At 71.7% G+C, this 110,321-nt stretch carries 103 protein-coding genes and 2 tRNA genes (1 of these 105 running past the window's edge); 55 read left to right on the top strand and 50 right to left on the bottom strand.

The window, feature by feature from the left end; all coding sequences use genetic code 11:
* The 3 genes from moaB to B9O00_RS16420 form a co-directional block, all read right to left on the bottom strand.
* A protein-coding gene (moaB, locus tag B9O00_RS16430; protein WP_085123780.1) for a molybdenum cofactor biosynthesis protein B crosses the window boundary here: on the bottom strand, window positions 1–8 show its beginning. It extends 538 nt beyond the left edge of the window; only the first 8 of its 546 coding nucleotides appear in the window; it begins with the start codon at window positions 6–8; its stop codon lies beyond the left edge, outside the window.
* 123 nt (window positions 9–131) lie between these two features.
* Window positions 132–1,937: a lytic transglycosylase domain-containing protein gene (locus B9O00_RS34145; RefSeq protein WP_085123779.1), complete on the bottom strand. Its 1,806-nt coding sequence runs from the start codon at window positions 1,935–1,937 to the stop codon at window positions 132–134.
* Window positions 1,938–2,132: 195 nt separating this feature from the next.
* Entirely contained in the window at window positions 2,133–3,050 is a 918-nt protein-coding gene (locus B9O00_RS16420; RefSeq protein WP_085123778.1) for a uracil-DNA glycosylase, read from the bottom strand.
* A gap of 194 nt (window positions 3,051–3,244) precedes the next feature.
* Between B9O00_RS16420 and B9O00_RS16415 the strand changes: the two genes are divergently transcribed.
* The 4 genes from B9O00_RS16415 to B9O00_RS16400 all read left to right on the top strand — a co-directional run bounded on the left by B9O00_RS16415 (window position 3,245) and on the right by B9O00_RS16400 (window position 7,922).
* Window positions 3,245–4,897, top strand: a complete 1,653-nt coding sequence (locus B9O00_RS16415) for an electron transfer flavoprotein-ubiquinone oxidoreductase (protein WP_085123777.1) — start codon at window positions 3,245–3,247, stop codon at window positions 4,895–4,897.
* A 182-nt stretch (window positions 4,898–5,079) separates the two neighbouring features.
* Window positions 5,080–6,837, top strand: a complete 1,758-nt coding sequence (locus B9O00_RS16410; RefSeq protein WP_159460237.1) for a tetratricopeptide repeat protein — start codon at window positions 5,080–5,082, stop codon at window positions 6,835–6,837.
* Between the two features lie 61 nt (window positions 6,838–6,898).
* Window positions 6,899–7,783 (top strand): 4-(cytidine 5'-diphospho)-2-C-methyl-D-erythritol kinase, encoded by an 885-nt coding sequence (locus tag B9O00_RS16405; protein ID WP_085123775.1) that lies wholly within the window; start codon window positions 6,899–6,901, stop codon window positions 7,781–7,783.
* 65 nt (window positions 7,784–7,848) lie between these two features.
* Window positions 7,849–7,922 (top strand) — tRNA-Gln (locus tag B9O00_RS16400).
* 142 nt (window positions 7,923–8,064) lie between these two features.
* On the opposite strand, the gene B9O00_RS16395 is transcribed toward B9O00_RS16400, so the two are convergent.
* A complete protein-coding gene (locus tag B9O00_RS16395; RefSeq protein WP_085123774.1) occupies window positions 8,065–8,250 on the bottom strand; it encodes a hypothetical protein in 186 nt (61 codons plus the stop codon).
* Between the two features lie 311 nt (window positions 8,251–8,561).
* On the opposite strand from B9O00_RS16395, the gene B9O00_RS32525 reads away from it, so the two are divergent.
* Window positions 8,562–9,344 (top strand): HipA family kinase, encoded by a 783-nt coding sequence (locus B9O00_RS32525; RefSeq protein ID WP_143596256.1) that lies wholly within the window; start codon window positions 8,562–8,564, stop codon window positions 9,342–9,344.
* Window positions 9,341–10,195: a DUF3037 domain-containing protein gene (locus tag B9O00_RS16390; RefSeq protein ID WP_085123773.1), complete on the top strand. Its 855-nt coding sequence runs from the start codon at window positions 9,341–9,343 to the stop codon at window positions 10,193–10,195. Before B9O00_RS32525 ends, B9O00_RS16390 begins: the two co-directional genes overlap by 4 nt.
* A gap of 462 nt (window positions 10,196–10,657) precedes the next feature.
* On the opposite strand, the gene B9O00_RS16385 is transcribed toward B9O00_RS16390, so the two are convergent.
* The 7 genes from B9O00_RS16385 to B9O00_RS16355 all read right to left on the bottom strand — a co-directional run bounded on the left by B9O00_RS16385 (window position 10,658) and on the right by B9O00_RS16355 (window position 18,124).
* Window positions 10,658–11,707 (bottom strand): alpha/beta fold hydrolase, encoded by a 1,050-nt coding sequence (locus tag B9O00_RS16385; protein WP_085123772.1) that lies wholly within the window; start codon window positions 11,705–11,707, stop codon window positions 10,658–10,660.
* Window positions 11,700–12,821, bottom strand: coding sequence for an alcohol dehydrogenase catalytic domain-containing protein (locus tag B9O00_RS16380; RefSeq protein ID WP_085123771.1), 1,122 nt, complete (start codon window positions 12,819–12,821; stop codon window positions 11,700–11,702). The genes B9O00_RS16385 and B9O00_RS16380 overlap by 8 nt, the downstream gene beginning before the upstream one ends.
* A complete protein-coding gene (locus B9O00_RS16375; RefSeq protein WP_085123770.1) occupies window positions 12,821–14,140 on the bottom strand; it encodes a TRAP transporter large permease in 1,320 nt (439 codons plus the stop codon). Before B9O00_RS16375 ends, B9O00_RS16380 begins: the two co-directional genes overlap by 1 nt.
* Window positions 14,137–14,643 (bottom strand): TRAP transporter small permease subunit, encoded by a 507-nt coding sequence (locus B9O00_RS16370; protein ID WP_085123769.1) that lies wholly within the window; start codon window positions 14,641–14,643, stop codon window positions 14,137–14,139. The genes B9O00_RS16375 and B9O00_RS16370 overlap by 4 nt, the downstream gene beginning before the upstream one ends.
* A gap of 60 nt (window positions 14,644–14,703) precedes the next feature.
* Window positions 14,704–15,753 carry a TRAP transporter substrate-binding protein gene (locus B9O00_RS16365; protein ID WP_085123768.1) on the bottom strand — a complete coding sequence of 350 codons (1,050 nt, stop codon included), beginning with the start codon at window positions 15,751–15,753 and terminating at the stop codon, window positions 14,704–14,706.
* An 89-nt stretch (window positions 15,754–15,842) separates the two neighbouring features.
* Complete coding sequence (locus tag B9O00_RS16360) at window positions 15,843–16,679, bottom strand: phytanoyl-CoA dioxygenase family protein (RefSeq protein ID WP_085123767.1); 837 nt, start codon at window positions 16,677–16,679, stop codon at window positions 15,843–15,845.
* 212 nt (window positions 16,680–16,891) lie between these two features.
* The gene (locus B9O00_RS16355; RefSeq protein WP_085123766.1) at window positions 16,892–18,124 is read right to left on the bottom strand and encodes an alpha-hydroxy acid oxidase; all 1,233 of its coding nucleotides are present in this window, start codon (window positions 18,122–18,124) and stop codon (window positions 16,892–16,894) included.
* A 522-nt stretch (window positions 18,125–18,646) separates the two neighbouring features.
* Here B9O00_RS16355 and B9O00_RS16350 point away from each other — a divergent pair.
* The 5 genes from B9O00_RS16350 to B9O00_RS16330 all read left to right on the top strand — a co-directional run bounded on the left by B9O00_RS16350 (window position 18,647) and on the right by B9O00_RS16330 (window position 24,307).
* Window positions 18,647–19,633 carry a GntR family transcriptional regulator gene (locus tag B9O00_RS16350; protein WP_159460236.1) on the top strand — a complete coding sequence of 329 codons (987 nt, stop codon included), beginning with the start codon at window positions 18,647–18,649 and terminating at the stop codon, window positions 19,631–19,633.
* 388 nt (window positions 19,634–20,021) lie between these two features.
* On the top strand, window positions 20,022–21,374 hold the full coding sequence (locus tag B9O00_RS16345) for an ABC transporter substrate-binding protein (protein ID WP_085123764.1): 1,353 nt from the start codon (window positions 20,022–20,024) through the stop codon (window positions 21,372–21,374).
* Between the two features lie 85 nt (window positions 21,375–21,459).
* Window positions 21,460–22,341 carry a carbohydrate ABC transporter permease gene (locus tag B9O00_RS16340; protein WP_085123763.1) on the top strand — a complete coding sequence of 294 codons (882 nt, stop codon included), beginning with the start codon at window positions 21,460–21,462 and terminating at the stop codon, window positions 22,339–22,341.
* Entirely contained in the window at window positions 22,338–23,192 is an 855-nt protein-coding gene (locus tag B9O00_RS16335) for a carbohydrate ABC transporter permease (RefSeq protein ID WP_085123762.1), read from the top strand. The genes B9O00_RS16340 and B9O00_RS16335 overlap by 4 nt, the downstream gene beginning before the upstream one ends.
* A gap of 29 nt (window positions 23,193–23,221) precedes the next feature.
* Entirely contained in the window at window positions 23,222–24,307 is a 1,086-nt protein-coding gene (locus B9O00_RS16330; RefSeq protein ID WP_085123761.1) for an ABC transporter ATP-binding protein, read from the top strand.
* A gap of 119 nt (window positions 24,308–24,426) precedes the next feature.
* Here B9O00_RS16330 and B9O00_RS16325 read toward each other — a convergent pair whose 3' ends face one another.
* Genes B9O00_RS16325 through B9O00_RS16300 form a run of 6 tightly spaced genes read right to left on the bottom strand, consistent with a single transcriptional unit; the run spans window position 24,427 to window position 29,924 of the window.
* Window positions 24,427–25,218, bottom strand: a complete 792-nt coding sequence (locus tag B9O00_RS16325) for an SDR family NAD(P)-dependent oxidoreductase (RefSeq protein WP_085123760.1) — start codon at window positions 25,216–25,218, stop codon at window positions 24,427–24,429.
* Window positions 25,193–26,362 (bottom strand): NAD(P)/FAD-dependent oxidoreductase, encoded by a 1,170-nt coding sequence (locus B9O00_RS16320; protein ID WP_085123759.1) that lies wholly within the window; start codon window positions 26,360–26,362, stop codon window positions 25,193–25,195. Before B9O00_RS16320 ends, B9O00_RS16325 begins: the two co-directional genes overlap by 26 nt.
* Window positions 26,359–27,792, bottom strand: coding sequence for an FAD-dependent oxidoreductase (locus tag B9O00_RS16315; RefSeq protein WP_085123758.1), 1,434 nt, complete (start codon window positions 27,790–27,792; stop codon window positions 26,359–26,361). Before B9O00_RS16315 ends, B9O00_RS16320 begins: the two co-directional genes overlap by 4 nt.
* Entirely contained in the window at window positions 27,789–28,061 is a 273-nt protein-coding gene (locus tag B9O00_RS16310) for a (2Fe-2S)-binding protein (protein WP_085123757.1), read from the bottom strand. Before B9O00_RS16310 ends, B9O00_RS16315 begins: the two co-directional genes overlap by 4 nt.
* Window positions 28,062–28,068: 7 nt before the next feature.
* The gene (locus B9O00_RS16305) at window positions 28,069–28,977 is read right to left on the bottom strand and encodes a dihydrodipicolinate synthase family protein (protein ID WP_085123756.1); all 909 of its coding nucleotides are present in this window, start codon (window positions 28,975–28,977) and stop codon (window positions 28,069–28,071) included.
* Window positions 28,978–29,006: 29 nt separating this feature from the next.
* Window positions 29,007–29,924 carry an SMP-30/gluconolactonase/LRE family protein gene (locus B9O00_RS16300; protein ID WP_085123755.1) on the bottom strand — a complete coding sequence of 306 codons (918 nt, stop codon included), beginning with the start codon at window positions 29,922–29,924 and terminating at the stop codon, window positions 29,007–29,009.
* Between the two features lie 141 nt (window positions 29,925–30,065).
* On the opposite strand from B9O00_RS16300, the gene B9O00_RS16295 reads away from it, so the two are divergent.
* Both B9O00_RS16295 and B9O00_RS16290 read left to right on the top strand, forming a co-directional pair.
* Window positions 30,066–31,442: an aspartate aminotransferase family protein gene (locus B9O00_RS16295; protein ID WP_085123754.1), complete on the top strand. Its 1,377-nt coding sequence runs from the start codon at window positions 30,066–30,068 to the stop codon at window positions 31,440–31,442.
* The gene (locus tag B9O00_RS16290; protein WP_085123753.1) at window positions 31,439–32,347 is read left to right on the top strand and encodes a beta-keto acid cleavage family enzyme; all 909 of its coding nucleotides are present in this window, start codon (window positions 31,439–31,441) and stop codon (window positions 32,345–32,347) included. Before B9O00_RS16295 ends, B9O00_RS16290 begins: the two co-directional genes overlap by 4 nt.
* 25 nt (window positions 32,348–32,372) lie before the next feature.
* Here B9O00_RS16290 and B9O00_RS16285 read toward each other — a convergent pair whose 3' ends face one another.
* Both B9O00_RS16285 and B9O00_RS16280 read right to left on the bottom strand, forming a co-directional pair.
* A complete protein-coding gene (locus B9O00_RS16285; RefSeq protein WP_085123752.1) occupies window positions 32,373–33,167 on the bottom strand; it encodes an IclR family transcriptional regulator in 795 nt (264 codons plus the stop codon).
* A 121-nt stretch (window positions 33,168–33,288) separates the two neighbouring features.
* Window positions 33,289–34,917, bottom strand: a complete 1,629-nt coding sequence (locus B9O00_RS16280) for an acyl-CoA synthetase (RefSeq protein WP_085123751.1) — start codon at window positions 34,915–34,917, stop codon at window positions 33,289–33,291.
* Between the two features lie 219 nt (window positions 34,918–35,136).
* Between B9O00_RS16280 and B9O00_RS16275 the strand changes: the two genes are divergently transcribed.
* Window positions 35,137–36,069: a sugar kinase gene (locus B9O00_RS16275; protein WP_085123750.1), complete on the top strand. Its 933-nt coding sequence runs from the start codon at window positions 35,137–35,139 to the stop codon at window positions 36,067–36,069.
* 12 nt (window positions 36,070–36,081) lie between these two features.
* Here B9O00_RS16275 and B9O00_RS32520 read toward each other — a convergent pair whose 3' ends face one another.
* Entirely contained in the window at window positions 36,082–36,750 is a 669-nt protein-coding gene (locus B9O00_RS32520) for a GntR family transcriptional regulator (RefSeq protein ID WP_159460235.1), read from the bottom strand.
* A 244-nt stretch (window positions 36,751–36,994) separates the two neighbouring features.
* Here B9O00_RS32520 and B9O00_RS16260 point away from each other — a divergent pair, with 244 nt between their 5' ends.
* The gene (locus tag B9O00_RS16260; RefSeq protein WP_085123748.1) at window positions 36,995–37,960 is read left to right on the top strand and encodes a D-2-hydroxyacid dehydrogenase family protein; all 966 of its coding nucleotides are present in this window, start codon (window positions 36,995–36,997) and stop codon (window positions 37,958–37,960) included.
* 38 nt (window positions 37,961–37,998) lie between these two features.
* Window positions 37,999–38,910 (top strand): LOG family protein, encoded by a 912-nt coding sequence (locus B9O00_RS16255; RefSeq protein ID WP_085123747.1) that lies wholly within the window; start codon window positions 37,999–38,001, stop codon window positions 38,908–38,910.
* A gap of 81 nt (window positions 38,911–38,991) precedes the next feature.
* Here the strand turns inward: B9O00_RS16255 and B9O00_RS16250 are convergent, their stop codons facing one another.
* The 3 genes from B9O00_RS16250 to B9O00_RS16240 form a co-directional block, all read right to left on the bottom strand.
* Window positions 38,992–39,348 carry a peptidoglycan-binding domain-containing protein gene (locus B9O00_RS16250; RefSeq protein WP_085123746.1) on the bottom strand — a complete coding sequence of 119 codons (357 nt, stop codon included), beginning with the start codon at window positions 39,346–39,348 and terminating at the stop codon, window positions 38,992–38,994.
* Between the two features lie 237 nt (window positions 39,349–39,585).
* Window positions 39,586–41,658, bottom strand: a complete 2,073-nt coding sequence (locus B9O00_RS16245; RefSeq protein WP_085123745.1) for a catalase — start codon at window positions 41,656–41,658, stop codon at window positions 39,586–39,588.
* Window positions 41,659–41,835: 177 nt separating this feature from the next.
* Window positions 41,836–42,051, bottom strand: coding sequence for a hypothetical protein (locus B9O00_RS16240; RefSeq protein WP_085123744.1), 216 nt, complete (start codon window positions 42,049–42,051; stop codon window positions 41,836–41,838).
* 443 nt (window positions 42,052–42,494) lie between these two features.
* On the opposite strand from B9O00_RS16240, the gene B9O00_RS16235 reads away from it, so the two are divergent.
* From B9O00_RS16235 to B9O00_RS16220, 4 genes are all read left to right on the top strand, one after another.
* Window positions 42,495–43,085: a PRC-barrel domain-containing protein gene (locus B9O00_RS16235; RefSeq protein WP_085123743.1), complete on the top strand. Its 591-nt coding sequence runs from the start codon at window positions 42,495–42,497 to the stop codon at window positions 43,083–43,085.
* Window positions 43,086–43,487: 402 nt separating this feature from the next.
* Window positions 43,488–44,660: a TIGR03364 family FAD-dependent oxidoreductase gene (locus tag B9O00_RS16230; protein ID WP_235017144.1), complete on the top strand. Its 1,173-nt coding sequence runs from the start codon at window positions 43,488–43,490 to the stop codon at window positions 44,658–44,660.
* Window positions 44,660–45,478 (top strand): phosphonoacetaldehyde hydrolase, encoded by an 819-nt coding sequence (gene phnX, locus B9O00_RS16225; protein WP_200808542.1) that lies wholly within the window; start codon window positions 44,660–44,662, stop codon window positions 45,476–45,478. The genes B9O00_RS16230 and phnX overlap by 1 nt, the downstream gene beginning before the upstream one ends.
* 152 nt (window positions 45,479–45,630) lie before the next feature.
* Window positions 45,631–46,353, top strand: a complete 723-nt coding sequence (locus B9O00_RS16220; RefSeq protein ID WP_089229570.1) for a DUF6134 family protein — start codon at window positions 45,631–45,633, stop codon at window positions 46,351–46,353.
* 28 nt (window positions 46,354–46,381) lie between these two features.
* Here the strand turns inward: B9O00_RS16220 and B9O00_RS16215 are convergent, their stop codons facing one another.
* A complete protein-coding gene (locus tag B9O00_RS16215; RefSeq protein ID WP_235017143.1) occupies window positions 46,382–47,692 on the bottom strand; it encodes a branched-chain amino acid ABC transporter permease in 1,311 nt (436 codons plus the stop codon).
* 120 nt (window positions 47,693–47,812) lie between these two features.
* Between B9O00_RS16215 and B9O00_RS16210 the strand changes: the two genes are divergently transcribed.
* The 6 genes from B9O00_RS16210 (at window position 47,813) to B9O00_RS16185 (ending at window position 52,877) form a co-directional block, all read left to right on the top strand.
* Window positions 47,813–48,364 (top strand): DUF924 family protein, encoded by a 552-nt coding sequence (locus B9O00_RS16210; RefSeq protein WP_085123740.1) that lies wholly within the window; start codon window positions 47,813–47,815, stop codon window positions 48,362–48,364.
* A 13-nt stretch (window positions 48,365–48,377) separates the two neighbouring features.
* Complete coding sequence (locus B9O00_RS16205; protein ID WP_085123739.1) at window positions 48,378–48,755, top strand: hypothetical protein; 378 nt, start codon at window positions 48,378–48,380, stop codon at window positions 48,753–48,755.
* Window positions 48,756–48,814: 59 nt separating this feature from the next.
* Window positions 48,815–49,726, top strand: coding sequence for an endonuclease/exonuclease/phosphatase family protein (locus tag B9O00_RS16200; RefSeq protein ID WP_085123738.1), 912 nt, complete (start codon window positions 48,815–48,817; stop codon window positions 49,724–49,726).
* Window positions 49,727–49,827: 101 nt separating this feature from the next.
* On the top strand, window positions 49,828–51,171 hold the full coding sequence (locus B9O00_RS16195) for a TldD/PmbA family protein (RefSeq protein WP_085123737.1): 1,344 nt from the start codon (window positions 49,828–49,830) through the stop codon (window positions 51,169–51,171).
* Window positions 51,172–51,201: 30 nt separating this feature from the next.
* On the top strand, window positions 51,202–52,455 hold the full coding sequence (locus B9O00_RS16190; RefSeq protein WP_085123736.1) for an aconitase X: 1,254 nt from the start codon (window positions 51,202–51,204) through the stop codon (window positions 52,453–52,455).
* Entirely contained in the window at window positions 52,452–52,877 is a 426-nt protein-coding gene (locus B9O00_RS16185) for an aconitase X swivel domain-containing protein (protein ID WP_085123735.1), read from the top strand. The genes B9O00_RS16190 and B9O00_RS16185 overlap by 4 nt, the downstream gene beginning before the upstream one ends.
* A gap of 152 nt (window positions 52,878–53,029) precedes the next feature.
* Here the strand turns inward: B9O00_RS16185 and B9O00_RS16180 are convergent, their stop codons facing one another.
* Window positions 53,030–54,988: an acetoacetate--CoA ligase gene (locus tag B9O00_RS16180; RefSeq protein WP_085123734.1), complete on the bottom strand. Its 1,959-nt coding sequence runs from the start codon at window positions 54,986–54,988 to the stop codon at window positions 53,030–53,032.
* Between the two features lie 132 nt (window positions 54,989–55,120).
* On the opposite strand from B9O00_RS16180, the gene B9O00_RS16175 reads away from it, so the two are divergent.
* Window positions 55,121–56,104: a DMT family transporter gene (locus B9O00_RS16175; RefSeq protein WP_085123733.1), complete on the top strand. Its 984-nt coding sequence runs from the start codon at window positions 55,121–55,123 to the stop codon at window positions 56,102–56,104.
* Here the strand turns inward: B9O00_RS16175 and B9O00_RS16170 are convergent.
* Together B9O00_RS16170 and B9O00_RS16165 are read right to left on the bottom strand one after the other, a co-directional pair.
* A complete protein-coding gene (locus tag B9O00_RS16170; RefSeq protein ID WP_089229571.1) occupies window positions 56,101–57,963 on the bottom strand; it encodes a hypothetical protein in 1,863 nt (620 codons plus the stop codon). The genes B9O00_RS16175 and B9O00_RS16170 overlap by 4 nt on opposite strands.
* Window positions 57,964–58,032: 69 nt before the next feature.
* On the bottom strand, window positions 58,033–59,199 hold the full coding sequence (locus B9O00_RS16165; RefSeq protein ID WP_085123731.1) for a hypothetical protein: 1,167 nt from the start codon (window positions 59,197–59,199) through the stop codon (window positions 58,033–58,035).
* A gap of 159 nt (window positions 59,200–59,358) precedes the next feature.
* On the opposite strand from B9O00_RS16165, the gene B9O00_RS16160 reads away from it, so the two are divergent.
* From B9O00_RS16160 to B9O00_RS16145, 4 genes are all read left to right on the top strand, one after another.
* Window positions 59,359–60,276 (top strand): DMT family transporter, encoded by a 918-nt coding sequence (locus B9O00_RS16160; RefSeq protein WP_085123730.1) that lies wholly within the window; start codon window positions 59,359–59,361, stop codon window positions 60,274–60,276.
* 13 nt (window positions 60,277–60,289) lie between these two features.
* The gene (locus tag B9O00_RS16155) at window positions 60,290–60,922 is read left to right on the top strand and encodes a glutathione S-transferase family protein (protein ID WP_085123729.1); all 633 of its coding nucleotides are present in this window, start codon (window positions 60,290–60,292) and stop codon (window positions 60,920–60,922) included.
* 83 nt (window positions 60,923–61,005) lie between these two features.
* On the top strand, window positions 61,006–61,791 hold the full coding sequence (locus B9O00_RS16150) for a phospholipase D-like domain-containing protein (protein WP_085123728.1): 786 nt from the start codon (window positions 61,006–61,008) through the stop codon (window positions 61,789–61,791).
* A 9-nt stretch (window positions 61,792–61,800) separates the two neighbouring features.
* A complete protein-coding gene (locus B9O00_RS16145) occupies window positions 61,801–62,391 on the top strand; it encodes a phospholipase D-like domain-containing protein (protein ID WP_085123727.1) in 591 nt (196 codons plus the stop codon).
* Here B9O00_RS16145 and B9O00_RS16140 read toward each other — a convergent pair.
* Window positions 62,388–63,035: a TetR/AcrR family transcriptional regulator gene (locus tag B9O00_RS16140; protein ID WP_085123726.1), complete on the bottom strand. Its 648-nt coding sequence runs from the start codon at window positions 63,033–63,035 to the stop codon at window positions 62,388–62,390. The two genes, B9O00_RS16145 and B9O00_RS16140, sit on opposite strands and share 4 nt — an antisense overlap.
* A 156-nt stretch (window positions 63,036–63,191) precedes the next feature.
* On the opposite strand from B9O00_RS16140, the gene B9O00_RS16135 reads away from it, so the two are divergent.
* The 5 genes from B9O00_RS16135 (at window position 63,192) to B9O00_RS16115 (ending at window position 70,649) form a co-directional block, all read left to right on the top strand.
* Window positions 63,192–64,409 (top strand): efflux RND transporter periplasmic adaptor subunit, encoded by a 1,218-nt coding sequence (locus tag B9O00_RS16135; protein ID WP_235017141.1) that lies wholly within the window; start codon window positions 63,192–63,194, stop codon window positions 64,407–64,409.
* Between the two features lie 64 nt (window positions 64,410–64,473).
* Window positions 64,474–67,626, top strand: a complete 3,153-nt coding sequence (locus B9O00_RS16130) for an efflux RND transporter permease subunit (protein ID WP_085123725.1) — start codon at window positions 64,474–64,476, stop codon at window positions 67,624–67,626.
* A 41-nt stretch (window positions 67,627–67,667) separates the two neighbouring features.
* The gene (locus B9O00_RS16125; protein WP_200808541.1) at window positions 67,668–69,149 is read left to right on the top strand and encodes an efflux transporter outer membrane subunit; all 1,482 of its coding nucleotides are present in this window, start codon (window positions 67,668–67,670) and stop codon (window positions 69,147–69,149) included.
* A gap of 173 nt (window positions 69,150–69,322) precedes the next feature.
* Entirely contained in the window at window positions 69,323–69,931 is a 609-nt protein-coding gene (locus B9O00_RS16120) for a hypothetical protein (RefSeq protein WP_143596254.1), read from the top strand.
* Window positions 69,932–69,989: 58 nt separating this feature from the next.
* Window positions 69,990–70,649, top strand: a complete 660-nt coding sequence (locus B9O00_RS16115) for a hypothetical protein (RefSeq protein ID WP_143596253.1) — start codon at window positions 69,990–69,992, stop codon at window positions 70,647–70,649.
* A gap of 126 nt (window positions 70,650–70,775) precedes the next feature.
* Here B9O00_RS16115 and B9O00_RS16110 read toward each other — a convergent pair whose 3' ends face one another.
* Window positions 70,776–71,324 carry a PAS domain-containing protein gene (locus tag B9O00_RS16110; RefSeq protein ID WP_085123722.1) on the bottom strand — a complete coding sequence of 183 codons (549 nt, stop codon included), beginning with the start codon at window positions 71,322–71,324 and terminating at the stop codon, window positions 70,776–70,778.
* A 161-nt stretch (window positions 71,325–71,485) separates the two neighbouring features.
* On the opposite strand from B9O00_RS16110, the gene B9O00_RS16105 reads away from it, so the two are divergent.
* From B9O00_RS16105 to B9O00_RS16090, 4 genes are read left to right on the top strand one after another with little or no spacing between them, the layout of a single operon-like run.
* Complete coding sequence (locus B9O00_RS16105; protein ID WP_200808540.1) at window positions 71,486–72,133, top strand: TetR/AcrR family transcriptional regulator; 648 nt, start codon at window positions 71,486–71,488, stop codon at window positions 72,131–72,133.
* Complete coding sequence (locus B9O00_RS16100) at window positions 72,130–72,645, top strand: hypothetical protein (protein WP_085123721.1); 516 nt, start codon at window positions 72,130–72,132, stop codon at window positions 72,643–72,645. Before B9O00_RS16105 ends, B9O00_RS16100 begins: the two co-directional genes overlap by 4 nt.
* 20 nt (window positions 72,646–72,665) lie before the next feature.
* Complete coding sequence (locus B9O00_RS16095; RefSeq protein WP_085123720.1) at window positions 72,666–74,270, top strand: FAD-dependent monooxygenase; 1,605 nt, start codon at window positions 72,666–72,668, stop codon at window positions 74,268–74,270.
* Between the two features lie 52 nt (window positions 74,271–74,322).
* Window positions 74,323–75,006 (top strand): outer membrane protein, encoded by a 684-nt coding sequence (locus B9O00_RS16090; protein WP_085123719.1) that lies wholly within the window; start codon window positions 74,323–74,325, stop codon window positions 75,004–75,006.
* 22 nt (window positions 75,007–75,028) lie between these two features.
* Here the strand turns inward: B9O00_RS16090 and B9O00_RS16085 are convergent.
* Window positions 75,029–75,105, bottom strand: a tRNA-Arg gene (locus B9O00_RS16085).
* Between the two features lie 352 nt (window positions 75,106–75,457).
* Between B9O00_RS16085 and B9O00_RS16080 the strand changes: the two genes are divergently transcribed.
* From B9O00_RS16080 to trhA, 3 genes are all read left to right on the top strand, one after another.
* A complete protein-coding gene (locus tag B9O00_RS16080) occupies window positions 75,458–76,795 on the top strand; it encodes a DEAD/DEAH box helicase (protein WP_085123718.1) in 1,338 nt (445 codons plus the stop codon).
* Window positions 76,796–76,926: 131 nt separating this feature from the next.
* Window positions 76,927–77,136 carry a cold-shock protein gene (locus B9O00_RS16075; protein ID WP_085123717.1) on the top strand — a complete coding sequence of 70 codons (210 nt, stop codon included), beginning with the start codon at window positions 76,927–76,929 and terminating at the stop codon, window positions 77,134–77,136.
* A gap of 95 nt (window positions 77,137–77,231) precedes the next feature.
* A complete protein-coding gene (gene trhA / locus B9O00_RS16070; protein WP_085123716.1) occupies window positions 77,232–77,900 on the top strand; it encodes a PAQR family membrane homeostasis protein TrhA in 669 nt (222 codons plus the stop codon).
* Window positions 77,901–78,011: 111 nt separating this feature from the next.
* Here the strand turns inward: trhA and B9O00_RS16065 are convergent, their stop codons facing one another.
* Together B9O00_RS16065 and pip are read right to left on the bottom strand one after the other, a co-directional pair.
* Window positions 78,012–78,560, bottom strand: coding sequence for an acyloxyacyl hydrolase (locus B9O00_RS16065; RefSeq protein WP_085123715.1), 549 nt, complete (start codon window positions 78,558–78,560; stop codon window positions 78,012–78,014).
* A gap of 177 nt (window positions 78,561–78,737) precedes the next feature.
* The gene (pip, locus tag B9O00_RS16060) at window positions 78,738–79,685 is read right to left on the bottom strand and encodes a prolyl aminopeptidase (protein WP_085123714.1); all 948 of its coding nucleotides are present in this window, start codon (window positions 79,683–79,685) and stop codon (window positions 78,738–78,740) included.
* 224 nt (window positions 79,686–79,909) lie between these two features.
* On the opposite strand from pip, the gene B9O00_RS16055 reads away from it, so the two are divergent.
* Window positions 79,910–80,707, top strand: a complete 798-nt coding sequence (locus B9O00_RS16055) for a thermonuclease family protein (RefSeq protein ID WP_085123713.1) — start codon at window positions 79,910–79,912, stop codon at window positions 80,705–80,707.
* On the top strand, window positions 80,704–82,596 hold the full coding sequence (locus B9O00_RS16050; protein ID WP_085123712.1) for an adenylate/guanylate cyclase domain-containing protein: 1,893 nt from the start codon (window positions 80,704–80,706) through the stop codon (window positions 82,594–82,596). Before B9O00_RS16055 ends, B9O00_RS16050 begins: the two co-directional genes overlap by 4 nt.
* On the opposite strand, the gene B9O00_RS16045 is transcribed toward B9O00_RS16050, so the two are convergent.
* The 6 genes from B9O00_RS16045 to B9O00_RS16020 form a co-directional block, all read right to left on the bottom strand.
* Entirely contained in the window at window positions 82,550–83,434 is an 885-nt protein-coding gene (locus tag B9O00_RS16045; protein WP_085123711.1) for an RNA polymerase factor sigma-32, read from the bottom strand. The two genes, B9O00_RS16050 and B9O00_RS16045, sit on opposite strands and share 47 nt — an antisense overlap.
* A 123-nt stretch (window positions 83,435–83,557) precedes the next feature.
* Window positions 83,558–84,358 (bottom strand): hypothetical protein, encoded by an 801-nt coding sequence (locus B9O00_RS16040; protein ID WP_085123710.1) that lies wholly within the window; start codon window positions 84,356–84,358, stop codon window positions 83,558–83,560.
* Window positions 84,359–84,619: 261 nt separating this feature from the next.
* Window positions 84,620–85,117, bottom strand: a complete 498-nt coding sequence (locus tag B9O00_RS16035) for a CarD family transcriptional regulator (RefSeq protein ID WP_085123709.1) — start codon at window positions 85,115–85,117, stop codon at window positions 84,620–84,622.
* Window positions 85,118–85,488: 371 nt separating this feature from the next.
* Window positions 85,489–85,827, bottom strand: coding sequence for a ferredoxin FdxA (fdxA, locus tag B9O00_RS16030; RefSeq protein WP_085123708.1), 339 nt, complete (start codon window positions 85,825–85,827; stop codon window positions 85,489–85,491).
* Between the two features lie 47 nt (window positions 85,828–85,874).
* Entirely contained in the window at window positions 85,875–86,333 is a 459-nt protein-coding gene (locus B9O00_RS16025) for a tellurite resistance TerB family protein (RefSeq protein WP_085123707.1), read from the bottom strand.
* 83 nt (window positions 86,334–86,416) lie between these two features.
* Window positions 86,417–88,060: a lysine--tRNA ligase gene (locus B9O00_RS16020; RefSeq protein WP_085123706.1), complete on the bottom strand. Its 1,644-nt coding sequence runs from the start codon at window positions 88,058–88,060 to the stop codon at window positions 86,417–86,419.
* A 152-nt stretch (window positions 88,061–88,212) separates the two neighbouring features.
* Between B9O00_RS16020 and B9O00_RS16015 the strand changes: the two genes are divergently transcribed.
* The 3 genes from B9O00_RS16015 (at window position 88,213) to B9O00_RS16005 (ending at window position 92,110) form a co-directional block, all read left to right on the top strand.
* A complete protein-coding gene (locus B9O00_RS16015) occupies window positions 88,213–88,491 on the top strand; it encodes a hypothetical protein (protein WP_085123705.1) in 279 nt (92 codons plus the stop codon).
* Between the two features lie 81 nt (window positions 88,492–88,572).
* Window positions 88,573–91,365 carry an ATP-dependent DNA helicase gene (locus B9O00_RS16010; RefSeq protein WP_085123704.1) on the top strand — a complete coding sequence of 931 codons (2,793 nt, stop codon included), beginning with the start codon at window positions 88,573–88,575 and terminating at the stop codon, window positions 91,363–91,365.
* A gap of 172 nt (window positions 91,366–91,537) precedes the next feature.
* A complete protein-coding gene (locus B9O00_RS16005; protein ID WP_085123703.1) occupies window positions 91,538–92,110 on the top strand; it encodes a PAS domain-containing protein in 573 nt (190 codons plus the stop codon).
* Between the two features lie 42 nt (window positions 92,111–92,152).
* Here B9O00_RS16005 and B9O00_RS16000 read toward each other — a convergent pair whose 3' ends face one another.
* The 3 genes from B9O00_RS16000 to B9O00_RS15990 all read right to left on the bottom strand — a co-directional run bounded on the left by B9O00_RS16000 (window position 92,153) and on the right by B9O00_RS15990 (window position 93,979).
* Complete coding sequence (locus tag B9O00_RS16000) at window positions 92,153–92,530, bottom strand: hypothetical protein (RefSeq protein ID WP_085123702.1); 378 nt, start codon at window positions 92,528–92,530, stop codon at window positions 92,153–92,155.
* A gap of 17 nt (window positions 92,531–92,547) precedes the next feature.
* Entirely contained in the window at window positions 92,548–92,994 is a 447-nt protein-coding gene (locus B9O00_RS15995) for a bactofilin family protein (RefSeq protein WP_159460234.1), read from the bottom strand.
* A 271-nt stretch (window positions 92,995–93,265) separates the two neighbouring features.
* Window positions 93,266–93,979 carry an EI24 domain-containing protein gene (locus B9O00_RS15990; protein ID WP_085123700.1) on the bottom strand — a complete coding sequence of 238 codons (714 nt, stop codon included), beginning with the start codon at window positions 93,977–93,979 and terminating at the stop codon, window positions 93,266–93,268.
* Window positions 93,980–94,080: 101 nt separating this feature from the next.
* Between B9O00_RS15990 and B9O00_RS15985 the strand changes: the two genes are divergently transcribed.
* Window positions 94,081–95,073, top strand: coding sequence for an adenosine kinase (locus B9O00_RS15985; protein WP_085123699.1), 993 nt, complete (start codon window positions 94,081–94,083; stop codon window positions 95,071–95,073).
* Window positions 95,074–95,117: 44 nt separating this feature from the next.
* On the top strand, window positions 95,118–96,944 hold the full coding sequence (gene typA / locus B9O00_RS15980) for a translational GTPase TypA (RefSeq protein ID WP_085123698.1): 1,827 nt from the start codon (window positions 95,118–95,120) through the stop codon (window positions 96,942–96,944).
* Window positions 96,945–97,028: 84 nt separating this feature from the next.
* On the opposite strand, the gene dgcA is transcribed toward typA, so the two are convergent.
* Window positions 97,029–98,009 carry an N-acetyl-D-Glu racemase DgcA gene (gene dgcA, locus B9O00_RS15975; RefSeq protein ID WP_085123697.1) on the bottom strand — a complete coding sequence of 327 codons (981 nt, stop codon included), beginning with the start codon at window positions 98,007–98,009 and terminating at the stop codon, window positions 97,029–97,031.
* A 20-nt stretch (window positions 98,010–98,029) separates the two neighbouring features.
* Window positions 98,030–99,028 carry an N-acetyltransferase DgcN gene (gene dgcN, locus B9O00_RS15970; protein WP_085123696.1) on the bottom strand — a complete coding sequence of 333 codons (999 nt, stop codon included), beginning with the start codon at window positions 99,026–99,028 and terminating at the stop codon, window positions 98,030–98,032.
* A 195-nt stretch (window positions 99,029–99,223) separates the two neighbouring features.
* Here dgcN and B9O00_RS15965 point away from each other — a divergent pair, with 195 nt between their 5' ends.
* Both B9O00_RS15965 and B9O00_RS15960 read left to right on the top strand, forming a co-directional pair.
* The gene (locus B9O00_RS15965; RefSeq protein WP_089229572.1) at window positions 99,224–101,014 is read left to right on the top strand and encodes a gamma-glutamyltransferase family protein; all 1,791 of its coding nucleotides are present in this window, start codon (window positions 99,224–99,226) and stop codon (window positions 101,012–101,014) included.
* 167 nt (window positions 101,015–101,181) lie between these two features.
* Entirely contained in the window at window positions 101,182–102,549 is a 1,368-nt protein-coding gene (locus B9O00_RS15960) for an MATE family efflux transporter (protein ID WP_085123694.1), read from the top strand.
* A 7-nt stretch (window positions 102,550–102,556) separates the two neighbouring features.
* Here B9O00_RS15960 and B9O00_RS15955 read toward each other — a convergent pair whose 3' ends face one another.
* The 6 genes from B9O00_RS15955 to B9O00_RS15930 all read right to left on the bottom strand — a co-directional run bounded on the left by B9O00_RS15955 (window position 102,557) and on the right by B9O00_RS15930 (window position 108,359).
* The gene (locus tag B9O00_RS15955) at window positions 102,557–103,648 is read right to left on the bottom strand and encodes an ABC transporter ATP-binding protein (RefSeq protein WP_085123693.1); all 1,092 of its coding nucleotides are present in this window, start codon (window positions 103,646–103,648) and stop codon (window positions 102,557–102,559) included.
* A gap of 48 nt (window positions 103,649–103,696) precedes the next feature.
* On the bottom strand, window positions 103,697–104,566 hold the full coding sequence (locus B9O00_RS15950) for an ABC transporter permease (RefSeq protein ID WP_085123692.1): 870 nt from the start codon (window positions 104,564–104,566) through the stop codon (window positions 103,697–103,699).
* A gap of 4 nt (window positions 104,567–104,570) precedes the next feature.
* Window positions 104,571–105,494, bottom strand: a complete 924-nt coding sequence (locus tag B9O00_RS15945) for an ABC transporter permease (RefSeq protein WP_085123691.1) — start codon at window positions 105,492–105,494, stop codon at window positions 104,571–104,573.
* A 101-nt stretch (window positions 105,495–105,595) separates the two neighbouring features.
* Window positions 105,596–106,657, bottom strand: coding sequence for an ABC transporter substrate-binding protein (locus B9O00_RS15940; RefSeq protein ID WP_089229573.1), 1,062 nt, complete (start codon window positions 106,655–106,657; stop codon window positions 105,596–105,598).
* A gap of 215 nt (window positions 106,658–106,872) precedes the next feature.
* Window positions 106,873–107,574 (bottom strand): D-glycero-alpha-D-manno-heptose-1,7-bisphosphate 7-phosphatase, encoded by a 702-nt coding sequence (locus B9O00_RS15935; RefSeq protein ID WP_200808539.1) that lies wholly within the window; start codon window positions 107,572–107,574, stop codon window positions 106,873–106,875.
* Window positions 107,571–108,359 carry a 3-hydroxybutyrate dehydrogenase gene (locus B9O00_RS15930; RefSeq protein WP_085123689.1) on the bottom strand — a complete coding sequence of 263 codons (789 nt, stop codon included), beginning with the start codon at window positions 108,357–108,359 and terminating at the stop codon, window positions 107,571–107,573. The genes B9O00_RS15935 and B9O00_RS15930 overlap by 4 nt, the downstream gene beginning before the upstream one ends.
* Before the next feature lie 95 nt (window positions 108,360–108,454).
* Between B9O00_RS15930 and B9O00_RS15925 the strand changes: the two genes are divergently transcribed.
* Complete coding sequence (locus B9O00_RS15925; RefSeq protein WP_085123688.1) at window positions 108,455–108,658, top strand: hypothetical protein; 204 nt, start codon at window positions 108,455–108,457, stop codon at window positions 108,656–108,658.
* A gap of 36 nt (window positions 108,659–108,694) precedes the next feature.
* Here B9O00_RS15925 and B9O00_RS15920 read toward each other — a convergent pair whose 3' ends face one another.
* The gene (locus B9O00_RS15920) at window positions 108,695–108,877 is read right to left on the bottom strand and encodes a DUF1192 domain-containing protein (protein WP_085123687.1); all 183 of its coding nucleotides are present in this window, start codon (window positions 108,875–108,877) and stop codon (window positions 108,695–108,697) included.
* A 95-nt stretch (window positions 108,878–108,972) separates the two neighbouring features.
* Between B9O00_RS15920 and B9O00_RS15915 the strand changes: the two genes are divergently transcribed.
* Both B9O00_RS15915 and B9O00_RS15910 read left to right on the top strand, forming a co-directional pair.
* The gene (locus B9O00_RS15915) at window positions 108,973–109,944 is read left to right on the top strand and encodes an NAD(P)H-quinone oxidoreductase (RefSeq protein WP_200808544.1); all 972 of its coding nucleotides are present in this window, start codon (window positions 108,973–108,975) and stop codon (window positions 109,942–109,944) included.
* A gap of 135 nt (window positions 109,945–110,079) precedes the next feature.
* Window positions 110,080–110,321, top strand: a 242-nt coding sequence (locus B9O00_RS15910; RefSeq protein ID WP_143596252.1) for a helix-turn-helix domain-containing protein, incomplete at its 3' end; no start/stop codon positions are given.

Raw genomic sequence — 110,321 nt, 5'->3', positions numbered from 1 at the left:
CGCGCCATGGTCCGCTCCCGAATCGTGTCGGCCCAGGATCGCAGCGATCCGCGGGCCGGCACTTGATCTCCGTCAAGAAACGGGCGGATCGGATCGCCCGCCGCCGTCCAGAGGTAGGCGGCGGGAGCGGCCTAGTCCAGGGAGGCCGAGTCCAGGTAGTCGTAGCGGCTGTGCGAATCGAGCGACTCGTAGCGCGGCCAGTCGCCCTGGGCGAGGGCCTTCAGCGAGGGCGCCGGCTGGCCGAGCCGCTTGCGGTACATCCAGAGGTTGGTCAGCACGCGCTCGATGAACAGCCGGGTCTCGCGGCTCGGCAGGGCCTCGATGAACAGCAGCGGGTCCTGAGCCGGATAGCCGACGTCCTCGAGCCGCTTCTGCCAGCGCCTGAGGTTGCCCGGCCCGCCGTTGTAGGCAGCGGCCAGCTTGAACAGGTCCTCGCCGGCGTCGGTGTCCTGCATCAGCCGCTGCACGTAGCGCTGCGCCAGCTCCATGTTGAAGCCGGGATTGAAGAGCCGCTGCTCCTTGCCCCTCGGCAGCTCGCCGTCCTGCGCGACGTAGTGCGCCGTCGAGGGCAGCAGCTGCATCAGGCCCATCGCGCCCTGGCCGCTCTCGGCCTCGGCGTTGAAGCCCGACTCCTGGCGCATCAGGGCGTAGAGCAGCGCCCGGTCGACCTGGAAGCCGCTCTCCGGCTCCCAGGGCGGCAGCGGGAACAGCATGGCGTCGGCGACCTCGGGACGGATCTCCAGGGAGTCGTCGTGGGTCAGCCGGTTGGCGAGCCGCATGGTGAAGGACGGCAGCTGCGCCCGCTCGGCCAGGATCAGCAGCGCCTCGGCATGCTCCGGCTGGTCCCAGCCGCCGGCGCGCACCAGCTCCTGCTGGGCCAGCTCGCTCTCGCCGACCTGGATCAGCGCGGCGGCGCGCGCGAGGCGCGGCTCGTGCAGCAGGTGGGCATAGGCCTTGGCGTCGACGCGGGTCGGGCCGTCGTCGTCGATCAGGCCCAGCGCCTGGCGCGCCAGCTGGCCGTAGAAGGTGCGGCGCTCCTGGGCGGCCTGGACGAGCAGCACCGAGACCATGCCCGGGTTGCCGAGCTTGAGCTCGGCGCGCGCCGCCCAGTAGGCGCCGGCGGCGCGGTCCCAGCTCAGCGCGCGCTCGGAGTCGGCGACCGCCCGGAAGTGCCTGGCCGCGGCCTCCAGCTTGCCGTTGACCCAGGCCGACAGGCCGGCGGTCCAGTGTGCCTTCGGCAGGTAGTCGCCGGAGCGCTTGGTCGCCGCCGCGGCCAGGCGATAGGCCTGCCGGGCATTGCCGTAGTGGAACCAGCCGTTGGCGACCTCGGCGAGGCCCTGGTCGATCTCGACCCGGTCCAGCAGCCGTTTGGCCTCGCCGCCGCGCAGCAGCTCCTCGGCGGCGCTCAGGCGGGAGTGGCGGACCTCCTGGCGGACCTGCGTCTTCAGGCGGTCGACCAGATGGACCTGGGCGCTGCTGCGCTGGCGGTCGGAGTGGTAGACGTAGACCGGCTCGCCGAGGCTGGCGAGGTGCGCCTTGCGCACCTTCTCCGGCTTACGCGGCGGCGTCGCGCCGGCCGGCATGCGCTTCAGGGCCAGGGCGTAGACGCGGTCGGCGCCCGGCTGGTCGGCGTAGACCGCCATCCAGCTCTTCAGCTCCTTGAAGCTGGAGTGGTAGGCGGTCGGATGCATGTAGCGCTGATAGAGCACGTGGCCCATCAGGCGCCGGTCGGTCAGCCGCGCGATCAGCCGGTCGGCGGTCTTCCAGTCGCCGATCTCCTGGACGCGGAAGATCTCGCGGTAGAGCCGCTCGTCCTGCGCCGAGATGACTCGCGGCAGGCCGTTCGGCTCGCTCGGCGCGAACTGCGGAATCGCCGCGGTCTCCGGGCCCTGCCGGTCGATGATCTGGGCCGACGCCGGCGCGAGGCCGGCCGCCACGACAAGCGCAAACGCACAGACCCCGCTGCGCGCGGTGCGCAAAAAAATTCTCTCAGCCGGGGAAGTCACCTTGCCCCCTCTGCTCTGTCCGCCTCCATAACCCCGGCAAGATTTTAGATCGAAAGCGGTGCTTCGTCAGCAATTTGGTAAGGATTTATGAAATCCCGTCGGGATTCAGGTGTTTATAACGAGTTCTTAAGATCTCAAGGGATCGAAATCGCCCCGATTAACCATTCTCAGTGCCAAAAAGTCACGCCAGGCCAGACGCTTCTGGGCCGGCTGGCGCAGCAGGTAGGCGGGGTGCAGCGTAGCCAATGCGGGTATCGGCGCGGGCAGTCCCTCGTGTGAGTAGGCGAACCACTGGCCGCGCACCCGGGTGATGCCGCGCGGATCGGCGAGCAGCGCCTTGGTCGAGACGCCGCCGAGCAGCAGGATGACGCGCGGGTCGACCAGCTCGATGTGGCGCTCGACGAAGGGCAGGCAGAGCTGGACCTCGGCCGGCTCGGGCGTGCGGTTGCCGGGCGGCCGCCAGAACAGCACGTTGGTGATGTAGACCGAGTCGCGCCCGAAGCCGGCGGCGGCCAGCATCAGGTCCAGCAGCCGGCCGGCGGCGCCGACGAAGGGCTGGCCCTGGATGTCCTCGTCGCGGCCCGGCGCCTCGCCGATCAGCATGACCCGGTTCGCGGGATCGCCGCGGAAGATCACCGTGCGGCTGGCGGTCTTCTTCAGCGGGCAGCCCTCGAAGGCCTCGATCGCCCGGTAGAGCGCCGGCAGGTCGGCGGCCGCCGAGGCCGCCGCCCGCGCCTCGGCGAGCGCCTGGTCGAGCGACGTCGGCACCCTGGCCTCGGGTGTCCAGACCGCCGGCGCCTCGGCGCGCGGCGGCGCCGGCCGGGTCCGGGGCGCCTGCGCGGGTGCCGCCGCGGCGGGCTGCGACTCGGGTCGATTCGACTCGGGCCCGTACGACCCGACCTGGGGCGACTCGACCTGGCGCGGCTCGGCCCGGCGCGACTCGAGGAAGCGGTCGAGCGGCTGCGAGCCGACCGCCTCGTCGGCGCCGGCCTCGACCAGCCAGCGCAGCGCGGCCTCCAGGTCCTCGCGTCTCGGCTCCGCCACGGAAAAGAGTCCCTTTGCGACCGGCCGATGCCGTCCCGACGCAAGTCGGGCGATGCGAAACCGGCTGTTTTTGCGCCCGGCAGGACGCTTCGCTATACCCTTACGCCGACGCGAGGCAGAGACAAGCCCGACGGCCGCCGGGGGAAGCGGCGGGCCGCGGCAGGGACACCGTTTCGACTCCTGGGAGGGCCGGTATGGAACGCGAGTACATGGAATACGACGTGGTCATCGTCGGCGCCGGCCCGGCGGGCCTGGCCGCCGCCATCCGGCTGCGCCAGCTGGCCCAGGAGAAGGGCCAGGAGGTCACGGTCTGCGTCGTCGAGAAGGGCTCGGAGGTCGGTGCCCACATCCTCTCCGGCGCGGTGCTGGAGCCGCGCGCGCTCAACGAGCTGATCCCGGACTGGAAGGACAAGGGCGCGCCGCTCAACACGCCGGTCGGCAAGGAGCGCTTCCTGCTGCTCAACGAGACGGGTGCCACCGAGGTGCCGCTCTGGCTGCTGCCGCCGCAGACCCACAACGCGGGCAACTACATCGTCTCGCTCGGCAACGTCTGCCGCTGGCTGGCCGAGCAGGCCGAGGCCCTGGGCGCGGAGATCTACCCGGGCTTCGCCGCCGCCGAGGTGCTCTACGACGAGACGGGCGCGGTCGCCGGCGTCGCGACCGGCGACATGGGCATCGCCCGGGACGGCGAGCACAAGGCGAGCTACACGCCGGGCATGGAGCTGCGCGCCAAGTACACCTTCTTCGCCGAGGGCTGCCGCGGCTCGCTGACCAAGGGCCTGGAGCAGAAGTTCGGCCTGCGCGAAGGCGCCGACCCGCAGACCTACGGCCTCGGCGTCAAGGAGCTCTGGGAGCTCGACCCGGCCAAGCACCAGCAGGGCCTGGTGCTGCACACCGCCGGCTGGCCGATGGACGACAGGACCTGGGGCGGCTCCTTCGTCTACCACCTGGAGGACAACCTGGCCTATGTCGGCTACGTCGTCGGCCTGGACTACGCCAACCCGCACCTCTCGCCCTTCGAGGAGTTCCAGCGCTTCAAGCAGCATCCGGCGATCCGGCCGATGCTCGAGGGCGGCAAGCGGGTCGCCTACGGCGCGCGCGCGCTCAACGAGGGCGGCTGGCAGTCGGTGCCGAAGCTGGCCTTCCCCGGCGGCTGCCTGATCGGCTGCTCGGCGGGCTTCCTCAACGTGCCCAAGATCAAGGGCAGCCACACCGCCATGAAGACCGGCATGCTGGCCGCCGAGGCGGCCTACGCGGCGCTGGCCGGCGGCGACGAGGGCCACGGCACGCTGGAGGCCTACCCCGAGGCCTACCGCGGGTCCTGGGTCCACGAGGAGCTCTACCTCGCGCGCAACCTGCGGCCGGCGGCGGCGCGCTTCGGCATGCGGCTCGGCATGGCGATCGGCGGCTTCGACCTGAAGATCCTGGGCGGCCGGGCGCCCTGGACCTTCCACCATCGCCACGCCGACCACGAGTGCCTGAAGCCGGCGGCCGAGATGCCCAAGATCGCCTACCCGAAGCCGGACGGCGTGATCTCCTTCGACCGCCTGTCGAGCGTGTTCCTGTCGGGCACCAACCACGAGGAGGACCAGCCGGTCCACCTCAGGCTCAAGGATCCCTCGATCCCGATCGACTACAACCTGCCGACCTACGACGAGCCGGCGCAGCGCTACTGCCCGGCCGGGGTCTACGAGGTCGTGCGCGACGAGGACGGCGGCAACCCGCGGTTCCAGATCAACGCGCAGAACTGCGTGCACTGCAAGACCTGCGACATCAAGGACCCCCGGCAGAACATCAATTGGACCGTGCCGGAGGGCGGCGGCGGCCCCAACTACCCGAACATGTGAGCCGGCCGGGACACTTTCCCGGCCGGGCCGGGCGGCCGGCGCCGCCGCGGGCGTTGTTCCGGGCGGCGCGGCTTGGCATGATCGCCCTTCGACCGGCGCGTCGCGCGCCCGGGCGGGTGTGGTCGGGTGTGGTCGACCTGGCACCGCCGACGAGCTTCGAAGCCCTTGGACGGGAGCTGAGATTGATCCCACTTCGTTTCCTGGCGCGCAGGTCCCTGGCGCCGGCCTCCTGGCGGGGCCCCCTGGCGACGGTCCTGGCGACCGCCGCGCTCGGCCTGGCCCTGCAGGTCCAGCCGCTCCGCGCCGCCACCGACGCCGAGGCGCAGCCGACCGTCGCCCAGCGCTCGGCCGCCTACGGCGACTTCCTGGCCGGCGTGGTCGCCGAGCAGCGGCGCGACACCGGCGCCGCCGCCGACTTCTACCTGAAGACCCTCCGGGCCGACCCCGGCAACGACGCGCTGCTGGAGCGGACCTTCCTGCTGCTCTCGGTCGAGGGCCGCCTCGACGATGCCGTGCCGCTCGCCGAGCAGGTCGTCGAGAAGGCGCCAAAGCACCAGCTGGCGCGCTTCGTGCTGACCGTCGCGGCCCTGCGCAAGAGCGACTTCGCGGCCGCCCGCAAGCAGCTCGCCGACGTCGGCCAGCGGGGTCCGGCGCGCATCGCCGAGCCGCTGATCCAGGCCTGGCTGGCGGCCGAGGCCAAGGACAAGGCGGGCGTCGCCAAGGCGCTCGGCGACCTGACCGGGCTCGACAAGCTGACCGGGCGGCTCGCCGTCCACGAGGGCCTGATCGAGGAGAAGCTGGGCGACGCCGCCGCCGCCGACGCGGACATGAAGACCGCGGCCGGCGACACCAAGGCGACCTCCTTCTGGCTGCTGCGCGTCGTCGAGAACTACTTCCTGCGCCACGGCCAGCCGGCGGAGGCCAAGGCCGTCGCCGAGTCCTTCGCCAAGCAGAGCGACAGCGTCAGCCTGAACGCGCTGATGCAGCAGGGCCTGGAGTCGAAGACGCCGCCGGCGCCGCTGATCTCGACGACCCGGCAGGGCATCGCCACGGTGCTGTTCGACCTCGGGCAGATCCTGAGCGGCGAGGAGTCGAGCGACGCCCCGCTGTTCTACGCCCACCTGGCGCTCTGGCTGGAGCCCGGCCTCGACGAGGCGAAGGTGCTGGTCGGCGAGCTGCTGCAGCGCCAGGGCCGCTCGACCGCGGCGATCGCCGCCTACCGCCAGATCCCGGAGTCCAGCCCCTACCACTGGTCGATCGGCCTGCGCATCGCCGGCGAGCTGGAGAACCTGAAGCACGACGACGAGGCCGCGGCGCTGCTGGAGAAGCTGGCCGCCGATCGCCCCGACCGCTTCGAGCCCTACTACGAGCTCGGCAACCTCTACCGGGCCGGCGAGCAGTTCGACAAGGCGGCCCAGGCCTACGACAAGGCGGTCGAGCGGCTGGGCCGCGAGAACACGCCCTGGACGCTGTTCTACTTCCGCGGCATCGCGCTGGAGCGCACCGGCCACTGGGACCGGGCCGAGGCCGACTTCAAGAAGGCGCTCGAGCTGCAGCCGGAGCAGCCCTACGTGCTGAACTATCTGGCCTATTCCTGGATCGAGCAGGGCCGCAACCTGGACGAGGCCCAGAAGATGCTGGAGCGCGCCGTCAAGGCGAAGCCCGACGACGGCTACATCGTCGACTCGCTGGGCTGGGTCTACTACCGCCTGAAGCAGTACAAGAAGGCGGCCGAGACCCTGGAGAAGGCGATCGAGCTCAAGCCCGGGGACCCGGTGATCAACGACCACCTGGGCGACGCCTACTGGCGCAACGGCCGCAAGCGCGAGGCGCGGGTGCAGTGGCGCCGGGCGCTCAGCCTGGAGCCGGAGGCCGAGGAGATCCCGAAGATCGAGAAGAAGCTCGACCAGGGCCTGCCGGCCGATCCGCAGAACATCTAGCGTCCACCCTCCCGCCCGGGCCGCTGCCGCGGCGGGCCGTCCAGAGAGCGATCGCGCGCGCATGAGCGACACCGCCTATCCGGCGCCGGCCAAGGTCAATCTCTGGCTCGAGGTCGTCGGCAAGCGCGCCGACGGCTATCACCTGCTCGATTCGCTGGTCGTCTTCGCCGGCGTCGGCGACTGCCTCTGGGCCGAGCCGGCGGCGGACCTGAGCCTCGCGGTCGAGGGGCCCTACGCTGGCCAGGTGCCGGCCGGCGGCGGCAACCTGGTGCTGCGCGCCGCGCACCTGCTGGCCGAGGCCGCCGGCCTGGAGCCCCGGGCCCGTCTGGTGCTCGACAAGCGCCTGCCGGTCGCCGCCGGCATCGGCGGCGGCTCTTCCGACGCCGCCGCCGCCCTGCGCGCGCTCTCGGCGCTCTGGCGGCTGGAGCCGGACGAGGGCCTGCTGCTGGGCCTGGGCGCGGCGCTCGGCGCCGACGTGCCGGTCTGCCTCTACGGCCGGCCGGCCCTGATGGCCGGCATCGGCGAGGACCTGCGGCCGGCACCGGCCCTGCCCGAGGCCTGGCTGGTGCTGGTCAATCCGGGGGTCGCGCTCTCGACCGCGGCGGTCTTCCAGGCCCGCCAGTCCGGGCCGGGCGGCGGCGCCTTCAGCGCGCCGAGGCCCATCGGCCCGGCGCCGCGCGACGCCGAGGCGCTGGCCGAGCTGCTGGCCGGCCGGCGCAACGACCTGGAGGCGCCGGCACGCCGCCTCTGTCCCGAGGTCGACGCCGTGCTCGGCGCCCTGGCGACGACCGCCGGCTGCCTGCTCGGCCGCATGAGCGGCAGCGGCGCCACCTGCTTCGGACTCTACGCCACGGCCGCCGAGGCCGGCGCCGCGGCGGCCGCGATCGCCGCCGAGCAGCCGGGCTGGTGGAGCGTCGCCGCGCCGATCCTCGGCACGCCCGATTGACCCCGCCGGGCCTTGCCGCGCGCCCGGCCTCTCGCTACCTTCGCCGCCTTCCGGAGCGCGCCTGCTGGGGCGTAGCCAAGCGGTAAGGCATCGGGTTTTGGTCCCGTGATCCCAGGTTCGAATCCTGGCGCCCCAGCCAATTTAGCATACTGTTTTAAATTCAATTAGTTAGTGTCATTCGCCATGTGTTCTGCTGCGTCCACTCGTAGCACACCGGAGCGTAGATCAGACATAGCCTCGGGATGTGCTGACTGCATCTGGCGTGCGCGGCGTGGAGCCTCTTAGCAGTCGCGGTAGCGCTTCAGAGCCTGCTCAAGGGCTTCACGGATCGCGGCCGCATCGCCAGGGCTGCGCTTGTTCGGCTCGTCCTCAAGGAGATCTTCAAGCGTCAATGGTCCGATCTTTTTGAGCCTGTCGAGGAGCTTCCTCAACTCCTCGACATCGCCAGGATTGTGCGAATTTCCCATCGTCCTGTCCTTAGTTGTGGAACGCGAAAATACCGCTGCGCCGTGTCGGGGTGGTCGCCGTCGGGCGTGTTCTGAACGCGTGCAGGAAGGCAGCATCCGGCGAGCGCGGCGGCAGATGAAATACCAGCGGGTGAAGCGCCCTGAGCCGAGAGGATTGCCAATACTGGCGCTGATCGAGCATCCTGTAGTTGTGGGGGAATCCAACAGCACGCTATCCGCCATGACATGAACGAATACTACCCGCTGGCTCGCTCAGAGTTGGCGCGCAGATTGACGAGCGTTTGCGTAACGGGGGTGGGATGATTAGGCGAGTGACCGCTGACGAAGTGGTGCGGGAAGCGACCTCTGGTCGGACCGGGCCGCTCCTCATGCGCTGCGAAGCCGATACCGATCACCCGATCGAGCTGTTCTGCAAGCTGTCAGCGGGGTGCGATGAGGGCGTGAAGAACTTGGCGCGGGAGCTGATCGCCGCCTGCTTGGCCGCGGACCTGGAGCTACCCGTTCCCATACCCTATCTGGTAGCGATCCCACCCGATCTCGTCGCCGTGGTAGAAGATGCCAGGATTGCAGCAAGATTAGCCGAGAGTGTTCCGATAGGCTTTGGCTCCGCTAGGGTAGCAAACCAGTTCGCCGCATGGTCTCGCGGGGCGCGCCTCACCGAGGAGATGGTGCCGGTGGCGCTAGGCACGTTCATTTTTGACGCCGTGCTCGACAATCCAGACCGGCGGCTTTCGAATCCGAACTGCCTTGTTTCAGGCCAGAGTATCCGCCTGATTGATCACGAACTGGCATTCCAACCGCCCGGACTGCTGATCGGTTGGCGACCGCCGTGGCAGGACGGCGGAATGCGATGGCTGGATCAAGGAGACGGTCACATCTTCTGCCAGCACCTGAAGCGGCGGCAACTCGACTTCGCGCCCATCAAGGCGCTATGGTCAGCGTTGTCCGACGCTCGACTGTCCAGCTACCGTGCCGAAGTGCCCGCCGAATGGGATGAATCGGCGGCAGCAGTGGATGAGGCGCTGAGCCGGGTCCGAAACGCAAGAGACAACATAGACGGTATCATCGCTGAGGCCGAGCGGGTGCTACAATGACGACCAAGAACGCCTACAGTTACACGGTTCTACGCTACGTCCACGACGTGGTATCGGGCGAGGCGATGAACGTCGGCGTGGTGATGCACGTTGCCGCCGAAGGCTTCCTCAAGATTCACACGCGCAAGACGATTGGCCGGCTGAAGCAGGTCTTTCCTGACCTCGATCGCGAAGCGTTTGTGATGACGATGCGTGCGGTCGACAGGGGCATCTCGGCTGCTGCGAAGAACATGAGGAAAGAGCCGCTTTTCGACAGCAAGTCGGACGCACTCTCTCACGCGCTGAACGTCTTGCCGAGAGACGACAGCGCACTGCAGTGGTCGTTCGTCGGGAAGGGTCTGACCAACGATCCTCAGAAGACCTTCGACCAGCTCTACGAGCGATTTGTCTCACACTACGACCAAAAATTGGATCGACGCCGGACCGACGAAGACGTGTGGCGGCCGGTCAAGGAGAAGCTGAGCGAGCGTGGGGTAGTAGTGCCCTTCGGGCCGAAGAAGGTGATCGGCAGGCAGGATCAAATAGAGTTTAAGAAAGCTTGGAAGAATGGTTGCTGGCACGCGTATGAGCCAGTCTCTCTTGATCTAGCTGACGCAGAAGGGATCAAGGATAAGGCTCGCCGCTGGCGCGGGCATCTTTCTGCCGTGGCCGATGGCGTGAAGGAGGACATAGAACTACACTTCATACTGGGGAGGCCGCAAAATAGATCTCTGATGAAGGCGTACGAGAGCGCTAAGGAAATACTACGGGGGGCCGATTTTGCCTCTGAGGTCGTTGATGAAGATCAGCTCGATCGCCTGGTATCTTCAATCGAAGACGAGTATCGCTCTCACACGCAGGCATCTGATTAGATCGATCGGCGTCTGTGACGCCGCGGCCTGACCCGCAGCCGGGATCTCGACATCAGGTTACATGGTTGAACAACGTACTTCAGATCTCCTGTCGCTCAGCCTAGCGGTCGCAATCATCGGCACCACTCCGAGCACATTCTGATCCCGCACCCAGCCCGAGAGCTTCGCCCTGTCCCTCGTGCCTGAACTGTCATCCGCGGGCGCGCGCTACGTCGCCTCGAGATCTATTCGACCGCGACTCTCTGGAAGCCGCTCAGGACTCCGTGACGAGCAGGTCGGGGTGCTCCCCTCGATCCCGACTTGCCCGCTGGTGAGTCGCTTGGGGCCTTCAAGGGGATGCTAGAGTTCAGGAGCATGGTCCAAACGCCAAGGTTGATCGGCGTCTATGCTTAGGTTCCTGGCGCCACAGCCACTTCCGCCATTCCTTCGTCCTGCGGCAGCCCCTGGCAGAGCGGCGCGCCCTCAGGCTGCCAATAGGCGCCGGAGCGCGTCGTCGATGCAGGCGACGTCCTCGCGGCAGAGCCCGCCGGCGGCCTGGTGGCCGAGGTTCGAGGGCAGCTCGACCAGCCGGCTGCCGCGGATGTGCTCGGCGGCGAAGCGGGCCGCCTCGACCGGGTTGTAGAGGTCGAGGCGCGGCGCCAGGATCAGCGTGCGCGCCCGGATCGAGGCCAGCGCCCCGGCGGTGTCGCCATCGAAGCCCGGGGTCGTGCCGACGTCGTGACCGTCGTAGGCCCAGGACTGGTAGAGCCAGTCGTGGGCGTCGAAGCCCTGGGCCGCCTGCTGCTCGCAGCGCCCGTCGAGCCAAGCGACGACCTCCGCCAGCGAGCCGAAGCCCTCTGCGAGCGCCGCCGGCGTGCGGTTGGCCAGGAGCTGGAGCGCGCCGACCCAGGCGCGCCAGCCGTCGTCCGGGCGCCGCGCGAAGCCCCGGCCGGTCCAGGCGCGGTCGGCCAGCAGGCAGCGCCGCGTCGTCTCGTTGACCGCGACCGACCAGGGATGGGTGCGCGCCATCGGCGTCATGGCGGCGACGGCCGAGACCATCCCCGGCTCGGAGACCGCCCACTGCAGGGCCTGCATGCCGCCCATCGAGGCGCCGACCACGGCGGCCAGGCGCTCGATGCCGAGCCGCTCGCGCAGCAGGCGGGCCTGGGCCCGGACCATGTCGCGGATCGAGAAGCGCGGGAAGTCCATGCCCGGCTGGCGCCGGCTGTTGCTCGGCGAGCTCGAGAGGCCGTTGCCGATCGGATCGACCGCGACGACGAAGAAGCGCTCGGGCGACAGGGCGCGCCCGGGGCCGATCAGGAAGTCGAGCCGGTGGTGGGTCGAGCCGATCGCGGCGCAGACCAGGATGGCGTTGCCGCCGTCCGCGTCGAGCCGGCCGTGGGTGACGTAGCTCTGCCCGAAGTCGCGGATGACCTCGCCGCTCTCCAGCGCCAGGTCGCCGAGGGCGGCGAGCCGGTGCGGCGCGTCGACGAAGGCCCCCGGCGGCCGCGGATGGTCGCGCGGCTCAGCCATCGAACTCGATGACGCAGCGCACGGCCTCGCCGCGGCGCATGGCATCGAAGCCCTCGTTGATCTGCTCCAGGCGCAGCCGGTGGGTGATCAGCTCGTCGAGCTTGAGGCCGCCGTCGAGGTAGGCCTGGGCGTAGAGCGGGAAGTCGCGGCGCGGCCGGGCGCCGCCGTAGCTGGAGCGCACGAAGCGGCGCTCGCCCATCAGCGAGCCGAAGCGGAAGGAGACCGTCTCGTCGACGTTGGTCTTGCCCAGCATGACGATCTCGGCGCCCGGCCGGGCCGCCTCGAAGGCGAGGCGCATGGCCGGCTCGCGGCCGGCGCACTCGTAGACGAAGTCGGCGCCGCGGCCGCCGGTCAGGCGCCTGACCTGGGCGACCGCGTCGGACGTGCCCGGGTCGACCAGGTCGGTCGCCCCGAAGGCCGCCGCCCGCTCCAGCTTCACGGGGTCGAGGTCGACCGCGACGATGCGGCCGGCGCGCTTCAGGGCGGCTCCCTGGACGGCGTTGAGGCCGACCGCCCCGCAGCCGATCACCAGGACGTTCGAGCCCATCTCGACCGGCGCGACGTTGTGGGTCGCGCCGACCCCCGTCATGACGCCGCAGCCGATCAGGCAGGCACGGTCGAAGGGGATCGCCTCGGGCACCCGCACCGCCCCCGACTCCGGCACGACGGCGTACTGCGCGTGCGAGGAGACGACCGAGAAGTGGTGCAGCGGCGCGCCGTCGAGGGCGAGCCGGATGCCGCCGTCGAGCAGGCGCCCGCGCGGCTGGTTCTCGGTGAAGGGCTCGCAGAGGATCGGCTGGCCGCGGTCGCAGTAGAAGCAGTGGCCGCAGCTCGGGTTCCAGGAGCAGACGACGTGATCGCCCGTCGCGACCAGGGTGACCCCCGGCCCGACCGCCTCGACGACGCCCGCGCCCTCGTGGCCGAGCACGATGGGCAGGGGATAGCCGAGCGAGCCCTCGATGACCTCGAGGTCGGTGTGGCAGAGGCCGCTGGCCCGCATGCGTACCAGCACGTCGCCGTGGCGGAGCTCCGCGAGCCGCACCCGCTCGATCGAGAGCGGCGCGCCGACCCTGCGCAGCACCGCCGCCTCGAACTCCAGTCCCGCCCCGCCCATCAGCCGGCCCCCAGCACGCTCGGCAGCCACAGCGCCACTGGAGGGAAGAAGAGGACGATCGCGAGGCCGACCAGCTGCAGGAAGATGAAGGGCCAGAAGGCGCCGAAGATCTGCTGCAGGGTGATGTCCGGCGGGGCGACGCCCTTCAGGTAGAAGGCCGCCGGCCCGAAGGGCGGCGACAGGTAGGAGACCTGCATCGACATGCAGAAGAGGATGCCGAACCAGACCGGGTCCATGCCGAGGTGGGTCACGATCGGCACGAAGATCGGCATGGTCAGCAGCAGGATGCCGACCCAGTCCATGAACATGCCGAGCACGATCAGGATCAGCATCATGACCAGCACGATCGACAGCGGCGGCAGCGGCAGGTCGGTGATCAGGCTCTTCACGAAGGCCATGCCGCCGACGACGTTGTAGATGCCGATCAGCGCCGTCGCGCCGAAGGTGATCCACAGCAGCGTGCCGCAGGTCACCGTCGTCTGGCGCAGGGCGTCGCGCAGCATGGACCAGTTGAGCTCGCCGCGCACCCAGGCCGAGATGATCACCCCGACGACGCCCATGCCGGCCGCCTCGCTGACCGAGGCGATGCCGGCGTAGATCGTGCCCAGCACCATCGCCGCGACGAACAGCGGCAGCGCCACCGCCTTCAGCAGCCTCAGCTTCTCGGCCAGCGGCAGGCTCCGCTCGGCGGCCGAGGCCGGCGGGCCGAGCTCGGGCGAGATCGCGCAGCGCGCCAGGATGTAGAGCAGGTAGAGGCCGGCGAGCAGCAGGCCGGGCACGATCGTCGCCACGAAGAGGTCGCCGATCGCGACGTTGGCGGTCAGGCCGTAGAAGATCAGCACGATCGACGGCGGGATCATGGTGCCGAGCGAGCCGCCGGCGCAGATCGTGCCGATCGCGAGGTTGCGGTCGTACTTCAGGTTCAGCATCTGCGGCAGTGCCACCAGGCCGAGCAGCACGATCTCGCCGCCGATGATGCCGGTCATCGCCGCCATGATCACGGCGACGCCCAGGGTCTGCACCGCGAGACCGCCGCGCAGCGAGCCCGAGAAGACGTGCATCGCCTTGAACAGGTCCCTGGCGACGCCGCTGCGTTCCAGGATCGCGGCCATCAGGATGAACATCGGCACCGCGACCAGGACGTAGGCGTTCATGAAGCTGTAGATGCGGCTGGCGATCAGCCCGAGCGCGCCGTCGCCGAACAGCGCATAGCCGAAGCCGACGGCGACGATGCCGGTCACGAAGGCCAGCGGCACGCCGATGGCGAGCAGCAGGGCGATCGCCCCGAGCATCAGCAGGGTCAGGGTCTCGACGCTCATGACGATTCCCCCGAGGGCCGGGGGCTTCCGGCCAGGCGGCCGACCAGCTGGCGCAGGGCCTGGGCCAGCATCGCGGCGACGCCGAGCGCCAGGGCGGCTTTCTGGAAGGCCGGGATCGGCACGTCCCAGGCCTGGCCGCTGGTTTCCATGCGCGACAGGGCCGGGATCGCCTGGTGCACCGTCGCATAGAGCAGGAAGCCCAGGTAGACGACCGCGACGCCGCAGCGGATCAGGTCGAAGACGCGCCGGACCGGCGGCGTGACGGCGTCGTAGATCGAGGTGATCTCGATGTGCCGGCCCTGCTCCATCGCGTAGGCGCCGCCGAAGATGAAGCCCAGCGCCGACAGGAAGATCGCCGTCTGCGTGACCCAGATGGTGGCGGCGTTGAAGACGTAGCGCATCACCACCTCGTAGGCGGTGATCGCGACGGTGATCAGGAAGACGTAGCAGATCTGATCGCCGAGGAAGCGGCTCAGGCGATCGATCGGGTTCGGTTTGGCCATGTCCGGCTCTCCTGCGCGCAGGCGCGAGGCGGGCCCGGGGCCCGCCTCGCCGACGTCAAATCACAAGAGGCCGATCTTCTTCATGAAGGAGACCTGGCTTTCGTAGACCTTGCCGGCCATCGGCGACTTCTTCGACCAGGTCTCCCAGATGCCCTGAGCCTTCTGGCGGAAGATCCGGCGCGACTCCGGCGACCAGTCGATCAGCGTGACGCCCTCTGCGCGCATCTTCTGGGCGTCCTCCCGGTCCTGCACCGCGATGCGCTCGACCATGTCGCGCGAGAAGTCGCGGGCCGCCATCTCGACGGTCGCCTTGAGGTCGTCGGACAGGGCGTTCCACTTGTCGAGGTTGACCGCGACGTCGGCGGCCGGCATCGAGTGGACGCCGGGATAGAGCGCGTACTTGGCGATCTTCTGGTAGCCGAGGTCGGTGTTCATCGACAGGGTGCCCCAGTCGGTCGCGTCGATCACGCCGCGCTCCAGGGCCGTGTAGACCTCGCTGCCGGCCAGGGTGACGACGTTGGCGTCGAACGCCTTGAACAGCTGCGAGGCCATGCCCTCGGGCGCGCGGATCTTGACGCCCTTGAGGTCGGCCGGGCTGTTGATCGGCACCTTGGAGGGCACCGACTCGACGCCCCACCAGACCGACCCGACGAAATAGAGGCCGTACGGCTTGTAGAGCTCGCGCGCCAGCTCCAGGCCGCCGCCGTACTCGTACCAGGCTTGCATCTGCCAGGGCGCCTCGTAGCCGCCGCTGAGGTCGCCGAGCAGGGCGAAGGCCGCGTCGCGCCCGGCGAAGTAGGCGATGCCGTTGTGCTCGGCCTCGAGGATGCCGCTGCCGACCGCATCCAGCGTCTCGTTGTAGGCGACGATCGAGCCGACCGGCATCGGCGTGATCTTCACCCGGCCGGCCGTCGCGGCGTCGACGCGGTTGCAGAAGTCGGCGAAGATCGTCTGGTTGATCGAGCCCCCCTGCCAGAGCGACTCCATCTTCCATTCGTGGGTCTCGGCGGCCTTGGCGGAACGCCCCGGCATCGCCGCGAGCGCCAGTGTGCTGGCCCCGGCGGCGGCGCCGAGAAAGGCCCGGCGGCTCGGCTTGGTCTCCTTGGTCATGACTACCTCCCTTGCGATCGTGTTTCTTGTCTCGGGTCGGACGTGGCGCGCGGCCGGAGCGACCCGGGGGTCCGGCGCGTGCGCTCCGCTCAGCTGCGGAACGTGGAGCGGCCGGTGTCGCGATAGAGCACCTGCACCTGGCGCTCGGAGACCGCGGCGTGCAGCGCCTGGGCCTCCGGCGAGAAATCGGCGTCGGGCCTCGGCTCGTGCTCGAAGTAGCCGTAGTCGTCTTTGCCGCGCACCAGGGTCGCGCTGTCCTTCTCGCCGACCACCTGGCGCACGTGCGTGGGGATGTAGCGGATCGCGTAGCCGATGCGCCGGTCGTTCGACTGGTTGGGCGGCGAGGCGTGGAACAGCCGGACGTGATGCAGCGAGGCCTGGCCGGGCTCGAGCGGCATCATCGCCGCGTCCTTCTCGTCGACCTCGACGGCGATCTCCTGGCCGCGGGTCAGGAGGTTGTGCTCGTTGAAGGTGTCGCGGTGCGCGACCTGGTCGAGCAGGTGGCTGCCCGGCACGACCTTCATGCAGCCGCTGAGCTCGTTGCTCGGGCTGAGGGCGACCCAGACGGTCATCACCGTCGGCTCGGAGAGCCCCCAGTAGGTCGAGTCCTGGTGCCAGGAGACGTAGCCCGGATCGCCTGCCTCCTTGATGAAGAAGGAGCTGCTCCAGCAGAAGAGGTTCGGTCCCAGCACGTCCTCGACGACGTCGAGGATCCGGGGGTCGCGGATCAGGTCGTTCAGCCAGGTGAAGAGCAGATGGGTCTTCTGGCGGTAGGCGCCCTGCAGGGGCTTGCCCTGCTCGGCCTCGAACGCCTCGAGCCGGCCGCGGTAGGCCGCGGCGTCCGCGCTGCCGATCGTCTCGACGGGAAAGAGGAAGCCGTCGCGCCGGTAGCGCTCGATGGCTTCGGGGGATAGCACCTTGGGCATGGAGGAACTCCTCAGGCGGGCCAGCTGGAACTTCTGAAGGCGAGGCTCGCGGCCCCGGACGCCGGAGCGGTCCGGGGCCGAAGCCCGACGGCGGTGCCGGCGGGAGCGGTCGGCGCGCATTCCGAGGAGCGAGGGCTCCCCGTCTCGCGGGACCGCTTCGTCGGCGGTGGTCGCGCGCCCGACGGAGCGCGCTTACGGAGAGGGCGAGGCGCTCAGGCCGGTACCTTTCCCAGATCGAGGTCTCTCGAGCATTGATCCTCTCCCACGGTCATGTCCTCGCGCCGCTCGCCCGCCCGGGGCCGGTAGAGCTGCGCCGGCCCGATGTCCTCGACGCGGGTCACCCCGCAGAATGCCATCGTGTGGTCGAGCTCCTTGCGGATCAGTTCGAGGCAGCGGGTCACGCCGGCCTCGCCGAAGGCGCCCAGCCCGTACTGGTAGGCGCGGCCGATGTGCACGGCCCGGGCGCCGAGCGCCAGGGCGCGGAACGCGTCCTGGCCGGAGCGGATGCCGCTGTCCAGGTGGACCTCCGTGCGGTGGCCGACCGCCTCGACGATCTCCGGCAGGACGGCGATCGTCGAGGGCGCGCTGTCGAGCTGCCGGCCGCCGTGGTTGGAGACGATGACGGCGTCGGCGCCGCGCTCGACGGCCCGGCGCGCGTCCTCCGCGTCCATGATGCCCTTGACCACCAGCTTGCCGGGCCAGCGCTCCTTGATCCAGGCGATGTCGTCCCAGCAGAGGGTCGGGTCGAACTGCGCGGCGACCCAGTGGGACAGCGAGGTCAGGTCGCCGACGTTCGCGACGTGGCCGATGATGTTCCCGAAGCTGCGCCGCCGCGTCGCCAGCATGCCCAGGCACCAGCGCGGCTTGGTCATCAGGTCGAGCAGGTTCGGCAGCGTCAGGCGCGGCGGCACGGTGATGCCGTTCTTCAGGTCCTTGTGGCGCTGCCCCTGGATCTGCAGGTCCAGCGTCAGGACCAGCGCCGAGCAGCCGGCCGCCCGGGCCCGCCCGATCAGGCGCTCCATGAAGTCGCGGTCGCGCAGCATGTAGAGCTGGAACCAGAAGGGCCGGCTGGTCGCCGCGGCGACGTCCTCGATCGAGCAGATGCTGACCGTCGAGAGCGTGAAGGGCACGCCGAAGCGTTCGGCGGCCCGCGCCGAGAGGATCTCGCCGTCGGCATGCTGCATGCCGCAGAGGCCGGTCGGCGCCAGGGCGACCGGCATCGTCACGGCCTCGCCGAGCATCCGGCTCTCGGTCGACCGTTGCGAGATGTCGACGGCGACGCGCTGGCGGAACTGGATGCCGGCCAGATCCGCCTCGTTCCGGCGGTAGGTCGCGCCCGTCCAGGAGCCGGTGTCGACGTAGTCGTAGAACATCCGCGGAACGTGCCGTCGCGCGATCTCCCGCAGATCCTCCACGCTCGTGACGATGCGCCCTGGCCCCGGCATGTCCACCCCGTCCACTGCCGTCTTATTTTGTATTCTTGATACAGAGTACATATTTTCCTGTCAACAGAGCGAGCCGCGGGTGAAACTGGCGAGAGGCGGCGGCTGTCGGCCGCCTCCGGGCGCGTCTCTCGGAGCGGGCAGGTTCTCGGCGGAAGGGCTGGCGAATCGAGGGACCGGAAGAGATATCGCGGGAAGTCAGAGCCTTGCCTGCCGTCAACCTGTGATTGACAAAGGCCGAGCCGGAAAGGATTCTGTGTACGAAGTCCCGATTGATCGGGCCGGGATCGAGCGGAGGCCCCCGCGTCGTCGGGTGCAGGCCGGCGAGAGGCCGGCACGGCCGGACGAGCGCCTGTCCACGCCCTGTCCTGCCGGCTCGCCCTGCGGGCGGCGGCGGCGGAGCCCGCTCGCGCGACAGGAGAGATCGTCTCAGAGCGGTGTAGACTTTCCCGATCCGGCGACTCGGGACCGGTGAGGCTGCAGAGGATGGAAAAGAGTGCTGCGAGCAGGGTCGAGTCGGCGGTGATGCCGGAAGCGACGGAGTCGGAAGGCGGCGCCGGCCCGCTGAGCGATCGCGTCTACCTGGTGATCAAGACGATGATCGAGGCCGGGCACATCCGGTCCGGCGAGAAGCTGCTGGAGGCGCAGGTCGTCAAGGCCTTCGGCGTCAGCCGCTCGCCGGCGCGCAATGCGCTCAGGCGGCTGCAGCGCGACGGCCTGATCGAGACCGAGACCGGCCGCGGCTTCCGCGTCGCCGGGGATGCCGACCCGCGGTGCGACGGCAAGCCGGCCGTCCTCGACAGCGTCCGCATCGCGGTCCCGCGCCATTGGGAGCGCATGTATGCGGCCGTCGAGAAGGAGATCAACATCCAGGTGCTGTTCGGCTCGGTACAGATCGTCGAGACGGAGCTGGCCAACCACTTCGGCGTGAGCCGGACCGTCACCCGCGACGTGCTGGCCCGGATGCACAGCGTCGGGCTCATCACCAAGGGCGCGTCCGGACGGTGGATCGCCGAGCACATTTCGCCGGAGCGCATCCGCGAGCTCTTCGAGGTCCGCTCGATCCTCGAGCCGCAGGCCCTGCTGCGTGCGGCGCCCTTCATCTCGAAGCAGGAGCTGGCTGCGGCGCAGCACAACATCGACGCCGCCCGCAGCCGCCCGACCATCGAGAGCGCGGACTTCGACCGGACCGAGTCCGACATGCACATCCACCTGCTGGCGCACTGCCCCAACAGGGAGATCCTGCTGGCGCTCAACCGCACCCACATGCTCTTCGCGCCGACCAGGCACCTGGGCGACCCCTTCCTCGGCGTTCCCATGGAGCTGATCCGGGCCGCGCTCGACGAGCACTCCGCGGTGATCCAGAACGTCCTCTCCGGCCGGCTGACGGACGCCTGCGCGCATCTGGTCGACCACATCGAGAAGGCGCATGGGCGCTGGCTGCGCCGCCTCGACATCTGTGCGCACATCGCGCAGATCGAGAGCCCACCCTATCTGTCGAAGCTGGACTGACGGTGACGGCTGCCGCCGGCTGACGGGGCCAGTCGCCAGGCCTCCGTCCTCTCGGCCCTGGCGACACGCACCGCCGCGCCCAGGGGCAGGCCGGCCGGCCCGACGCCGCTCGCCCGTCGCGGTCGCCCGTCGCGGTCGCCCGTCGCCGTCGCCCGTCGCCGTCGCCCGTCGCCGTCGCGCTCCTCCCGTTCATTCCGCCCATCCCGCCCACCCGGGCTCCCGGAAGCGCGGGGAGGGGCGCCGCGTCGTGCAAAAGATGTTTCTCTGTAAATCAATGTTTGCTATATAAATCACCGTTGGTCCCCGGCGGCGGGCAGCTGACGGATCGGGACAGCTGCCCGCCTGCCGTGGGGGACGGACGTCAGGCAAGCCTGGGGAGGCATCTGGAATGACGAACGACAGTCGATTTGGGCAGCAGGCCGCGGGTCGGACGCAGAGCCGCCGCGGCGTCCTGAAGATGATGGGCGGCACGGCCCTCGGGCTCGGCAGCCTGGCGCTGCGGCCGCGCGGCGCGCGGGCGGCGACCAGGAACCTGCGCTTCTGGACCAGCCAGACCGCGCCGGCGCAGATGGCCGCCTGGACCGAGATCTTCAACGCCTTCCAGGCGGAGCACCCGGACGTCTCGGTCTCGGTCGAGAAGTACTCGGACGACACGCTCTGGCAGTCGCTCAGCGCGGCCTACGCCGCCGACGACACGCCGGACCTGGTGTCCTACGTCCAGGCCTACACCGTCGCCACGCTGCAGTCCGACGGCCTGGTCGTGCCGATGGACGACGTCATCAAGGCGGTCGGCGAGGACGACTTCTTCCCGGCGGCGCGCGACATCTACAAGCAGAACGGCAGCTACTTCGCCGCCACGCTCAACAACCAGACCAGCTCGAACCTCTGGTACCGCACCGACCTCTTCGAGGCCGCCGGCCTGGAGCCGCCGCGCTACTGGGACGAGCTGCTGGCCGCGGCGAAGAAGCTGACCAAGGGCGACATCTACGGCAACACCCTGCCCTACGGCCGCACCTCGATGGCCGACACCATGATGGTGATGTTCGTCCGGCAGTCGGGCGGCCACATCGTCCACCCGGACCTCTCCGTCGCCTTCGATTCGCCGGAGACCGTGGCGGCGCTGGAGTTCCTCAAGGAGATCTACCAGTACGCGCCGCCGGGCGCGGCCAGCTACAGCTGGGGCGAGACGGTCAACGCCTTCATCACCGGGCGGACCGCCTGCGCGCCCTACACCGGCCGGCCGATCTACCTGATCCACGACAAGAATCCGGCCCTGGAGGGCAAGTTCCACCGGGTTCCCTACCCGCACCGCCGGGATGGCGTCGCGGCCTACGACTCGCCCTTCAACTCGCTGTTCATCCCGAGCAAGTCGCACAACGTCGAGCTGGCCAAGCAGCTGGCGATCTGGCTGTTCCGCAAGGACAACCAGATCAAGGTCCTGCACACCGCGCCGGGCCACAACCTGCCGGTCCTGAAGTCGGTCGCGACCTCCAAGGCGTTCTTCGACAACCCGCTGATCCAGGCGCACAAGGGCGACGTCGAGGGCATGATCGAGACGACCTCCCAGTCGACCAACCTGGTGCAGGAGGGCCCGGGCTTCCCCTACAACCTGAAGGCCGGCTCGATCATCAACAGCCACGTGCTGTCCGAGACGCTGCAGAGCGTCGTGGTCGACGGCGTCAGCCCCAAGCAGGCGGCCAGCCAGGGGGCAGACAAGATCGCCAAGGTCATGAAAGACTAGGCGCGAGACCGGCTCTTCCGACGCTGCCGGTGCCGGCAGTTCCATCGAGAAGCCCGGACCTCCGGCCCCGCCAGCGACGAAGCCCATGCGCCTGAAGACGTCGGACAGCCTCATCGGGGTGGCGTTCATCACGCCGGCCGCCACCCTGTTCCTTCTGCTGGTCGCCTATCCGCTGTTCCAGAGCATCCTGATCAGCTTCAGCGCGATCAACACGATGACGCTCAAGGGCCACTACGTCGGCCTGGCCAACTACCTCGACATCCTCCAGGACCAGGAGTTCTGGCGGACCCTGGTCAACACCCTGATCTGGACCGCCGGCTCCCTGGTCCTGCAGGTGCTGCTCGGCGTCGGCTTCGCCCTGCTGCTGCACCGCGCCTTCCCGGGGCGCGCGCTCGCCCGCTCGCTGGTGCTGTTTCCCTACCTGCTGTCGACGGCGGTCGCCGTGCTGGTCTGGCGCTGGCTGTTCAACGACCTCTACGGCATCCTGAACTACGGCCTGGTGCACATCGGCCTGATCGAGCGGCCGATCGCCTGGCTCAGCCGCATGCCCGAGGCGATGATCAGCGTCATCCTGGTCGGCGCCTGGAAGTTCTTCCCCTTCGTGGTGATCGCGCTGCTGGCGCGCCTGCAGACCATTCCGCTGCAGCTCTACGAGGCGGCGCGGATCGACGGCGCCTCGGCCGTCGCGCGCTTCTGGGACATCACCCTGCCGCAGCTCAGCGGCGTGCTCGCGGTCGTGGTGCTGCTGCGCTCGATCTGGGACTTCAAGGAGTTCGACCTGGTCTATCTGATGACCGGCGGCGGCCCCGGCATCGGCACCCAGACGCTGCCGATCCTGGTCTACCGCGAGGCCTTCCCGCAGCTGCACCTCGGCAAGGGCGCGGCGATCGCCGTGGTCATGCTGCTGGTCATGCTGGTCTTCATGCTGCTCTACCTGCGCCAGAGCGCCCGCGGGGACGAGCGATGAGCGGCCGGCGCGCGCTCCGGCTCCGGCGGCGCCTGCTGCGCGTCGCTGCCGACCTCACCACCTGGGCCCTGGTCCTGGCGGTCGCCTTCCCGCTGTTCTGGATGCTCGGGACCTCGCTGAAGCCCTCGGCCGAGACCTTCGCGCTGCCGCCGACCCTGATCCCGGCGCACGTCACCTTCGAGCACTTCCGCACGCTGCTCTTCGAGACGCCCTTCCCGACCTACTTCCTCAACAGCGTGATCGTCGCGACCGGCACGACCCTGCTGGTCATCGTCGTCTCGCTGCTCGGCGCCTACAGCGTCGTGCGCTTCCGCTACCGCGGCCGGCGCCTCGCCGCGCAGATGGTGCTCTTCACCTACCTGCTGCCGGCCGTCGTGCTGCTGCTGCCGCTCTACCTGATCCTGGCCTCGCTGGGGCTGGTCAACAGCCTGCTCGGGCTGATCCTCGCCTACACCACCTTCGCGATGCCCTTCTCGCTGTGGCTGCTGCGCTCCTTCATCCTGGCGATGCCGATCGACCTCGAGGAGGCGGCCATGGTCGACGGCGCCTCGCGCGTCGAGGCCTTCCTCGACGTCGTCGTGCCCCAGGCGCTGCCGGGCATCATCTCGGCCGCGCTCTTCTCCTTCATCCTGTCGTGGAACGAATACCTCTACGCGCTGGTGTTCAACCGGCAGGACCACACCAAGACCCTGCCGCCCGGCGTCATCACCATGCTGCAGCAGAACACCAACACCGAGTGGTCGCTGCTGATGGCCGCCTCGGTGATGATGGCCGTGCCGGTGATCGTCGCCTTCGTCTTCCTGCAACGCCACCTCACCAGCGGCTTCGGCGCCGGCGCGGTGAAGGGCTGAGCGCGCCTCAGCGAGGAACAGCCTCCGTCATGGTTTCGGTCCGCTACCAGCACCTGCACAAGGCCTTCGGCGACGGCTCGGTCGCCCTGCAAGACTTCTCCCTGGAGGTCGCCGACGGCGAGTTCCTGACCTTCCTCGGGCCCAGCGGCTGCGGCAAGACCACGACCCTGCGCATGACCGCCGGGCTGGAGACGCCGACCTCGGGCGAGATCTTCTTCGGCGAGCGGCCGGTGGTCGACCTGCCGCCGGGCCGGCGCAACATCGCCATGGTGTTCCAGAGCTACGCGCTCTACCCGCACATGACGGTCCAGCAGAACCTGGAGTACCCGCTGCGGAAGCAGGGCGTGGCGCGCGACGAGCGGGCGCGGCGGGCGACGGCACTGGCGGCGACGCTGCAGCTCGACGCCCTGCTGCACCGCCGGCCCAAGCACCTCTCGGGCGGCCAGCAGCAGCGCGTCGCGCTCGGCCGGGCGCTGATCCGCGAGCCCGAGGTCTTCCTGCTCGACGAGCCGCTCAGCAACCTCGATGCCGAGCTGCGCACCCAGATGCGCGCCGAGCTGATCCAGCTGCACCGCCGGATCGGCCGGACCATGATCTACGTGACCCACGACCAGGTCGAGGCCATGACCATGTCGACGCGCATCGCCGTGATGAGCAAGGGCGAGCTGCAGCAGGTCGGCACGCCGCTGGAGATCTACCGCGAGCCGCGCAACCGCTTCGTCGCCGCCTTCGTCGGCTCGCCGGCGATGAACTTCGTCGAGGGCGGCATCGAGCTGCGCGACGGGCGGGCGGTGTTCCGCGCCGCCGGCCTGGAGGTCGCGCTGCCGGACGCGCGCTCGGCCCGCCTCGCCGGTCTCGCGCGCGCCTCCGGCGTGCTCGCCGGCATCCGCCCGGAGCACCTGTCGCTGGAGCCCGGCTCCGGCGAGGGCCGCGTGCTGGTCGTCGAGGCGATGGGCCACGAGGACATCGTCACCGCCGAGACGCCGGCCGGCCGGATCGTCGTGCGCAGCGCCGGCACGGCCACGGCGGCCGCCGGCGACCTGGTGCCGCTGCGTGTCGACCCGGAGAAGCTCCACCTCTTCGACGCGGCGAGCGGCGAGCGCCTGGCCTGCTGAGGCATCTTCCGCTCGCGCGGAGCCGGCCCGCTCGCCCACCCGGCCACCCATTCCACGATACTGCCGTGGGTGGCCGGGTGGGGGAGCGGGCCGGCGATGCCACCAGGTGGGCAAGGGCGTCAGAAGCGCCCGGCGTCGACCTTGATGCGCTCGCCGGTGATCGCGGCCGCGGCGTCGCTGGCCAGGAACAGGGCGGCCTCGGCGACCTCCTCGGGGGCGACCCAGCGGCGCAGGGCGGCGACGTCGGTGTAGTTCTCGCGGATGATCGCCTCGGCGGGCCGGCCCTCGGCCTCGGCGCGCCGGGCGATCACCCGCTCCATCAGCACGCCGCTGACCGCGCCCGGGCAGAGCGCGTTGACCCGGATGCCCGAGGGGCCGAGCTCGCGGGCGACCGCCTCGGTCATGCCGATCAGGGCGAACTTGGTCGCCGAGTAGGCGCTGCGCATCGGATAGCCCTGCAGGCCCATGCGCGACGACATGTTGACGATGCAGCCCGAGCGCCGCGGCAGCATCATCCGCGCCGCCGCCCGCATGCACAGCATGGCGCCGCGCAGGTTGATCGCGATGCACTCGTCCCAGGCGTCGAGGTCCATCTCGGCGACCGGCTTGACCGGGCCGCTGACGCCGGCGTTGTTGACCAGGACGTCGAGCTGCCCGGCCTGCTCGGCGAGCGCCGCGAACAGCCGCTCGACCTCCTCCTCGCGCGATACGTCCGCGGCGAGCGCCGTGGCGCCGGCCGATTCCGCGACGGGCCGCAGGCGCTCCAGGCTGCGCCCGGTCAGGAAGACCGTCGCCCCGGCCGCCGCGAAGCGCCGCACGATCGCCTCGCCGATGCCGCTGCCGCCGCCGGTGACCAGGGCCACCTGCCCGGCCAGCGGCCCGTCCTCACCCGATCGGCCGTTCGTCGCCATCGACCCGCTCCTCCTCTTCCCTTCTCGATCTCGTCTCCGGCGCCGCGAAGCGCCCCGGGTCGAACAGCGGCAGCTCGGGCTCGCGACCGAGGATCAGGTCGCCGAGCAGCCGGCCGATGTAGGGCCCGATGGTGTAGCCGCCGCGCACGCAGGCCAGGACGTAGGCCTCCTCCAGCCCCGGCAGGGCGCCGGCGAGCGGATAGAAGTCCGGCACGTGCGCCTCGTAGCCGGTCCAGCTGCGCAGCAGGCGCGCCCGGGCCAGGTCCGGCAGGGCGTACTGGGCGAGCCGCAGGTTGGTCAGCAGGGACTCGGCGACGACCGCGCCCGGCCCACGGTCGGGATCGCCGCGCCCCTGCCAGCCGCCGCCGATCAGCACGCTGCCGTTGTCCGACTGCTTCAGGGTCAGCAGCCCGGTGGCGTGGCCGACGATGCAGTCGACGAGGCGCGGCATGCGGGTCGTGACCGAGACGGTGTTGACGCGGGCGTGCACTGGCAGCGGGCAGCCCAGGCCGGCGGCCAGCCGGCCGCTCCAGGCCCCGGCCGCCAGCACCAGCCGCCGCGCCGACAGCGAGGCCCCCGGGGCCTCGAGGCGGTAGCCGCGCGCCTCGCGCACGACCCGCTCGACCCGGCGGCCCTCGCGCAGCTCGACGCCGGCCTCGCGCAGCGCGGCGCGGTAGTAGCTGCCGGTCAGGCTGGAGTTGGCGTAGCCGTCGACCGGGCACCAGCTGGCCAGCAGCACCCGGTCGCTCAGCCGCGGCGCCAGGGCCCGGACCCGCCCGGGCGCGATCAGCTCGATCGGCGCGCCGGCCTCCCGCCGCTCGGTCATGCGCTCGGTCAGCACGGCGGCCTCCTGCTCCGTGAAGGCCAGGGTCAGGCCGCCGGTCTGGTGGAAGCCGACCCGCTCGCCGGCCGCCCGCCAGAGCGCGTGGCCGCGCAGGGCGTAGGGCATCAGCCTGGCCCGCTTGATCTGCAGCGACAGCGTGCCGGCGTTGACGCCGGAGGCGCCCATGCCGAGCGCGCCGGCCTCGAGCAGGACCACGCGCAGGCCGCCGAGGCCGAGCCGGATCGCCGTCGCCGCGCCCATGATGCCGCCGCCGATGACGGCGGCGTCCCAGGTGCGTCCCTCGCTGCCCGCTCCGCTCATCGCGGCGACAGCTCGCGGATCGGCACGTCGGCGTAGTCGAAGCTGCCGGTCAGCGCCGCCAGCGGCACCGGCCGCAGCGGCGGCCGGGCGCTCGGCGCGCCGATCTCCGCGGCGCTGCGCCCGGCGGCGGCGAGCAGGGCATGGGCCGTGGCGTTGCAGAGCCGGCCGCCGCAGGGGCCCATGCCGCAGCGGGTCGCGGCCTTCAGGGCGGCGAGGCTGCCGGCACCGGCGGCGATCGCGGCTCCGAGCTCGCCGCGCGTCAGCTCCTCGCAGCGGCAGGCGACTGCGTCCGCCCCGAGCCCCTCGACGAGGCCGGGGCGCGGCGTGCAGAGCCGGGCCATGGCGGTGCCGAAGCGCGCCGCACGGCGGAGCCGCCGGCGCAGCGGCGCCGCCCGTTGCGCGAAGGCCGCCTCGGACAGCCGCCCGAGGTCCCGGGCGGCGGCCAGGGCGGCGAGGCGCCCGGCCAGCGGCGCCGCGCCCGCGCCGAGCAGGCGAGCGCCGTCGCCGGCCGCATAGAGCAGCGGCAGCGAGGTCCGCCCCGCCTCGTCCAGGACCGGCAGCCAGCCGCCGGCCTCCGGCCGGTAGGCGTGCGCGGCGCCGAGCAGGCGGGTCAGCTCGCTGGCCGGCAGCAGCCCGTGGCCGAGGCAGAGCGCGTCGGCCTCGATCCGCAGCGCCGGGCGCTGCCGGCTCGGCCGCCAGTCGGCCTCGACCGGCCCGATCTCGACGGCCTCGACCGCCTCGCGGCCGCTCACGGCGCGCACGCCCCATCGGGTGTAGAGCGGCACGCCGGCACGGCGCAGCCGCGCCAGCCAGCCGAGGCCGCGCAGCGCCAGGTCGGGGCGGGCGGCCAGGCCCGGCAGCGCGGCCAGCCAGTCGGCGGGGCCGTTGAGGTCGACCAGCGCCGCGACCGCGCCGCCGAGCTCCAGGATGCCGACCGCGACCAGCGGCAGCAGCGGGCCGCAGCCGGCGACGACGACCCGGCGGCCGGGCAGCACCTTCTGGCTCTTCAGCAGGATCGTCGCGGCGGCCAGGCCGGTCACGCCCGGCAGCGTCCAGCCGGCACAGGGAAAGACCCGCTCGCTGGTGCCCGCCGCCGCCAGCAGCGCGCGGGCGGTCACCCGGCGGTTGCCCTCGGGGCCGACGGCCTGGAGCTCGAAGCCCGCAGCCTCGGCGGCGGGGCCGGCGAACCAGACGCGGTGCCCGAAGGCGCGCTCGACGGCGCTGCCCGCGAGGCCGGCGCGCAGCGCGGCGCCGGCCGCGGCGTCGGGCCCGCCCGTCGCCGCGGCGAAGGCCGGCGGGCGGTACACCTGGCCGCCGGCGTCGCTGCCCTCGTCGAAGAGGAGGCAGCGCAGCCCGAGGCCGGCGGCCTCGATCGCGGCCGCGGCGCCGGCCGGGCCGCCGCCGACCACGGCGAGGTCGTACTCGCTCACGCCGGGCGCTCCGGGCGCTCGACCACCAGGCCCTCGCGGACCGCGACGCGGCAGCTCTCGACGGCGACGCCGTCGACGAGCAGCAGGCAGTCCTGGCAGACGCCCATGGCGCAGAAGGGGCCGCGCGGGGCGCCGCTGCGCGGCGCGCGTGCCAGGGCGCGGAAGCCGGCGGCCCAGAGCGCCGCCGCGACGCTCTGGCCGGCGATCGCCTCCAGGCTCACGCCGTCGAAGGTGAAGCGGAGCCGTCGGCCCGGCCCGGGCACCGTCATCGCCGCCTCAGGCCGCCGCCGCGAGCGGCGCCGAGAGGCGGAGCAGCGCCGCGCGCAGCCGGGCGAGGTCCTCGCCGGCCAGCGGTATCACCGGCTCGCGGGGCACGCCGGCCGGCTGGCCGAGCAGGCCGAGGCCGGCCTTCAGCGCCGCCGGCCAGGTGCCGACGGCCGACAGGGCCTCGAAGGCGGCGGTCAGGCGGTACTGGGCGTCGCGGTGCCGCGCGTCCCAGGGCTCGGCCGCCAGCGCGCAGAGCTGCCCGGCGAGCGGGCCGAGCAGCTCCGGTCCGGTCGCGATGAAGCCGCGCGCACCCAGGGCGAGGCCCGGCAGGATGAACTGGGTCGGGCCGATCATCACCGCGATGCGGTCCGCGAGCCGCTGCAGCAGATGGGTCACGTGGACGAAGTCGCGCGAGGATTCCTTGAGGCCGACGATCGGCGCCGCCTCGCAGATCGCCTCGATGTCGTCGACGCTCAGCGAGATGCCGCTGCGCCGCGGCGAGTTGTAGAGCACGATCGGGATGTCGACCGCGTCGGCCAGGCCGGCGAAGCGGGCCAGCAGCTCGGCGCGGGAGGCCTTCAGCACGTAGGGCTGCGGCATCAGCAGCACGGCGTCGGCGCCGCAGTCGCGCGCCGCGGCCGCGTAGTCGACGACCCGCCTGTTGCTGGTCGCGCTGACCCCGACGACGAGCGGCACCCGGCCGGCGATCCGCTCCCGGGCCAGGCTGGCGAGGCGCCGGCGCTCCTCGGCGTCGAGCGCCCAGGATTCGCCGTTGTCGCCGGCGACGCAGATGCCGTCGGCGCCGTTGCCGATCAGCCACTCGACGATGTCCGAGAAGGCCTCGTAGCGGATTGCGCCCGACTCGTCGAAGGGGGTGACGACCGCCGGCACGAAGCCCCGAAGCGTCAAGCTCGACATGGTTCCGTCCTCGCCAATGGCTGTGCTGTCTAGGGGGCCGCGGCGGCGCCCGGGCCGACGCGCTCGAGGTCGCAGACCAGCAGCGCGCCGGCCTGGGCCTCGACGATATGGAGGGTGCGCCCGTTGGCGCCGCCGAAGCGCACGGCCGTCGTCCAGCGGCCGGAGGGCGTGCGGATCCTGAGCAGCGGCTCGCCGAAGCGGTCGAAGACCCAGACCTGCCCGGCCTGGGCATGGGCGACGGCCAGCTCGCCCTGCCGGCTGACCGCCAGGCCGTCGGGCCCGAGGCCGCCGGAGAGCTGCAGGTAGAGGCCGCACATCGGCGTGCCGCGCTCCGGCGCGTTGCGCAGCAGGCGCCAGACCGCGTTGGCGCGGGTCGCGGCCAGGAAGACGTGGGCGCCGTCGTCGCTGAAGGCGACGCCGTTGGGATAGGGCACGTTGGCGAGGACGCAGTCGAGCGCCCCGTCCCGGCGCAGGCGGAACAGGCGGCCGGTCGGGTCGGTCAGGCTGCTGCGCCCGGGATCGGTGAACCAGACGTCGCCCTCGGCATCGATCGCGAGGTCGCTGACGCCGCGGAAGGCCTCGGTGTTGAAGCGCGTGCAGAGCGGCCGCGCGCTGCCGCTGCCGAGGTCGACGCGCAGCAGGCCCTGGCGGTAGTCGGCGACGATCAGCGAGCCGTCCTCGGCGAAGGCCAGGCCGTGCGGCTCGCCCTCGTAGGCGAAGGCGACCGCCCAGTCGGACAGGCCGGCGACGCGGAAGATCCGGCCGTAGGGCACGTCGGCGAGATAGAGCGCGCCGTCCGGGCCGAAGACCGGCCCTTCGAGGAAGGAATGCAGCGTCGCGCCCGGGCGCGTCATGCGCACCCAGTCGTTGGCCGGCCCGCGATGGTGGAGGTCGTCCGGCAGCCGGGTCGCGACCGCCGCAGCCACCTCTGGCAGACCGTGGATCACGCCCCGCTCCCCGATTCGACGCTTCGATGGCTGCAGCTTAGCGCAGCCGGAGCCGCGGCGCTGCAACCGCGTGCTTTACATATAATCCATGATTTTGTATGTCAACTTTCCCTGCCGCCACGACACAGCATCCGAGGCCCCATGAGCACGAGCGATGTCCTGCACCGACAGCTGGATCGGCGCCTGCCCACGGTCGTCTCGGGCAGCGGCCCCTACCTGGTCGACGACGAGGGGCGGCGCTACCTCGACGCCTCGGGCGGCGCGGCGGTCTCCTGCCTCGGCCACGACCACCCGCGGGTCGTCGAGGCGATCGCCCGCCAGGCCTCGCGGGTCGCCTTCGCCCACACCTCGATGCTGACCAACGCCCCGATGGAGGAGCTGGCGCACCGGCTGATCGACGCGGCGCCGCCGGGCATCGCGCGGGTCGCCTTCCTGTCCGGCGGCTCGGAGGCGGTCGAGGCGGCGCTGAAGCTGGCGCGCCAGTACTTCATGGAGATCGGGCAGCCCGAGCGGCGCTACGTCATCGCCCGCCACCAGAGCTACCACGGCAACACCCTGGGCGCCCTCAGCGTCAGCGGCCACGCGGCGCGGCGCGCGTTCTACGCTCCCTTCCTGGCCCAGAACGTGGCGCACATCCCGCCCTGCTACGCCTACCGCCACCAGGCGCCGGACGAGACGCCCGAGGCCTACGGCCTGCGCGCGGCCGACGCGCTGGAGGCGAAGATCCTCGAGCTCGGCGCCGGGACCGTCGCCGCCTTCATCGCCGAGCCGATCGTCGGCGCGACCCTGGGCGCGGTGCCGGCGGTGCCCGGCTACTTCCGGCGCGTCCGCGAGATCTGCGACCGCCACGGCGTGCTGTTCATCGCCGACGAGGTGATGTGCGGCATGGGCCGCTCCGGCACGCTCTTCGCCATGGAGCAGGAAGGCGCGGTGCCGGACCTGATCACCGTGGCCAAGGGTCTCGCCGCCGGCTACCAGCCGCTCGGAGCCCTGCTGGTCGGACAGAGGATCGTCGAGGCGATCGCGGCGGGCAGCGGCGCACTCGCCCACGGCCATACCTACATGGGCCACGCCATCGCCTGCGCCGCCGGCGTCGCGGTCTTCGACGCGATCCGCGAGGAGGGCCTGCTGCACAACGTGCGCCGGCTCGGCGGCCTGCTCGAGGACGGCCTGCGCGCGCGCTTCGGCCAGCACCCCCACGTCGGCGACATCCGCGGGCGCGGCCTGCTCTGGGCGCTGGAACTGGTCGAGAGCCGGGACGACAAGCGGCCCTTCCCGCGCGCCGCGCGGCTGCACGCCGCCTTCAAGGAGACCGCGATGCGCCACGGCCTGATCTGCTATCCGAGCGGCGGCACGGCGGACGGCCTCGAGGGCGACCACGTGCTGCTGGCGCCGCCCTACAACGCCGAGCCGGCGCACATCGAGGAGATCGTCGAGCTCGTCGGGAAGGCACTGTCGACGGTGCTCTCGGCGCAGCTCGGAAGCGACGAACCGACGACGGAGGCGAGCGGAGCATGACCGGCGATACGGAGACGCGGCGCACGATCGTCAGCTGCGCGGTAACGGGCAACATCACGACGCGCGAGCAGCACCCCCGCCTGCCGGTGACGCCGGCCGAGATCGCCCAGGCGGCGCTCGAGGCCGCCGAAGCCGGCGCGGCGATCGCCCACATCCACGTCCGCCATCCCGAGACCGGCCGGCCGAGCATGGAGATCGCGCACTACCGCGAGGTCTACGAGCGCATCCGGGCGAAGAACGCCGAGCTGATCGTCAACCTCTCGACCGGCGAGGGCGGCCGCTTCGTGCCGGGCGAGGCGGAGCCGCGGATCGCCGCCGAGGGCACGACCCTGACCACGCCGCAGGCCCGCGTCGCCCACGTCGTGGCGCTGCGCCCCGACATCTGCTCGCTCGACTTCAACACGATGTTCTCGGGCCGCTCGGTGGTGATCAACACGCCGCGCAACCTCTCGATCATGGCCGGGCTGATCCGCGGCGCCGGGGTCAAGCCCGAGCTCGAGGTCTTCGACAGCGGCGACATCCATCTCGCCAACGACTTCCTGGCCGAGGGCAAGCTCGACCGGCCGCCCTTCTTCCAGCTCGTGACCGGCGTCAAGTACGGCGCGGCGGCGACGCCGGAGACCCTGCTCTACCTGCGCAGCCTGCTGCCGGCCGACGCTGCCTGGAGCGCCTTCGGCATCGGCCGCTTCGAGTTCCCGATGCTGGCCCAGAGCTTCCTTCTGGGCGGGCAGGTGCGGGTCGGCCTGGAGGACAACGTCTACCTGGAGCGCGGCGTGCTGGCGCGCGACAACGCCCAGCTGGTCGAGAAGGCGGTCGGCATCGTCCGCCTGCTCGGCGGCGAGGTCGCGACGGCCGCCGAGGCGCGCGCCCGGCTCGGCCTCGGGCCCGGCCGGGAGCCCGGCTGAGCGTCCGCCCCCGGCCCGGCCCGCTCTAGATGTGGCCGAGGCGGCGCGAGATCAGCGCCGCCGAGCGCACCACCTCGTTCCGGTAGCGCTGCTCGATCTGCGCCGGGTCGTAGGCGACCTCCGGTCCCGAGACGTCGATGCAGGCGACGACTTCGCCGGCGGCGTCGAGCAGGGGCGCCGCGATCGAGATCCCGCCCAGCTCGACGGCGCCGCGGCTGATCACGTAGCCGTCGGCGGCGGCGCGCACCGTCGCGGCGCGCAGCGCCTGCAGCGTCGTCGGCGTCTGCGCCGTCAGGGCCTGCAGCTCGACGCCGGCATAGAGCGAGGCCAGCTCCTCCTCGGAGAGCTGCGAGAGCAGCAGCTGGCCCATCGGCGTGGCGTGGGCCGGCAGGCGCGCGCCGGCGGAGATGTTGCTGACGAAGCCCGAGGGGCCGGGCACGTGCAGCAGGTAGACGATCTCGTCGCCGGAGCGGATCGCCAGGTGCGCCGACAGCCCGGTCCGGTCGGCGAGCACCTCGAGCTCGCCGCGCGCGACCTGGGCGATGTCCTGGCGCGAGAGGTACTGGTAGCCGAGCCGCAGCACGCCGGCGCCGAGCTGGTAGGCGTGGCCCGAGCTGTCGGGCTCGATCATGCCCTTGTACTGCAGGGTGTAGACCAGCCGGAACACCGAGGAGCGGGCGATGCCGAGGCTCTGCGCCAGCTCCGCGTTGGTCAGCGGCCGCTGCGCGCGGACCAGGGCCTCGAGCAGGTCGATGCCCTTCTCCAGGCCCGGGACGATGTAGCGGTCGTGGTTCTTGTTGAGCTTGCGCGGCGGGGTCATCGGCTATCGACGGTCGTAGGAGCGGCTGGCGCGCCGACACTACACAGGGAAAATCGATTTTGCATGTAAAATGGACCCGGCGAGCGTCGTCGCCGCCCACCGGCGCCTCGCCCCCGGCCGCTCAGTCGGCGGTCGTCCCGGCTGGCAGCTCGCCGCGCGCCGCCAGGGCCTGGCGGATGTCCTTCTTGGTGATCTTGCCGTAGGCCGACTTCGGCAGGCTGTCCCAGAAGATCACGCGCTTCGGCAGCTTGTAGCGGGCGACCCGGCCCTGCAGCCAGGCCAGCAGCTCCGGCTCGGAGAGGCTCGCCTCCGGCCGCAGCACGCAGACGGCGACGCCGACCTCGCCCCAGGCCCGGTCCGGCACGCCCAGCACAGCGACCTCGACGACCGCCTCGTGGGCCAGGATCTTCTCCTCGATCTCGCGCGGATAGATGTTGGAGCCGCCGGAGATGTACATGTCGGAGGCGCGGCCGGTGATGTAGAGGAAGCCCTCCGCGTCCAGGTGGCCGACGTCGCCGGTGACGAACCAGCCGTTGCGGAAGGCCTTGGCGTTCGCCTCCGGGTTGTCGTAGTAGCCGGCGAAGACGGCCGGGCCGCAGACGCAGATCTCCCCGGTCTCGCCCGGCGGCAGCTCGCGGCCCTCCGGGTCCTGGATGGTCACCTGCATGCCGGTGCGCTCGAAGCCGCAGGTCCCGACCTTGACGCCGGGGCCGTCCTCCGGCTCGTGCAGGGCCGGCGGCAGCACGGTGATGTTGCCGGTCACCTCGCCCAGCCCGAAGTACTGGACCAGCACCTTGCCGAGCTTGGCCAGGGCGTGCTTCTGGTCCTCCCGGTACATCGGCGCGCCGGCGTAGATCACGTAGCGCAGCGAGGAGTGGTCGTAGGCGTCGACCGCGGGGTGCTCGGTCAGCAGCTTCACGATCGTCGGCACGGTGAACAGGTTGGTGATGCGCCAGGTCTCGACCAGGCGCCAGGCCTCCTCGACGTCGAAGCGCTCCTGGACCAGCAGCACGGTCTTGGCGCCGCGCGCGGTCTGCACCAGCTGGTGGATGCCGGCGCCGTGCGACAGCGGCGCCACGACCAGCGAGGCGTCCGCCTCGGTCGTCCCCGGCATCAGGTCGCAGAGGTGGCTGGTCACGACGAAGGCCATCTGACCGTGGGTCAGCACGGCGGCCTTCGGCTTGCCCGTGGTGCCGGAGGTGAAGAAGAACCAGCAGGGATCGTCGTGCTCGACGTCGGCCACCGGCACCGACTCGCCGAGATGGGCCTGCACCAGGGCGCCGTAGTCCTCGCCGAAGCCGGCGGCGCCGATCGCGATCGTCAGACCGAGGCCGGGGGCCTCGGCGCGCGCCGCCGCGGCATGCTCCGGGAAGTCGGCCTGGCAGATCATCGCCCGGGCGCCGCTGGCCCGCGCGAGGTAGGCGACCTCGCCGGGGGTCTGGCGGAAGTTCGCCGGCGTCCAGACCGCGCCGATCCGGAAGCAGGCGAACATCGACTCGAACATCTGGTTGCAGTTCTTCGACTGCACCAGCACGCGGTCGCCCTTGGTCACGCCGCGGGCGGCGAGGGCCGCGGCCATCGCGTCGACCCGGCGGTCCAGCTCGGCCCAGGTCCAGCGCCGCTCGCCCCAGGCCAGGCCGATGCGCCCGCCGTGCCGCCGCGCCGCCTGGCGCAGGAAGTGCGAGAGGTTCATCACGCGCCGGCTGACCGGGGTCACGCCTCCGGCGGGCTGGCTCTGGCTGCGGGTCATGTCCGGCGCTCCAGGATCGGTAGTCGCCGGCAGCGCCGCCTCTGTCGGCGGGGCCTTGCGCGGCTTCGGGTCGCGAGGCGGGATTGATCCCATTTCGCGGGGCCGGACGGCAAGCGCCCGCAGGTCATGGCTGGCCCCGGCGGGCCGGCGGCCCCGGCAGGCGGCCCGGGGGACGCGCCCGGCCATGGACAAGTCGGCGCGCTCGGGGCAAAGGAAGGCATGACTTTCGATCTGCTGTGCATCGGCGAGCCGCTGGGCGAGCTCAACGCGACGCGGGGCGGCCTGCAGCTCGGCCAGGGCGGCGACGTCTCCAACGTGGCGATCGCCGCGGCCCGCCAGGGCCTGAGCTGTGCCATGCTGACCGCGCTCGGCGCCGACAGCGTCGGCGACTCCTTCCGCGCGCTCTGGGCCGGGGAGGGGGTCGACGACTCGCTGGTCGCGACCGACCCGGAGGCCTCGACCGGGCTCTACCTGATCGACCACGGCGAGGACGGCCACCGCTTCTCCTACTGGCGCCGCGGCTCGGCGGCGAGCCGGCTGGGCCCGGCGGCCGCCGAAGCGCCCGCGGCCGCGGCGGCGCTGGCCGGCAGCGCCATCGTCCATGCCTCGGCGATCAGCCAGGCGATCTCGACCGACGCCTGCGACCTGGTCTTCGCCGCCCTGGAGCGGGCGCGCGCGGCCGGCGCGCTGGTCTCCTACGACACCAACCTCCGGCTCAAGCTCTGGCCGCTGCCGCGCGCCCGCGCCATCGTCCAGGCGACCGCCGCCCTGGCCGACGTGCTGCTGCCCGGCCTCGACGACGCGCAGCTGCTGACCGGCCTCGCCGAGCCCGACGCCATCGTCGACCGCTACCTGGAGCTCGGTGCCGGCACGGTGGCGCTGACCCTCGGCAAGGCCGGCGCCCTGGTCGCGACGGCCGAGCGGCGCGCCCGCGTGCCGGCCCCGGTCGTCGAGGCGGTCGACGCGACCGGCGCCGGCGACTGCTTCGACGGTGCCTTCCTGGCCGAGTACCGGCGGACCGGGGATGCCTTCGCGGCGGGGCGCTACGCGACCGTCGCGGCCGCGCTCTCGACCCGCGGCTACGGCGCCGTGCCGCCGATTCCGCGGCGCGACGAGGTCGAGCGCCACCTGGCGGCGGCCGGTGGCGTCTGACGGCGGCCGCCGTCAGGCGACGCTCTCGTCCCCCGGCGGCTGCAGGATGCCGACGTACTGGACCGCGGTCGAATCGATGTGGACCGCCAGCAGGGCGCAGGCCTCCTCGACCCGGCCGCCGGCCAGCAGCTCGGTCATGCGCCGATGCTCGCCGATCGAGCGCGCATTGAAGGCCGGATCGTCGGTCAGGCGCACGCGCAGCGCCTGCACCCGGAAGGCGAAGCTCTGGTAGCAGCTGACGAAGAAGCTGTTGCCGCAGTGGTCGAAGAGGCTCTGGTGGAAGGCGGCGTCGAGCGCGCGGTAGCGCGCGAGGTCGTCGGCGGCGAGCGCCAGCTCCATCTCGCCGCAGATCGCCGCCAGGGCGGCGACCAGCGCCGGGCCCTGGCGCCCGGCGGCGAGCCGCAGCGCCGCGCGCTCGAGCGTGTCGCGCAGCTCGCAGAGAGCGGCGATCTCCTGCGCCGTCATGTCGAAGACGAAGCTGCCGCGCTGCGGCAGGATCGAGACCAGCCCCTCCATCTTGAGCTGCAGCAGCGCCTCGCGGATCGGCGTCTTGCTGACGCCCATCTCGCCGGCCAGGGCGTTCTCCGACAGCGGTGCGCCGAGCGGGAAGTCGCCGCGCACGATGCGGGCGCGGATCTCGTCCGCCGCCTGCTCGGTCAGGGATTTCGTCCGCTTCAGCATCGCACGCCCTCGACCCCTCCCGGCCGCCTTCTCGTATGTAAGATGCAAGATGCTCCGCGGCGGCCTCAGGTCAATCGGCCTCCGCGCGAAAATTCGGCAGGGCGACACCCGCTGCCGTCGAGACCCACCGATCCCGACGGCGTCGGCCGCGCGGCCGTGACCAGGGGGCCGCGCGACGCCGGTTGCCCGGCCCGGGGCTTTTCCGCTTAGCTGCCTGCTTCCACGACAGCCCGGACGGACGGCCATGCGCATCGCGATCCTCGACGACTACCAGGGCGTGGCCCTGACACTGGCGCCCTGGGACAGCCTGGGCGCCGAGGAGATCGCGGTGTTCCGCGACAGCCTCGCCGACCGCGCCGCCCTGATCGAGCGGCTGCAGCGCTTCCAGGTCGTCTGCCTGATGCGCGAGCGCACGCCCTTCCCGAAGGAGCTGATCGACGCGCTGCCGAACCTGCAGCTGATCGTCACCACCGGCCCGCGCAACGCCGCGATCGACGTCGCGGCGGCGGCGGCGCGCGGCATCCCGGTCTGCGGCACCGAATCGCGGGCGACGCCGACCGTCGAGCTGGCGCTGCTGCTGATGATCGCGCTGTCGCGGCGCCTGCTGCCCGAGGCGCTGTCGCTGCGCGACGGCGGCTGGCAGGCCGGCCTGGGCCGAGACCTTGCCGGCCTGACCCTGGGCCTGGTCGGTCTCGGCCGGATCGGCGGCCAGGTCGCCCGGCTGGCCCAGGGCCTCGGCATGGCCGTGACCGCCTGGTCGCAGAACCTGACCGAGGCGCGCTGCGCCGAGCTCGGGGTGGCGCGCGCTCCCGACCTGCCGGCCCTGCTGGCCGGCGCCGACCTGGTCTCGATCCATCTCGTGCTGTCGGAGCGCAGCCGCGGCCTGATCGGCGCCGCCGAGCTGGCCGCGATGAAGCCGGACGCCGGGCTGATCAACACCTCGCGCGGCCCGATCGTCGACTGGCCGGCGCTGCTGGCGGCGCTCGAGGCCGGGCGGCCGGGCGCCGCCGCGCTCGACGTCTACGAGGAGGAGCCCCTGCCGGCCGACCATCCGCTGCACGCGACCCGGCTGATCGACGAGGGCCGGCTGCTGCTGACCCCGCACCTCGGCTACGCGACGCGCCAGACCTTCGAGCTGTTCTACCGCCAGACCGTCGAGGCGATCGCCGCCTGGCGCGCCGCCGCGCCGATCCGGGTGATCGCGTCCTGAGCGGGCGGGCAGGGGATCTCATCACGGAGGGGGGGCGCATGGCGCCGGAGCGGAGAAGACGACCCTATCCGACGGCCCGGCAGGGCCTGCGCGAGGCCGAGCGCTGCGAGCCGACGCCGCAGACGCTCTCGCCGAGCTATCGCCTGGCCTTCGCCGACCAGGAGTTCCTGCTGCAGGAGGACATGCGGCCGGTGCGCCTGCAGCTCGAGCTGCAGAAGACCGAGACGCTGCTGCGCCAGCACGGCGTGCTCTCGACCGTGGTGGTCTTCGGCAGCGCGCGGATCCCCGATCCCGAGACGGCGCAGCGCCGGCTGGCGATCTGGGAGGCGCTGGCCCGCGAGCATCCCGACAGCCCGAGGCACCGCGAGCAGGTCGAGATCCAGCGCCGGCTCGCCGGGAAGGCGTGCTGGTACGAGGTCGCGCGCCGCTTCGGCAGCCTGGTCTCGAGCCTCGACGAGACCACCGAGGGCGAGCGCTACGTCATCATGACCGGCGGCGGCGGCGGCATCATGGAGGCCGCCAACCGGGGGGCGTCGGATGCCGGCGCCGAGAGCATCGGGCTCAACATCGTGCTGCCGCAGGAGCAGCAGCCGAACGGCTGGATCACCCCGGCGCTCTGCTTCCAGTTCCACTACTTCGCCCTGCGCAAGATGCACTTCCTGATCCGCGCGCGGGCGCTGGCGATCTTTCCGGGCGGCTTCGGCACCCTGGACGAGCTGTTCGACGCGCTCACCCTGGCGCAGTGCGGCAAGATCGACCCCCTGCCGATCCTGCTGTTCGGCGCCGGCTACTGGAAGCGGGTGCTCGACCTCGACTTCCTGGTCGAGGAGGGCACGATCGCCGCGGCCGACCGGGACCTCGTCCGCTACGTCGAGACCGCCGAGGAGGGGGTCGAGGCGATCCGCGCCTTCTATCGCGAGCCGCCAGCCGAGCCGGCGGCGGGGTCCTGACCGCCCGGCGGTAATCCATCCGGCGGCAAACCGGCCGGCCGGGGCGCCCGGGCGTCCCGGCCGGCTGCGGCAGGCGTCAGGTCAGGAAGCGGCCTTCAGGGCCGACCGGGTCGCCTTGTCGAGGCGGCCGGTGACCTTCAGCTTGTGAGCCTTCTGGAAACTCTTGATCGCGGCCCGGGTCTTCGGCCCCATCATGCCGTCGACGCTCAGGCCGGCGCCCTGCTTGTTGAGCGCCTCCTGGGCCATCTTCACGGAGGCGCTGCCCTTGTGCGCCATCTTCTTCATCGTGGCCTGGGCGGCAGGCTTCTTGGTCATGGTCTGCGCGGCCTGCGTCTGCGCCTGGGTCGTCCCGGCGGAGGCGACCGAGGGCAGGGCAGCCCCCAGACCGAACAGCAACGCGGCGGCGATCGCCGAAACCCGGATCGACTTCTTGGTCATTTTCTTGCTCCCATGGAAACAAGGTTGTTGCACAAAACAGAGCGGTATGTCGGGCGCCGGAATCTTGGCGCAAGTAGGGTGAGCCGGCGGCCGGATTCTTGCGATTATTTAATGTTGAAGAAAAAAGCGGCCTTCCCGGCCGCTTTCGGAGGGTTCGGCGGCGCGGACGGCAAGTGCTGCGCGCTTCTGACGCAGCCCTCGCCGCCGGCGGAAGCCGCCCGATCGGCCGTTTCAAGGTCAGGCCGGCGCCATCACCTCGGCGGCCCGCTGCCAGGTGCGCAGCGCCCGGAAGCCCTCGACGAAGGCGCCGGCATCCCGGGCGCCCTCGAGCCGGACGAGCCCGTCGCCGCGCCGCGGCAGGCCGGCAGCCTTCAGCAGGGTCGCGCCGGCCGGGTCGAAGCCGATGACCTTCAGGTGGGCGTAGGCGTTGCCGACGAACTCGAGGGCGGCGGCGTTGCGCGTCAGCCGCTCGACCGCCTTCGCCTCGCCGAGGATCGCGACGGCGTCGAACAGCACCGAGGGACCGCCTGCGAGGGCGTGGTCCGCGGGAATCGTCTCGCCGTCCTCGCCGGCCACGCCGCCGCGCCTGGGGGCGACCAGCTCGACCGTCACGCCTTCGGCCTCGACCGCCTTGCGCAGCGCGGCCAGGGTCGCCGGAGCGACGCCGTCGGTGACCAGCACGCCGAGCTTCTTGCCCGGCAGCGCGGGCTCGGCGTTCTCGAGGATCGACAGGGCCGGGGACGGCTCGACCTCGCCGGCCGGCCTGGCCGGCTTCGAGGCCGCCGGCAGCGCGATGCCGAGGCCGGAGGCGACGCGCTTGGCGAGCCCCTCGTCGACGTTGCGCAGGTTCGCGACCATCCGCGTGCGGATCTCCGGCGTGTCGACCATGCCGAGCTCGAAGGTGAAGGCCGCGACGATGTGGTCCTGCTCCGGCTCGGTCTGGCTGACCCAGAACAGGCGCGCCTGCGTGTAGTGGTCGGCGAAGGCCTCGGCGCGGCGTCGCCGCTTCTCGCCCGACAGCGGCTCGGGGAAGCTCTCGTAGCCGAGCCGCGGGTTCTCCAGCGGCTTGTCGGCCTGCAGGCTGCTCGGGTCGTAGGCGACCCGGCCCTTGTTCACCTCGTGGCGGCCGATGCCGTCGCGCTGGTCGTTGGCGAAGGGGCAGCGCGGGCGGTTGATGGGCAGCTCGTGGAAGTTCGGCCCGCCGAGCCGGCTGATCTGGGTGTCGAGATAGGAGAACAGGCGGCCCTGCAGCAGCGGATCGTTGGTGAAGCCGATGCCGGGCACGACGTGGCTCGGGCAGAAGGCGACCTGCTCGGTCTCGGCGAAGACGTTGTCCGGGTTGCGGTTCAGCACCATCCGGCCGACGGTCTCCACCGGCACCAGCTCCTCCGGCACGAGCTTGGTCGGGTCGAGCACGTCGAAGTCGAAGCCGTCGGCCTGCTCCTCCGTGAAGAGCTGCAGGCCCAGCTCCCACTCCGGGTATTCGCCCCGCTCGATCGCCTGCCAGAGGTCCTTGGTCGTCAGGTCGGAATCGGCGCCGGAGATCTTGACCGCCTCGTCCCACAGCAGGGAGGCCAGGCCCAGCTTGGGCTTCCAGTGGAACTTGCAGAGCACGGACTCGCCCTCGGCACTGATCAGCCGGAAGGTGTGGACGCCGAAGCCCTCCATCATGCGCAGGCTGCGCGGGATCGCCCGGTCGGACATCGCCCACATCAGCATGTGGGTGGTCTCGGTGTTGAGCGAGGCGAAGTCCCAGAAGGTGTCGTGCGCCGAGGCGGCCTGCGGGAAGTTGCGGTCCGGCTCGGGCTTCACCGAATGGATCAGGTCCGGGAACTTGATGGCGTCCTGGATGAAGAAGACCGGGATGTTGTTGCCGACCAGGTCGAAGATGCCCTCGTCCGTGTAGAACTTGGTCGCGAAGCCGCGCACGTCGCGCGCCAGGTCGGTCGAGCCCTTGCTGCCGGCGACGGTCGAGAAGCGCGTGAAGGTCTCGGTCTTCCTGCCGACCTCCGACAGGAAACCTGCCTTGGTGACGTGGCCCATGGCCTTGGTGCACTCGAAGTAGCCGTGGGCGCCGGCGCCGCGCGCGTGCACGACGCGCTCGGGGATGCGCTCGTGGTCGAAATGGGTGATCTTCTCCCTGAGGACGAAGTCCTCGAGCAGCGACGGGCCGCGCCCGCCGATCTTCAGCGAATTCTGGTTGTCCGCGACCGCCAGGCCCTGGTTGGTCGTCAGGGTCGGGCGCCCGGCGCCCCTGGTGGCCTGATGCGGCTCGCCGCCCGCGCCGCTGGTCTGCTTCGTGTCCTTCATCTCGACAGCTGCCCTTTCTCGATGGAGCCGGGTCCGGTGCCGGAGAACCCGGTCGTGACTCCACCGCCAACGGCGGCGCGCTGTCGGAGTTCCTGGAATTGTTCTAATTGACGGTGCGGCGTCCGGAGCGCCGTTCGGTCGGGTCGAAGCGCACCGACCGTCGGCTCGGCTCGGTCTCTAGCTGTCCGACAGGTCGTCGCCGACGCCGCGCTCGCGGCTCGCCCGGCGGATCGCGTCGCGGATCGCCAGCAGCAGCTCGCCCGACAGGCCGCTGGCGACGACCCGCGGGTGGGGCAGCATGCTCGGCTGTTCCCTCTCGCCGTCGTGCGACAGCAGATCGAGGCTCGCCGCTTCGCGGAAGACCCGGATCGCCTCCAGGTAGTCTCCGCTCAACCGCAAGCGCTCCCCTCGACACCAAATCTCCACCGATCGGCGAATTTCATCGGCCGTCTGGTCGCCCAGACCCCGCAATTCTTGATCGCCGAAAGGGTTCGGTACCGGACAGGCCGTCAAAACTGCCCCCTTGCTCGCAGCCTGGAGGATCATTGCTTAGTAAGCGCAACTCATCAAGTCCCCTGATGCCCTGCCCCTGAAAGAAAATCGGTTGTGTTACGGCCTTCTAGAGCAATTCGTGCAGATTCGACCGTAACTCCGGCGGCGATGCCTCGGGCTTTTCGGGCCTTCCGCAGGTAGAGAGCGCGGCTTCGCGGACGAGGCCTGTGGCTGGCCCCCGTATTGCCCCATTCCTTGACGGAACCCTTTTCGGAAGCCCCTCGTTCTTGGGGCATCGGGCACGGGGTGTCTCCCGGAGCCCGCTACGAATACAGGAGGAAGCCATGTTGCGCAGCTTGCTCACCACCACCGCGCTGGTCGCCCTGCTGGCCGGCGGTGCCGCCTACGGTCAGACCACCCAGTCGGGCGGCGACGCCACGGCGCCGGCGACGCCCAAGGCTGCCGTCGAGGGCCAGGCCGATGCCGGCGCGAAGAGCGATGCCAAGGCCGGGATGGACGCCGCGGCGCCGGCCGGCGGCTTCGTCACCGAGCAGGACGGGAACGAGGTGCTCGCGACCGACTACATCGGCCAGTCGGTGAGGAACGGCCAGGACGAGAAGGTCGGCGACATCAACGACCTGGTCATGGACAAGGACGGCAAGGTGACCGCCGCGGTCATCGGCGTCGGCGGCTTCCTGGGCGTCGGCGAGAAGCAGGTCGGCGTGCCGATCGATTCGATCGAGGCCCGCACCGACAAGGACGGCAACGTCCAGCTGGTCATGCAGTCGACCCGCGAGGAGCTGGAGGCGGCGCCGGACTTCGTCGACCTCAAGGACAAGATGGACGCCCAGCAGGCCGCCCGCGAGAAGCAGCAGATGAACCAGAGCCCGGCTCCCGCGGTTCCGGCGCCGGCGACCGGCGGCACGACCAACTGACCCCCCGCCGGGTCCTCCGGACCGGATCGTGATCCATCATATCCGCTCGCGGGTTTGATGGATCGCGTGACTCTCCTCTAGGCCGGTCGGCGTCGCCCGATCCTTGGCACCCCGACGACGCGGGTGATCCGGCCGGCTCCAGCGCAGCGGCCCGTGTCTCACGGGCCGCTGTCGTTTTTGGCGGCTGCGGTTATGCGCCGCGCTCCCCTTCTCCCCCCGCTGCCGGATTCGGGCCGCCCGCACTTTCCGCTTCATCTCTCTTGCTGCGATGCAGCATCATCGCGGCGGCTGCAGGACGGCGTCACGAAACCGACATTGGACGTGGTCTGCGGCATCGGCCAGAAGGGGCCGCGCGCGAGGCCGGCGGGGCGGCGTGGGGCAGGATTCGAGGGACGATCTTCGGTGAGCGGAAGCAGCAGGGCCTATGACCTGGCCGTCGTCGGCGGCGGCATCCTGGGGCTCGCCCATGCCCTGGCCGCGACGCGGCGCGGCCTCCGTGTCGTGGTCGTCGACCGGGACGTCCGGGCCAACGGCGCCTCGGTCCGCAACTTCGGCTTCGTGACGGTGACCGGGCAGGAGCGAGGCCTGCCCTGGCGACGCGCCCTGCGCAGCCGCGACGTCTGGGCCGAGGTCGCGCCCCAGGCCGGCATCCGCATCGAGCAGCGCGGCCTGCGCGTGCTGGCACGCCGGCCCGAGGCGCTCGCGGTCCTGGAAGCCTTCCTGGCGACGGAGATGGGCGAGGGCTGCCGGCTGCTGACCGCCGCGCAGGCCGCCGAGGGCTTTCCCGGCCTGGCAGCGGACGGCGTCGTCGCAGCCCTGCAGTCGCCCCACGAGCTGCGGGTCGAGTCGCGCGAGGCGATTCCCCGGCTGGCCGCCTGGCTGGCCGAGCGCCAGGGCGTCGACTTCCTGCGCCCGGCGCTGGTCCGCGAGGTGGCGCCGCCGCGGGTCGAGACGACGGCGGGCCGCATCGAGGCCGGAACCGTGGTGGTCTGCCCGGGCGACGACTTCCTCAGCCTCTATCCGGAGCGGATCGCGGCCTACGGCCTGACCCGCTGCCTGCTGCACATGATGCGGGTCCGGCCGCGCGAGGCCGGCTTCCGGCTGCCCTGCCCGGTGATGTCCGACCTCGGCCTGGTGCGCTACGCCGGCTATGCCGCGCTGCCCGAGGCGGCGGCCCTGCGCGCCCGGCTCGGGCAGGAGCAGCCGCGGCACCTGGCGGAGGGCATCCACCTGATCGCCGTCGCCGGCGCGGACGGCTCGCTGGTGGTCGGCGATTCGCACCGCTACGACCCGACCCCCCATCCCTTCGCCGACGCCGCGGTCGACCGCCTGATCCTCGACGAGCTGGGCGCCGCGACCGGCCTCGCCGAGCCCGAGGTCCTCGAGCGCTGGACCGGCACCTACGCCTCGGCCTCGGACCGGGTGATGCTGGTCGACCGGCCCGAGGAGCGGGTGCGCCTGGTCATCGTCACCGGCGGCACCGGCGCCTCGACCGGCTTTGCGATCGGCGAGGAGGTGATCGCCGAGCTGTTCGGCGACGCTCGGGACGGCGACGAGAGGCGGGAGACGGCGTGATGGCACTGCAGGCGATCCAGGCGGTGGTCTTCGACTGGGCCGGCACCATGGTCGACTTCGGCTCGCTGGCCCCGATGGGCGCCTTCGTCGAGGTCTTCGGCCGGTTCGGCGTCGAGATCACGATCGAGGAGGCGCGGCGGCCGATGGGCCTGCCGAAGCTCGACCACATCCGTGCCCTGGGCGCCGAGCCCAGGATCGCCGAGGCCTGGAGCCGGGCCAACGGCACGCCCTTCGACGAGGCGGCGGCGCGGGCGATCTACGAGGTCTTCGTGCCGCTCAACGCCGAGGTCGTCGCCGACTATGCCGATCTGGTGCCGGGCGCCGCCCGGCTGGTCGCCGCGCTGCGCCGGGACGGCGTCAGGATCGGCTCCACCACGGGCTATACGCGCGACATCATGGAGCGGCTGCTGCCGAAGGCCGCCGAGCAGGGCTACGCGCCGGACAACCTGGTCTGCGCCGGCGACCTGGCGGCCGGCCGGCCGACCCCGCTGATGATGTACAAGTGCTTCGTCGACCTCGGCGTCTGGCAGCCCGAGCGGGTCGTCAAGGTCGACGACACCGAGCCCGGGCTCGCCGAGGGCCTGGCCGCCGGCACCTGGACGGTCGGCGTGTCGCTGTCCGGCAACGCCGTCGGGCTGTCGCCCGCCGAGCTGGCCGCGGCCGAGCCGGCCGAGGTCGCCCGCCTCGACGGCGCGGCGCGCGAGCGCCTGTTCGCGGCCGGGGCGCACGCCGTGGTCGACAGCGTCGCCGACCTGCTGCCGCTGCTCGGCCGCCTCGACGTCCTGATCCGGGGCGGCGCGCGGCCGCATCGCCTGTGACCGGCCGCCCTGCCGTGCGGTCAACGCAGTTGTGAAGCGGCTCGGCCGCCGGTCGTGGCGGCGGAACCTTGTCTCGCGGGCCTTTCCACTCTATCTGACCAGCCGTGATCGCCGCCCGGGCCGGTCTGCCGGGCACCTGGAGGGGGTATCCCTTGCCGTCTGGATCCATCAGCCGCCGCGCGCTCGTCGCCGGCCTCGTGAGCACGCCGCTGCTCGCCGCAGCGCCCCTGCCGGGCGGCCTGTCGGCGCGCGCCTGGGCGGCGCCGATGCCGGCGCTGCAGTTCGACATCCTGCGCAAGGGCGACACCATCGGCTCCCACCGGGTTTCGGCCGAGAAGGCGGCGGACGACCTGCAGATCGACATCGAGACCGAGATCAAGGTGCGGGTGCTCGGCCTCACCGCCTATCGCTATCGCCACCAGGGCCGCGAGACCTGGCGCAGGGAGGGCGACGGCATCCGGCTGGTCGGCCTGGAGACGCGCACCGACGACGACGGCACCAAGCTGTCGGTCGAAGGCGAGGCCGAGGGCGGGATCTTCAAGGTCGACGGCAGCGCCGGCCCGGTCACCGCGCCGGCCGACGTGGTGCCGGCGAGCTACTGGTCGCCGCTGGTGCTCCGGCGCAGCGAGCTGCTGAGCGCCAAGGACGGCGACCTCTTCCCGATCCGGGTCGAGCAGCGCGGCCGCGAGACCATCGAGTCGGCCGGCCAGCAGGTCGCCACGCAGCACGCCTTCATCCCCGGCGACCCGGCCGTGCACCTCTGGTTCGACGACCGTCAGCAGATCCGGCGGCTGGCCTTCGAGACGCACGGCGAGTTCATCGACTACCGGCTGCGCCGCATCGGCCCCTTCGGTCTGGACGACAGGGTGTTCTGAGCGCCTTGCGGGGCTCCCCGGGCTCCGGCTACAGCCCGTCCGACCAGTCGCGGGCGCGGCCGAGCAGGCCGTACGGCCGGAAGATCAGCACCAGGGTCAGCAGGCTGAAGATCGCGATGTCCTTGTAGGCGAGCGACAGGTAGGCCGACCAGAAGGTCTCCAGCAGGCCGATCAGGACGCCGCCGAGCAGCGCGCCGGGCAGCGAGCCGATGCCGCCGACGATCGCCGCCGTCAGCGCCTTGAAGCCGATCAGCGCACCGGCGTTGAAGCCGACGCCGCCGTAGTAGAGCGTCAGCACCACGCCGCCGAGGCCGGCGAACAGCCCGCCCAGTGCGAAGGAGGCGCCGACGATGCGGTCGACGTCGATGCCCATCAGCGCCGCCGCCTTGCGGTCGTCGGCCGTCGCGCGCAGCTGCAGGCCGAGCCGGCTGTGGCGCAGGCCGGCGAACAGCAGCAGGCTTGCTGCCAGGGTCAGGCCGACGACGGCGATCTGGCCGAGGGTGACGCCGGTCCAGACCCCGCCGAACGACACCAGCTCGACACGCTGCGGCAGCGGCGGCGCCAGCCAGTGCTCGCCGGCGCCCTGCAGCAGGCGCACCGCCTCGGGCAGGACGATCGCGATGCCGATCGTCGCGATCAGCATCATCTGCGAGCTGCCGCCGCGCAGCCGCTTCAGGGCCAGTCGGTCGCTGGCCCAGGCATAGAGCGCGCCGCTGCCGGCGCCGGCGGCCAGCACGACCAGCAGCCCGGTCAGGGCGCCGCCGGCGCGCCACATCCGGCCGCTCTCCTCGCCGACCAGGGCGAGGGTCGCCAGCAGGGCGGCGAAGGCGGCGACCATGGTGATCTGGCCGAACGCCAGGTTGATCCGCTCGATGATGCCGTAGACCAGCGAGTAGCCGACCGCCAGCAGGCCGTAGAGGCAGCAGATCGCCAGCGCGTTGATCACCGTCTGGACGAAGTAGAGCAGCTCGCCCGACGGGCCGCTCGGCCAGACGGCCGGGGCGCGGCCCTTCTCGCCCTCGGGCAGGTCGAGCCAGACGCGCAGCAGGTCGAGCTGGATCGGGGTCAGCCGGCCGTCCCGGTCGGTCTCGACCGACGCGAGCTCCAGGCGGCCCTGCTCGAAGCCGCTGCCGGCGAAGCGGCAGACGTGCCAGCGCAGGGCGCCGCCGGCGCGATAGCTGATGCGCACCGCCGGCGGCCTGCCCGCCGGCCCCGAATCGAGGGCCTCGGCGTCGACCAGCTGGTGGTCGGGCCCGACGAAGGCCGTCATCAGCCGCTCGCAGAGCTGGCTCTGCTCGGGATCCGGGCCGCAGCCGGCGAGCGCCGACAGCAGGATCACGCAGGCGAGGAGCCGGAGGAGCGGACGGACGGTGGGGCGGCCCATGGCGTCTGAGACTTGAGCACAAGGCGGGCGAAGCTGCTAGCCTCCGCTCCCGGGCGAAACGGCGAGACGGGAACGATGAGCGAGGCGGAGATCGAGTCGGTGCTGGCCTTCTGGTTTGCCGAGGGCCGGGACGCGCAGTGGTTCGAACGCGACGAGGCCTTCGACCGGGCGGTCGGCGGGGCGCTCGGGGCGCTGCACGAGCGCGCCGCCGCCGGCGAGCTCGACCACTGGGCCGCCGAGCCGGAGGGCGCGCTGGCCCTGGTCGTCCTGCTCGACCAGGTGCCGCGCAACCTCTTCCGCGGCACGCCCCGCGCCTTCGCGACGGATGCCCGTGCGCTCGCCGTCTGCCGGGCCGCCCTGGCCGCCGGCCACGACGCGGCGCTGGCCGACGACCGCCGGCGGATCTTTCTCTACCTGCCGCTGGAGCACAGCGAGGACCTGGCCGACCAGGAGCGCTGCGTCGCGCTCTGCGCGCGGCTCTCGAACCCGGACTGGCTGAGCTACGCCGAGCGCCACCGGGACGTCATCGCCCGCTTCGGGCGCTTTCCCCACCGCAACGCCCTGCTCGGCCGCGCAACCACCGAGGCCGAAGCGGCGTTCCTGCAGCAGCCCGGTTCCAGCTTCTAGGGAGCACCCCCCGATGACCCGCCTCTCGCGCCGCCTTCCGCCCCTTGCCGCCGTCCTGCTCGCCGCCGTCCTGGTCGCGGCCGGCGCCCTGCCGCCGGCCGCGGCGCCGGCCCGGGCCGAGAGCAGCCTGGCCGCCAAGGAGGCGGTCTACACCGACTACTACCGGGCGGTCGCCGCCTACGGGCAATGCCGCAAGAAGCATCTGGGGCAGGCGGCCCACGACGCCATCGCCCACTATGTCGAGCAGCAGGGCATGAGCGAGATCGGCACCAAGCGGCTGCTGCTGATCCAGCAGGCCAAGGACGACATCCGCGCCGCCGGCTGCAACAGCCCGCTCGCGACAGAGGCGCTGCAGCGCTTCGACAGGGAGCTCGCGCCGCTGCTGCCGTGACCGCGGTGCGGCCCGCGGCGCCGATGGCCCGCCCGGCCGGTCTGCGCTAGACAGGGGGCATGACCGGCCGGCTGCGCCTCGCGACCTTCAACCTGGAGAACCTGGACGATTCGCCCAGGGCCGCCGTGCCGCTGGCCGAGCGCCTGCCGGTGCTGCGCCCGCAGCTGGCGCGCCTGGAGGCGGACCTGCTGTGTCTGCAGGAGATCAACGCGCCGCGGCACCGGGGCAGCCGGCGGCTCAGCGCGCTCGACCGGCTGCTCGAGAACGGGCCCTACGCCGGCTTCTACCGGGCGGTCAGCCTGTCGCAGAGCGGCCACGGTGCCGCCGACCGGCACAACCTGGCGATCCTGTCGCGCTGGCCGATCCGGCGCTGGCACAGCCTGCGCCACGAGCTGGTCGCGCCGCCCGAGCTGGAGGGCGCGCCCCAGCACTGGGACCGCCCGCTGCTCTGGGCCGAGGTCGAGCTGCCCGGCGGCCGGTCGCTGACCCTGGTCGACCTGCACCTGCGTGCGCCGCGCGCCGTCCCCGAGGAGGGGGAGGGCGGATCGGACTGGGCCCCGGGCTTCTTCCGGGCGACGGTCCGGCGGCTCGGCCAGGCGCTCGAGGCACGGCTCCTGGTCGAGCGGCTGCTGGCGGCCGATCCCGAGGCCCTGGTCGCGGTCTGCGGCGACTGCAACGCGCCGCTGGAGGACGACACGCTGCGCCTGCTCGAGGGCCGCGCCGACGAGGACGGCGCCGAGGTGCCGGCGCTGCTGCGCCTGATCGACCTGGCCCGGGCCCTGCCCGAGGACCGGCGCTACAGCCTGCTGCACGGCGGCGAGCGGCTGCTGCTCGACCACATCCTGGCCAGCCGGCCGCTCTACGGCCTGTTCCGCGCCGTCGAGATCCACAACGAGCTGCTGACCGAGGAGGAGGACGCGGGCCCGGCCAGCGGCCACGCGCCCCTGGTCGCCGAGTTCGCCCTGCCATGAGGGTGGTGGCCATGAGGGTGGTGGCCATGAGGGTCGCGCAGCGCCACCGCGGCACCCTATATAGCGGATAGCCCATCAGAGAGACGTCACGAGGAGGTTCCATGGCGGTGAGCGACGACGACGGCGCCCTGCTGCAGGCGGTGCTGGACAAGGCGAAGCGGGCTGGTGCCGACGCGGCCGACGCCCTGGTCGTGCACGGCGCGGCGATCAGCCATGCCCAGCGCCTCGGCCAGGTCGAGCGGCTCGAGCGCGAGGAGGGGCACGACCTCGGCCTGCGCGTCTTCATCGGCCATCGCCAGGCCATCGTCTCGACCACCGACTTCGTCGGCGACGCCCTGGACGAGCTGGTCGGACGCGCCGTCGCCATGGCCCGCGCGGTGCCGGAGGACAGCTACTGCGGCCTCGCCGAGCCCGGCCAGGTCGCCCACGACTTTCCCGAGCTCGACGCGCTCGACCCCGAGGAGCCCGCGCCCGAGCTGCTGATCGAGCGCGCCCGCGCCTGCGAGGCGGCGGCGCGCGCGGTGCCCGGCATCACCAACTCCGAGGGCGCCGAGGCCAGCTGGTCCTCGCACCGCGTCGCGGTCGCCGCGACCAACGGCTTCTCCGGCAGCTACGCCGGCTCGCGTCATTCGCTCGGCGTCTCCGTGCTGGCCGGCGAGGGGCTGGGCATGGAGCGCGACTACGACTTCTCCTCGGCGGTCTACGGCAGCGATCTGCGCGATCCCGAGGAGGTCGGGCGCAGCGCCGCCGAGAAGGCGGTCAGGCGCCTGAAGCCACGCAAGCCGAAGACCGGGAAGGTGCCGATCGTCTTCGACCCCCGGGTCGCCAACTCGCTGCTGCGCCACTTCGCCGGCGCGATCACCGGCACAGCGATCGCGCGCGGCACCTCCTTCCTCAAGGACAGGCTCGGCGAGAAGGTCTTCGCCGAGGGCCTCCGGGTCATCGACGACCCGCACCGCGCCCGCGGCCTGCGCTCCAAGCCCTTCGACGCCGAGGGGCTGGCGACCCGGGAGCGCGCGCTGATCGAGGACGGCGTGCTGACCGGCTGGCTGCTCGACCTCGCCTCGGCCCGCCAGCTCGGGCTGGCGCCGACCGGCAACGCGGCGCGCGGCGTCTCGGGCCCGCCGGGGCCGAGCGCCAGCAACCTCTACCTGGCGCCCGGCGAGCGCTCGGCCGCCGAGCTGATCGGCGAGATCGAGCAGGGCTTCTACGTCACCGAGATGATGGGCATGGGTGCCAACGGCGTCACCGGCGACTACAGCCGCGGCGCCACCGGCTTCTGGATCGAGCAGGGCGAGCTCGCCTACCCGGTCTCCGAGGCGACGGTCGCCGGCAACCTCAAAACCATGTTCCTGAACCTGACGCCGGCCGACGACCTGGTGTTCCGCTACGGCACGGATTCGCCGACCGTCCGGATCGACGGCATGACCGTGGCCGGCGCCTGAGCCTGGGCCCCGGACAGCGTAGGTGAGGCCATGCTGGCCCTGACCGCCGAGGAACGCGCGATCGCCGGCGGCCGGGACGGGACCGGCGCGGCGCTCGCGCTGCGCCTCGTCGCCGAGGCCGGCCGGCTGCTCGGCGCGGAGCGGCTGATCCCGGTCGCCTCGGCCCACATCGACGGCTGCCTCTACCACGGCGACGGCGGCACCGAGTTCGCCGAGCGGCTGGTCGAGGGCGGCGCCCGGGTCGCGGTGCCGAGCACCACCAACGTCGGCGCGCTCGACCTGCTGCGCCCGGAGAACGTGCGCCTGCAGGGCCACGAGCGGGCGATGGCGCTCCGGCTCATGAAGGCCCACGAGGCGCTCGGCTGCCGGCCGTCCTGGACCTGCGCGCCCTACCAGGCCGGGCACCGGCCGGCCGCCGGGACCGACGTCGCCTGGGGCGAGTCGAACGCCGTCGCCTTCGTCAACTCCGTGCTCGGCGCACGCAGCAACCGCTACGGCGACTTCCTCGACCTCGCCTGCGCGGTCGCCGGCAAGGCGCCAGACTATGGCCTGCACCGGGCCGAGGCGCGTCGCGCCACGGTGCTGGTCGAGCTCGCCGGCTTCAATCCCGCGCTCTTCGCCGAGGAGGCCTTCTATCCCGTGCTCGGCGCCTGGTACGGCCGGGCGATCGGCGAGGCGATCGGGGTGATCGCGGGATTGCCGGCGGGTCTCGCCGAGGACCGCCTGAAGGCCTTCGGGGCGGCGGCCGCCTCGACCGGCGCGGTCGCCCTGTTCCATGTCGCCGGCGTCACGCCGGAGGCGCCGGACGCCGCGACCGCCCTGGGCGGCCTGCCGCCGGCGGCGCTGCTGCGCCCCGACGCCGCGGCGCTGCTCGCGGTGCGCGCCGGACTCTCGACGAGCGACAGCGAACGCCTCGACGCCGTGGCCCTGGGCAGCCCGCACTTCTCCTTCGCCGAGTTCGAGGCCCTGGCCGCCGCCCTGGCCGGCCGCCACAGCCGGGTGCCGGTCTACGCCTGCACCGGCCGCCACACCCTGGCGCGGCTCGAGTCGGCGGGGCTGACCGGGCCCCTGCAGCAGGCCGGCGTCCGCCTGGTCGCCGACACCTGCGTCGTGGTGACGCCGATCCTCGAGGGCTTCGAGGGCGTGCTGATGACCAACTCCGGCAAGTTCGCCCACTACGCGCCCGGCAACACCGGCTACGGCGTCGTCTTCGGCAGCCTCCGGGACTGTGTCGAAAGCGCCGTCGCCGGGCGGGTCCTGCGCGACGAGAGCCTCTGGACATGATTGCGCTTCCGGAACGAACGCTCGACGGCGAGAGCCTGCTGCCGGGCAGCGCCGCGGGTCGGCTGCTGGTGCTCACGGCGCCGCTGTCCTTCTGGGGCGGGGTCGAGCCGAAGACCGGGCGCATCGTCATGGCGAGCCACCCCCAGCGCGACCAGGAGATCGCCGGCCGGCTGCTGGCGCTGCCGGGCACGATCGGCTCCAGCTCCTCCTCCTCGGTGATGCTTGAGCTGCTGCGCGAGGGCGCCGCCCCGGCCGGCCTGCTGCTGGCCGGCGTCGACGCCATCCTGCTGCTCGGCATCGCCGTCGCCCGCGAGCTCGGCTACCGGCCGATCCCGGCGCTGAGGCTCGATCCGGCGGCGTTGAGGGCGCTGCCGGACGGCGCCGAGGCCAGGATCGAGGAAGGGCGGCTGGTGGTGGGGTAGGGCGTTTCTGCGGCTTTTCCACTTGCACCCATTCGCTTCACCCTGAGCTTGTCGAAGGGCGAAGCGAAGTCGGCACGGTCCGGCCGGTTCGGCTCCATGGTTCGACAGGCTCACCATGAAGCCGATTGGGGGGAAACGGAGAGGAGCGCCGCCTAGGCCTTCAGCTCGCTCCGGTCGCGGTAGTGGTCCAGGGCCTCGGGGTTGGCCAGGGCCTCCTGGTTCTTGATCGGGCGGCCGTGGACGACGTCGCGCACCGCGAGCTCGACGATCTTGCCCGAGCGGGTGCGCGGGATGTCCGGCACGGCGAGGATCTTGGCCGGCACGTGGCGCGGGCTGGCGCCCTCGCGGATCGTCTTCCGGATGCGCGCGACGAGCTCGTCGTCGAGCGTCTTGCCCTCGGCCAGCTTGACGAACAGCACGACGCGCACGTCGCCGTCCCAGTTCTGGCCGATGACGATCGATTCCAGCACCTCGGGCAGCTTCTCGACCTGGCGGTAGATCTCGGCCGTGCCGATGCGCACGCCGCCGGGGTTCAGCACGGCGTCGGAGCGGCCGTAGATGACGATGCCGCCGTGCGTCGTCAGCTCGACGAAGTCGCCGTGGCACCAGACGCCCGGGAAGCGCTCGAAGTAGGCCGCGCGGTAGCGCTCGCCGTCGGGATCGTTCCAGAAGCAGAGCGGCATCGAGGGAAAGGGCCTGACGCAGACCAGCTCGCCCTGCTCGCCGACCACCGGCTGGCCCTCGTCGTTCCAGACCTCGACCGCCATGCCGAGGCCGCGTGCCTGGATCTCGCCGCGCCAGACCGGGCCGATCGGGTTGCCGAGCACGAAGCAGGAGACGATGTCGGTGCCGCCGGAGATCGACGACAGGCAGACGTCCTTCTTGACGTCCCGGTAGACGTAGTCGAAGGACTCCGGCACCAGCGGCGAGCCGGTCGAGCAGATCACCCGCACGCTCGAGAGGTCGTGGGTCTCGATCGGCTTGAGGCCGGCCTTGGCGCAGGCGTCGATGTACTTGGCCGAGGTGCCGAACAGGCTCGCCTTCTCGGCCTGCAGGTAGTCGTAGACGACGTCCCTGGTCGGGTGGAAGGGCGAGCCGTCGTAGAGCAGCAGCGTCGCCTCGCTGGCCAGCCCCGAGACCAGCCAGTTCCACATCATCCAGCCGCAGGTCGTGAAGTAGAAGATCCGGTCGCCCGGCTTCACGTCGCTCTGCAGGCGGTGCTCCTTCAGGTGCTGCAGCAGGGTGCCGCCGACGCCGTGCACGATGCACTTCGGCTTACCGGTCGTGCCCGAGGAGAACATGATGTAGAGCGGCGCGTTGAAGCCCTGGCGGAGGTAGGCGATCGGGCCGGCCTCGAAGGGCGCCAGGAAGTCGGCCAGCCAGACGCCCTTCGGGACGCCCGGCTCGGCCGAGCCGTCCCCGATCAGCGGGCAGAGCACGACCTTGCCGACGCTGGGCAGCTCCGCCGCGACGGCCCGGACCTTGGCCCGGATGTCCAGGGTCTTGCCGGCGTAGAAGTAGCCGTCGCAGGCGAACAGCACCTTGGGCTCGATCTGGCCGAAGCGGTCGAGCACGCCCTGCTCGCCGAAGTCGGGCGAGCAGGAGGAGAAGACGGCGCCGAGCGCGGCCGTCGCCAGCATGGCGATCACCGTCTCGGGCATGTTCGGCAGGTAGGCGGCGACCCGGTCGCCGGGGCCGACGCCCTCGGCCGCCAGCGCCTGGGCGGTGCGCGAGACGGCGGTGGTGAGCTCGGCCCAGGTCAGGCGCCGCTCGGCCTTGTCCTCGCTGCGGAACACGATCGCCTCGGATCCGTCGTTCCGGCGCAGCAGGTTCTCCGCGAAGTTGAGCGTCACCTCGGGGAAGAAGCGGGCGCCCGGCATCCTGTCGCCGTCGAGCAGGCCCGGCGTGAGCGGTCCCTCGCCGATCACCCCGCACCAGTCCCAGATCGCGCGCCAGAAGCCCTCGACGTCGCGGATCGACCAGTCGTAGAGCGCGTCGTAGCCGCCGAAGGCGAGGCCGCTGCGCTCGCTCAGCGCCTGCATGAAGCGGGTCAGGTTGGCGTCGGCGACGCGCTCGGGCGACGGGGTCCAGAGCGGCTGGGTCTCGGTCATGGGCGGCTCGTCTCGCGCAGGAGGAAGGCTCGGGGCGCCGCACCATAAGTCCCGCCCGCGAGCGGGCGCAAGGCAGCCCTGCGGGGCGCACTGCTGGTCAGTGGTTGCGCCGCACCCTACGCTGACGTCCCGATGACCTCCGACAGCGACAAGGCCGTTCCGGCGGCGGGGCCGGGCCATCCGCCCGGCGGCCGGTTCGGCCTGCAGGCCGTGAGCGCGCCGATGCTGGCCGCGCTCTACATGGTCGGCGCGTCGCTCGGCTTCACCATCATGAACGTCGCGATCCGCGAGGCCTCGCAGGAGGTCAGCGCGCTCGAGGTCGTGTTCTTCCGCAACTTCTTCGCGATGCTCTTCATGATGCCCTGGTTCGCCCGGGCCGGCCTGTCGGTGCTGCGGACCGAGCGGCTCAGGCTCTACATCTGGCGCTCGGTGATCGGCCTGGTCGCGATGATGCTGTGGTTCAGCTCGCTGGCCCTGCTGCCGCTCGCCGAGGCGGTGACCCTGGGCTTCACGGCGCCGCTCTTCGCGACCGGCGCGGCGGCGATCTTCCTGGGCGAGGTCGTGCGCGCCCGGCGCTGGACCGCGACGGCGATCGGCTTCCTCGGCGTGCTGGTCGTGCTCAGGCCCGGCTTCCAGGCGCTGACCTGGCCGATGGCCCTGCCGATCGTCTCGGCCGCCTTCATGGCGGTCTCGATCGTCATCGTGAAGAAGCTCAGCCGCACCGAGGCGCCCGGCACCATCGTGTTCTTCATGAATGTCCTGCTGGCGCCGCTGTCGCTGATCCCGGCGCTCTTCGTCTGGCAGTGGCCGAGCTGGTGGGTGCTCGGCCTGATGACCCTGGTCGGCTTCGTCGCGGTGTTCAGCCACGTCGCGCTGACCCGCGCCTACCAGATGGCCGACGCCAGCGCGATGCTGCCCTTCGACTATACCAAGCTGCCCTTCGTCGCGGCGCTCGGCTTCGCGCTCTACGGCGAGGTGCCGGACCTCTGGACCCTGGTCGGCGCCGGCATCATCGCCGGCTCCTCGCTCTACATCGCGCATCGCGAATCGGTCGTCGCCCGCGAGCGGCGCGTCAGCCTGGCCGCCAGCGAGGCGCCGCGGGCGAGCGGGGGCTAGTAGCGGAAGCTGTATTCTCCGTGGAGGTCGGCCGGACAGCGTCGCACGAGTGGGCCGCCGACGCCGCGCAGCGCGACCTGCCAGTCGCCGTCCCCGCCGTCCTGCGGGCGGAAGGCGACGACGTCGCGCCAGAGATAGGTCATCCCGGTGCCCGGGTGAACGCCGTCCGGCTGCCAGCCCAGCGCGACGTTGCCGGCCCGGTGCGGGTTGGGCGGGCCGTCGGGGACGGGCCCGCCTTGCCAGTCGGGATAGTAAAAGCCCGCTCCTCGCCAGTCCCGCTCGGCGGTGTCGAGCCGGCTGCTCCAGCCCCGCTGCAGGTAGGACAGGACCGCGCCGTCGTTCGGGTGGCCGTAGGGGCGATCGAGGTTCGGCTTGACGCCGGAGGAATAGACGATGCGGCCGCCGCCGATCACGCCTGCGTTGGCGAGGGGATCCCTGGCCGGTGCCGCGAAATAGGGAGCCTGCCACGGCCAGCGCCGAAAGCCCGGCGCCGGAGGCGCCGGCGTCATGATCAGGTCGCGTACGTTACGACCGTCGTTCATCAGGTATCGGCGGCCGTCCGTGAAGACCTCGCGGACCATCCCGGCCGTGCGGTCGTAGGTGTCCTTCAGCCAGCTGTCGGCACCGTGGTGGACCGCCACGAGCCCGACGTAGCGCGGCGGATTTGCGGTCTTCAGGGACGGCATCTCGAACAGGGAGTTGTCGCCGGGGAGCAGGATGAAGCGCTGGCCGTTGTCCTGGTCGGCCGGCGTTCCCAGGACGACCGGGTGGTTCTGGATGTTGTCGACGGTCAGGTCGTCGCCTGCCAGTTGGACCAGCTCGTCTTCCCCGAGGACGTTCAGCAGGATTCTCAGGTCCTCGATCTGGTCGAGCAGGCCGGTGACGTGTTGCTGAAGGTGGCTCTCTGGCTCCTGCAGGCGCAGGGCGTCAGTCCAATAGACGAGATTGTCCCACACTTTCTCGGTGACCAAACGAGGTGCCATCGTTGGGTAGTGCTGCCGCCTGACCCAATCCGCGAGGTCTTTGATCAGCTGGTCGTAGTAGTGGCGCCGCGCGAACTCGAGGATCGTCTGCGTAGCATTATTTCGGGTCGCCCAGCCGAGCTTCCTCCGGGCGGCTTCGTCGACGAGTTCGGGCAGGTAGTCGTGGACCTCGGAGGTAGGGCGGTCCCGGTTCCGGCCGTTGAGGTCGGGGTTCCAGGCGCTTGCGTCGCCATGGTAACCGGCGACGCAGACCGACGCGATGATGCCGTTGTCGTTCGTATCGAGGTCCCGTCCTGTCCCGCCCGTCCCGCGCTCCAGGAAGCCCCAGGGTGTCCAGAGCCGATGCGGCACGACGGCACCGTTCGGGCCGAGCGGCCAGAGGTACAGGCCAGCTCGCTGGGCGACCGGTATCGGGTGGTTCGCTATGTCGGCGCGGCGCTGCATCAGGATCTGGACCAGCAGCCGCGCGTAGAACTGCTTGGCCGTCCTGCTGCCGAGCTCCTGCTGCGGCACGATCCAGCGCAGGGTTCGCGCCCGCCGGTTCTTCTCCACCATGCCCAGGTGGTCCAAGTCCCAGTGGGTGAGGATCATGACCGGATCGGAGCAGACGCAGGGCACGTTGTCGTCGTTCAGCTGGTCGTACGTCTCCAGGGTGTCCTGGTTCCCAGGCCCCGGCAGGCCGTAGTCGACGTAGGCGCAGATCTGGCCGCCGTTGTCGAACAGGGCCACGCAGTTGCCCTGGCCGACGTCGAAGGCCGCGACGAAGGGCTGGTACTCGGCGGCGTTGCCGTTCAGGTTGCCCGGCCACGGCTGCTCGGCAGCGATCTGCGCATTCATACGGGTCGTGATCGGCACGGAGATCATCGGGTTCGGCACGGTTGCGGACCTCCTCGAAGGCGTGTTGGCCAGAAGGCGTGTTGGCCAGAAGGCGTGTTGGCCAGCGGCTCAGGGCTCGGCGGACGAACGCCGCTGCGGGAAGTTCAGCGCCCAGAGCAGGGCGCGCTGCGCGCGCGGCGCCGAGGCGACGTCGACGAGCGGGCGCTCCTGCAGGACCTCGCCCTCGTCGCCGGACGGCACGGCGATCACCGCCATCCCCGGCACGTAGGCGTCCGGCGGGCCGGGCAGCGCCCGGCCGGGGCCGAGCCGCAGCCCGAGCCAGAGGCCGGGCCCGATCAGCGGGTCCGGCAGCTCCGAGTCGGGCGGCATCTGCTCGGGCAGCGTCAGCTCCAGGCTGTAGACCGGCGCCGGCAGACTCCTGTCGAGCGTGACCAGGTGGTAGAGCAGATGGACGTCGTGGCAGGCGGCGCGCTCCTTGTCCGACAGCTCGGCCTGGAAGCGCGCGAAAGGCGCGTAGTCGTAGTGCTCGAGCAGGCCTTCCAGCGTCGCGGTGTCCGCGGCGACCTTCGTGTTCGGGCTGTTGGCCAGGGCCGCCCAGACCAGCTCGAACCAGATCTGGTCGATCGCCTCCAGGACCAGGACGATGCGCGAGCGCGATGCCTGCCGGTCCCAGACCGTCTCGACGGCGGTGACGAAGACGTAGAGCTCGAGCGCCGCGTCGGGCGGCGGCGGCCCGCTCGGCAGGCCGTCGCGGAAGATCGGCGGCAGGTCCCCGGGACCGAAGGGCGGCGGCCCCTTCCCCTGTTCCTCGGGCGGCGCGACCTCGGGCGTCGGCAGCCCGACCGACTGCTGGTCGAGGCCGAGCTTGTGGACCAGTGCGTCGAGCTCGCCGCGCAGCTTGTCGAGCCGCGGGTTGAGCCGGTTCTTGGGCTTGTTCTCCTCGAAGGTCATCGGCGAGACGCGCTGCCGCTCGTAGGCCCGCTTCAGCCGGTCGATCGCGTCCGAGACCCTGTCGTTGCCGTCCTTCAGCTCGCCGGACAGGCGGTAGAGCTCGCGCTGCAGATCGGGTAACCCAGGCTTGCCCTCGGCAGCGTCGATCTCCTGCCGCGTGCTCTGGTATCTGAGTGCCGTCGCGCAGAGAGCGTTGAGCGCGTCGGTCAGCGCGGTCAGCTCGTTGCTGCCGGGTTTCGTCCACTTGCCGATCCGGGCGGTCTCTTCCCGAATGGCCTGCCACTCGGCGCTGTCGGGAGGCTTCGATGAGGAGCGGTCAGCCATGAGCCATTCCGATGCGCCTGCGGTGCCGAAGCGGAAGGGGCCGGGCGCCCTCAGCCCGGCCTCGGGTCCCGTGCCTCACGGGAGAGGACGATCCGGGCGGCGCGCTGTGATGCCGCGCGCTTCGTCACCGGTCCGGCGGCGCAGGACCGGAGCAGGCGTTTGAGCCCCCGCCAGCGCTTCGCCGGGCTGCACCCGAACCTGCAGGGCGCGGCCTGGATGGTCGCGGCGGCGACGGTCTTCTCGATCAACGGCGTGCTGGTCAAGGAGCTGGCGGCCGGCGGCCTGTCGTTCTGGCAGGTCGCCTTCGCCCGCGCCTTCTTCGCCCTGCTGCCGCTGCTGCCCTTCGTCTGGCGCAACGGCGCGGCGGCCTTCCGCACGACCTATCCGGCGACGCACCTGCTGCGGGCGCTGTTCGGCGCCGGCGCCATGACCGCCGGCTTCTATGCCCTGTCCAGGCTGCCGCTCGCCCTGGTCACGGCGATCGGCTTCACCTCGCCGCTCTTCACCATCGTGCTCTCGGCCCTGGTGCTGCGCGAGCTGGTGCGCTGGCGGCGCTGGAGCGCGACCGCGATCGGCTTCCTCGGCATGCTGGTCATGGTCCGGCCCGGCGGCGCCGGCTTCGACCCGGCGATGCTGGCCGCCGTCGGCATGGCGCTCGGCACCGCCTGCGCGGTCATCCTGGTCAAGCGCTTCCCGAAGGGCGAGAGCCAGACCGCGATGCTGGTCTGGTTCTGCGTCACCTCGATCCTGACCAGCGCCGGCCCGGCGGTTCACGTCTGGCAGGATCCGACGGCGGTGCAGTGGCTGCTGCTGGTCGGCGTCGGGGTGGTCGGCGTCGCCGCCCAGGCGATGATCGTCAACGCCTACCGCACCGGTGAGGCCTCCTTCGTCGCCTCCTTCGACTACTCGCGGCTGCTCGGCGCCGCCGTCCTGGGCTTCGCCTTCTTCGCCGAGGTCCCGGACCTCTATACCCTGCTGGGCGCGGCGATCATCGTCGGCTCGTCGCTCTACATCGCGCACCGCGAGGCGCAGCTCGGCAAGCAGGCGCCGCCGGCGACGGTCGTCGGGCGCGGCTAGGGGGGAGGTCCCGATGTCGATCCCGGTCCTGCACGGCGCGCCCTACAGCGTCTACGTCCGCATCGCCCGGCTCGCCTTCGAGGAGAAGGGCGTCGCCTACGAGCTCAGGCCCGTCGACATCTTCGCCGCCGGGGGGCCGCCGCCCGGCTACGAGCGGCTGCAGCCTTTCGGCCGGATCCCGGCCCTGGAGCACGGCGATTTCCGGCTCTACGAGACCGACGCGATCGTGCGCTACCTGGACGAGGCCTTCCCGGGCCCGGCGCTCAGCCCCGAGGCGCCGCGCGAGCGGGCGCGCATGACCCAGGTCATGCGGATCCTCGACAACTACGGCTATCCGAGCCTGGTCTGGGGCGTCTTCGTGCGCGAGGCCGGCTCCGAGGCCGACCGCGATCCGGTCCGGCTGGCGGCGGCGATCGAGCCCGCCAGGCGCTGTCTCGCAGTGCTGGAGGAACTGCTCGCCGGCCCCTTCTTCCTCGGCGAGCGGCTCAGCCTCGCCGACCTCCATGCCGCGCCGATGCTGACCTATCTGGCCCTGGCGCCGACCGGCCGGCGCCTGCTGGAGGCGCGGCCGGGGCTCTCGGCCTGGCTGACCCGCATGGCCGGGCGCCCGAGCCTGGCTGCGACGCGCTTTCCGGCGGAGGGCTGAGCCGGGGCGTCCCGTCCGCCCGCGAATCGCCCTACCCTGGCCGGCCTCACAGGCGGCTGGACCAGGCAGGCGGACGGACGGCGATGGACGAGACGAGCATTCCGGCTGTCGCGCCGGCTTCCTACCCGCCGCGGCCGGGCAACCGGCTGCAGCCCCTGGTCGACGGCATCCCCGCCTTCCGCCGCATCGCCGCAGCGGTCGAGGCCGCGCGGCACAGCGTCTGGCTGCTCGCGACCTTCGCGGCGGCGGACTTCCCGATGCCGGACGGCCGCGGCTCCCTGCTCGACCTGCTCGACCGGGCCGCGGCGCGCGGCCTCGACGTGCGGGCGATCTTCTGGCGACCCGATCCGGAGAGCAGCGGCTGGGGCCAGACCTTCGCCGGCACGCCGGCCGACCGGGCGTTGCTGGCGGAGCGCGGCTCGGCCTTCGCGATCCGCTGGGACCGGGCGCCGGCCGGCTTCTGGCAGCACCAGAAGTGCTGGCTCGTCGACGCTGGCCGGACCGGCGAGACCGTCTTCCTCGGCGGCATGAACCCGACGCCCTGGGTGCTGGCCACCCCCGGCCACCCCGAGCCGGGCGGTCGCCACGACCTCGCCCTCGAGCTGGCGGGCCCCGCGGCGAGCGACCTGCAGCACAACTTCGTCCAGCGCTGGAACGAGGCCAGCGAGCGGGCGGCCGCGGACGGCCTGTGGGGCGAGGGCGCCGAGACCGACCTGCCGTTCCCGACACGGCTCTCGGTGCCGGCGGGCGGCAGCCTGGTGCAGATCCAGCGCATGCTGCCGGCCGGCTGGTACGGCGACGCGCCGCCGGCGCCGGGCACCGGGGCCTTCGGGGTCGCCGAGGGCGAACGGACGATCCTGAGGCAGTAACGCCGGGCGATCGAGGGCGCCCGGCGCACGATCTACCTGGAGAACCAGGCGGTTCCGGTGCCGGCGGTCGCCGGCTGGCTGGAGGCGGCGCTGGCCCGCTGCGTGGAGGTCGTGCTGCTGGTGCCGGCGGAGCCCGAAGGCGCGGTCGCACGCTGGCGGCGCGGCGACTCCGAGGAGGGGCGGGCGCTGTTCGCGGCCCTGGCGGCGCTCGGCCGTTTCCCGACCTTCACCCTGGCCGGCCTCGCGGCGCGCGACGCCGCCGGCCGCCGCCGGGCGGTCTACGTCCACGCCAAGGCCATGCTGGTCGACGACGCCTGGCTGACCCTCGGCTCCTGCAACCTCCACAGGCGCTCGCTGTCGGGGCACAGCGAGCTCAATGCCGCGGTCTGGGATCCGGCCGTGGCGCGCGGCCTCAGGGTCGCGCTCTTCGCCGAGCATCTCGGCCGCGACACCGCCGGGCTCGACGACCGCGCGGCGCTGCGGCTCTTCGCCGGGACGGCCCGGCGCAACCGGGACCGTCTGCGGGCCGGCGAGGCGGACTGGCCGGGCCTCGCCGTCGCCCTCGATCCGGATCGCTACGGCGAGACGCCCGTGTTCTAACCCTTCCGCCCGGCGCCGAGGCCGTCGAGGAAGATCGCGACCGCGGTCTCGGCACGGCTCCGCAGCTGCTCGGGCGTCGGCGGCGGGGCACACTGGGCGATGACTCTGAGCACCCACTGGCCCTGCAGCATCGAGAGGAACAGGTCGGCAGCCAGCTCCGGATCCTCGACCTGCAGCTTGCCGGCGCGGGTCGCGCTCTCCAGATAGCGGGCGACCCGGCCGCTGAGTTCGCGCGGGCCGTGGCGCAGGAAGGTCTCGATCATGTGCGGGAAGCGGCCGCCCTCGGCGCAGAAGATGCCCATGGTGCGGATCGACTCGGGCGCGAAGACCTTCTCCAGGAAGGCGGCGGCCAGGGCCAGGAGCACGGCGCGCGGATCGTTGCGCTCGTCGAGCACCAGCTGCATCGACTCGCTGAAGGCGCTGCAGCGCTCGGCGACGGCGGCCTCGAGCAGGCCGTCCTTGCCGCCGAAGGCCTCGTAGAGCGTCGCCCGCGAGCCGCCGGACAGCGAGATGATGTCGTTGAGGGTGGCGGCCTCGCAGCCCTTGTCCTGCATGACCTGCCAGGCGGCCTCGATCATGGCGCGCCGGCGCGCCTCGCCGCGCGACTGGATCTTGCGGGCTGCGGTCGTCGTGTCGTCGGTCATGGCCGAATCGCCGTCTCGGTCATTTTCTCGAGCGAAGCCTCTTGCACTGCAGCAGAAAAGAGATACTGTATCGTACAGTACAGTTTCTCGCCGGCTATCGCAACAGACTTTGTCCCCAGGGGAAAAAGTCTGTTTTTTTGGTGAAGGATCCGTGCCTTGTCGAGTTCAGCGACCCTCCATTCTACCGCTTTCCGGCTGCCGCTGGCCGCCCTGCTGACCGCTGCCGCGCTGCTGCTGGCCGCCTGCAACCAGGAGGATTCGGCCAGCGCCCAGCCCGCGGCGCCGCAGCCGCCGCAGGTCGGCGTGCGCACGCTGCACGCGCGGACCGTCCAGCTCAGCACCGAGCTGCCGGGCCGCACCGTCGCCTACCGCAGGGCCGAGGTCCGCCCGCAGGTCGACGGCATCATCCAGAAGCGGCTGTTCGAGGAGGGCGCGACGGTCGAGGCCGGCCAGCCGCTCTACCAGATCGACCCGGCGACCTACCAGGCCGAGGTCAAGTCGGCCGAGGCCGCGCTGGAACGGGCCCGGGCGACGCTGGCGGCGACGACAACCAAGCTCAAGCGCTACCGCGACCTGATCAGCCGCAAGGCGGTCAGCCAGCAGGACTACGACGATCTCGCCGCCACCCAGGCCGAGGAGAAGGCGGACGTCGCGTCCGACGAGGCCGCCCTCGAGAAGGCCCGGATCAACCTGGAATACACCGTCGTCTCGGCGCCGATCGCCGGCCGCATCGGCCGCTCCTCGATCACCGAGGGCGCGCTGGTCACGGCCAACCAGGCCAGCGCGCTGGCGACCATCACCCAGCTCGACCCGATCTACGTCGATCTCACCGAATCGAGCGACGACCTGCTGCGCACGCGGCGCGCCATCGCCCGGGGCGAGATCACGGTGACCGCCAAGGGCGACCTGCCGGTCCGGCTCAAGGTCGACGGCGTCGGCGAGTACCCCGAAGAGGGGCGGGTGCAGTTCTCCGAGGTCGTGGTCGACGAGACGACCGGCACGGTCAGCCTGCGTGCCGTCTTTCCGAACCCGAAGCAGGAGCTGATGCCGGGCATGTTCGTGCGCGGGGTGGTCAGCCAGGGCGAGGTGAAGAACGCCTTTCTGGTCCCGCAGGCGGCGCTGCAGCGCGGCACCGACGGCGCGGCCTTCGTCTGGCGGATCGGCGAGGGCGACAAGGTCGAGCAGCGGCCGGTCACCGTGAGCCGCGCGGTCGGCCAGGACTGGCTGGTCACCGAGGGCCTCGCCGACGGCGACCGCATCGCCGTCGACGGCCTGCAGCGGATCCGTCCGGGCGGCCAGGTGACCCCGGTCGATCTCGACGCCAAGCAGGCGCCGGCCCAACCGAAGGCCGGCCAGGCGCCGGCCTCGAGCTGAGCCGCCCCGCCGTCTCCGCCTTTCCCTCAGCCCCAGGCTGCAGAGCGTCCAAGGATCCGCCGTCATGGCCCGTTTCTTCATCGACCGGCCCGTCTTCGCCTGGGTCATCGCGATCATCATGATGCTGGCCGGCGGCCTGTCGATCACCCAGCTGCCGATCGAGCAGTATCCCGAGATCGCGCCGCCCTCGGTGCGCATCTCCGCGAGCTACCCCGGCGCCTCGGCCGAGACGCTCGAGAACACCGTGACCCAGGTGATCGAGCAGCAGATGAACGGGCTCGACCACCTGCGCTACATGTCCTCGAACAGCGATTCGAGCGGCAACGCGCAGATCACCCTGACCTTCGATCCCGGCGTCGATCCCGACATCGCCCAGGTCCAGGTCCAGAACAAGCTGCAGCTGGCGACCCCGCTGCTGCCCGACGCGGTGCAGCAGCAGGGCATCAGCGTCACCAAGTCGAACGGCAGCTTCCTGATGGTGATGGGCTTCGTCTCCGACGACCCCGCGACGCCGCAGACCGACATCGCCGACTTCGTCGCCTCGACGATCCAGGACCCGATCAGCCGCGTGAACGGCGTCGGCAGCGTCACCCTGTTCGGCGCCCAGCACGCCATGCGCGTCTGGCTGGACCCGGACAAGCTGACCAGCTACGGCCTGACCATCGCGGACGTCTCCTCGGCGATCAAGGCCCAGAACGCCGAGGTCTCGGCCGGCCAGATCGGCGGCGCGCCCTCGGTGCCGGGCCAGCAGATCAACGCGACGATCATCGCCCAGACGCGTCTCAAGACGCCGGAGCAGTTCGCCAACATCCTGGTCCGGGTCAACACCGACGGCTCGCAGATCCGCCTCAAGGACATCGCCCGGGTCGAGATGGGCGCCGAGTCCTACAACACGGTGGCCCGCTACAACGGCCGTCCGGCGGCCGGCGTCGGCATCAACCTCGCGACCGGTGCCAACGCGCTCGACACCGCCAGTGCGGTGCGCCAGCGGATCGCCGAGCTGGAGCCCTTCTTCCCGGCCGGCTACCACGTCGTCTATCCCTACGACACGACGCCCTTCGTCAAGATCTCGATCGAGGAGGTGGTCTTCACCCTGCTCGAGGCGATCGGCCTGGTGTTCTGCGTGATGTTCCTGTTCCTGCAGAACATCCGCGCGACCCTGATCCCGACGATCGCCGTGCCGGTGATCCTGCTCGGCACCTTCGGCGTGCTCGCCGCCTTCGGCTACTCCATCAACACCCTGACGATGTTCGGCATGGTGCTGGCCATCGGCCTGCTGGTCGACGACGCCATCGTCGTGGTCGAGAACGTCGAGCGGGTGATGGCCGAGGAGGGCCTGTCGCCCAAGGAGGCGACGCGCAAGTCGATGGACCAGATCACCTCGGCCCTGGTCGGCATCGCCCTGGTGCTGGCCGCGGTCTTCGTGCCGATGGCCTTCTTCGGCGGCTCGACCGGCGCGATCTACCGGCAGTTCTCGATCACCATCGTCTCGGCGATGGCGCTGTCGGTCTTCACCGCCCTGGTGCTGACGCCGGCGCTCTGCGCCACCATGCTGCGCCCGGCCAAGCAGGCACATCACGAGAAGCGCGGCTTCTTCGGCCTGTTCAACCGCGGCTTCGACGCGCTCAACCGCTTCTACCGGGGCAGCGTCGGCCACGTCATCGGGCGGCGCTGGCGCTACATCCTGATCTACCTGGTCGTCGTCGGCCTGCTCGGCTTCCTGTTCCTGCGCCTGCCGACCTCGTTCCTGCCGAACGAGGACCAGGGCATCATGTTCGCCCAGATCACGACGCCGCCGAACGCCACCCAGGAGCGCACGATCGAGGTCCTGAAGAAGGTCGAGGACCACTTCCTCAACGCCGAGTCCAAGGACGTCAACGGCCTGTTCACCGTCGCCGGCTTCTCGTTCAGCGGCCGCGGCCAGAACGCCGGCATCGCCTTCATCAACCTCAAGGACTGGTCGCAGCGCACCGGCGCCGGCGACAGCGTCTTCGCCATCGCGGGCCGCGCCATGGCCGCCTTCTCGCAGATCCGCGAGGCGCAGATCTTCGCCTTCACGCCGCCCTCGATCATCGCGCTCGGCAACGCCACCGGCTTCGACTTCCAGCTGGTCGACCGCGGCGGCCGCGGCCACGCGGTGCTGATGCAGGCGCGCAACCAGCTGCTCGGCATGGCCGCGCAGAACCCGAACCTGGTCGCTGTCCGGCCGAACGGCCTCGAGGACACGCCGCAGTTCCGCATCGAGGTCGACCAGGAGAAGGCGAGCGCGCTCGGCCTCGCGATCTCCGACGTCAACTCGGCGGTCTCGACGGCCTGGGGCTCGTCCTACGTCGACGACTTCATCGACAACGGCCGGGTCAAGAAGGTCTACCTGCAGGCCGACGCGCCCTACCGCATGCTGCCCGGCGACCTCGACCGCTGGTATCTGCGCAACAGCGCGGGCGAGATGGTGCCCTTCTCGGCCTTCGCGACCTCGCACTGGACCTATGGCTCGCCGCGCCTGGAGCGCTACAACGGCAACTCCTCGGTCGAGATCCTCGGCCAGCCGGCGCCCGGCGTGTCCTCGGGCGAGGCGATGGCGGCGATGGAGCAGCTGGCTTCCAAGCTGCCCCCGGGCATCGGCTACGAGTGGACCGGTCTGTCCTACGAGGAGCGGCTGTCCGGCGACCAGGCGCCGATGCTCTACGCCCTGTCGCTGCTGGTCGTGTTCCTCTGCCTCGCCGCGCTCTACGAGAGCTGGTCGATCCCGATCTCGGTCATGCTGGTCGTGCCGCTCGGCGTGCTCGGCGCGGTCGTCGCGGCGATCTGGCGCGACCTGCCGAACGACGTCTACTTCCAGGTCGGCCTGCTGACCACGATCGGCCTGTCGGCCAAGAACGCCATCCTGATCGTCGAGTTCGCGCGCGAGCTCTACGACCAGGGCATGGACCTGCTCGACGCGACCATCGAGGCGGCGCGCCAGCGCCTGCGGCCGATCGTCATGACCTCCATGGCCTTCTCGCTGGGCGTGCTGCCGCTGGCGATCAGCACCGGCGCGGGCGCCGCGAGCCGGATCGCGATCGGCACCGGCGTGCTCGGCGGCATGATCTCGGCGACCCTGCTGGCCGTGTTCTTCGTGCCGCTGTTCTTCGTGCTGATCGTCCGCAACTTCTCGCGCAAGCGCCGCGGCGAGGAGACGGACGCGGCTGGCGCAGCCGGCGATCCGGCGACCTCGTGACGCGCCGCTCCGCCCTGACGGAAGCCCCGACGGAAAGACCGATGATGACGAAGCGAACCCTCGCCGCCTGCACCGCGCTGAGCCTGCTGCTCGGCGGCTGCTCCCTGATCCCCGACCTCGAGATGCCCGACCTGCCGGTGCAGGGGCTCTGGCCGAGCGGCCCGGCCTACGAGAAGGCCTCGGCCAACCAGCCCGCCGCGCCGGACCAGGAGACCCTGGCCGATCTCGGCTGGCGCGAGTTCTTCCGCGATGCCCAGATGCAGTCGCTGATCGCCAGGGCGCTGGCCAACAACCGCGACCTCAGGGTCGCGGCGCTCAACGTCGAGAAGGCGCGCGCGACCTACCGGGTCAGCCGTGCCGACCTCTACCCGGAGATCGACGCCGGCGGCTCCGTGGCGCCGCAGCGCACGGCCAAGGACCTGAGCGGCACCGGCCAGGCGAAGACCTCGACCGAGTACCAGGCCAACCTGGGCATCAGCGCCTTCGAGCTCGACCTCTTCGGCCGCATCCGCAGCCTGAACGAGCAGGCCCTGGAGCAGTACTTCGAGACCGAGGAGGCCCGGCGCGCCACCCAGATCTCGCTGATCTCGGAGGTCGCCTCCGCCTACCTGACGCTGCTCGCCGACCGCCAGCTGCTGGCGCTCACCGAGGATACGCTGACGGCTCAGCAGCAGACCTATGAGCTGACCGTCAACCAGTTCAACCAGGGCCAGGCGACGCAGCTCGACGTCGCCCAGGCGCGCACCTCCGTGGACACGGCGCGCGCCAACAAGGCGCTCTACATCCGCAACGTCGCCCAGGACCGCAACGCCCTGCAGCTGCTGGTCGGCGAGCCGCTGGCCGACGACTTCGCGGGCAAGGCGCCGGCGATCCAGACCGGCGACTTCATGACCGACCTGCCGTCCGGCCTGCCCTCGGGCCTGCTGCTGCGCCGGCCGGACGTGCGCGAGGCCGAGCACGCGCTGCGCGCCGCCAACGCCAACATCGGCGCGGCGCGCGCCGCCTTCTGGCCGACGATCAGCCTGACCGCCAACGCCGGCTTCGCCAGCGGCCAGCTGACCGACCTGTTCGCCGGCGGCTCGGGCGCCTGGCTGTTCAATCCCTCGATCAGCCTGCCGATCTTCGACGCGGGCCGCAACGAGGCCAACCTGGAGAGCGCCAAGGTCGACGAGAAGATCGCGGTCGCGCAGTACGAGAAGGCGATCCAGACCGCCTTCCGCGAGGTGGCCGACGCGCTGGCCGCGCGCGGCACCTTCGACGACCAGATCGCCGCCCAGCAGAGCCTGGTCGACGCCACCCAGCAGTCCTACGATCTCTCGGTGCTGCGCTTCCAGCAGGGCCTGGACAGCTATCTGACGACGCTGGATTCCCAGCGCACGCTCTACAGCGCCCAGCAGACCCTGATCTCGCTGGAGGAGCAGCGCCTGGCCAACCTGGTGACGCTCTACCAGGTGCTCGGCGGCGGCGTCGGCGAGACCCGCAGCACGGTCGCGACCAGCCGCGCGATCCCGACGATCGACTGAGCGGAGACGGCGCGCCCCGGCGCGCCGCCTGCCAGCCTCGCCGAGCCGCACGACCGCTGCAGCCACGCCCGGGTGCGGCAGCCCGGCTGCGCCGGCGCGTCCCCTGCGTCTTGCATCGCGGTGGCGGGTCGCGGACAATCGGGGCGGGCGCAACCGGGGGGCGTGGGGGACGGATGAGGGGATTTCTGGCCGCGGCGATGCTCGTCGTGCTTTCGGCCTGCGCGCACCAGATACCGACCACGGCGTCGCCGGCGAGCGACTTCGCCAGTTCCCGCACCGACAAGATACCCGGGCACTGGCTGGCCACGATCCAGCCGGGCGGCTTGGCGAGTCCCGCCGAGTTCGTCGGCCATGCCTGCGGCGCCCACCGCTATTGGCTCGACGCGACGGCGGCCTACGCCGAGTCGCTGCGCGGCACCCTCAAGGCGGTCTTCCAGGAGGTCGAGTTCGCGCCCTACGAGCCGAGCGGGGTGCCGGCGGGCGCCAGCGGCGTGATCCGCGTCGAGGGCACGACGATGAAGCCCGAGATGCTCTACTTCGACGGCCTCTGGTCGGGACGCGTCGAGGGGCGGGCGCGCTTCGACGCCCGGGTCGCGGTCGACGGGCCCGGCGGGCGCCTGTTCGGTGGCCACGTCGAGGGCAAGGGCACCGGCAAGGCCGACGGCATCTGCCTGGCCGCGATGCCCGCCCTGTCGGCGGCGGTCTCGGCGGGCATGCACGACATGATGGAGGATCTCGGCGAGCGGCTGCTCGACGCGCCGAAGCTGCGCGCGGCCTCCTAGCCGGCCGGCCGCGCCGCGGTTCGATCACAGTTCGGGAACGAGGAAACCCAGGGGGGGCATGATGAGGGGAATCCTGGCTTTGGCGGTGCTGGCCGTGCTGTCGGCCTGCTCGCACGACGTCTATACGCCGGTCACGCCGGCGACCAACATCTACAGTTCCTATACCGACAAGATCCCGGGCCACTGGCTGGCGACGGTCGAGCCGCCGGCGACCGGCGGGACGATCAAGGTCACGGGCTACATCTGCTCGGCGCACGACTTCCCCCTGACCGCGGACACCGCCTACCTGGAGTCGGTCCGCAAGACGCTGCTCAACGTCTTCGAGGAGGTCGAGACCGTGCCGGCCGAGCCGCTCGACAAGGAGGCCGAGACGCTGCGCACCGCGGGCGCGCTGGGCCTGATCCGCGTCGAGCACGCGGCCATCGAGCCACGGGTCACCTTCGTTCCCGGCTTCTTCGTCGGCACCGCGCAGGCCGACGCCGACATGTCGGCGCGCGTCACCGTCGACGGGCCGGACGGCCGCCTCTACGGCAGCAAGGTCGACGGCCGCGGCTCGGCGACCAGCGACGGCGAATGCAATGCCGGGGCGCCGGCGCTCAGCCAGGCGATCTCCAAGGCCATGCTCGACATGATGGAGGATCTCGGCGAGCGGCTGTCCAACGCCGAGCAGCTGCGCAGCCTGCCCAAGACCCAGGCCTCCTCGGCGCCGACCTCCTAGAGCCCGAGCCGATCGCATCGAGGCGATAGGATCAGCGACCCGGTCTCTGGTCCAGATCATATAGTCGGAGCAGATTCAGACGACCTCATGGGATCGCAGCGCGATTCCATGAGGTCGCCATCCGCTCTAGACCATCGGCCCGACCGGCATCGCGACCCGGTCGGGGCCGTCGCCGAGCAGGCGGTAGAGCGCCATGCCGAGCAGGGCGTCGATGGCCGCGCCGCCGCGGCTCATCGGCAGCAGCAGCACGTCGTAGCGGACGTAGTCGCGGTCCTGCCAGACCAGGGTCTGGCGGCGCAGGCAGAGCTCGCCGGCGAGCGCCCGCTCGTAGTGCTCCCAGACCATCGGGTGCTCGCTCCGCGCGATCAGGGACGAGAGGCTGCGGCCGGTGATCTCGCCCTCGATCTGGGGGATCGCCGTGCCGACCAGCCGGAAGGCGATGTCGAAGGGCGCGCCCTCCAGCCGATCCATCAGGAAGAGGTTGGGCAGCAGCGGCGCCAGCTCCTCGGGGTGGAGACGGGTGCGGTCCAGGACGCCGCCGGGGCCGACCCGCTCTCGCCAGTAGCCGAGCAGCGTCCGCATCGGCTCATAGAAGGCGTCCCGGAGAACCGCGGCGAGGTTGGCCGGCCGGCAGATCAGCACCTGCTCGCCGACGTTCCGCTGCCGCGCCTGCATCGCTGACCCTCGCCTGCCGGAGTTGCCGGGCCGCCCTGAGACGATCGCCGATCCTGACCGATCGGCCGGCCCGCCGCCAGAGGCGGCATTGTCCGACCGTGCTCAATTGACTTTACGATCGTAAAGTGATTTATCACGGATCGGATCAACGGCCAGCACCCATGTCGACCTCCCGCAGCTACCAGAGTCCGCTTCGCGAGGCGCAGGCCGCCCTGACGGCCGAGCGCATCCTCATGACGGCGAAGGACTACCTGGAGCGGCACGACATCGAGAGCCTGACGCTGCGCCGCGTCGCCCGCCTGTCGGACGTCTCGGCGCCGACCGTCTATGCGCACTTCCCGACCATGGACGACCTGGTCGGCGCCTTCTTCCACTGGCTGAAGCCGCGGCTCGCCCTCGACCGGCCCTTGCCGCCGCTCGATCGGCTGCACGAGGTGCCGGCGCTGCTGTTCCCGCGCTACGAGGCCCACGGCGCGCTGCTGCGCAACCTGATGAACAAGCCGTCCTGGGACCGCCAGCGGCTCAAGGACCGCGGTTCGCGCCACGGCGGCTGGATCGAGACGATCGGCGCCGAGCTGCCGGGCCTGACGCCCGAACAGCTGCGTCGGGCCGCGCTGTCGATCGCCTCCTACTGGGGGCCGACCCACTGGCGCTGGCTCAGGGACACCTGCGGCTACGGGCCGGAGGAGGCCCGGCGCGTTGCCGCCTGGGGCATCCAGGCGCTGGTCGGGGCCGTCCGGCGCGACCCCTCCGGCCTCGACTTCCCCGCCGAACCCACCCTGTCACACCAGCCAGAGGAGCGACCGTGATCCACCATTTCTCCCTGCCGGCGCGCGACCCGCGCCGGGTCGCCGAGGTGCTCGCCGAGCTGATCGGCGGCCGTGCCTACCGCTTCACGGGCCCGCTGCCCGGCGCCTTCATGGCGGTCAGCGGCGACGCGCACGGCACGATGATCGAGGTCTATCCCGAGACCGCGGTGCTGGCGCCCGGCGAGGCCGACCAGCCGGTCGTCTTCCGGACCGTTCCGACCGAGGCCGAGGGGGCGCCGCGGCTCGGCGCCTTCCACGTCCTGCTGTCGGTGCCGCTCGACCGGGCGGCGATCGAGCGCATCGGCGCCGCCGCGGGCTGGCGCACGCGGCTGTTCGGACGGGGCGCGCCGGGGCAGCCGCCGGTGTTCAGCGTCATCGAGGTCTGGGTCGAGAACCGCATCATGCTCGAGGTCGCGCCCGCCGACATGATCGCGACCTACGAGAGCTTCATGCAGCCGGCGCGCCTCGATGCCCTCGGCCTGGGCGCGGCCCCGGCCGAGGCGGCGCGCTAGCCGCAGGGCGGGGACGGGACATGAGCCAGAGGCAGGAGCCGGCCGTCCTCGTCGTCGGCGCCGGTCCGACCGGGCTGACGCTGGCCGTCGCGCTGCGGCGCTACGGCGTGCCGCTGCGCATCGTCGACAAGGCCGAGCAGCCGACGACGCAGTCCAAGGCCCTGGCGATCTGGAGCGCCAGCATGGAAGGCCTTTCCGGCCTGGGCGTCATGCCCGAGCTGCTGGCCGCCGGCACGCGCCTCCACGCCCTGCGGGTCAGCCACGGCCGGCGCCCGCCGGCGACGCTGGCCGCCGGCGTCGGCATCGACAGCGCCTATCCCTTCCCCCTGCTGGTGCCCCAGGCCCGCACCGAGGCCGTGCTGATCGGCCGCCTGGCGGACCTCGGGGTCGCGGTCGAGCGTGGCGTCGAGCTGGTCGGCCTGGAGCGGGACGCGGACGCCGCCACCGGCTTCCTGCGCCACCCCGACGGCAGCGTCGAGGAGCTCAGGGTGCCCTATCTCGTCGGCTGCGACGGCGCCCGCAGCCGCGTTCGCCAGGCCCTCGACATCCCCTTCGAGGGCGTGACCGAGCCCGGCGTGATGGTGCTCGGCGACATCCGCCTGACGGGCGGCGACCTCGACCGGCATGGCATCTACCTGTCCTGGACGCGGGCCGGGCTGCTCGCGCTCTTCCCCTTCGGCGACGACCGCTGGCGGCTGTTCGCCCGCCGCGATCCGGACCGGGGCGAGGCGCCGCCGAGCCTCGAAGAGCTGCAGGCCTACGTCGACCGCCGGGGGCCGGCTGCGCTGCGCCTCGAGGATCCGACCTGGCTCGCCGCCTTCAAGGTCAACGAGCGGCTCGCCGCCCGCTATCGCCTCGGCCGCTGCTTGCTGGCCGGCGATGCCGCGCACATCCACAGCCCGGTCGGCGGGCAGGGCATGAACACCGGCATCCAGGACGCGATCAACCTCGGCTGGAAGCTCGGGCAGGTCCTGAGCGGCCTCGGCGACCCCGCGGTGCTGCTCGACAGCTACGAGGCCGAACGGCGGCCGACGGCGGCGCGGGTCGTCGCGAAGGCCGGTGGCCGGCACCGCATGCTGATGAAGAGCGGGTGGCCGGCGCTCCTTGCGAGGGATCTCGCCGCCAGGCTCGCCGGCCAGGTCCCGGCCGTCCAGCGGCGGATCCAGGTCGAGTTCTCGGCGACCGAGGTGGTCTACCGCGAGGGCCCGCTGGTCCGTCTGGGCGCGCCGCCGCGCAGGGCCGGCCACGGCGACGTCGGCGGGCGCGCGCTCGATACCGTCTTCGTCGATCCGGCGACCGGCGAGGAGCAGGGGCTCTGGGGCCGGCTCGGCCGGCCCTGCCACACGCTGCTGCTGTTCGAGGACGCGGGGCGCAGCGTCGTGCCCGCTGCCCTGCTGGAGCCGCTGGCCGGACGCCTGGCCGTGCTGCGCCTGGACGCCCGGTCGGACCCGCGGGGCCGGGCGCGCGCCCGCTACCGTCTCGACGGTCCCGGCTGGGTGCTGGTCCGCCCGGATCTGGTTGTCGCGGCCCGCGGCGGGCCGTCGGAGCTGGGTCGGCTGGAGGGCTATCTCGCGGCCGTGCTACAACCGTCGGACCCGGAGGCGGCCGGCCGGGCCGCCGCCTGACCGGGGGGGCCGCCCGCCCGCTGCCGCAGGTCCAGGAGATGGGGACAGACCGATGCATATCACCGTGAGGATGGCCGGAACGCTCGCCGCCCTGGCGGCGGCGCTGCTGCTGACGCCGGCGGCGGCGCGCGCCCAGGGCGCCGGCAGCAGCTTCGACTGGTCGGGCGCCTATGCCGGCGTCCATGCCGGCTGGCTGTGGGGCCAGGTCGACTACCATGAGCCGGACTTCGCCGGCTTCGCGATCAGCCCGGACCTGGACGGCTTCCAGGGCGGCCTGCTGGCCGGCTACAACCACCAGATCCGGCGCTTCGTGCTCGGCGCCGAGCTCGACGGCGGGCTCGGCACGGCGGACTTCGGCTCCGGCGAGTCGGGCGGCAACGGCTACTCGGCCTTCGATCTCGACTGGAACGCCCACGCCCGCGGCCGCGTCGGCTACGCCTTCGAGCGCACGCTGGTCTTCGTCGCCGGCGGCCTGGCGGTCGCCCGGCTGAAGATCGACGACACCGACCCCGGCTTCGGGGAGGACCGCTCGACCAGCGTCGGCTGGACCATCGGCGGCGGCGTCGAGCAGGCGATCACCGACAACCTGGTGCTGCGCCTGGAGTACCTCTACGACGACTACGGCCACGCCAGCTATACGATCGACTCGCCGGCGGGACCCTTCTTCCCCTCCTACCAGGCCGAGACCGACCTGACCGCCCACACCCTGCGCGCGGCCGTCGCCTGGCGGTTCTAGCGGCGCTCGTCGAGGGTGAAATTGGCGTCCCCGACAGGATTCGAACCTGTGACCTACGGATTAGGAATCCGTTGCTCTATCCTGCTGAGCTACGGGGACGCTGCAGGTGACGCAGATAGCAGAAAGCGGCGCGCCCCGCCAGCCGGCTGCGGCCGCCGCCGGATCGGCCCGTCGGTCGTCCGCGCCGATAGTTCTTGACGCACTGCACAATAACCCCTATCTCAGCGTCAGATTTGTTCGCGAAAGCGCGAGAGCGGCGCGCGCCGCCGGAGAGGGTCGGGAATTCCCGAAGCTTCATCCGGGCATGCCAAGGCAGCGGCACCGCATTCCCGAGTAGATCTGACGACCAACCGTCTTTCGGCCGCTTTCGCGCGCGGCCGTCGGATCAAAGGGCCGCCCGCCATCATCGCCCGAGAGGCACCGGCCGGCCGCCCCGAGGATCTCTTTACCCTTGAACACCTCCAAGTTTGCGGAGCTCGGCCTCGCCGGCTCCCCGCTCGCTGCCCTCGCCAAGCTGGGCTTCGAGACTCCGACCCCTATCCAGGCCAAGGCGATCCCGCTGGTCCTGGACGGCGGCGACCTGATCGGCATCGCCCAGACCGGCACCGGCAAGACCGGCGCCTTCGGCCTGCCGCTGATCCAGGCGCTGGCCGCCGGCCGGCCCGTCGGCAAGAAGCCGCGGGCGCTGATCCTGGCGCCGACGCGTGAGCTCGCCGTGCAGATCAACGACAGCCTGGCCGGCTTCGCCCAGGGTCTGCCGCTGCGCAGCGCCCTGATCATCGGCGGCGTCAGCCGCGGCGGGCAGGCGCAGCGCCTGCACCGCGGCGTCGATATCGTGATCGGCACCCCGGGCCGCATCGTCGACCTGATGCAGGGCGGCGAGCTGAAGCTCGACGCGGTGACGCACTTCGTCCTCGACGAGGCCGACCGGATGCTCGACCTCGGCTTCATCGGCGACATCCGCAAGATCGCGGCGCGCCTGCCGGCGCAGCGCCAGTCGCTGCTGTTCTCGGCGACCATGCCGAAGGCGGTCGAGAGCCTGGCCCACTCGCTGCTGCGCGAGCCGCGCCGCATCGAGGCGACGCCGGTCTCCAGCGCGCCGGTCAAGATCGAGCAGCAGGTCTACTTCGTGCCGATGGCCAAGAAGCGCGACCTGCTGAGCGACCTGCTCGGCGATCCGGCGATCGAGCGGGTCATCGTCTTCACCCGCACCAAGCACGGCGCCGACCGTGTCGTGAAGCACCTGGAGCAGCGCGGCATCGAGGCCGACGCGATCCACGGCAACAAGAGCCAGAACGCGCGCCAGCGCGCGCTCGGCCGCTTCCGCGACGGCCAGGCCCGGGTGCTGGTCGCCACCGACATCGCGGCGCGCGGCATCGACGTGCAGGGCATCACTCACGTCGTCAACTTCGACCTGCCGAACGAGCCCGAGAGCTATGTGCACCGGATCGGCCGCACGGCCCGCGCCGGCGCCACCGGCATCGCGCTGTCGTTCTGCGACGGCTCGGAGCGCGGCTATCTCAAGGACATCGAGAAGCTGACCGGCCAGCGGCTGGTTGTGGCCAACGACGTCGATCCGCGCGACCTGCCCCAGGAGGCCGCGCCGGCCCGCCGGGGCCAGGGCCAGGGTCAGGGGCGGGGCCAGCAGGGCCGGAACCAGGGCGGCGGCTCGAAGGTTGCCTTCCGGCAGGGCGCCGGCCAGTCCGACCAGGGCAAGCCGGACGGCAGCGGCAAGCGCCGTCCGCGCAACCGGCGCCGCCCGGGCGGCCCGGCGCGCCGCGCGGCCTAGCGTTCGGTTCCGGGATACGGCCCCCTGGCGGGCCGTATCCCGAACGCCGGATCACGCCGGGGGCGACGCGTCCCTGTGCCGCGTCGCGGTCGGGCACGAGAGTCCCACCACCAGAGATCGGAGGAATCCGCATGCCCAGTGGCACCGTCAAATGGTTCGACGCGACCAAGGGCTTCGGCTTCATCGAGCCGGATGCCGGCGGCAAGGACGTCTTCGTCCATGTCAGTGCGGTCGAGCAGGCCGGCCTGCGCAGCCTGAACGACGGCCAGAAGCTCGAGTACGAGCTGGAGACCGACGCCAGGCGCGGCCGCACCTCGGCCGCCAACCTCAAGCCGCTCTGAGCCGGCGACGGCGGGGCCGGACAGGCCCCGCCGTCGTCTGATGCGACCACCGGAAGCTTGTCCGCGGCCTCGGCCGGGGGCAAGCTTTCGTCGTCATGGGCGCCCGCAGCGACGACGAGACCGGCCTGTTTCCGCGCTACAGCGCCGGCGAGCGCGCCGCCGACCTGGTGGTCCATGTCCTCGGCGTGCTCGGCGCCCTGGCCGGCGGCCTGTGGCTGCTGCTCGGCCCGGGCCTGGAGCACGACCTCGGCACCTGGCTGACGCTGCTCGCCTACGCGCTGGGCCTGTCCGGCGGGCTCGGCGCCTCGGCGGCCTACAACCTGACGCCGCCGGGCCGGCGCAAGGAGCTGCTGCGCCGGCTCGACCATGCGATGATCTATTTCCTGATCGCCGCCAGCTACACGCCCTTCGCCTTCGAGCGCATCCCGGCGCCGCTCGGCCCCTGGCTCGGTGCCGGGGTCTGGGCCGCGGCACTGCTCGGCATCGCGCTCAAGCTCGGCTTCCCGCGCCGCTACGAGCGGCTCGGCCTGGCGCTCTACCTGGCGATCGGCTGGGCCGTGCTGCTGGCGATCGGCCCGCTCGTCGAGTCGGTGCGGCCGGTGACGGTCTGGCTGCTGCTGATCGGCGGCGGGCTCTACACCGCCGGCTCGCTGTTCCACAACCTGCGGCGCCTGCCGTTCCACAATCCGATCTGGCACGGCTTCGTGCTGGTCGCCGCGGTGCTGCACTTCCTCGCCGTCACCCTCGAGGTCGCGCTGGCGTGACGCCGCCGCCTGCCGCATCGGGCCGCCGGGCCCCGGCCGACGAGAAAGGCCCCGCCGCGGGCTGCGGCGGGGCCTGAATTCTCGGGGTGGCGGCCGGCCGGCCGCCGCCGCTCACTTCATCATCGAGAAGAGATTGCCGAGCGGCAGGTAGTAGTTGACCGTCGCGACCTCGACACCCGGGTTGTGGTCGCTCCAGGCGCCGCTGTTCGACAGGTGGGCGATGCCCAGCGTCAGGCGCGAGGTGTCGTCGAAGCGGTAGCCGAGCTCGGCCTTGGAGCGGAACTCCAGCGGATAGCCCAGGTCCTTGCCGTCGCCCTTGGCGTAGTAGCCCGGCGCGAAGCTGCCGGTCAGCACGACATGGTCGCCGAAGTAGACGTCGACCGCGACGCCGGCGCCGATCCAGAAGCTGCCGTCGCTGGTCCCGAAGGTCGCGACCATCGGCTTGAAGACGCCGAACAGGCCCTCGCTGTGCCGATACTCGGCGCCGAACGAGCCGGCGGGCTCGTCGCCCTTGACCACGTCGAAGTAGCCGCCGTTCAGCACCAGGAAGGACGAGGTGTCCTTCGAGAAGGAGATGTCCTGTGCCTGTGCCGTCGGGGCTGCCAGAGCGAGCAGCGAACCGGAAAGAGCGGCCAGCGCCGCCACCAGAAACTTCTTCACGTCGATTCCCCCTCAGGCGGTCCCCTGGACAAGATCAGCGGCAGTGTACTGATGTCGCCGCGCAGAGCAAGTCCTTGTGTACTCGGGCCTTTGCTTAAATTCCGTTAGTGTTGCCCGCCTGCGACGCCGGGCCGCGGCCGCCGGCAAGCTTCCCGGCCGGGGCGAACGACCGCGCGATCAGACACTCTTGAGGCGTTCCGTCGCGGCGACCAGCGCCCGCCGGATGCCCGGCTCCATCGCCGAGTGGCCGGCGTCGGGCACGATCTGGAAGCTCGCCTCCGGCCAGGCGTCGTGCAGGTCGGAGGCGGTCACCGGCGGGCAGACGCAATCGTAGCGGCCCTGCACGATGACCGCGGGAATCCGGCGGATCCGTCCGATGTTCTCGATCAGGGCGTTGGGCGGCAGGAAGATGCGGTTCTTGAAATAGTGCGCCTCGAGCCGCGCCAGGCCGAGCGCCATGCGGTCCTCGCCGAAGGCGGCGACGGTCTCGGGGCTCGGCAGCAGGGTCGAGCAGGCGCCCTCGTAGACGCTCCAGGCGCGTGCCGCGGGCAGGTGCACCTTGGGGTCCGGATCCATCAGCCGGCGGTGGTAGGCCTCCAGCAGGTCGCCGCGCTCGGCTTCCGGGATCTCGCCGGCGAAGGCCGCCCAGGCGTCGGGGAACATCTGGCGGATGCCGTAGAGGAACCACTCCAGCTCGCTGTCCCGGCACAGGAAGATGCCGCGCAGGATCAGGGCCGTGACCCGCTCGGGGTGGGCCTGGGCATAGGCCAGCGACAGGGTCGAGCCCCAGGAGCCGCCGAACACGTGCCAGCGCTCGATGCCGAGCCGCTCGCGCAGCCGCTCGATGTCGGCGATCAGCGCCTGGGTGGTGTTGCCCTCGGTCTCGCCGAGCGGCCTCGAGCGGCCGGCGCCGCGCTGGTCGTGGATGACGATGCGGTAGTGCGCCGGGTCGAAGAAGCGGCGATGGTCCGGGGCCGCGCCGGCACCCGGTCCGCCGTGCAGGAACAGCACCGGCGCACCGTCGGGCCGGCCGGACTGCTCCCAGTAGAGCTCGTGCGGCGGATCGACGGCCAGCCGGCCCGTCTCGTAGGGCTCGATCGGCGGGAAGAGGTCGCGGGCGGCCATCGGTCCTCCGTGGCGGGACTGGCGTGGCGGGGCAGGGCACGGCGGCAGCCGGCCCCCGGTCGGGCACGCCGCGGCGCTCTTATAGCCCGGCCGTCGCGGGCGGTCAGCCCCCAGGGCCGATGGGTGTGGCCGATGGGCGTGGCCGATGGGCGTCGCCGATGCCCGGGCCCGACACCCGCGGGCCGCTGGTGCAAGGACGGCGTCTGACCCTGTAGAGTGCCGCGATGTCGCCGCTTCGCCCCCTGACGCTGCTGCTGCTCGCGACGGCGGTCCCCGTCCCGGGGGCGCGGGCCGCCGCCGACGCCCTGCCGCCCGGCTTCGTCGCCGGCGAGACGGTGCGGCCGGTCGAGGCGCTCGACGGCGACACCCTGCGGCTCGCCGACGGCCGCGAGCTGCGCCTGGCGGTGATCGAGGCGCCGAAGCGGCCGCTCGACGTCGCCGCCGACCGGCCCTGGCCGATCGCCGATGCGGCCCGCTCGGCGCTGGCCGAGCTGGCCCTGGAGCGCGACTGGTCGCTGGTGCCGGCGGGCACGCCGCGCGACCGCTACGGCCGGCTGCTCGGCCATCTGGTCGACGCCGAGGGCACCTGGCTCAACGGCGAGCTGGTGGCGGCGGGCCTGGCGCGTGCGGTCAGCCGGGCCGACCTGAGGCTCGGCGCCCGCCGCCTGCTGGAAATCGAGCGGCTGGCACGCGCCCGGCGGCTCGGGCTCTGGAGCCTCCAGGCCTACCGGGTGCTGCCCGCCGAGGAGGCGCGCTTCGGGCTCAACCGCTTCGCCCTGGTCGAGGGCCGGGTGCTGGCCGTGGCGACCGTGCGCGGGCGGACCTATCTGAACTTCGGAGAGGACTGGCGGACCGACTTCACGGTGAGCCTGGAGCCGGCGGCCCGGCGCCTGTTCGAGCGGGAGGGTGTCGATCTTGAGAACTATCAGGGCCTGCGGCTCCGGGTGCGCGGCTGGCTCCAGCCGGTCAACGGCCCGATGATCGAGGTCACCCACCCGGAGCAGCTCGAGGTGCTGGAATGAGCGTTGTTCCCGTGCCGGAACGACGCTTCCTCCGGCGCATCCGCCTGTCGATCGCCAGCGTCCTGACCCTCGGCCTGGGCAGCCTGATGCTGGCGGCGCTGGCCGCCGTGGCCCTGGTCACCCTGGGCGCCTCGGAGCGCAACACCACCGACCTGCTGCGCAAGTTCTCCGAGGTCACGATCGGCTCGATCAACCTGCAGGTCGAGCGCTATCTCAGCAACGCGCGGCGTCAGGCGACCTTCGTCGCCGACGCCATCGCCTCCGGCCGCGTTCCGCTCGCCGGCGGCGACAGCCTGACCGAGCTGGTCGAGGGGTCGATGGGCGGCGTGCCCCAGGTGCGCGGCATGGCCGTGTTCACGGCGGACGGGCAGGAGCTGCGGATCGGCCGCTTCGGCAGCGACGTGCGGGTGGAGCGCGGCGACTGGCGCAGCGATCCGGTCGTGCGGTCCTTCATGCAGCGGATGCGGGACGGCGAGGGACAGGACCAGCGCACGGTCGTCTGGGTGCCGGAGTTCGGGGAGGCGACGGTCGCGGTCGATGCGCCGATCCGGAAGGACGGCGAATTTCTGGGCGCGGTCTCCTCGGTGGTCGGCCTGACCGACCTCTCGGCCTTCCTGCACGAGCTCTCGCACGAATACGACGGCACGGCCTTCATCCTCTACGGCCGCGACCAGGTGCTCGCCCATCCGACGCTCTCCGGCGGCATGCGCGGGACCAGCCTGCAGCACCCCCTGCCGACCCTCACCGAGATCCAGGACCCGGTGCTCGGCCACATCTGGGATGACCCCGACGACACGCTGAACGACCTGCTCGCCGGCACCGACCTGTCGGGCCATACCGTCGAGGTCAAGGGCGAGCTGATGGTCTACGTCTACCGCCAGGTCGAGGGCCTGAGCGTGAAGCCCTGGCTGATCGGCGCCTACTTCAAGGGCGACGCCGTCGCGGCCCCGGTGAAGCGGCTGATCGGCTCGGCCATGGTGGCCGGCGGGATCGTGCTGCTCTCGCTGATCCTCGCCGTGCTGATCGGCCGTGCCATCGCCCGGCCGATCAAGGGCCTGGCCGCCTCGGCGACGGCGATCGAGGGTCTCCAGTTCGACCGTGTGCCGGCGCCGCCGAGCAGCTTCTTCCGCGAGCTCGACGTCGCCGGCCAGAGCTTCGAGGCGATGCTGGCGGGCCTCCGGCTGTTCGAGACCTACGTGCCGAAGCGCCTGGTCGAGCGGCTGATGACCCGCGGCGTCGCCGCGACGCACAGCGAGACCCGTGAGGTCACGGTGCTGTTCACCGACATCGTCGGCTTCACCGGCCTGGCCGAGAACCTGCCCGCGGACAGCGCCGCGGCCTTCCTGAACGGCCATTTCGGGCTGCTCGGCAGCTGCATCGAGGCCGAGGACGGCACCATCGACAAGTACATCGGCGACTCGGTCATGGCCTTCTGGGGGGCGCCGCTCGACCAGCCCGACCACGCCGCGCGGGCCTGCAGGGCGGCGCTGGCGATCGCCGGGGCGATCACCGCCGACAATGCCCGGCGCGGCTCGGCCGGCGAGCCGCCGGTGCAGCTGCGCATCGGCGTGCACAGCGGCCCGGCGATCGTCGGCAACATCGGGGCCCGCGGCCGGGTCAACTACACGCTGGTCGGCGACACGGTGAACACGGCCCAGCGGCTCGAGGGCCTGGGCCGCGAGTTTCCCTCGGCCGACGACGTGCAGGTGCTGATCAGCGGCGACACCCGCACCTTGCTCCCCGAGGGCTTCGTCAGCGAACCGCTGGGCCGGGTGCAGCTGCGCGGGCGCAGCGGCGACACGCTGGTGTTCCGGCTCCGCGCCGGGCCGCCGGCGCTGCCGCTCAGTCCTCCATCAGCAGGTCGGACGGCAGGGTCGAGTTCTCCATGATCGCCTTGCGCAGCTTGCCGAGCGCGCGATGCTCGAGCTGGCGCACCCGCTCCTTGCTGACGCCGAGCCGCTGGCCGAGCTCCTCGAGGGTCGCGCCCTCGTCGGTCAGGCGGCGGGCCTCGATGATCGTCCGTTCGCGCCGGTCGAGACGGCCCAGCGCCGCGCTCAGCCAGCGGCTGCGGACCGCGCCGTCGTGGCTGACGACGATGTGCTCCTCGGGCGAGGGACGCTCGTCGGACAGGAAGTCCTGCCATTCGTCGTCGCCTTCCTCGCCGATCCCGGCGTTGAGCGACTGGTCGCTGGCCGAGAGCCGCGACTCCATGGCCTCGACCTCGGCGACGTCGACCTTCAGCGCCGCGGCGATCTTGGCGCGGCCGGCCTGGCTCAGGCGCTCGCCGCTGGCCTCCTCGATCTGCGCGCGCAGGCGGCGCAGGTTGAAGAACAGCGACTTCTGCGCCGCGGTCGTGCCGGTGCGCACAATCGACCAGTTGCGCAGGATGAAGTCCTGGATCGCCGAGCGGATCCACCAGGTCGCGTAGGTCGAGAAGCGGATGTCGCGCTCCGGCTCGAAGCGCGCGGCCGCCTGCATCAGGCCGACCGAGCCCTCCTGGACCAGGTCGCTCATCGGCAGGCCGTAGTGGCGGAACTTGGCGGCGACGGCGACCACGAGGCGCATGTAGCTGCGGGTCAGCTGGTGCAGCGCGCGCTCGTCGCCCTGCTCGCGCCACGCCCGGGCCAGCGCGAACTCGCGCTCGCGGGACAGCAGCGGCTCGGCCATCGAGCGCCGGATGAAGCCGGCATTGGCGCGCTGCGCCTCGGCTGTTTCGATCAGAGCCATGGGCACGCTCCTCGCTGAGGTTCCAAGACCTCTTACGGAGCACGGCACGGCTTGGTTCACCGGATGGGGCAGGGCCGGCGATCACTCTGTCGTGAACTGGCCCGGCCGATCACCGGGCCGGCCTCAGGCCTCCAGCGTCTCGAGCAGCTCGCCGCCGAGCGCCAGGCAGCCGGCGAGCAGCGGTCCGCCGAAGCCGCAGCCGCCGTCGAGGGTCACGGTGAAGGGGCTCTCGACCAGGCCGGGATGGCTGCGCTCGAAGCCGCGCACGATGCGGCGGTAGCCGCCGTAGGGCTGCGTCAGGCCGGCGAAGCCGGCACCGCCCCACCAGAAGGAATCGCGCTGCGCCTCGAGCGGCCGGCTGGGGTCGAGGCCGGCGTTGACGAACAGCAGGCCGCCGTCGTCGGTGAAGGCGGCCCGGCGCAGCGCGCCGAACACCTCGAAGTGGCCGCCGTGCGCCTGGATCGAGGCGCGCAGCTGCTGAGTCCAGCGGGTGATGCCGACGACGCCGGTCGCCGCCTGCCTGCGCGCCTCCTCGACCGAGCCGCCGTAGGCCTCGAGGGTCGCGCCGACGCCGTTGTCGAGCATCCAGTCGAGCACCGCCTTGGGGTCGGTGGCGAACTGCAGCTGCAGCAGCTTCTGCCACATCTCCTCCTGGCCGCCGCGCAGCAGCACGACATGGGCGGCCTCGGCCGGCTCGACGGCCATCACGGCCCGGCGGAACAGCAGCACCTCGTCGAGCGTCTCGGCGACCGCGGCGCCGTGGCCGAGCAGGTTGCCGAGGTAGACCAGGCGGTCGCCGGGCTGCAGCCGCGGCCACAGCAGGTCGTGCAGCCGGCGCAGGCGCTCGGCCTCGCCGTGCACCGAGGCGACGGCCCAGACCCGTCGGGCCTGCGGCAGGGTGGCGAAGATCGGGCGGTCGCTCATGCTGCGGCTGCTGGGGGTCCTGCGCGGCTCGGAACGGTCGGTCGAGGGGGGACCGGCGCGGCGCGGTCCCGGGACAACATGATCGGGAGCCCGGCGGTTCCGTACAAGCCTCCCGCGCGAAGATTGCCGGCCGGGCGCGGCGACGGCGTGGCGAACAAGCGGAAAACGCGAGGGCGCGGGCCACTTCCGCGGCCCGCGCCCTCGATCGCTTCTCGCCTCGTCCTGCGGCAGGCCGTCGCAGGCTGCCGCGGCCGGAGGCCGTCAGGCCGCCTTGAGCAGCTTCTCGAGCTTCTCGGCGGCCGCGGCCTCGTCGATCTTCTCGACGGCCGCGAGCTCGCGCGCCAGACGGTCGAGCGCCGCCTGGTACATCTGCCGCTCCGAATAGGACTGCTCCGGCTGGTCGTCGCCGCGGTGCAGGTCGCGCACGACCTCGGCGATCGACACCGGGTCGCCGGAGTTGATCTTGGCCTCGTACTCCTGGGCGCGGCGCGACCACATGGTCCGCTTGGCGCGGCTGCGGCCCTTCAGGGTGGTCAGGGCGGTGTCCATCATCTTGCGCGAAGACAGCCGGCGCAGCCCGGAGTTGTGGGCCTTCTCCACGGGGACGCGCAGCGTCATGCGGTCCTTCTCGAACTTGATGACAATCAGCTCGACGGTGACCTCGGCGATCTGCTGGGTTTCGATCCCGGTGATCTTGCCGACGCCGTGCGTGGGATAGACAACGTAATCACCTGTGGAGAACTCGAGCTTCTTCGACATGAGGGGTTCTGGACTCCGTTGCTCTATTCGGTCTGTCCGGGCGAGTGGACCGCCTGGACGCGGTGGCGTTCCACCGTCGTCTCCGGACGGCACAAAGACCGACGGAGCGCCTGTGGTGGCCACGGAGCACCCTGGTCGATCGTGCCGGCTCGGCGAGAACGGATGGCGACGCCCAATCCTGAAGACGACGCTCTGCCGGGTGCTTTCGCACCACAATTGAACATTACCAATATACTACATGATGCGGTGCAATACAACACGCAGGGCTCATGGGCGCCATGCGCCCCGCCCGGCCCGCCGCACCGCGGAGCGGGCCGGAGAGCGATGTCGCCGGCGCCGGCGTCAATCGGTCGCCGACGCCCGCCGGTGGGTCAGGAGCCCTGACCGGGATTCGCGCTAAAAAACTTGTCGTACTTGTTGTCGACGCCCTTGAACTCCTCGGCGTCGGCCGGCGGCGTTCCCTTGCGGTTGATGTTCGGCCAGCTCTCCGAATACTGCTTGTTCAGCTCCAGCCACTTGTCGGCCTCCGGATCGCTGTCGGGCAGGATCGCCTCAGGCGGACACTCGGGCTCGCAGACGCCGCAGTCGATGCACTCGTCGGGGTGGATGACGAGCATGTTCTCACCCTCGTAGAAGCAGTCCACCGGGCAGACTTCCACGCAGTCCATGTACTTGCACTTGATGCAGGCTTCCGTAACGATATACGTCATCGAGCGTTCTCCTGAGCGACCGGCGCGCCTTGACGGCGGCGGCGATCCTAATCCTCCAATCCGAGCCGGGAAAGCACGCGTTTGCGGGCCGAGCCACTATCGCGGTCGCTGACGTAGAGCAGCCCGGCGACGCGGCGCATCAGGCTGGCCTCGTGGTCGTGCAGCTTGCCGTCGGCATAGACGACTTCCCAGAGGTCCTCGATGAGGGCGATGCGACCCTCCTGGTCGAGGCCGTCCTTGAGCTGCCGCGCCATGCCGTAGAGCTCGACCTGATCGGCGGCCTGCGCCGCCGCCCGGTCGAGCAGGGCCTCGGCGTCGCCCTGTGACAGATCGAAGCGCCGGGCCAGCGACGCGGCGATCACGCGCCGCTCCTCGCCGTCGATCCGGCCATCCATGATCGCCGCCTCGGCGAGCAGCGCCGCGGCGGCGCGGTGCAGCCGGCTGCGCAGGCCGGTCGGCGCCTCGTCGGGGCGGGCGGTCAGGATGGCTTTCAGGCGTTCGAGCATCGCGTCCGGGTTATCAGGGCTGCGCCGAAACGGCAATGCCGCGCGCCGCCGAATCGCTCGGCCGGCGCCCTCGGCGGCAGCGGTCAGCCCTGCAGATGGGCATTCCCGGCCGAGCCCGCCAGACCGCCCGCTAGCTCGCCGGCCAGGGCGCGGCCGATCAGCGCCCGGCTCTCCGGGAGGCCGTAGAGAGCGAAGAACGAGCCGAGGCGGGGGCCCTGCTCCTGGCCGAGCAGGATCTCGTAGCAGGCCTTGAACCAGTCGCGCAGGCCGGGGAAGGCCTCGGCGTGGCGCTTGCCGACCTCGTAGACGGCGTTCTGGATCGTCTCGGGATCGGCGTGGACCGGCAGGGCCTCCAGCTCCTGCAGCAGCTCCTGCAGCGCCGCGGCCTCGGCCCCGGCCGGCCGGCGGTAGGCCTTGGTCGGCAGCACGAAGTCCCGGTAGTAGGCGATGGCGTAGCCGACCAGCTTGTCGAGCAGCGGGTCGCTCTCGGGCGTCGCCTCCGGCGCGTAGCGGCTGATGAAGCCCCAGAGCACGGCCTTGTCCTCGGCGTTCGCGGTGCCGACCAGGTTGAGCAGCAGCGAGAAGGAGATGTCGGTCTTCTCGCCGGGCTGCGACTCCGGCAGCGCGCTGTGGATGTGCCAGGCCGGGTTCTCGAGCCGGCGCGCCGGCTCCTCGGCCGGCAGCGCCGCCAGGTGCTTCAGGTAGTCGTCGACGGCGCGCGGGATGACGTCGAAGTAGAGCCGCTTGGCCGCCCGCGGCTTCTGGTACATGAACAGGGCCAGGCTCTCGGGCGGGCCGTAGCGCAGCCACTCGTCGACCGACAGGCCGTTGCCCTTGGACTTCGAGATCTTCTTGCCTTCCTCGTCGAGGAACAGCTCGTAGTTGAAGCCCTCCGGCGGCCGGCTGCCCAGGATCGAGCAGATCCGGCTCGCCAGCTTCACCGAATCGATCAGGTCCTTGCCGGACATCTCGTAGTCGACGCCGAGCGCGTGCCAGCGCATGCCCCAGTCGGGCTTCCACTGCAACTTGCAGTGACCGCCGGTCACCGGCAGCTCGGTCCGGGCGCCGTCCTCGTCCTCGAAGACGATCGTGCCGGCCGTGGCGTCGTGCTCCAGGATCGGCACCTGCAGGACCCGGCCGGTCCTCGGCGAGATCGGCAGGAAGGGGCTGTAGCTCTGCTGCCGCTCCTCGCGCAGGCTCGGCAGCATCACCTCCATGATCTCGTCGTAGTGGCCGAGCACGGCCAGCAGCGCCTGGTCGAAGCGGCCCGAGCGATACCAGTCGGTCGAGGACTGGAACTCGTACTCGAAGCCGAAGGAATCGAGGAAGCGCCGCAGCATGGCGTTGTTGTGGTGGCCGAAGGATTCGTACTGGCCGAAGGGATCCGGCACCTGGGTCAGCGGCTCGTGCAGGTGCCCGGCGACCAGCTCCTTGTTCGGGATGTTGTCCGGCACCTTGCGCAGGCCGTCCATGTCGTCGGAGAAGCAGAACAGCCGGGTCGGGATGTCGCTCATCCGCTGGAAGGCCTGGCGCACCATGGTCGTGCGCACGACCTCGCCGAAGGTGCCGATGTGCGGCAGGCCGGAGGGGCCGTAGCCGGTCTCGAACAGCACGTAGCCCTTGTCCGGCGTCCTGCCGCCGGTGCGCTCGATCAGCTTGCGCGCTTCCTCGAACGGCCAGGCCCGTGCCTCGAGCGCCAGATCGCGCTCGTCTCGACCCTCTGACATCTTCCGCTTCCTCGAATACCTGTCGACAGGCCGGCGAAGCTAGGCAGCCGGCCCCGCCCCGTCAACGCGCGAGGCGCGCCCGGCCGCGGCCGACACGCAGCTGTCATGCGATTCCGCTAGCCTCGGCCTCCGTCCGGCCCCGGGAGACAATCATGGCGACGTTCAAGGCCCACATGCTCGCCGCCGACACCGGCGGCGAAGGCGTCTACGCGTTCGACGCGCCGGACGGCCTGCTGCAGCAGACGCCGGCGCGGGTCGTGCGCCACTTCATGGAGCGGGTCGACCGCTCCCTGCTGCCCCACGAGCACGTCGACTACGAGCTCAACGCCGCCCTGAAGAACGCCGAGAAGGGCGTGGTCACGGCGATGGGCAGCCTGATCCTGGAGCGCCAGCCGCCGATCCCCTTCCTGCTGATGATCTCGGCGCACTGATCCGCGCCGGCCGGTCCGGCGCCGGCCCGGGTCCGGGCGCCGCCCTGGCCAGACTCGACAGGCTGCCTATACTGCGGCGCGATGAGCGCCAGCGACACGGTGGAGACCCACGGCCCGGCTCCGGCGGAGCCGGGCAACGGCCCGGCTGCCCTGGTCGCCGGCCGCGGCCAGGCGCTCTGGCTGAGCAGCGACGGCGAGGTCGAGCTGCTCGGTCCCCGCGAGGCCGCCGAGCGCGCCGCCGCCGAGCCGCCGCTGCTCTGCCACGCGCCGGCGACGGCCCGCCGGCTCGGCCTGGAGCGCCTCGCCGGCTACGACCTCCTGGAGCTCTTCGCCTTCGTGCGGCCCGCCGCCTTCTGCGCGCCGACGCCGCGCGGCCTCGCCCTGTCGCTCGGCCTCGCGCCGCCGCACAGCCTCGACGAACGGGCGTTGACCCTGGGCCTCGCCGCCGACCAGCTGCTGCGCGAGATGGCGGCGCGCGGCTTCGAGGACCCGGCGGCCCGCGGCATCGCCTTCACCATGACCCGCGGCGGCTGGCTCTGGGGACCGCCGCTGCTGCGTGCGCTCGGCACCGGCGCGACCGCTGCGGAGGCGGGCGAGGCGCCGCGCGCCGGCCAGGGCTACGCGGTCTGGGAGCGCATGGCCGAATGGAGCGAGCACGCGCCGCCGAGCCAGCCCTCGGCCCTGCCGGTCGAGCCGGCCGCGGCCCGGCGGCGGCTCGCCGAGCTGGTCGGCGAGGAGGCCGAGGTCCGGCCGCAGCAGGCCGACTACGCCGAGGCGATCGCCCGCGCCTTCGCGCCGCGCGAGCGCGAGGGGGCGCCCAACCTGGTGCTCGCCGAGGCCGGCACCGGCGTCGGCAAGACGCTCGGCTACATCGCGCCGGCCAGCCTCTGGGCCGAGCAGAACGAGGGCGCCGTCTGGCTGTCGACCTACACCCGCAACCTGCAGCGCCAGATCGACGACGAGCTGGCCCGGCTCTACCCGCAGCCCGCCGAGAAGCGGCGCCGGGTCGTCGTGCGCAAGGGCCGGGAGAACTACTTCTGCCTGCTGAACTACGCCGAGCAGGCGCGCTCGGTTGCGCTCAAGGGGGGCGAGACGGCGATCGGCCTCGGGCTGATGGCGCGCTGGGCCGGGGCGACGCGCGACGGCGACATGGTCGGCGGTGACTTCCCCGGCTGGCTCGCCGACCTGATCGGCCGCGGCCGCTCGCTGGGCCTGACCGACCGGCGCGGCGAGTGCGTCTTCTCAGCCTGCGAGTTCTATCGCAAGTGCTTCATCGAGAAGTCGGTGCGCCGCGCCCGCCAGGCCCGCATGGTCGTCGCCAACCATGCCCTGGTGCTGATCCAGGCGGCGCTCGGCGGCGACGAGGACGGTCAGGTCCCGGCCGAGATCGTGTTCGACGAGGGCCACCACCTGTTCGATGCCGCCGACGGCGCCTTCGCCGCCCACCTGAGCGGCCTCGAGGCCACGGAGCTCAGGCGCTGGCTGCTCGGCGCCGAGGGCCGGCGCAGCGCCTCGGCGAGCCGCCTGCGCGGCCTCAAGCGCCGGCTCGAGGACCTGGCCGCCGGCGACCCGGCGATCGAGGAGGCGCTCGACGAGGCCCTGCGCGCCGCGCGCGTGCTGCCCGGCGAGGGCTGGCACCAGCGCCTGGCGAACGGCAACGGCCAGGGGCCCACGGAGGCCTTCCTGGCGAGGGTCCGCCAGCAGGTGCTGGCGCGCGCCCGGCAGGCCGGCGAGGGCTATTCCCTGGAGTGCGAGACTGCGGCGCCGGTGGAGGGCCTGCTCGCGGCCGCCGCGGCCCTGGACGAGGCGCTGGAGCGCCTGGAGGCGCCGCTGGCGAGCCTGCGCAAGCGGCTGCTCGCCAAGCTCGACCAGGAGGCCGAGACCCTGGAGGGCGAGCTCCGGCGGCGCATCGACGGCGCGGCGCGCAGCCTGGAGAAGCGCGCGCTGCTGCCGGTCGGCGCCTGGCGCGGCATGCTGCGCAGCCTGGAGGAGGAGACGCCGCCGAGCTTCGTCGACTGGTTCGCCGTCGAGCGCATCGAGGGCCGCGAGATCGACGTCGGCTTCCGCCGCCACTGGCTCGACCCCAGCGAGCCGCTGGCACGCGCCGTGCTGTCGCGGGTCCAGGGCGCGGTCGTGACCTCGGCGACCCTGACCGACCGCAGCGAGAATCCCGAGGCCGACTGGCGCACCGCCGAGCAGCGCGCCGGCGTGCCCTACCTGGCGGCGCCGGCCCTGCGGGTGCGCGTCGACTCGCCCTTCGACTACCCGGCACTGACCCGGGTCTTCGTGGTCACCGACGTGCGCAAGGACGACATGGATCAGGTCGCCGCGGCCTTCCGCGAGCTGTTCCTCGCCGCCGGCGGCGGCGGGCTCGGCCTGTTCACCGCGATCTCGCGGCTCAAGGCGGTGCACGGCCGGATCGCCAAGCCGCTCGCCGAGCGCGGCCTCGACCTCTTCGCCCAGCATCTCGACGGGCTCGACGTCTCGACCCTGGTCGAGATCTTCCGGGCCGAGCCGGACTCCTGCCTGCTGGGCACCGACGCGGTGCGCGACGGCGTCGACGTGCCCGGCCGCGCGCTGCGCCTGATCGTCTTCGACCGCGTGCCCTGGCCGCGGCCGAGCCTGATCCACAAGGCGCGGCGCAGCGAGGCCGGCGGCCGCGGCTACGACGACCGCCTGACCCGCCTGAAGCTGCGCCAGGCCTTCGGCCGGCTGGTCCGGCGCGCCGACGACCGCGGCGTCTTCGTGCTGCTCGATCCGATGATGCCCTCGCGCCTGGCGACCGCCTTTCCCGAGGGCGTGCCCTTCGCCCGGGTCGGCCTGGCCGAGGCGATCGCCGCGACGGCGGCCTTCCTGGCACCGCAAGACGGGTAGGAGCGGGCGAGCCGGATGCACGCATCCGGAGAAGGCTTCAACGGTCTGTCAATCGTTGGCACACTAATGTGACTTCCGGCGCCATCGAGAGGGCGGCCGGCGGCGCGACCCCGAGGGAGCCGAGACCGCGGTCGCGCGTTTCATTCGAAGGCAAGCAGCTCCGGCGGAGCCGATGGCGATCGATCTCGAGACAGGGAGCTCCCGGCCGCGGCGGGTCTATCCGGGCAGGGCGGTGGCCGCGCGCGCCGCGGCGCTGCCGCGCCCGGAGGGTGCCGTGCTGTTCCGGTGCAGCGAGCCGCAAGAGACGCTGCTGCGCGTCTTCGACTACTGGCGGGCCAGGCGTGGCGGGCGGCGCTGGCCGCGGCGCGCCGACATCGATCCGGTCGACATTCCCGAGCTGCTGCCGGAGATCATCCTGCTCGACGTCGTCGGCGACCCGCCGCGCTTCCGCAAGCGCCTGGTCGGCTCGGCGATCGTGCAGAAGGAAGGCAGCGACACGACCGGCCGCTGGCTCGACGAGACCGTCAATCCGACGATCCGGGACGAGGTGCTGCGCCAGCACCGCGAGGCGACCGAGCAGCCGGAGGGCTGCTGCTACACCGTCGAGTTCGCCGGTGCCGACGGCAAGCTCTACAGCTACCAGCGGCTGCTGCTGCCGCTCTCGTCCGACGGCGAGCGGGTCGACATGCTGTTCGGCGGCGCCCGCTTCCTGCCGGCGATCAAGACCGATCCGCGCTTTCGATAGCCCGGAAGGGCACCGGTGCCCCTCGGCGCCGACCCGGCGCGGTCAGAGACCCGGCAGGCAGCTGTCGACCGGCAGGCTGCCGGAGACCGGGCTGCGCGCCTCCAGATGGACGACCGAGAGGCCGACCGGCTTGACCTGGTAGAGGTAGAAGTCGACGACGCAGCGGGGCGAGCGGTACTGCCAGACCTCGGCCGGCGGCTCGCGGCGCAGCTGGGCCGGCGGGCCGAAGGTCTTCAGCAGCTTGTTGTCGGTGATGCCGACCAGCTGCTCGGCGTCGTAGCGCTCGTGGGAAGCGGTCTGGCCGCGCCGCTGCGCCGAGGCGGCGCCGGCGTCGGCGATCGCGGAGGGCCCGCCCTGCGCACAGCCCGCGAGGGCCGCCAGCAGGACAGTCAGACCGATTGCGCGCGCCCCCCGCTTCATCGCACTCCCTGGTGGTCTCAGCTGGCCGCGGCTTCAGACTTGGCCGCGCCCGGCTCCTTCTCGGTCTCGCGCGACGAGGTCGCCACCGGCGTCGGGCCGCTCGGCTTGGCCGCCTGGGCCCGATCGAGCTCCTCGATCGTGCCGCGCACGCGGCCGCCGCGCTCGATCTCCATCTCGGCGTACTTCAGGGTGCCGTCGATCAGGCCGCTGCCGTGCAGGTTCAGCACCTCGCGCACGGTCAGCTCGCCCTCGAAGGTGCCGCTGATCTCGGCGCGGTCGACGATGGCCCGGCCCTTGAACAGGCCGCTCTCGGCGACGACCAGGTCCTGGGCGCCGGTCAGGTCGGCCTCGACCTGGCCCTCGACCACCAGCTTCTCGCAGGCGGTGATCTCGCCGGACAGGCGGATACCCTTGCCGACGGTCAGCTTCTTGCCTTCGGTCTCGTCGTTCTGCTTGCTGGCCATCGGACGGTTCTCCTGTGTCGGCCGTCGCAACGGCTCGCGGATCGGCGGGGTCGGCTGTCGCTCCAGGACGGCCGCCGCATCGGGCCGGCTGCTGCGCGCTGCGCCGGGCTCCCGCGTCACGGGCTCGGCAGAGCTGTCCATCCGTTCGTCCCCGGTACCGGTTTTGCGTCGTCCGAACATCGATTTATCATCCCTTCTCTGTTCGAATACTTCGAAAGCCGACCGCGCCGCCAGTCCTTTCCGACCTTCCGGCCGGGTTTTCGTGCCGTTTTCAGCCGCGTCGGCGCATCTTCTCGAATCGGTGCAGCATGAAGGCCGTAGCCACGATCGGTGTGATGATGTTGATCAGCGGCAGCGTCAACAATAAGGCAATCACTGCGCCGCTGAGAAAAACCGAGCCGCCGTTTCGCTTTCTCAGGGTCCGCGCCTGGCCCCCCTCGAGCCGGCGGGCGGCCACCAGCTCGAAATACTCGCGGCCGAAGAGGTAGCCGTTCAGGCCATAATACAGCAGAACGTTGGCCGGTGGGATAAAGAGCAGCAGCAAATAGAGCGGCAGCGCCAGCAGGTTGAGGCCGATGGTCACGGCCGCGAAGCGCAGGCCGTCGAGGATCTCCTCCATCAGCGGCGGCTCGCGCGCCGGCGGCAGGCCGGGAAAGTGGCGCGCCTCGACCGCCCGGCAGACGTCGTCGAGCAGGAACGACAGCACCGTCGCGACGAAGGCCGGGAACAGGAAGAAGCTGACCAGGATCAGGGCGCTCAGCCAGGCCAGGCCGAACAGCACCTCGACGACCGAGAGCAGCCAGCCGCCGACGCCCTGGGCCTGGATCCAGGCGACCAGGCCGTCGCCGACGTAGCTGAGGCCGAAGCCGGCCGCCACCCAGAGCGCGACGAAGGTCAGGAGCGAAAAGAACAGGGCCCGCCAGAGCACGCCGCGGGCGGCGGGATCCGACAGCTGGCCGAAGGCCTTGGCGAGATCGGCGATCATGCGGAATCCATAGCCCGCCGCTTGCTGCAACGCAAAAGATGAAATCTTAAGCCCGACCTGCTATAGGGCGCGCCGAATTCCGTCACAACGGAGGAAACTGCATGCAGCCGGGCAGCCTGGATGTCGTCGGCATCGGCAACGCGATCGTCGACGTCCTGACCCATGCCGACGAGGCCTTCCTCAGCGAGCAGTCGCTGGAGAAGGGCTCGATGACCCTGATCGACACCGCGCGCGCGGAAGCGCTCTACGCCGCCATGGGGCCGGCCGTCGAGAGCTCCGGCGGCTCGGCCGCCAACACCATGGCCGGCCTCGCCTCGCTGGGCGCCAGCGGCGGCTTCATCGGCAAGGTCCGGGACGACCAGCTGGGTGGCATCTTCCGGCACGACATCACGACCGGCGGCACGCTCTACCGGGTCGCGCCGGCGACCGAGGGCGCGCCGACGGCGCGCTGCCTGATCTTCGTGACCCCCGACGCCCAGCGCACCATGGCGACCTATCTCGGCACCTCGGTGACCTTCGGCCCGGACGACCTGGACCTGGAGCTGGTCGGCGCCGGCAAGGTGCTCTACCTCGAGGGCTATCTCTGGGACGCGCCGCCGGCCAAGCAGGCCTTCCTGAAGGCCGCCGAGACGGCGCGCGGCGCCGGCGCCAAGATCGCGCTCAGTCTGTCCGACGCCTTCTGCGTCGACCGCCACCGCGAGTCGTTCCGCGAGCTGGTCGACGGCCATGTCGACATCCTCTTCGCCAACGAGACCGAGATCCTGTCGCTCTACGAGGCGAAGGACTTCGATACGGCCGCCGCCGCGGTGCGCGGCCATTGCGAGATCGCGGCGCTGACGCGCAGCGAGAAGGGCTCGCTGATCCTGGCCGACGGCCAGGCCCACGAGGTCGCGGCCATGAGCCTCGGCCCGCTGGTCGACTCGACCGGCGCCGGCGACGCCTATGCCGCCGGATTCCTCTACGGCTACAGCAAGAATCTCGATCTCGCGGCCTGCGGGCGCTACGGCTCCCTGGCGGCGGGCGAGGTGATCACCCATATGGGACCGCGACCGGAGCGCTCGCTCGCCGAACTGGCGCGCGAGACGTTCGGCTGACGGATTTTCCGGCTCCCAACCGCCCTCTGTTCGAAGGAATGACCATGCGCAACGATCTGCGCAACCTGGCGATCATCGCTCACGTCGACCACGGCAAGACCACCCTGGTCGACCAGCTGCTCCGGCAGTCCGGCGCCCTGCGCGCCAACCAGCAGGTCGCCGAACGCGCCATGGATTCCAACGACCTGGAGCGCGAGCGCGGGATCACGATCCTGGCCAAGTGCACCTCGGTCGAGTGGAAGGGAGTCCGGCTCAACATCGTCGACACGCCCGGCCACGCCGACTTCGGCGGCGAGGTCGAGCGCATCCTCTCGATGGTCGACGGCGTGCTGCTGCTGGTCGACGCCGCCGAGGGGCCGATGCCGCAGACCAAGTTCGTCACCATGAAGGCACTGGCCCACGGCCTGAAGCCGATCGTGGTGATCAACAAGGCCGACAAGCCCGAGGCCCGGCCCTACGAGGTCCAGGACGAGGTCTTCGACCTGTTCAGCGTGCTCGACGCCAACGAGGCGCAGCTCGACTTCCCGACGCTCTTCGCCTCGGCCAAGCAGGGCTGGGCGGTCGCCGACCCGGACGCGCCGCGCGAGAACATGGACGCGCTGTTCGACATGATCGTCGAGCGGGTGCCGGCGCCGACGACCGAGGAGGGGCCGTTCCGCATGCTGGCGACGACCCTGGAGGCGGATCCCTTCCTCGGCCGCATCCTGACCGGCCGCATCCTCTCCGGCACCGCGCGCATCAACTCGACGGTCAAGTCGATGAACCGCCACGGCAAGGAGCTGGAGCGCGCGCGCCTGACCAAGCTGCTGGCCTTCCGCGGCCTCGAGCGGGTGCCGGTCGAGGAGGCCTCGGCCGGCGACATCGTCGCCATCGCCGGGCTCGCCCACACCACCGTCGCCGACACGATCTGCGACCTCTCGGTCGAGGCCGCGATCCCCTCGCAGCCGATCGACCCGCCGACGCTGGCGATGACCTTCTCGGTCAACGACTCGCCCTACGCCGGCCGCGAGGGCGACAAGGTGACCAGCCGGATGATCCGGGCCCGCCTGCTGCGCGAGGCCGAGGGCAACGTCGCGATCCGCATCGCCGAGACCGCCGACAAGGACGCCTTCGAGGTCGCCGGCCGCGGCGAGCTGCAGCTCGGCGTGCTGATCGAGAACATGCGCCGCGAGGGCTACGAGCTGTCGATCAGCCGGCCGCGCGTGCTGTTCAAGACCGAGAACGGCCAGCGCCTGGAGCCGATCGAGGAGGTCCAGGTCGACGTCGACGAGGAGTTCTCCGGCGTCGTCGTCGACAAGATGAGCCAGCGCAAGGCCGAGCTGCAGGAGATGCGGCCGTCGGGCGGCGGCAAGCTGCGGCTGGTGTTCCACGCCCCGGCGCGCGGCCTGATCGGCTACCACGGCGAGTTCCTGACCGACACCCGCGGCACCGGCATCATGCACCGGCTGTTCCACTCCTACGCGCCCTACAAGGGCCCGATCCCGGGACGGCGCAACGGCGTGCTGATCTCCAACGCGACCGGCGAGGCGGTGGCCTACGCCCTGTGGAACCTGGAGGACCGCGGCCTGATCTTCGTCGAGCCGGGCACCCCGGTCTACGAGGGCATGATCATCGGCGAGCACAGCCGCGGCAACGACCTCGAGGTCAACCCGCTGAAGGCCAAGCAGCTGACCAACATCCGCGCCGCCAACAAGGACGAGGCGGTGCGCCTGACGACGCCGCGCCGCTTCGCCCTGGAGCAGGCCCTGGCCTACATCGAGGAGGACGAGCTGGTCGAGGTCACGCCGGCCTCGATCCGCCTGCGCAAGCGGATGCTCGACCCGCACGAGCGCAAGAAGGAGATGCGCCGCCGGGACGCCGAGGCGGGCTGAGCCCGCCCCGGCCCGGCTGCCCGCGGGCCCGCGAGAAGAGGCCGGTTCACCGATCGCATCGGCACGATGCGATCGGATCGGGCTCTACCCCCAGAGCGCCGGCTCGGCCGGGAAGACCGTGCTGCCCTCGAACCGGAGCGGCGGCTCGCGGTCCTCGGCCAGCAGCAGCGGGCCGTCCAGGTCGACGACCTTGGCGCCCTGGGCCAGCAGGAGGGCCGGCGCCATGGCCAGCGAGGTCGCGACCATGCAGCCGACCATCAGCTCGAAGCCGAGCTCGGCGGCGCGCGCCTTGAGCTTCAGGCCCTCGGTCAGGCCGCCGGTCTTGTCGAGCTTCAGGTTGACGATGTCGTACTTGCCGACCAGGCCGTCGAGGGTCGAGGCGTCGTGGCAGGATTCGTCGGCACAGAGCGGCACCGGGCGCTCCAGGTCGTGCAGCACCGCATCCTCGCCGGCCGGGAAGGGCTGCTCGATCATCGCGACGCCGAGGTCCTTCAGGGCCGGCGCCAGCCGGTTGTAGTGCTCGACGGTCCAGCCTTCGTTGGCGTCGACCACGATGGTCGAGGCCAGCGCGTTGGCGCGCACCGCCCGCACCCGCTCCAGGTCCTCGGGGCCGGCCAGCTTGAGCTTGAGCAGCGGCCGCGTCGCGTTGGCGGCGGCCTGCCGGCCCATCTTCTCCGGCGTGTCGAGCGACAGGGTGTAGGCCGTGGTCACCGGCCCCGGCTCGGCGAGGCCCGCGAGCGCCCAGGCCGGCCGGCCGGCGCGCTTCGCCTCCAGGTCCCAGAAGGCGCAGTCGAGGGCGTTGCGCGCCGCCCCGGCCGGCAGCAGCGACTGCAGGCCCTGGCGGTCGAGCCGGCCCGCCTCGATCGCCGGCCGAAGGCCCTCGATCTGCTGCAGCACCGACTCGATCGTCTCGCCGTAGCGGGCGTAGGGCACGCACTCGCCGCGGCCCCGCTGCCCGCCGTCCGACAGCGTCGCGACGACGGGCTGGGCGTGGGTCTTGGTGCCGCGGGAGATCGTGAAGGCGGCGGCGAGCCGCCAGGACTCGGCTTCGGCGGTCAGCTGCACGACCTGCGATCCCCCGGGGCTCAGTCGAGGTTGTCGACGATGGCGCCGACGCCGTGGCGCACCGGATCGACGGCCGGCAGGTCGTACTCCTTGGAGACCGTCTCCAGGTAGGTCTCGGCGGCGTCCGGCTTCAGGCCCGAGGTGTTGATCGCGATGCCGACGAACCTGGCCTTCGGGTTGGTCAGCCGGGCCGCCTCCAGGTTGCGCTCCATGCAGAGGCCGAGCGGCGGCAGCTGGTAGTCGGGCAGGCCGCGCATGTGCTTGCGGGTCGGCTCGTGGCAGAGCACCAGGGCGTCCGGCTGCGCGCCGTGGATCAGGCCGATGGTGACGCCGGCGAAGGAGGCGTGAAACAGCGAGCCCTGGCCCTCGACCAGGTCCCAGTGGTCCGCGTCGTTGGCCGGGGTCAGCCACTCGACGGCGCCGGAGATGAAATCGGCGATCACCGCGTCGATCGAGACGCCGTCGCCGGCGATGAAGATGCCGGTCTGGCCGGTCGCCCGGAAGTCGGCCTTCATGCCGCGCTTGCGCATCTCGGCCTCGAGCGCCAGCGAGGTGTACATCTTGCCGACCGAGCAGTCGGTGCCGACGGTCAGCAGGCGCTTGCCCGGGCGCGTCTTGCCGTTGGCGACGTCGAAGTCGCGGGTCGGGTGGCGCACGTCGAAGAGCTGGCGGCCGTGCACCTTGGCGGCCTCGCGCAGCGCCGGCACGTCGACCAGCTTCTTGTGCAGGCCGGAGGCCAGGTCCATGCCGGAGGCCAGGGCCTCGGTCAGCACCGTGATCCAGGCCTCGGAGATCTTGCCGCCGCGGTTGGCGACGCCGACGATCACCGACTTGACGCCGGCGGCCTTGGCCTCGGCGATGGTCATGTCCTTCAGGCCCAGGTCGGCGTGGCAGTCGGGCAGGCGCAGCTGGCCGACGCACCAGTCGGGCCGCCAGTGGGCGACGCCGGCCGCGGTCTTGGCGGCGAGCTGGTCGGGGGCATCGCCGAGGAACATCAGGTAGGGGTGCTGGATCGCCATGGTCGCTCGCGCTCTCGAATGAAGGAGCCGCTTCATAGCAAGTGTGCGCGACTTGCGCCACGGGGCTGCCGGCATGCCGGTGCCGCGCCGCCGACGAGGGGACGGCAGGGTTGCGCCGCCCCCCGATTGTCGGCGCCGGCACGGCCGCTATAGTCGCCAGCCGCGATATCCGGAATCCATGGAGGGCCGCTGGCCATGAGCTTCACCACCCGCCCGGAACTGCGCGGCACCTTCGGCGCCGTCGGCTCGACCCACTGGCTGGCCTCGGCGGTCGCGATGTCGGTGCTGGAGCAGGGCGGCAACGCCTTCGACGCCGCGGTCGCCGGCGGCTTCACCCTGCAGGTCGTCGAGCCGCACCTGAACGGCCTGGGCGGCGAGGTGCCGATCGTGCTGCGCGCGGCGGCCGAGGGCCGGGTGCGCATCCTCTGCGGCCAGGGCACGGCGCCGGCCGGCGCGACCATCGCGCACTACCGCGGCGAGGGCCTGGACATGGTGCCGGGCGCCGGCTTCCTGGCGACCGTCGTGCCGGGCGCCTTCGACGCCTGGCTGCAGCTGCTGCGCGACTACGGCACGCTGCCGCCGCGCGAGGTGCTGAAGTACGCGATCGGCTACGCCCGCGACGGCTATCCCCTGGTGCCGCTGATCCGCGCGACCATCGAGCGCGTCGAGAAGCTGTTCCGCGAGGAGTGGCCGAGCTCGGCCGCGCTCTACCTGCCGGGCGGCGACCTGCCGACCCCGGGCCGGCTGTTCCGCAACCCGACCCTGGCCGACACCTACGAGCGCCTGCTGGCCGAGGGCGAGGCCGCCGGCGCCGGCCGCGAGGCGCAGATCGAGGGCATGCGCCGGGCCTGGTCCCAGGGCTTCGTCGCCGAGTCGCTGGAGCGCTTCTGCCGGGCCGAGCCGCTGATGGACTCCTCCGGGCAGCGCCATCGCGGCGTGCTGGCCGCCCAGGACCTGGCCGGCTGGCAGGCCAGCTACGAGGCGCCGCTGACCTACGACTTCCACGGCTGGACCGTCTGCAAGGGCGGGCCCTGGAGCCAGGGCCCGGTGCTGCTGCAGCAGCTCGCCCTGCTCAAGGGCTTCGACCTGAAGGCCCTCGACCCGGCCGGGCCGGACTTCGTGCATCTGGTCACCGAGGCGGCCAAGCTCGCCTTCGCCGACCGCGAGGCCTACTACGGCGACCCGGACTTCGTCTCCGTGCCGATGGAGACGCTGCTGTCCGACGCCTACAACGACGAGCGCCGCAAGCTGATCGGCGAGCGCGCCTCGCTGGAGCTGCGGCCCGGGCGGGTCGCCGGCTACGAGGCCAACCTGGAGGGCCTGCTGGCGCAGCGCGGCGGCGACGAGGAGTTCGACTCCCTGGGCGGCGGCGAGCCGACGGTGCAGACCGGCGGGGTGACGAAAGGCGACACCTGCCACATCGACGTCATCGACCGCTGGGGCAACATGGTCGGGGCGACGCCCTCGGGCGGCTGGCTGCAGTCGAGCCCGGTGGTGCCGGAGCTCGGCTTCTGCCTCAACAGCCGCGGCCAGATGTTCTGGCTCGAGGAGGGCCAGCCCTCGACCCTCGAGCCGGGCAAGCGGCCGCGCTCGACGCTCTCGGTCAACCTCGTGCTGCGCGAGGGCGAGCCCTACATGGTCTTCGGCACGCCCGGCGGCGACTACCAGGACCAGTGGAGCCTCGGCCTGTTCCTGCGCCACGCCTGCCACGGCCTGAACCTGCAGGAGGCGATCGACCACCCGAGCTTCCAGACCGACCACATGCCCTCGTCCTTCTGGCCGCGCAACGCCGACCTCGGCAGCCTCGCCGTGGAGGGCCGCTTCCCGCCGCAGACCGTGACCGCGCTGACCGCGCGCGGCCACCGCGTCGAGGTCCGCGAGGACTGGTCGCTGGGCCGCCTCTCGGCCGTCGCCCGCGAGCCCGGCGGCCTGCTCAAGGCCGCCGCCAACCCGCGCTTCATGCAGGGCTACGCGATCGCACGGTAGGGGTCGGAGCGTGCGTCCCCCTCACCCTCCCACGCTGTCGCGTGGGCCCCTCCCTCTCCCCGAAGGGGCGAGGGATTCGACGCAGCGCTTGTTTCTTGCCTCGCCCCTCAGGGGAGAGGGAGGGGCCCGCGGCCGTCAGGCCGTGGGAGGGTGAGGGGGACGCCGCCGTGACGGACGTTCTCGACGAGACCGGCGCGCCCCTTCCCCAGACCCGGCGCGGCTGGCACCGGCGGGTCGCGGCGATCGCCGGCCCGATCATCCTGTCGAACGCCTCGGTGCCGCTGGTCGGCACGGTCGATACCGCCGTGATGGGCCGGCTGCCCGACCCGGCCTACATCGGCGCGGTCGCGGTCGCGGCCCTGGTGTTCAGCTACATCCACTGGAGCTTCGCGTTCCTCAAGATGGGCACCACCGGGCTGGCGGCGCAGGCCTTCGGCGCCGGCCGTCCCGACGCGCTGCGCGACGTGCTCGGCCGCGCCCTGCTGCTCGGGCTCGGCTTCGGCCTGCTGGTCGTGCTGCTGCAGCTGCCGATCGAGCACTTGGCGCTGCCGCTCGTCGGCGCCAGCGAGCAGGTCACGGCCTTCGCCGGCCGCTACGTCGCGATCCGCATCTGGTCGACCCCGGCGGTGCTGATGACCTATGCCGTGATCGGCTGGCTGCTGGCGGTGCAGAACGCCCGCGCCGTCTTCGCCCTGCAGCTGCTGCTCAACGGCCTCAACGTCGCACTCAACCTCGCCTTCGTCTTCGGCCTGGGCATGGACATCGACGGCGTCGCCCTGGCCTCGGTGATCGCCGAGTACGCGGCGCTGGCCTTCGGCCTCTGGCTGATCGCCCGCGAGCTGCGCCGCCTGCCGGGCCGCTTCCACCTCGGCCGGCTGGCCGAGCGCGACAAGCTGGTCGCGCTGCTGAAGGTCAACCTCGACCTCTTCGTGCGCACGCTCTGCCTGGTCACCGGCTTCGCCGTCTTCACCGCCAAGAGCGCGCAGATGGACGACGTCACCCTGGCCGGCAACGCGATCCTGCAGAACCTGCTGCAGATCGTCGCCAACGGCCTCGACGGCTTCGCCCATGCCGCCGAGGTGCTGGTCGGCGGCGCCCTCGGCGCGCGCAGCCTCGCCGCCTTCCGCTCCGCCATCTCGGTCTCGGCCCAGCAGGCCGCGGTGCTCGCCCTGCTGCTGTCGTTGGCGCTCTGGGCCCTCGGGCCGGCGCTGGTCGCGCTCTACACCGACATCCCGGCGGTCCAGGCCGCGGCCGGCCGGTACCTGCCCTGGATGGTGCTGCTGCCGCTCTTCGCGGTCGGCGCCTACCAGATCGACGGCGTGTTCATCGGCGCGACCGCGACGGCCGAGATGCGCAACGCGATGATCGCCGCCCTGCTGCTCTATCTCGCGGTGCTGCACCTGCTGCTGCCGCGCTGGGGCAACGACGGCCTGTGGCTCAGCCTGCTCGCCTACATGCTGCTCAGGATCGCCTGCATGGCCCGGTACTACCCGCGCCTCGTCCGCTCGGTCGGCGCGGCGGGCAGCGCTGCCTGAAGCGGCCCTATTCGCCGAGCACCAGGAAGTCGCGCGGGTTCCAGGCGGCCCAGAGCGTCTCGCCCTTGACGAAGTGCGGCTCGGCGGCGCGCTCGTCGTTGATCACGTTGGCGTTGAGCGCCGGGCCGTCCTCGAGGTCCAGGAAGACGTAGGAGACGTCGCCGTAGTAGGCGACCTGGGTGACCGTGCCGCGGCGCGCGACCGAGCCCTCGGGCGGTGCCGAGCGGGTCAGCTCGACCTTCTCGGGGCGGACCGCGATGCCGACCGCCCGGCCGGGCGCCGGCGCGCGCTCGTCGGCCGGCAGCTCGAGCCGGCCGAGGCCCTCGACCTCGACCGACAGGCCGGCGGCCTCGCGGGCCACGACCTTGCCCTCGAAGAGGTTCATCTTGCCGATGAAGTCGGCGACGAAGCGGCCGCTCGGGAACTCGTAGAGCGTCTGCGGCGAGGCGACCTGGCGGACGTGGCCCGACTCCATGACCGCGATGCGGTCGGCCATCGACAGCGCCTCGTCCTGGTCGTGGGTCACGATCACGAAGGTGATGCCGACGGTCTGCTGCAGGCGCACCAGCTCGATCTGCATGGCCTCGCGCAGCTTGGCGTCGAGCGCCGAGAGCGGCTCGTCGAGCAGCAGCACCTTGGGCCGCTTGACCAGGGCGCGGGCCAGGGCGACGCGCTGGCGCTGGCCGCCCGACAGCTGGTCGGGCTTGCGGGCCTCGTAGCCGGAAAGCTGGACCATGGCCAGCGCCTCCTTGACCCGCGGCGCGATCTCGCCGCGCGGCGTGTGCGCGACCTTGAGGCCGTAGGCGACGTTGTCGAACACCGTCATGTGCGGGAACACGGCGTAGGACTGGAAGACCATGTTGACCGGGCGGTGGTTCGGCTGGACCCCGGTCATGTCCTGGCCGCCGATCAGGATCCTGCCCTCGCTCGGCTGCTCGAAGCCGGCGAGCATGCGCAGCAGGGTGGTCTTGCCGCAGCCCGAGGGGCCGAGCAGCGCGAAGAACTCGCCGGCGCGGATGTCGAGGTCGACGCGCTCGACCGCCGTCACCTCGCCGAAGCGCTTGGTCACTCCCTGGATCGAGATGATGGCATCGGACATCGGGCGGCTCTCTCTGCTGGCGGTTCGGTGCGGCGGAGGCTGGAGGGCTCAGCCCGAGCTGCCGGCCTTCTGGCCGGCGTTCTGCAGGCGCAGGGCGAGGACGGTGGTGACCACGGTGATGACGACCAGCACGGTCGAGGCGGCGTTGACCTCCGGCGTCACCGAGAAGCGGACCATCGAGAAGATCTTGACCGGCAGGGTGATGGTGTCCGGCCCGGCGGTGAAGAAGGTGATGACGAAGTCGTCGAGCGACAGGGTGAAGGAGATCAGCGCGCCGGCGACCAGGGCCGGCTTCAGGTAGGGCACGATGATGTCGAGCAGGGTGCGCCACTCGGTGGCGCCCAGGTCCTTGGCGGCGTCCTCCAGCTCGCGGTTGAAGCCGGCCAGGCGCGCCCGGATGATCACCGCGACGAAGGGGAAGGAGAAGGCGACGTGGGCGATCACGATGTTGCTCAGGCTGATCGGCCAGGGCAGGTCGTTGGGCCAGCCGATCCAGGCGAAGAAGGCCATCATGGCGACGCCCATGCAGATCTCCGGGATCACGATCGGCAGCGCGATCGCGCCCTCGTAGACCGGCCGCAGGGGGAAGCGGAAGCGCCAGAGCAGCAGGGCCGTCAGGGTGCCGAGGACCGTGCTCAGCAGGGTGTTGATGATCGCGATGGTCAGGGAGTTGCCGAAGGCGACCAGCAGGCTCTGGTCGTGGATCGCCTTGACGTACCAGTCGGTGGTGAAGCGCACCCAGACGATGTTGCGCCGCGAGTCGTTGAAGCTGTAGGCGATCAGCACGACGATCGGCGCGTAGAGGAAGACGAAGGTCAGGCCGACGATCAGGCGCATCCACCAGCGCCGGCCGTAGTCGAGCGGCCCGATCGGCTCGTCGCGACCGAAACCGAGCAGGCTGGTCAGGCGTCCGGCCATGGCGTCAGGCGTCCAGCGCGCCGCCGCCCTTGCGCCCGGCGACCAGGGCGCGCAGGGCGAGGGCGAAGAAGGTGGCGTACATCAGCAGGAACGACAGGGCCGCGCCGAACGGCCAGTCGTTGGCGCTCTTGAACTGGCGCTCGATGACGTTGCCGATCATCTGGCTGTCGGTGCCGCCGAGCAGCTCGGGGATGAAGAAGGCGCCGAGCGCCGGGATGAAGACGATGACGATGCCCGAGAGCGCGCCGTGCCAGGTCAGCGGGAAGACCACCGAGAAGAAGGTGCGCCAGTGCCCGGCGCCGAGGTCGAGGCTGGCCTCCATGAAGGAGCGGTCGAGCTTCTCGATGTTGGCGTAGAGCGGCAGCACCATGAAGGGGAAGAAGGCATAGACGATGCCGGCGACCACGGCGGCGTTGTTGTAGAGCAGCGCCATCGGCTCGAAGCGCTCGCCGATGAGCTGCAGCTGGCCGAGGCCGACGGTGTTGAGCACCCAGTTGGCCGCGTTCCACAGGTCCTCGTAGGCGAAGTTCGCGTAGCCGCGCGTCCGGAACACCGCGATCAGGGCGTAGGTGCGGATCAGGATGTTGATCCAGAACGGCAGGATGACGAGCAGCAGCAGCCAGGGCTTCAGGCGCTCGGAGGCGAAGGCGATGGCGAAGGCGACGGGATAGCCGACGACCAGGCAGATCGCCGTCGCCGCCGCCGCCATGCCGAGCGACTTCCAGAGGATCTCCAGGTAGATCGGCTCGAGCGCGCGCAGGTAGTTGTCGAGCGTGAAGGTCAGCTCGGTGCCGATGATCCCGCGCTTCTCCGAGAAGGAGTAGCCCCAGACCAGGGTCAGCGGGACCAGGAAGAAGAAGACGAGCCAGAAGCTGGGCGGCAGCGAGAAGGCCCAGAAGACCAGGGGATGCTTGCGCCAGTTTTCCATCGAGAGCCGGACCGCCGCTGGAGGTGGGTGGAGGCCGGCGGCCGGGCGGGGGCGGACCGGCCGCCGCTCCGCCCCTCAGGCCGCCGGCCGGCGCCCGGCCGTCAGGCCGCCTGCACGCGGGTCCAGGCCTCCTCGTAGAGCCGCTGGACCGCTTCGCCCTGATAGGTCTGCGGCTCGCAGCGCGCGATCGTCTCGTCGGTCGGGAAGATCGCCGGGTTGTTGTTGTAGTCCGGCCCCAGCAGCTTGCGCGCCGCCGCGTTCGGCGTGGCGTACTGGATGAAGTCGGCGATCGCCGCGCCGGCCTTGGCGTCGAGGATGTAGTTGATGAACTTGTGGGCGTTGTCGGGATGCGGCGCGCCCTTCGGGATGCACAGCGTGTCCTGCCAGAGCAGCGAGCCTTCCTGGGGCACGACGTAGCTGAGGTCGTCGTCCTCGGCCATCACCTGCAGGATGTCGCCGTTCCACTCGACGGTGATGTCGACCTCGCCCGACAGCAGCAGGTCCTGGCCGTTGTCCTGGGCGAAGACCTTGATGTTCGGCTTCTGCTTGATCAGCAGCTCCTCGGCCGCCTTGATCTCCTCGGCCTTGCCGGTGTTCAGCGAGTAGCCCAGGTACTTGGCCGCCATGCCGAGCATCGTGCGGCCTTCGCTGAGCAGCGCGATGCGGCCCTTGTACTTGTCGCTCTCGAGCACGGCCTTCCAGCTGCCCGGCACGCCGTCGACCTTCGACTTGCGGTAGCCGAGGCCCATGGTGCCCCACATGTAGGGCATCGTGTGCTTGCGGCCCGGATCGAAGGCGGCGTCCTGGAAGGCCGGCGCCAGGTTCTTCATGTTCGGGATCTTGGAGTGGTCGAGCTCCTCCAGGATGCCGGCTTTGATCATGCGCTCGGCGTAGTCGTTGGTCGGCACGATCACGTCGAAGCCCGGATTGCCCTCCTTGAAGCGGGCGAAGAGCTCGGCGTTGTCGGCGAAGAGGCTCATCGAGACCTCGATGCCGGTCGCCTCCTTGAAGTCGGCGAGCGTCGTCTCGCCGATGTAGGTGTCCCAGTTGTAGAAGTTGAGCTTCGGCTCCTCGGCGGCGAGCACGCCCTTCGGAAGCGCGGCGAAGCTGACGCCCACCGCGGCCGCGCCGGTCATGAACCGGCGGCGCGAAAGGGCTTCCATGAGCAAGCGTCCGGGATGGTGGCGACGCATGTGATATCTCCCTGCTGCCTGAATTGGACCTGGTCTCTGGTTTTCTTCTGCGCCGGTCGCGGCTCCCATCCACGGTGCGACGCCTTGACGCTATTCTTCACGGGACCCCGGCCTCTGCGCAAGCCCGTTGCGGCGCAGCGAGCCGGCCGGCTCGCTGGCCTCGCGGTCCTTGCGGGTCCGGAGAGCTAGCCGCCGGACAGCGGCAGGAGGGTCAACGCGGCCGGGAGGTCGTCGGCGGCGAGTACCCGGTAGGCGGGCGTGGCCGAGGCCAGGGCCTGCTCGCGCTCGCCGGCGTCGCGGCCGTGGCCGGTCGAGAGGTGCAGGCCGCCGGCCAGGCCGGCGCGCCGGCCGGCCTCGAGGTCGACCGCGCGGTCGCCGACGATCCAGCTCGCCGCCGGCTCGAGCGCCAGGAGCTCGATCGCCCGGGCCAGCATGCCGGGGTTCGGCTTGCGGCCCGGCGCGTCGGCGTGACGGTAGGGCTCGATGCCTTCGGGATGGTGGGGGCAAGCGAGCACCAGGTCGAAGGGCTCCGGCGCGCCGGCCGCCGCCAGCTGCCGCTCGATCTCGGCCTGGGTCGCGGCGAACTCCGGCCAGCCGTAGCGGCCGCGGCCGATGCCCGACTGGTTGGTCACCAGCACGACGGTCCAGCCGGCGGCGCGCGCGGCCCGGCACAGCGCCGCCGCGCCCGCCGCCAGACGCACCTCCTGCGGCCGGTGCAGGAAGCCGACCTCCTCGACCACGACGCCATCGCGGTCGAGGAAGAGGGCGCGCGGCGAGGGCGGCGGCACCTGGCGCCGCCGCTCGCACCACAGGCCGTCGGGCTGCAGGCTCCGAGGGATTTCGCCCGTCTCGCTCGCCAGGCCGCCGTGGGTCGCGCCTTCGCTCACTGGGCGGTCCAGCCGCCGTCGATCGACAGTGCCGAGCCGGTGATCCGGTCGGCGGCCGGCGAGCAGAGGAAGACGGCGAAGCCGCCGATCTGCTCGGGGGTCACCGCCTCGGCGGTCGGCATCTTCTCGCCGATCAGCTTGACCCGCGCCTCGTCGCCGCTCAGGCCCTCGCGCTCGGCCAGGGCGTCGATCTGCTTCTGGACCAGAGGGGTCAGCACCCAGCCCGGGCAGATCGCGTTGCAGGTGATGCCGTCGCGCGCGGTCTCCAGCGCCGTCACCTTGGTCATGCCGACGATGCCGTGCTTGGCCGCGACGTAGGCGACCTTCTGGGCCGAGGCGACCAGGCCGTGCGCCGAGGCGATGTTGACGATGCGGCCCCAGCCGCGCCGCTTCATCGCCGGCAGCGCGTGGTGCGTCGTGTGGAAGGCGCTCGACAGGTTGATCGCGATGATCGCGTCCCACCTCTCCGGCGGGAAGTCCTCGATGTCGGCGGTGTGCTGGATGCCGGCGTTGTTGACCAGGATGTCGACCGCGCCGAACTCGGCCTCGGCCTTCTTCATCATCGCCTCGATCTCGCCGGGCTTGCTCATGTCGGCGCCGTCGTAGACGACCGTGACGCCGTGCTTCTCGGCCATCGCGGTCTTCAGCCTGGCGATCGCCGCCGCATCGCCGAAGCCGTTGAGCACCACGTTGGCGCCCTGGGCGGCGAAAGCCCAGGCGATGGCTTCGCCGATGCCGCTGGTCGAGCCGGTGACGAGCGCGGTCTTGCCGGAGAGGTCGGTCATGGTCAGGATTCCCGTCGAGTGAGAAGGGTTGGGGAGGGTCTGCCTCAATCTGGCGTCTGCGGCGCGCCGCCGCCAGCCCGAGGTTGCGACATCGAATGCCTGTCTGGATCGCCTGGACCCTGCTGATCGGCGGCTGGCTGCTGCCGCTGCTGCACGTCGCGACCGCGCGCCGCAGCGGCCCCTGGCGGCCGCCGCCCGGCAGCCGCTGCCCCTTCGGCCCGCGGCCGGGCTGGCTGGTCGTCGTGCTGCTCGGCGGCCCCCTCGGCTGGCTGGCCTACATGAGACGGCGGGCCGCCTAGGGCCTCCGCGGCCGGCGCCGAGGGTGCGGGCTCCCCTCAGCGCTTGAACAGCGCCGCGGCGGCCGACTTGTAGTCGGTCTTGCCGGCGATCTTGGCGCGCACGCGCTCGGCCTCGGCCTCCAGCTCGGCCAGGTAGTCCTTCAGCTCCTCGACGCCCATCAGGTCGAGGTCCTTGGGCTTCTCGATCGCCTTGCGCGGCTCGAGGTCCAGCGGGTCCATCGGTCTTTCCTCCCTCGCGCTTGCAGCCGCTCCATATTAGACAGCGGAGAACGGAACGAAAGGAGCGAGCCTTGGCCCAGGCAATACCCCAGACCATGACCGCCATCGAGATCGCCAAGCCGGGCGGCCCGGAGGCCCTGAAGCCGGCCTCCCGCCCGGTGCCGCAGCCGGGCCGCGGCGAGGTGCTGATCCGGGTCGCCGCCGCCGGGGTCAACCGGCCCGACGTGCTGCAGCGCAAGGGCGGCTACCCGCCGCCGCCGGGCGCCTCGGACATCCCGGGCCTGGAGCTGGCCGGCGAGGTCGTGGCGCTGGGCGAGGGGGTCGAGACCTGGCGGGCCGGTGACCGGGTCTGCGCCCTGGTCACCGGCGGCGGCTATGCCGAATACGCCGTGGCGCCGGCCGCCCAGTGCCTGCCGGTGCCGCAGGGCCTGTCGATGGTCGAGGCCGCGGCCCTGCCCGAGACCTTCTTCACGGTCTGGAGCAACGTCTTCGACCGCGGCGGCCTCAAGGCCGGCGAGCGTTTCCTCGTGCACGGCGGCTCCAGCGGCATCGGCACGGTCGCGATCCAGCTGGCCAGCCGCTTCGGCGCGCGCGTCTTCACCACCGCCGGCAGCGACGAGAAGTGCCGGGCCTGCGAGGAGCTCGGCGCCGAGCGCGCGATCAACTACCGCGAGGACGACTTCGTCTCGGTGGTGAAGGAGGCGGCCGGCGGCTGCGACCTGATCCTCGACATGGTCGGCGGCGACTACATCCCGCGCGATGTCTCGCTGCTCTCGCCCGACGGCCGGCTGGTCTTCATCGCCTTCCTGGGCGGCCCTAAGGTCGAGCTCAACTTCTCCCAGGTCATGGTCAAGCGCCTGACCATTACCGGCTCGACCCTGCGGGCCCGCGACGTGCCCTTCAAGGCGGCGATCGCGGCCAACCTGCAGGCCCGGGTCTGGCCGCTGATCGAGGCCGGCCAGGTCAAGCCGATCGTCAACCGCACCTTCCCGCTGGCCGAGGCCGCCCAGGCGCACGCGCTCATGGAGTCGAGCGCCCACATCGGCAAGATCGTGCTGACGGTGTAAGGGGGGCGGCAGCGCCGCCCCCGTTCGCTTCATCCTGAGCCTGTCTGTATAGACCGGAGAGATGGTGGACGGGTGTTCGGGGACATGGTGGACGCATTCTGATCGGCATTGAGGGTCTCATGAGGGAGGCTTTCGATGCCCTGGCAGGAGGTGTCGATCGTGTCGCAGCGTCGGGAGTTCGTGCTTTTGGCGAGCCGGGAGGGGGCGAACAAGCGCGCTCTGTGCCGGCGCTTCGGGATCAGCCCGACGGTCGGCTATCGCTGGCTGGCGCGCTATCGCGCGGCGGGCCTGGCGGGCCTGGAGGACCGCTCGCGCCGGCCGCTGCATTCGCCGAACGAGACGCCGGTGGCGATCCAGGCGGCGGTGGTCGAGCAGCG

The organism is Tistlia consotensis USBA 355 (assembly GCF_900177295.1).
GTDB classification, from domain to species: Bacteria; Pseudomonadota; Alphaproteobacteria; order Kiloniellales; family DSM-21159; genus Tistlia; species Tistlia consotensis.
The sequence above is the reverse complement of the archived record's forward strand: the minus strand, read 5'-3'. Positions and strand labels throughout refer to the sequence as shown.

Coding starts and splice junctions, on each gene's coding strand:
- B9O00_RS16415 (WP_085123777.1), top strand. CDS start 3,245: ATGGAACGCGAGTACATGGAATACGACGTGGTCATCGTCGGCGCCGGC.
- B9O00_RS16405 (WP_085123775.1), top strand. CDS start 6,899: ATGAGCGACACCGCCTATCCGGCGCCGGCCAAGGTCAATCTCTGGCTC.
- B9O00_RS16395 (WP_085123774.1), bottom strand. CDS start 8,250: ATGGGAAATTCGCACAATCCTGGCGATGTCGAGGAGTTGAGGAAGCTC.
- B9O00_RS16390 (WP_085123773.1), top strand. CDS start 9,341: ATGACGACCAAGAACGCCTACAGTTACACGGTTCTACGCTACGTCCAC.
- B9O00_RS16385 (WP_085123772.1), bottom strand. CDS start 11,707: ATGGCTGAGCCGCGCGACCATCCGCGGCCGCCGGGGGCCTTCGTCGAC.
- B9O00_RS16380 (WP_085123771.1), bottom strand. CDS start 12,821: ATGGGCGGGGCGGGACTGGAGTTCGAGGCGGCGGTGCTGCGCAGGGTC.
- B9O00_RS16375 (WP_085123770.1), bottom strand. CDS start 14,140: ATGAGCGTCGAGACCCTGACCCTGCTGATGCTCGGGGCGATCGCCCTG.
- B9O00_RS16370 (WP_085123769.1), bottom strand. CDS start 14,643: ATGGCCAAACCGAACCCGATCGATCGCCTGAGCCGCTTCCTCGGCGAT.
- B9O00_RS16365 (WP_085123768.1), bottom strand. CDS start 15,753: ATGACCAAGGAGACCAAGCCGAGCCGCCGGGCCTTTCTCGGCGCCGCC.
- B9O00_RS16360 (WP_085123767.1), bottom strand. CDS start 16,679: ATGCCCAAGGTGCTATCCCCCGAAGCCATCGAGCGCTACCGGCGCGAC.
- B9O00_RS16355 (WP_085123766.1), bottom strand. CDS start 18,124: ATGCCGGGGCCAGGGCGCATCGTCACGAGCGTGGAGGATCTGCGGGAG.
- B9O00_RS16350 (WP_159460236.1), top strand. CDS start 18,647: ATGCCGGAAGCGACGGAGTCGGAAGGCGGCGCCGGCCCGCTGAGCGAT.
- B9O00_RS16345 (WP_085123764.1), top strand. CDS start 20,022: ATGACGAACGACAGTCGATTTGGGCAGCAGGCCGCGGGTCGGACGCAG.
- B9O00_RS16340 (WP_085123763.1), top strand. CDS start 21,460: ATGCGCCTGAAGACGTCGGACAGCCTCATCGGGGTGGCGTTCATCACG.
- B9O00_RS16335 (WP_085123762.1), top strand. CDS start 22,338: ATGAGCGGCCGGCGCGCGCTCCGGCTCCGGCGGCGCCTGCTGCGCGTC.
- B9O00_RS16330 (WP_085123761.1), top strand. CDS start 23,222: ATGGTTTCGGTCCGCTACCAGCACCTGCACAAGGCCTTCGGCGACGGC.
- B9O00_RS16325 (WP_085123760.1), bottom strand. CDS start 25,218: ATGGCGACGAACGGCCGATCGGGTGAGGACGGGCCGCTGGCCGGGCAG.
- B9O00_RS16320 (WP_085123759.1), bottom strand. CDS start 26,362: ATGAGCGGAGCGGGCAGCGAGGGACGCACCTGGGACGCCGCCGTCATC.
- B9O00_RS16310 (WP_085123757.1), bottom strand. CDS start 28,061: ATGACGGTGCCCGGGCCGGGCCGACGGCTCCGCTTCACCTTCGACGGC.
- B9O00_RS16305 (WP_085123756.1), bottom strand. CDS start 28,977: ATGTCGAGCTTGACGCTTCGGGGCTTCGTGCCGGCGGTCGTCACCCCC.
- B9O00_RS16295 (WP_085123754.1), top strand. CDS start 30,066: ATGAGCACGAGCGATGTCCTGCACCGACAGCTGGATCGGCGCCTGCCC.
- B9O00_RS16290 (WP_085123753.1), top strand. CDS start 31,439: ATGACCGGCGATACGGAGACGCGGCGCACGATCGTCAGCTGCGCGGTA.
- B9O00_RS16285 (WP_085123752.1), bottom strand. CDS start 33,167: ATGACCCCGCCGCGCAAGCTCAACAAGAACCACGACCGCTACATCGTC.
- B9O00_RS16280 (WP_085123751.1), bottom strand. CDS start 34,917: ATGACCCGCAGCCAGAGCCAGCCCGCCGGAGGCGTGACCCCGGTCAGC.
- B9O00_RS16275 (WP_085123750.1), top strand. CDS start 35,137: ATGACTTTCGATCTGCTGTGCATCGGCGAGCCGCTGGGCGAGCTCAAC.
- B9O00_RS32520 (WP_159460235.1), bottom strand. CDS start 36,750: ATGCTGAAGCGGACGAAATCCCTGACCGAGCAGGCGGCGGACGAGATC.
- B9O00_RS16260 (WP_085123748.1), top strand. CDS start 36,995: ATGCGCATCGCGATCCTCGACGACTACCAGGGCGTGGCCCTGACACTG.
- B9O00_RS16255 (WP_085123747.1), top strand. CDS start 37,999: ATGGCGCCGGAGCGGAGAAGACGACCCTATCCGACGGCCCGGCAGGGC.
- B9O00_RS16250 (WP_085123746.1), bottom strand. CDS start 39,348: ATGACCAAGAAGTCGATCCGGGTTTCGGCGATCGCCGCCGCGTTGCTG.
- B9O00_RS16245 (WP_085123745.1), bottom strand. CDS start 41,658: ATGAAGGACACGAAGCAGACCAGCGGCGCGGGCGGCGAGCCGCATCAG.
- B9O00_RS16235 (WP_085123743.1), top strand. CDS start 42,495: ATGTTGCGCAGCTTGCTCACCACCACCGCGCTGGTCGCCCTGCTGGCC.
- phnX (WP_200808542.1), top strand. CDS start 44,660: ATGGCACTGCAGGCGATCCAGGCGGTGGTCTTCGACTGGGCCGGCACC.
- B9O00_RS16210 (WP_085123740.1), top strand. CDS start 47,813: ATGAGCGAGGCGGAGATCGAGTCGGTGCTGGCCTTCTGGTTTGCCGAG.
- B9O00_RS16205 (WP_085123739.1), top strand. CDS start 48,378: ATGACCCGCCTCTCGCGCCGCCTTCCGCCCCTTGCCGCCGTCCTGCTC.
- B9O00_RS16200 (WP_085123738.1), top strand. CDS start 48,815: ATGACCGGCCGGCTGCGCCTCGCGACCTTCAACCTGGAGAACCTGGAC.
- B9O00_RS16195 (WP_085123737.1), top strand. CDS start 49,828: ATGGCGGTGAGCGACGACGACGGCGCCCTGCTGCAGGCGGTGCTGGAC.
- B9O00_RS16190 (WP_085123736.1), top strand. CDS start 51,202: ATGCTGGCCCTGACCGCCGAGGAACGCGCGATCGCCGGCGGCCGGGAC.
- B9O00_RS16185 (WP_085123735.1), top strand. CDS start 52,452: ATGATTGCGCTTCCGGAACGAACGCTCGACGGCGAGAGCCTGCTGCCG.
- B9O00_RS16180 (WP_085123734.1), bottom strand. CDS start 54,988: ATGACCGAGACCCAGCCGCTCTGGACCCCGTCGCCCGAGCGCGTCGCC.
- B9O00_RS16175 (WP_085123733.1), top strand. CDS start 55,121: ATGACCTCCGACAGCGACAAGGCCGTTCCGGCGGCGGGGCCGGGCCAT.
- B9O00_RS16165 (WP_085123731.1), bottom strand. CDS start 59,199: ATGGCTGACCGCTCCTCATCGAAGCCTCCCGACAGCGCCGAGTGGCAG.
- B9O00_RS16155 (WP_085123729.1), top strand. CDS start 60,290: ATGTCGATCCCGGTCCTGCACGGCGCGCCCTACAGCGTCTACGTCCGC.
- B9O00_RS16150 (WP_085123728.1), top strand. CDS start 61,006: ATGGACGAGACGAGCATTCCGGCTGTCGCGCCGGCTTCCTACCCGCCG.
- B9O00_RS16140 (WP_085123726.1), bottom strand. CDS start 63,035: ATGACCGACGACACGACGACCGCAGCCCGCAAGATCCAGTCGCGCGGC.
- B9O00_RS16130 (WP_085123725.1), top strand. CDS start 64,474: ATGGCCCGTTTCTTCATCGACCGGCCCGTCTTCGCCTGGGTCATCGCG.
- B9O00_RS16125 (WP_200808541.1), top strand. CDS start 67,668: ATGATGACGAAGCGAACCCTCGCCGCCTGCACCGCGCTGAGCCTGCTG.
- B9O00_RS16120 (WP_143596254.1), top strand. CDS start 69,323: ATGAGGGGATTTCTGGCCGCGGCGATGCTCGTCGTGCTTTCGGCCTGC.
- B9O00_RS16115 (WP_143596253.1), top strand. CDS start 69,990: ATGATGAGGGGAATCCTGGCTTTGGCGGTGCTGGCCGTGCTGTCGGCC.
- B9O00_RS16110 (WP_085123722.1), bottom strand. CDS start 71,324: ATGCAGGCGCGGCAGCGGAACGTCGGCGAGCAGGTGCTGATCTGCCGG.
- B9O00_RS16105 (WP_200808540.1), top strand. CDS start 71,486: ATGTCGACCTCCCGCAGCTACCAGAGTCCGCTTCGCGAGGCGCAGGCC.
- B9O00_RS16095 (WP_085123720.1), top strand. CDS start 72,666: ATGAGCCAGAGGCAGGAGCCGGCCGTCCTCGTCGTCGGCGCCGGTCCG.
- B9O00_RS16090 (WP_085123719.1), top strand. CDS start 74,323: ATGCATATCACCGTGAGGATGGCCGGAACGCTCGCCGCCCTGGCGGCG.
- B9O00_RS16075 (WP_085123717.1), top strand. CDS start 76,927: ATGCCCAGTGGCACCGTCAAATGGTTCGACGCGACCAAGGGCTTCGGC.
- trhA (WP_085123716.1), top strand. CDS start 77,232: ATGGGCGCCCGCAGCGACGACGAGACCGGCCTGTTTCCGCGCTACAGC.
- pip (WP_085123714.1), bottom strand. CDS start 79,685: ATGGCCGCCCGCGACCTCTTCCCGCCGATCGAGCCCTACGAGACGGGC.
- B9O00_RS16055 (WP_085123713.1), top strand. CDS start 79,910: ATGTCGCCGCTTCGCCCCCTGACGCTGCTGCTGCTCGCGACGGCGGTC.
- B9O00_RS16050 (WP_085123712.1), top strand. CDS start 80,704: ATGAGCGTTGTTCCCGTGCCGGAACGACGCTTCCTCCGGCGCATCCGC.
- B9O00_RS16045 (WP_085123711.1), bottom strand. CDS start 83,434: ATGGCTCTGATCGAAACAGCCGAGGCGCAGCGCGCCAATGCCGGCTTC.
- B9O00_RS16040 (WP_085123710.1), bottom strand. CDS start 84,358: ATGAGCGACCGCCCGATCTTCGCCACCCTGCCGCAGGCCCGACGGGTC.
- B9O00_RS16035 (WP_085123709.1), bottom strand. CDS start 85,117: ATGTCGAAGAAGCTCGAGTTCTCCACAGGTGATTACGTTGTCTATCCC.
- fdxA (WP_085123708.1), bottom strand. CDS start 85,827: ATGACGTATATCGTTACGGAAGCCTGCATCAAGTGCAAGTACATGGAC.
- B9O00_RS16025 (WP_085123707.1), bottom strand. CDS start 86,333: ATGCTCGAACGCCTGAAAGCCATCCTGACCGCCCGCCCCGACGAGGCG.
- B9O00_RS16020 (WP_085123706.1), bottom strand. CDS start 88,060: ATGTCAGAGGGTCGAGACGAGCGCGATCTGGCGCTCGAGGCACGGGCC.
- B9O00_RS16015 (WP_085123705.1), top strand. CDS start 88,213: ATGGCGACGTTCAAGGCCCACATGCTCGCCGCCGACACCGGCGGCGAA.
- B9O00_RS16010 (WP_085123704.1), top strand. CDS start 88,573: ATGAGCGCCAGCGACACGGTGGAGACCCACGGCCCGGCTCCGGCGGAG.
- B9O00_RS16005 (WP_085123703.1), top strand. CDS start 91,538: ATGGCGATCGATCTCGAGACAGGGAGCTCCCGGCCGCGGCGGGTCTAT.
- B9O00_RS16000 (WP_085123702.1), bottom strand. CDS start 92,530: ATGAAGCGGGGGGCGCGCGCAATCGGTCTGACTGTCCTGCTGGCGGCC.
- B9O00_RS15995 (WP_159460234.1), bottom strand. CDS start 92,994: ATGGCCAGCAAGCAGAACGACGAGACCGAAGGCAAGAAGCTGACCGTC.
- B9O00_RS15990 (WP_085123700.1), bottom strand. CDS start 93,979: ATGATCGCCGATCTCGCCAAGGCCTTCGGCCAGCTGTCGGATCCCGCC.
- B9O00_RS15985 (WP_085123699.1), top strand. CDS start 94,081: ATGCAGCCGGGCAGCCTGGATGTCGTCGGCATCGGCAACGCGATCGTC.
- typA (WP_085123698.1), top strand. CDS start 95,118: ATGCGCAACGATCTGCGCAACCTGGCGATCATCGCTCACGTCGACCAC.
- dgcN (WP_085123696.1), bottom strand. CDS start 99,028: ATGGCGATCCAGCACCCCTACCTGATGTTCCTCGGCGATGCCCCCGAC.
- B9O00_RS15965 (WP_089229572.1), top strand. CDS start 99,224: ATGAGCTTCACCACCCGCCCGGAACTGCGCGGCACCTTCGGCGCCGTC.
- B9O00_RS15955 (WP_085123693.1), bottom strand. CDS start 103,648: ATGTCCGATGCCATCATCTCGATCCAGGGAGTGACCAAGCGCTTCGGC.
- B9O00_RS15950 (WP_085123692.1), bottom strand. CDS start 104,566: ATGGCCGGACGCCTGACCAGCCTGCTCGGTTTCGGTCGCGACGAGCCG.
- B9O00_RS15945 (WP_085123691.1), bottom strand. CDS start 105,494: ATGGAAAACTGGCGCAAGCATCCCCTGGTCTTCTGGGCCTTCTCGCTG.
- B9O00_RS15940 (WP_089229573.1), bottom strand. CDS start 106,657: ATGGAAGCCCTTTCGCGCCGCCGGTTCATGACCGGCGCGGCCGCGGTG.
- B9O00_RS15930 (WP_085123689.1), bottom strand. CDS start 108,359: ATGACCGACCTCTCCGGCAAGACCGCGCTCGTCACCGGCTCGACCAGC.
- B9O00_RS15925 (WP_085123688.1), top strand. CDS start 108,455: ATGCCTGTCTGGATCGCCTGGACCCTGCTGATCGGCGGCTGGCTGCTG.
- B9O00_RS15920 (WP_085123687.1), bottom strand. CDS start 108,877: ATGGACCCGCTGGACCTCGAGCCGCGCAAGGCGATCGAGAAGCCCAAG.
- B9O00_RS15915 (WP_200808544.1), top strand. CDS start 108,973: ATGACCGCCATCGAGATCGCCAAGCCGGGCGGCCCGGAGGCCCTGAAG.